The organism is Streptomyces sp. NPDC037083, assembly GCF_055606485.1.
Genome location: NZ_JBVJSQ010000008.1, coordinates 1 through 110,616, shown reverse-complemented (window position 1 = coordinate 110,616; position 110,616 = coordinate 1). Strand labels below are relative to the sequence as shown.

Sequence of the window (110,616 nt, the reverse complement as noted above, 5' to 3'; positions counted from 1 at the left end):
CTCGGAGTGGTCGCCGAACCGGCCATCGCGCACCTGCTGGAGCCGGTGTTCCACGCGGTGGGCATGCCCGAGGGCGTCGGTCACGCGGTGTCCTTCGTGATCGCGCTGGCCCTCGCCACGTACTTGCACATGCTGCTCGGCGAGATGGTCCCGAAGAACATCACGCTGGCGGAGCCGGTGCGCAGCGCACTGCTGCTGGGTCCGCCGCTGGTCACGCTCGCCCGGGCGCTGCGCCCGGTGATCTTCGCGATCAACGCCTTCGCCAACGCCCTGCTGAAGCTGCTGCGGGTCGATACGAAGGACGAGGTCACGGCGACGTTCTCGGACGCGGAGCTGGCGCAGATCGTCAGGGACGCCGGCGAGGCGGGGCTCATCGACGGCCGCGCCCAGGAGCGGCTGCACGACGCCCTGGAGCTGGGACGCCGCCCGGTGCGGGACGTCGTCCTGCCGCTGGAGCGGGTCGTCTACGCGCGCTTGGGCGTCACGCCCGAGGAACTGGAGCAGCTGGCGGCCGAGAGCGGCTTCTCCCGCTTCCCGGTGGTGGACGAGGGGCGGCGGATCGTCGGCTACCTGCACGTCAAGGACGCGCTGGACGCCTCGCCCCGGGACACGCCCTTCCGGCTGCGGGAGATGCGGGCCATCGCTCGGGTGCGGGAGGCGACGCCGCTGGACGACGTCCTGACCGCGATGCGGGGCAGCCGCACGCATCTGGCGGCCGTGCTCGGCTCGGACGGCCGGCTGGCCGGCCTGGTGACGATGGAGGACGTACTGAGGGAGCTGTTCGGGCAACGGACGTGACGCCGGGCACGGACGGGAGGTGACCGACCAATGAGTATGCGACTCGGGCTACCATCTGTGTCGCCATGCAGACGAACACCACTCACACCAGCCTGGTCGCGATCGGCGACTCCTTCACCGAGGGCATGTCCGACCTGCTGCCCGACGGCTCCTACCGGGGCTGGGCGGACCTCCTCGCCGCACGGATGGCCGCCCGCACCCCCGGCTTCCGGTACGCCAACCTGGCGGTGCGCGGCAAGCTGATCCGGCAGATCGTCGAGGAGCAGGTGCCGGTGGCCGCCGCGATGGGCGCCGACGTGATCACCCTGGTCGGCGGCCTCAACGACACCCTGCGCCCCAAGTGCGACATGGGCCGCGTGAAGGGCCTGCTGACGGAGGCCGTGGAGCGACTGGCGCCGTCCTGCAAGCAGCTGGTGCTGATGCGCAGCCCGGGGCGGCAGGGGCCCGTCCTGGAGCGGTTCCGGCCGCGCATGGAGGAGCTCTTCGTGTGCGTCGAGGAGCTGGCCGAGCGGCACGGCGCGCTCGTCGTCGACCTGTACGGCGCCCCGTCGCTGAGCGACCCGCGGATGTGGGACGTCGACCGGCTGCACCTGACGGCGGAGGGCCACCGCAGGGTCGCCGAGGCCGTCTGGCAGAGCCTCGGGCACGATCCCGAGGACACCGACTGGCACACGCCGATGGCCGCGACGCTGCCGCCGGGATGGGCCGCCCGGCGGGTCGCCGACGCGCGGTTCGCCCGGCAGCACCTGCTGCCCTGGATCGGCCGCCGTCTGACGGGCCGCTCGTCCGGGGACGGCCTGCCGCCGAAGCGCCCCGAGCTGCTGCCGTACGAGGGACCGACGGCGTAAGGGGGCCCGGATGGCGACGCGGGTGATCAGTCTCCGGGGCCGGATCCACGACTTCGGCCCCCGGCTCCAGGACGCCCCCGACGACGTCGTCTACGTCGGCCGCCGCTGGACTCTCGGGGGCTGGGACCTCCCGCGCCACCCGCTGAGCAACCCCTTCGCCCACGACACCCAGAAGAAGAAGCGGGACGGGACGCGGGCCGAGGTGATGGCCTTGTACCGGGCGTACCTGCTGGAGCGTCCCGAGCTGCTGGAGCTGGTCGAGGGGCTCCGCGGGAAGACCTTGGCCTGCTGGTGCGCGCCGCTGCCGTGCCACGCCGACGTGCTCGCGGAGCTCGCCGACTCGGCCGGGCGCGACGAAGTGACGCCCGTCTCGTGGGTTCGGCCGAACGGGACCGTGGCACCGGCCTGCACGAAGCGCCAGTAGAATCCGGTCATGTGACTTCCGCTCCCGCCAAGCCCCGCATCCCCAACGTCCTCGCCGGACGCTACGCCTCCGCCGAGCTCGCCACGCTCTGGTCCCCCGAGCACAAGGTCAAGCTGGAGCGTCAGCTCTGGCTCGCCGTGCTGCGGGCCCAGAAGGACCTCGGGATCGAGGTGCCGGACGCGGCGATCGCCGACTACGAGCGTGTCCTCGACACCGTCGACCTGGCCTCCATCGCCGAGCGCGAGAAGGTCACGCGGCACGACGTCAAGGCCCGGATCGAGGAGTTCAACGACCTCGCCGGGCACGAGCAGGTCCACAAGGGCATGACGTCCCGCGACCTGACGGAGAACGTCGAGCAGCTGCAGATCCGCCTCTCGCTTGAGCTCGTCCGCGACCGCACGGTGGCGGTCCTGGCCCGGCTGGGCAGGCTGGCCGGGGAGTACGGCGAGCTGGTCATGGCCGGCCGCTCCCACAACGTGGCCGCGCAGGCCACGACCCTGGGCAAGCGCTTCGCCACGGCGGCCGACGAACTGCTCGTGGCATACGGCCGGGTCGAGGAGCTGCTGGGCCGCTACCCGCTGCGCGGCATCAAGGGCCCGGTGGGCACCGCGCAGGACATGCTGGACCTGCTGGGCGGCGACGCCGCGAAGCTGGACGAGCTGGAGGACCGGATCGCCGGTCACCTCGGCTTCTCGCAGGCGTTCACCTCCGTCGGCCAGGTCTACCCGCGCTCGCTGGACTACGAGGTCGTCACCGCGCTGGTGCAGCTCGCCTCCGCCCCCTCCTCGCTGGCGAAGACGATCCGTCTGATGGCCGGCCACGAGCTGGTGACCGAGGGCTTCAAGCCCGGCCAGGTGGGCTCCTCGGCGATGCCGCACAAGATGAACACCCGCTCCTGCGAGCGCGTCAACGGCCTGATGGTCATCCTGCGCGGCTACGCGTCGATGACCGGCGAGCTGGCGGGCGACCAGTGGAACGAGGGCGACGTGTCGTGCTCGGTGGTGCGCCGGGTCGCGCTGCCGGACGCCTTCTTCGCCCTGGACGGCCTGCTGGAGACGTTCCTGACGGTGCTCGACGAGTTCGGCGCCTTCCCGGCCGTCGTCGCACGCGAACTCGACCGCTACCTGCCCTTCCTCGCCACCACCAAGGTGCTGATGGGCGCGGTGCGCGCGGGCGTCGGCCGTGAGGTCGCGCACGAGGCCATCAAGGAGAACGCCGTGGCCTCGGCGCTGGCGATGCGCGAGCAGGGCGCCGAGCGCAACGAGCTGCTGGACAAGCTGGCCGCCGACGAGCGCCTCCCGCTCGACCGCGCCCAGCTGGACGCGCTCATGGCCGACAAGCTGTCCTTCACGGGCGCGGCGGCCGCGCAGGTGGCCACGGTCGTCGGCCGGATCGAGGAGATCGTCAAGCAGCGGCCGGAGGCGGCCGGTTACGCCCCCGGGGCGATCCTCTGACGCGCTTCACCCAGGCGGAACTGGAGGCCGCCCGCGACCGTCTCGTGCCGGACGTCGTCGCGGACGGCCTGCGCGTGCTGTTCTGCGGCATCAACCCGGGCCTGATGACGGCGGCCACCGGCCACCACTTCGCCCGCCCCGGCAACCGGTTCTGGCCGGTGCTGCACCTGTCCGGTTTCACTCCGCGGCTGATGAAGCCGGCGGAGCAGCGGGAGCTGCTGTCCTACGGCCTCGGCATCACCAACGTGGTGGCGCGGGCGTCCGCCCGGGCGGACGAGCTCGGCGCCGAGGAGTACCGCGAGGGCGGGCGGCTGCTGGCGCGGAAGGTGACGGCGCTGAAGCCGCGTTGGCTGGCCGTGGTCGGCGTGACCGCCTACCGGGCGGCGTTCGACGACCGCAGGGCCGCGGTCGGGCCGCAGGAGCGGCTCATCGGGGACACGCGCGTGTGGGTGCTGCCGAACCCCAGCGGGCTGAACGCGCACTGGACGACGGCGACGATGGCGGAGGAGTTCGCCCGGCTGCGGGTGGCGGCGCAGGACTGACGCCGGTCAGGGCGGATCGGTCTCCGTCACCACCAGCAGGAGCTGGAACGGCAGTTCCCTGTCCCACTGGGAGACTCCGAGCGCTATCCAGCGTGCCGTGCCCGGCAGTTGCCACAGGTGCAGGTCCGGGACGTGCCCGCTGAGCGAGGCCCAGGGCTCGGGTATGTCCTCGCCGTCCATGGCGCGCTCCAGCGTGCTCGCCAGGCTGACGAGGTGCGGCGGCCCCCAACGGCCGGCCAGCCGCTCCGTCAGCCCGTCCCGGTCGGCCTCGTACTGCTCCTCCGTCTCCCCCCACGCGCTGAGGTCGTCGCCGTGGAAGTCGCCGCTGGTCTGCAATTCCGCCACGAGATATCCCTCCGCCGGGAGCTCGCGGACGCTCAGCAGGTCGACGGTGGCGAGACCGCGCGCGATGTCCATGAGATCCAGTAAAGCGGCCGCCACTGACAATTGGCGGCCCGTCAGTGCGCACCCCGGCCCGGGCGTCCCGGACCCGCACCCGGCACGCGCCTGCGGCGACCGCCGCGGCCGTGGACAGGGCGGTCACCGCGAGCCCGGTCCACGGTCCGGGCGCCCTCTCCCACCTGCTGTGCAGCACCACTTGGGCGGCCCCGTCGGGCAGGACGTCGGCGGCGGCGCCTCTCATGTCGCCGACGACGAAGGACACGAGCAGGAGGAAGGGGATGAGCGTGCTCAGCGCGACCGCCCGTCCCACTGCGCAGGACCGTCGTCGGAACGGCGGCCGGCAGGGCCGTCAGCGTCGCATGGACGGCGCGGCCGGTCGCCCCGCGCAGCCCCTCCGCCGTCGGCCCCGGCAGGACCCTGCAGGGGAGCGCTGCCGGCCGAGCCGGGGCGCGGGACCGCGCGCAGGCGGTGATCACGGCGTACGAGTCGGGGTTCGTCGCGCCCGGCTGAGCGGTGTGTGACGGCATCGGTACGGATACGGCACTCGCCCGGGTCCTCCCTGCCGAGTACGATCCGCCCAAACACGCGCACGAGCTGGAAGGACGGACGTTGGGGCAGCTGACCGGCGGGGATCCCTCGCTGCTGCGAAGGATCAATTCCGCGGTGGTGCTGCACGCGCTGCGTGCCGCGGACTGCGCGACCCTCACGGAGATCACCCGCGTGACGGGCCTGTCCCGGCCGACCGTGGAGGGTGTCGTCGAGGACCTCATCGGGGCGGGACTCGTCGTCGAGCAGGCGGCCGACGAGAGCGTCGCCCGGCGGCAGGGGCGGCCCGCACGGCGGTTCCGGTTCCGGGCCGAGGCCGGGCATCTGCTGGGGCTGGAGATCGGTTCGCACCGGGTGGCCGCGCTGCTGGCCGATCTGGACGGACGCGTGCTCGGCGCGCAGGCCAAGGACGTGGACGAGTCGGCGCCGGCGGACGAGCGGCTGGAGCGGCTGCGCGCCGCGGTCGCGGAGCTGCTGCGCCGGGCCGGCGTCCCGCGCAGCTCGCTGCGGGCCGTGGGGGTCGGCACGCCCGGGATCGTCGAGGCGGACGGCACGGTGCGGCTGGGCACGGCGCTGCCCGAGTGGACGGGGCTGCGGCTGGGCGAGCGGCTGAGCCGTTCCTTCAAGTGCCCGGTGCTGGTGGAGAACGACGCCAACGCGGCGGCCGTGGCCGAGCACTGGAAGGGGGCCGCCACCGAGTCCGACGACGTCGTCTTCGTGCTGGCCGGGCTGAGTCCGGGCGCGGGTTCGCTGATCGGCGGGCGGCTGCACCGGGGGTACGGCGGGGCGGCCGGGGAGATCGGCGCGCTGCATCTGCTGGGGCGTGAGGTGACTCCGGAGACGCTGCTTTCCACCACGGACGAGCCGCTGCATCCGCTGGACGAGCAGGCGGTCACGGCGGTGTTCGCGCAGGCCCGGGGCGGCGACCGGCGGGCCCGTGAGGCGGTGGACCGCTTCATCCAGCGGCTCGTCCACGACGTGGCCGCGCTGGTGCTGGCCCTCGACCCTGAGCTGGTCGTGGTCGGCGGCTGGGCGGCCGGTCTCGACGGCGCGCTGGAGCCGTTGCGCGACGAGTTGGCGCGCTACTGTCTGCGGCCGCCGAAGGTGGCCCTGTCGGTGCTCGGCGAAGCGGCGGTGGCGACGGGGGCGCTGCGACTGGCCCTCGACCACGTGGAGGAGCAGTTGTTCGCGGTGGAAGGCACGGTCACGGCGCGACGGTGACGGCCACGACGGCCCGGGCGGTCACGGTGGCCTTCGGCGGAACCACGCCGCGCCCCGGTGAAGTGCGGGGCGCGGCGGAGTGCCGGGGCGGGACGGGGACGTCGCCCGGCGGCCGGGTGCAGGCTGTTCAGGGAGCCTGCCGCACGCGGCCCGGGCCGGACGGGGCGTCAGGAAGTCTGTCGCTCCGGACCGTGGTGTATCTCCACGCCGCCGGACGCGCCGAAGGTCAGCCGGCAGGTGTCCGCGCGGTAGGTCGCGACGGAGAGCGCCGCGGTGCGGCCCTCGGCGAAGAAGCGGGTGGTGACCACCAGGACGGGCGCGCCGGGGAGCCGGTCGAGTTCCCTGGCGTCGTCGGCGCGGGCCGAGCCCAGCTCCACCGCACGGTCCTGGCCCTGCAGTTCGAGGCGCTGCAGCTCGCGCAGCACCACGCGCGCGCGTGCCTCGTCGGAGGAGTCGTCGGCCGTGGTCAGGCCGGGCACCGACGTCGCGGGGACGTAGAGCAGTTCCGCGGCGACGGGCTGACCGTGCGACACCCGCGAGCGGCGCACGATGTGCACGGCCTGGTCGCGCGCGGTCTCCAGGGTGGTGGCGACGCCCGCGGGCGGGGCCGCGAGGGTGCAGTCGACGGACTGCCAGGCGTCGTCGCCCGTGCCGGGCCACAGCTGCTGCTCGGTGCCGACGGCCACGCCCATCCGCGGCGGCGCCACGGTGGTGCCGACGCCGCGGCGGCGCTGCAGCCTGCCTTCCAGCTCGAGCTGCTCCAGGGCCTGACGCAACGTCGCGCGGGCGACGCCGAAGCGGGCGGCGAGCTCGCGCTCGTTGGGCAGGATCTCCCCCACGGTGAACTCGGAGTCGAGCGCTTCGCTGAGCACCGTCCTGAGATGCCAGTACTTCGGTTCCGGTACCGATTCCAGTTGCGTGGTCCCCACCCTGTCCTCCGCAATCGCCGTGGTCCGGCGGCGTTTTCGCGCCCTTGTTTATTAAAGGTTGTTGTACTTATCTGCGACCATAGGGCGGCCCCCACCCTTGGTCAATACCAATCCTCGAACCCTGTCGGCACCGAGGCGAGCCTTGGGGGAAAGCGTTTACAGGGCGTTCGCGCGGTCGGGTTCTCGTGACACTCCGGCAACGCGCTCGTCGTGAAAGGCGGGCCGGGCGACCCGGCGGGAATTACCGTGGCGCGGGTCCGGCTCTCCGGCCGGCCCGAGGACACGGGAGGTCGCTGTGCGGTTCGCGGTACTGGGTACGGGCGAGGTCGGTCGCACGCTGGGCGGGAAACTGGTGAGCCTGGGGCATTCGGTGGTCCTGGGTTCGCGCACGAAGGACAATCCGGCGGCGCTGGAATGGGCGCGGGAGGCGGGGGCGGGGGCGAGCACCGGCACGTTCGCGGAGGCGGCCGCGGCCTCCGAGGTGATCGTGAACGCCGTGGCGGGCCGGGCGTCCCTGGCCGCGCTGCGGGCGGCCGGGCCGGGCCACCTCGAGGGCAAGGTCGTGGTCGACGTCTCCAACCCGCTGGCGATCGAGGACGGCGAGGTCCGGTTGTCGCCCGTCGAGTCGGACAGCGTCGGCGAGCAGATCCAGCGGGCGTTTCCGCACGCGCGCGTGGTGAAGTCCCTCAACACCGTCAACTGCCGGGTGATGGTGGATCCCGCGCGGGTGCCGGGCGAGCACCAGATCTTCGTGTGCGGGGAGGACGAGGACGCCAAGCGACAGGTCACGGCACTGCTCGGGGAGTTCGGCTGGCCCGCGGACCGGGTCCTCGACCTGGGCGGCATCAGAGCGGCGCGGAGCGTGGAGATGTGGCTGCCCCTGTGGCTGGACCTCATGCGCCGCTTCGGGCACGCGGACTTCAACCTGGAGGTTCGCAGGCCCCGTTGAGCCGGGATCGGAGGTGGGAGCCCGGGACTGGAGAGGTTCCCACGGTTCACTCACCTGGGGGCTACCCGCCGGTAGCAATTGCTGACAAGCTGTCTACGGCGTCCACCGGTCAGTCCATACGAGGAGCTCCCCATGTCCGCCACCGTCTCCTTCACGGTCCCCGCCCCCAGCGGCCCGCTGCCGGTCACCGTGTCCTACGCCCGCGCGGGCAAGGGTGAGCCGCTGCTCCTGCTGCACGGCATCGGCCACCACCGGCAGGCCTGGGACCCGGTGGTGGACATCCTGGCCACCGAACGCGACGTGATCGCCGTGGACCTGCCCGGCTTCGGCGTGTCCCCGGCACTGCCGGACGGACTGGCCTACGACCTGCCCACGACGGCGGCCGTGTTCGGGGCCTTCTGCGAGGAACTGGAGCTGGACCGCCCCCACGTGGCGGGCAACTCCCTGGGCGGGCTGCTCGCCCTGGAGCTCGGCCGCGAGAAGCTCGTGCGGAGCGTCACCGCGCTGTCCCCGGCCGGGTTCTGGTCGGAGGCGGAGCGGCGCTACGCCTTCGGCGTCCTTCTCACCATGCGGCAGATCTCCCGTCGGCTGCCCCTGCCCCTCGTCGAGCGGCTGGCGAGCACGGCCGCCGGCCGCACGGCTCTCACCAGCACCATCTACGCCCGCCCGGGCCGCCGTTCACCCGAGGCCGTGGTCGCCGAGACGCTGGCCCTGGCCCAGGCCACCGGGTTCGACCAGACCCTGCGGGCCGGCACCACCGTCCGGTTCACCGACGACCTGCCCGGCGTCCCGGTCACCGTGGGCTGGGGAACCCGGGACTGGCTGCTCGTGCGCCGCCAGGGCGTGCGCGTCAAGCAGGTCATCCCGGCCGCGCGCCTGGTGCGTCTGCCCGGCTGCGGCCACTGCCCGATGAACGACGACCCGGCGCTCGTCGCACGCGTGATCCTCGACGGCAGCCGCTGAGGAACGGGCCGCGCGGCCCAACGCCCCCGCCCCGCACTCGCTCCCGCACCCGCACCCGCACCCGCACCCGCACCCGCACCCGCACCCGCACTCAGGACGATTCCGGCCTGGGGGGGGAGTTGCCCCGGCGCGGGCAGGAGGCTTCGCCCTCGATGGGGGCGGGTCCGCGGGAAACGGTCCCACCTCCGGCCCGGCACAGGCGGCCGCGACGCGGACGGGCACGCAGGCCGACAGGCCGACAGGCCGACAGGCCGACAGGCCGACAGGCCGACAGGCCGACAGGCCGACAGGCCGACAGGCCGACAGGCCGACAGGCCGACAGGAGAGGGAGAGGGAGGGGGAGGGGGAGAGCCTCCGGGGAGGGACGCGCGTCGGATCCCATTGCGGACGCGGCCCGTTGTTCACCCGCGGTTTCCGTGCGCGCTGCGGCGCACCAGTAGGTGTGACTGTGCACACCGGCCGGTTCCCGTCCCTGGAGGCCCCCTCATGTCCCACCGTCCGTTTCCCGGGCGCCGCGGCGTCCTGCGCGGCTCGCTCGCCGCGTCCGCGGCCCTGACCCTGCCCGCCGCGCTCGGCGCCGCGCCCGCCTTCGCCCTGTCCGGCCGGCCCCGGGCGGCCTGGGGTGTGCAGACCGGGGACGTGACGTGCGACTCCGGGCTGGTGTGGGTGCGCTCCGACCGTCCGGCGCGGATGGTCGTCGAGACCGCGGCCACCGAGTCGTTCAGAGGCGCCCGCCGCTGGCACGGTCCGTTGCTCGGCGCCGGTACGGACTTCACCGGCACGACCCGGCTGCACGGGCTGCCGTCCGGCGAGCAGGTCCACTACCGCGTGCTGCTCGCCGACCCGGACGACCCGCGCCGCACCGGCGAGCCGGTGACCGGCGCCTTCCGCACGGTCCCCGGGGGTCGTCGGCGCGGGGTTCGCTTCCTGTGGTCCGGCGACCTGGCGGGCCAGGGCTGGGGCATCAACCCCGACCGGGGCGGTTACCGCATCTACGACGCGATGGCGAAGCTCGACCCCGACTTCTTCCTGTGCAGCGGCGACAACATCTACGCCGACGGCCCGATCGCGGCGACGCAGGCGCTGCCCGACGGCAGCCTCTGGCGGAACGTCGTCACCGAGGAGAAGTCGAAGGTCGCCGAGACGCTCGCCGAGTTCAGAGGCAACTTCCGCTACAACCTGCTCGACGAGAACCTGCGCCGGTTCAACGCCCAGGTGCCCTCCGTCATCCAGTGGGACGACCACGAGGTCCGCAACAACTGGTACCCGGGCGAGGTGATCGCCGACTCCGACGCCCGCTACACCGAGAAGAGCGTCGACGTGCTCGCGGCACGCGCCCGGCGGGCGTTCTCCGAGTACTTCCCGATCTCGACCCTGCGTCCGGGCGCCAAGGAGGGCCGCGTCCACCGGGTCGTGCGCCACGGGCCGCTGCTCGACGTGTTCGTGCTCGACATGCGCACGTACCGCAACGCCAACTCGCCCGACGACCAGACCGTGGACCCGCAGGGCATCCTCGGCGCCGAGCAGCTGGAGTGGCTCAAGCGGGAGCTGTCCCGGTCGCGGGCGGTGTGGAAGGTGATCGCCGCCGACATGCCCCTCGGGCTGGTCGTGCCGGACGCCACCGAGGGCAGGCCGAACATCGAGGCCGTCGCGCAGGGCGACCCCGGCGCGCCGCTGGGCCGTGAGCTGCAGATCGCCGAACTGCTGCGGTACGTCAAGCACCGGCGGATCACCGGCACGGTGTGGCTGACGGCCGACGTCCACCACACCTCGGCGCAGCACTACCAGCCGTCGCGGGCCGCGTTCACCGACTTCGAGCCCTTCTGGGAGTTCGTCTCCGGTCCGCTCAACGCGGGTGCCTTCCCGGCCAGCGCGCTGGACGGCACGTTCGGTCCGGAGCGGGTGTTCGTGAAGGCGCCGACCGCCTCCAACGTGTCGCCCGCGGGCGGCTACCAGTTCTTCGGCGAGGTCGACATCGACGGCGACAGCGGCGAGTTGACGGTGCGTCTGCGCGAGCAGGACGGCACCGTGCTGTTCACGAAGGTGCTGCAGCCGGGACGCGTCGGGCAGTAACCCGGCCTCCCGTACCCTCGAGACCGCGTGCCGCGCACCGGCGTCATCCCCCGGTGCGCGGCACGTGCGTGACGCCTGATGGAAGGAGTGTTCGTATAGGAATTAACAAAACGGTCATTCGTAGCCTTTACCCATCAGTCACAAGCCGTTCGTGATCACGCAACACCGTTCCTCCACAGTGGCTGCATGACTCGAGACATCTCTGATGTGACGCGCACGAAGCGCGGACGCCCTGTGCACCACTGGCGGCGGGACGTGGTGGAACTCGCCGCGCTCTTCACGGCAGTCGCGGTGGCCGACGGCGTGGCGAACCTCGTGGGGCACGGTCCCGACGGCCCGGGGCTGCTGGCCGTCTCCGCGGCCCTGCTGATCGCCACGGCCGGGTTCCACACGTGGTGGGCACGGCGCCACGGGCACGCGCCGCCCACCAGTGATACCCACGCCCGGCCGCCCTCCCAGGAGTCGCAGGCCGGGCCGTCGGAGCTTCCCTCCGAGGTCGCCGAGGAGAGCACCCTGTGGCGGATGCGGACGACGGTGAAGGACGCCCCGGGGTCGCTGGCCGCGCTCTGCGCGGCGCTCGCCGCCCACCGGGTGGACATCCTGAGCCTGCAGACGCACCCGCTGGGCGAGGACACGGTGGACGAGTTCCTGCTGCGCGCCCCCGGCGCCCTCTCGGCGACCGAGATCACCCGGGCCGTCTCCCTCGCCGGCGGCTCCGGCACGTGGATCGAGCGCGCCGACGCCCACGACCTGGTGGACGCGCCGACCCGCGTCCTGGGCCTGGCCACCCGAACCGCACTGGACGCAGCCGAACTCCCCCTCGCCCTGAGGCAGTTGCTCGGCCGGTGCACGATCCGCTCGCTGCCCGCCACGGCAGGGGGCAGGGGCCGCGGGCCGGAGGGCGTGCCGGTGGAGGGCGTGCTGGAGGAGACCGTGATGCGCCTGCGGGCGCCGGAAGGCGGAGTGATCACGGTGGAGCGGCCGTATCTGCCGTTCACCCCGACCGAGTTCGCCCGCGCGCGTGCCCTGGTGGAACTCGACGCCCGACTCGGCCCGCGGGTTCCGCTCGGCCAGGACGTGCTGACCTTGCCCGAGGGCGCCGACATCACCGTGCGCCGGGCCGACACCGGTGACCTGGAAGCGGCGAGGGCGATGCACGACCGGTGCTCGTCACGCACGCTCGGGATGCGCTACCACGGTCCGGTCGGCGACGCGGACCGCTACCTCAACCACCTGCTCAGCCCGCGTTTCGGCCGCACCCTCGCCGTGCAGACGCCGTCGGGCCGCATCGTCGGCCTCGGCCACCTGCTGTGGGACGGCGACGAGACCGAGGTCGCGCTGCTGATCGAGGACCAGTGGCAGCGGCGCGGCATCGGCGCCGAACTGCTCGGCCGGCTGGTGGCGATGGCCGTCGAGGCGCGCTGCGAGAGCGTGTACGCCGTCACCCAGGCCTCCAACACCGGTATGGTCGCCGCCATGCGCGGACTCGGGCTGCCGCTCGACTACCAGATCGAGGAGGGCACCCTGGTCATCACCGCACGTCTGGAGACGGCCGGGGCGCAGGTGGCGTCGGGGCGCCACGACGAGCGCGTCGCGCGCGACTGAGGCGGGCGGCGATCGAACGGCCCGGCGGTACTGCACCGCCGGGCCGTCCTCCTGTCGTCCCACGTCAGGCTCACGCATCACGGTCACGCGTCACGAACACCCGTCGCGGCCACCTGTCAGGGTCACACGGACGCGGCACCGCGCCTGGGTGAGGGAATCGTTTCTCCAGAACCGACCGAAGCGGTCACGCCCACCGGACGGGCCACATCGACCGCCCCGACCGACTCGACTGGCGCGACCGAACCTGCCAGCCCGACCGACTCGATCGACTCAACCGACCCCGCCGACCCCGCCGACTCGACCGACCCGCACGACTCACCCGACCCGACCGAACCCGCCGAAGCAATCGCACCAGCCACACCAGCCGCACCAGTCGCTCCCTCCGCGCCCAGTGCGTCTCTCAGGTCACGCCACAGGTCCTCGACGTCCTCCAGGCCGACGGACAGGCGCAGCAGCCGGTCGCTCACTCCCGCCCCTCGCCGATCCCGGTCGTCGACGATGCGGTGGCTGATGGAGGCCGGGTGCTGGATGAGCGTGTCGACGCTGCCGAGGCTCACGGCCGGGGTGATCAGCCGGACGCCCGCGATCACCTCGTGCGGGTCGCCCCGCACCTCGAAGGCGATCATCGCGCCGCCGATGCGCGGATAGTGGACCCGGGCGACGCGCGGGTCCGCGGCCAGTCGCCGGGCCAGTTCGGCGGCGGTCGCGGAGGCCGCCCGCACCCGTACCGGCAGCGTCGACAGACCGCGCAGCAGCAGGTAACCGGCCAGCGGGTGGAGCACGCCGCCGGTGGCGAATCGTATCTGCCGCAGCAGCCCGGCGAACTCCTCGTCACAGGCGACCACGCCGCCCAGCACGTCACCGTGTCCGCCCAGGTACTTGGTGGCGCTGTGCAGGACGAGCCGCGCGCCCTCCTCGGCCGGACGCTGCAGCACGGGCGTGGCGAAGGTGTTGTCGGCGAGCAGCGGGACCGAGCCGCATGCGTGGGCGACGGCCCGCAGGTCGACCTCGGCGAGGGTCGGGTTGGCCGGCGACTCGACCATGACCAGCCCGGTGTCGGGGCGCAGCGCGTCCGCGATCCCCGCCGGGTCGGTCCAGGTGACCTCCGAACCGAGCAGCCCCGCGGTCAGCAGATGGTCGCTGCACCCGTAGAGGGGACGGACGGCGACCACGTGCCGCAGCCCCATGGAGGCGCGCGCCAGCAGCACCGCGCTCAGCGCCGCCATCCCGCTGGCGAACGCGACCGCGCTCTCGGCGCCTTCGAGGCGGGCCAGCGCGGTCTCGAAGCGGGCGACCGTCGGGTTGCCCAGCCGGCCGTAGACGGGCGGGCCGTCCGGCTCCGCACCGGTCGCGGCGAACGCGTCGATGCGCGCGGCCTCGGCGCGGCTGTCGTACGAGGGGTAAGTGGTGGACAGGTCGATGGGCGGGGCGTGCAGGCCCTGCCGGGCCAGGTCGTCCCGACCCGCGTGAACGGCCTCGGTGGCCAGTGCGCGGGGCGCTCCAGACGTGCGTACGCCGTTGTACGCGTGCGTGCTCGCAGCAGTTGAGTCCATGGAGCGCAGGGTGAACATCGAGCGGGTCACAGGGGGCGCACACCGTGCTACGTTCGGCCGATGGCTGATTCCGTCGTACTGGACGCGGTCGACCTCCAGCTGCTGCGGCTGCTGCAGAACGACGCCCGGACCACCTACCGCGACCTCGCCGCGCAGGTCGGCGTGGCGCCCTCGACGTGCCTGGACCGGGTGACGCGGCTGCGCCGCTCCGGCGTGATCCTCGGGCATCAGCTGCGGCTGGATCCGGCCAAGCTGGGACGCGGCCTGCAGGCGCTGCTCTCCGTTCAGGTGCGGCCGCACCGCCGGGAGCTGGTGGGGCCGTTCGTGGAGCGGATCCGGGCGCTGCCCGAGGCGCTGACCGTCTTCCATCTGACCGGGCCCGACGACTACCTCGTCCATGTGGCCGTCGCCGACATGGCCGATCTGCAGCGACTCGTCCTCGACGAGTTCACGGCGCGGCGGGAGGTGGCCCGCGTCGAGACCCGGCTGATCTTCCAGCAGTGGGAGTGCGGGCCCCTGCTGCCGGCGACGGCTTCGGGACAAACGCCGTGACGTGCGCCGCCGCCTCGTACGAGGATGGTGCCCATGTCACAGACCAACAACCCGCTGCCCCGCGAGGTCGCCGACGCCTACGTCGACGACCTCATCGCCCTCGACCCGGTGACCGGCACCTACCTCGGCGTGCAGGAGAGTTCGAGCCGTCTGCCCGACTACTCGCCCGCGGGCCAGGAGGCGCTCGCGAAGCTCGCGCGGAACACCCTGGCGAAGCTCGACGAGGCGGAGCGCAGGCCCGGCGCGGACAGTGACATCGAGCGCCGGTGCGCCCGCCTGCTGCGCGAGCGCCTGACCGCCGAGCTCGGTGTGCACGAGGCCGACGAGGCTCTGCGCGCCGTCGGCAACATGGCCACTCCCGCGCACCACGTGCGCGAGGTGTTCACCGTGACGCCCAACCAGAGCGACGAGGACTGGGCGGCGATCGCCGAACGGCTGCGCGCGGTGCCGGCGGCCCTCGCGGGCTACCGGGAGTCCCTGGCACTCGGCCTGGAACGCAAGCTGTACGCGGCGCCGCGGCCGACCGCCACGTTCGTCGGACAGCTCACCGAGTGGTCGGACATGGACGGCGAAGGCCGCGGCTGGTTCGAGGACTTCGTGGCCACGGGCCCCGAGGCGCGGCGCGCCGAGCTGGACGAGGCGGCCCGTGCGGCGACCGCGGCGGTCGTGGAGCTGCGGGACTGGGTGCGCGACGTGTACGCGCCGACCGCCGAGGGCGCGCCGAACACCGTCGGCCGGGAGCGCTACGCCCGCTGGGCGCGCTACTACAACGGCACCGACCTCGACCTCGACGAGGCCTACGCGTACGGGTGGGCCGAGTACCACCGGCTGCTCGCCGAGATGAAGAAGGAGGCCGAGAAGATCCTGCCGGGGGCGCGGACGCCCTGGGTGGCGCTGGCCCACCTCGACGAGCACGGCAGGCACATCGAGGGCGTCGACCAGGTCCGCGACTGGCTGCAGGGCCTGATGGACCAGGCGATCGACGCGCTCGACGGCACCCACTTCGAACTCGCCGAGCGCGTACGGAAGGTGGAGTCGCGGATCGCCCCGGCCGGCAGCGCGGCCGCCCCGTACTACACGCCGCCGACGGAGGACTTCTCGCGGCCGGGCCGCACCTGGCTGCCGACGATGGGGCAGACCCGTTTCCCGGTCTACGACCTGGTGTCCACCTGGTACCACGAGGGCGTCCCCGGCCACCATCTCCAGCTGGCGCAGTGGGTGCACGTCGCCGGGAACCTCTCCCGCTACCAGGCGTCCGTCGGACTCGTCAGCGCCAACGCCGAGGGCTGGGCGCTGTACGCGGAGCGCCTGATGGACGAGCTGGGCTTCCTCACGGACGCGGAGCAGCGGCTCGGCTACCTGGACGCGCAGATGATGCGCGCCGTCCGGGTCATCGTCGACATCGGCATGCACCTGGAGCTGGAGATCCCGGCGGACTCCCCCTTCCACCCGGGTGAGCGCTGGACGCCCGAGCTGGCCCAGGAGTTCTTCGGCGGGCACAGCAGCCGTCCGGCGGACTTCGTGGAGAGCGAGCTGACGCGCTATCTGACCATTCCGGGTCAGGCGATCGGCTACAAGCTCGGCGAACGGGCCTGGCTGCTGGGCCGGGAGAAGGCCCGCGAGCGCCACGGCGACGCCTTCGACCTCAAGTCCTGGCACATGGCGGCCCTTTCGCAGGGGTCCCTGGGTCTGGACGATCTGGTGGACGAGCTGGCGCGGCTCTGAGACGCGGCGCGGGCCGCAGGGCGGCGGAAAACCGCTGTCCTCCGGCCCGCCGTTGCGCCACGCTCGTCGCCATGAGCACGCCCCGAACTCTTTTCCTCTCCCCGCGCGTCACCGCGACCGGCCACGCCCTCGCGGACGTGGCACGGCGGCGCGGGACACGCGTGGAGACGCTCCGCGACTGGCGGGTCCCGCAGCAGTGGCGTCGGGCCTCGGGCGCCTCGCTGTACGCCGGTCCGCTGTTCGCGGACTCCGTCGCACGGGACCTGGGACTCGGCCTGCTGGAGGCCCCGGAGGAGTGGCTGGCCCGGCTGCCGTACGAACTGACCCTGCGTGACGTCGAGTTGACGACGCTCGCGCAGGCCCGTCTGCTGCGGCGACCGGCGTTCGTGAAGCCGCCGAACGACAAGAGCTTCCCGGCCCGCGTGTACCGGGACGGCAGTGGGCTGCCGGGGCCGGACGCCGTGGACGGCACGGAACCGGCGCTGGTCAGCGACATCGTGACGTTCGCCGTGGAGTACCGGCTGTTCGTGCTGGACGGCGAGGTGCGCACCGGCAGCCGGTACGCGACCCGGGGCGACCTGGACGTCGTCCCGCTGGACCGGGACGCGCGCAGCGGCGAGGTGCTCGCCTTCGCCGAGCGGCTGGCCGGGACGGGGCTGCCGAGCGCGGTCGTCGTGGACGTCGGACTGGTCGACGGCGCCGGCTGGGCCGTCGTGGAGGCCAACGCGGCCTGGGCCAGCGGGCATTACGCGTGCGACGCGGACGCCGCGCTGGACGTCGTGCTGCGCGCGGCGCGCCCCGAGGACGAGTTCGGGGCGGCGGACCGCCGGTTCCTGCGCCCCGTGCCGGAGGTCGTGAGGGACTGACCGGGCGGCAGCTCGGTCGGTCAGCAGCCGCAGTCCGCCGCGTCGACGGGCGCGGTGAGCGGGTCGGCGTCGCGCTGCCCGCGGCCCTCCCAGGTCTCGTAGGCGAAGCCCTCGCGCGCCCAGTACTCGAAGCCGCCGAGCATCTCCTTGACCTGGTAGCCGAGTTCGGCGAGCGCGAGGGCGGCGCGGGCAGCGCCGTTGCAGCCGGGGCCCCAGCAGTACGTCACCACGGGGACGCCCCTGTCGAGGAGCCGTTCGGCCTGCTCGGGGATGAGTGCGGTGGGCAGATGCACGGCGCCCGGGATGTGGCCCTGGTCCCAGGACTCGGTGGAGCGGGAGTCCAGGACGACGAAGCCGGGGTCGCCGCCGGCCGCGAGGGCGGCGGCGACGTCGGAGACGTCCGCGTGGAAGGCCAGGCTCGCCCGGAAGTGGGCGGCGGCCTCCGCCGGGGCGGCGGGGGCGACGCGCAGGACGGGGTTCACGCCGGTCGCGCTGGTCGTGGCGGTCATCGCAGGGCCTCTCTGTGCTGGTTGCCGATGACCAGAAATCTATGGCCGCCGATGATCTCGCTGAAGGGGCGTTCCACGGCATGAGCCTTGCCCGACCGGGGATTCCCCTGCTACTTCTCAGGGATGACCGTGTATTCCCCGGACGCCACCGACTGGCGCATTCTCGAAGTCCTCCAGCGCGAGGGGCGGGCCAGTTTCGCCGACCTGGCGCGCGCCGTGGCGATGTCGGCGAGCGCCGTCACCGAGCGGGTGCGACGGCTGGAGGAGGCGGGCGTCATTCAGGGCTACGCGGCCGTCGTGGACCCCGAGCGGCTGGGGCTGCCGATCCTGGCGTTCGTGCGGCTGCGCTACCCCCACGGCAACTACCGGCCCTTCCACGACCTGGTGGCCGTCACGCCCGAGATCCTGGAGGCGCACCATGTGACGGGCGACGACTGCTTCGTGATCAAGGTCGCCGCTCGTTCGATGCGTCACCTGGAGGAGGTGTCGGGGAAGATCGGCGCGCTCGGGTCGGTCACGACCAGCGTCGTCTACTCCTCGCCGCTCCCCCGCCGCCCGCTGGGCCGGTAGCCGCGCTGCCGCACCGTCGAACCCGTTCTTCCCTTGACGACCTCCAGCTGCGCGTGGATCCGCCGGCGCAGGTCGGCCACGTGGCTGACGATGCCGACGCTGCGGTCGCGTTCGCGCAGGGAGTCGAGGACGTCGAGGACCTCGTCGAGCGTCTGCTCGTCGAGGCTGCCGAACCCCTCGTCGATGAAGAGGGTGTCGAGCCGGACCCCGCCGGCCTCGTCGGTGACGACGTCGGCGAGGCCGAGGGCCAGGGCGAGCGAGGCGAAGAAGGTCTCGCCGCCCGACAGCGTGGCCGTGTCCCGTTCCCGGCCGGTCCAGGCGTCGACGACATGCAGCCCCAGCCCGCTGCGGCCGCGGCCGGCCCGGTCGTCGGAGTGGACCAGGGTGTAGCGCCCGGACGACATGCGTTGCAGCCGCACGGTCGCGGCCGCGGCCACCTGCTCGAGCCGGGCCGCCAGGACGTACGCCTCCAGGCGCATCTTGCGCTCGTTGTCCGCGGAGGTGCCGGCGGCGAGGCCGGCCATGCGGGCCACCCGGTCGTACTCCTCGCGCAGCGGCCCGAGACGGCGCACGCCGTCGCTCGCTCGCGCGGAGAGCTGGTCGAGTTCGGCACAGCGGCGGGCCGCCGCGTCCTGGGCGGAGGCGGCCGCGCGCAGCCGTTCGGCCGCGTCGGCGGCGGACCGTTCGGCGGCCGCGAGGTCGGCCGGGGGCTGTCGGGCCGCGGCCACGGTGTCGGGTTCGGCGAGGGCGGCCCGTACGGCCGCCTCCTCCGACTGCCAGGCGTCCAGCCGTCGTTGCAGCTCTCGGTGGGCGGCGTCGTCGAGGAGGGCGTCGGCGGCGGCCTGCGGGGTGTCGAATCCGGCTCGGAACGCCGCCTCGTCGAGGCGTCCGTCGGCTGCCTTGAGGCGCTCGGCACTCTCCTCGACGGCGCGGGCGGTCTCGGCGGCCTCGGTGAGCGACGCCGCCCGCCGCTCCAGCTGGGCGGCACGCGCGGCGACGCTGTCCGCCGTTCCCCGGGCGCGCGTCAGCTCCTCCTCCAGCGCGAGGCGTTCCCGCTCCAGGCGCTCGCGGTGGCCCACCCGGGAGGCGGCCCCGACCGCGGCCTCGTGCTGCGCCGCCGTGCGGCGCTCGTGCTCCTGCTCGGCCTGCCGCAGCGCCTCGCGCGCGGGGTGCAGGTCGGAGGCGTCTCGACGGGCCTGCGCGTAGGCCTCCTCCGCCGCCTGCGCCTCGGCGGCGAGACGGTCCGTCGGGGCGTCGCCCGCCTCGGCGGTGGCGGCGGCGAGCGCCTCTCTCACGCGGGCGAGCCCGCGCTCGTCCTGTGCGTGGCCTTCCTCGGCGAGCTGGTAGGCGGTGAGCGCCTGCTCCTCCGCCTCGCGGCCGATGTGCCCGGCGACCTTGCGGGCGGGCGCGGGGTGCTCGGTGGCGCCGCAGACCGCGCAGGGCTCGCCGTCGGCGAGGGTGGCGGCCAGTTCGGCGGCGATGCCGTTCAGGCGCTGTTCCTTGAGGTCGAGCCAGTGCGCGCGAGCCGTCTGCGCCTGTTCGCCGGAGGTGAGGCAGGCGCGCCGGGCGGCCTCCAGGTCGTGGGCCAGCTCGTCCCGCTGCCGCGCCGCGTCGACGCGCCGCCGGGCGGGCTCGCGCCGGCCGTCGAGCTGTTCGGCACGGGTGGCGGCCTCCTGGGCGGACTCGATGCGGGCCCGGAGATCCGCGCGGACCGTCTCCCAGCCCGCCAGCCAGGCCTCCGTCTCCGCCAGGACGTCCTCGTCGTCGCGTTCCCGCCGATCCAGGTCGGCCCGCTCGGCGACCAGCTCGGCGAGCCGCCGCTCCCCGCGCCGGGCCGACTCCAGACCGCCCAGCTCCTCGGCGGCCCGGCGTGCGGCGGCGGCGAGCCCGGCGGCGCCGGAGTCCGCGAACCCCTCCGGCAGCAGGGCACGCGCGCGTGCCGCGCGGGCGACCGCCGTGGCGTGTTCGGCGTCGGCGGCCTCGCGCAGCTCCAGTGCCGGCGCCACCGCCTCCGCCTTCCGCGCCCGCTCCATCCGCGCCTGTGCCTCCCGGTGGTCGCCGGCCCGCTCCTGCAGTGCCTCGGCCCGCTCCCGCGCCTGGGCGAACCGGCGCTGCAGCCGGTCCCGTTCGCGGACGTCCGCGAGGGTCCGCTCGGCGGCGGCCTGCGCGGACTCGGCGGCCAGGCGACCGCAGTGCGCGGTCGTCAGCAGCTCGCGGGCGGTGCTGCGGGCGACGGCGGCGGCACTCAGCACGGCCTCGGCCAGGCCCGGCTCGCCGGGGGCGAGCTCCGGAAGCTCCATGGCGTCCCCGGCCACCTGCTGCATCCGGTGCGCGTCGGCGAGCAGGGCGGAGTCGCCCTCGCGCACCCGCGCCTCGGTGGTGCGGCGGCGCTCGGCGAGCCGCTTCTCGACCTCGGCGAACCGCTGGGTGTCGAAGAGGCGGCCCAGCAGCCGGCCGCGCGCCTCGGCGTCGGCCCGCAGGAAGCGCGCGAAGTCGCCCTGGGGCAGCAGCACGACCTGGCAGAACTGCTCGCGGCTCATGCCGAGCAGCTGGGTGACCTCCTCGCCGATCTCCTGGTGGGAGCGGCTGAGGTCCTTCCAGGCGCCGGCGACCGCGTCGTACTCGCGCAGCGAGCTCTGGGCCTTCTCGACCGTCGTGCCCGTACCGCGTTTCTTGGGCCGCTCCCAGGGCGGCTGCCGGGCGACCTCCAGCCGGCGTCCCGCCACGGTCAGTTCGAGGGTGACCGCGGTGCGGGTGCCTGGCGCCGCGTGGTCGCTGCGCAGGTTCAGTCCCTGGCCGCTCTGGCGGGCGCCGGGCACGGAGCCGTACAGGGCGTAGCAGACGGCGTCCAGGACCGAGGTCTTGCCGGCGCCCGTCGGCCCGTGCAGCAGGAAGAGCCCGGCGGCGGAGAGCTCGTCGAAGTCGATGCTCTGGGAGCCGCCGAAGGGGCCGAAGGCCGTCAGGTCGAGCCGGTGCAGCCTCACCGCGCCACCTCCCGCACGGCGTCGTCCGCGCGCACCGCGTCGAAGGCGTCCCGCAGCACGTCCTGTTCGCGGGCGTCGGGCCCGGCTCCGCGCACATGGGCCACGAAGTCCTCGGCGATCTCCTGGTCGCTGCGGTCCGCGAGGCGGCGGGCGTAGGACACGTCGGGGTCGTCGGGGGCGCGCTCGGGGGCGAAGACGAGGCTGAGGGTGTGCGGGAAGCGCTCGGCGAGCCGGGCCATCGGGTCGGCGGGGCGTACGGCGTCGGTGAGCGTCGCCTCGACCCAGGCGTCCTCGTGCCGCGCGAGCGCCGGGTCGGCGAGCAGGTCCTGCAGCGTCCCCCGGAGGCGGGTCAGCGCGCGGGGGACCGGGCAGTCGATCCGCTCGGCGGCGATCTCCCCGCCGGGGCCGAGGTCGACCAGCCACATGGTCTTGCGGTGCGCGCTCTCGGAGAAGGAGTACGGCAGGGGGGAGCCGGAGTAGCGCACGCGCTCGGTGATGGTCTGGCAGCCGTGCAGATGGCCGAGCGCCGTGTAGTCGACGCCGTCGAAGACCCCGGCGGGCACCGAGGCGACCCCGCCGACGGTGATGTCGCGCTCGCTGTCGCTGGGCTCGCCGCCGGTGACGAAGGCGTGGGCGAGGACGACGGACCGCGTCCCGCGCGCGCGTGCGGCGAGGTCGGCGCGGACGCGGTCCATGGCGGCGGCGAGCACGGCCTCATGGGCGGCCCTGTCCACCCCGAACTCGTCCTTCACCAGGGCGGGTTCGAGGTAGGGCAGGCCGTAGAAGGCGACGTCTCCGAAGGCGTCCCGGAGGAGCACCGGCGTGCCGGCCGCCGCCGGGTCCGTCCGCAGGTGGATGCCCGCGCGGCCGATGAGTCCGGCGCCCACGCCGAGCCGGCGGGCCGAGTCGTGGTTGCCGGAGATCATCACCGTGGGCACGCCGAGGCCGGCCAGCCGGTGCAGGGCGTCGTCGAAGAGCTCGACCGCGGCGAGCGGGGGCACGGCGCGGTCGTACACGTCTCCCGACACGACCACCGCGTCGACCTCGCGCTCACGCACGGTCGCGACGAGGTGACCGATGAACTCGGCCTGGGCGCCGAGCATGTTCACCCGGTGGAACGCCCGGCCGAGATGCCAGTCGGAAGTGTGCAGGAGCCTCATGATCCCCGAGACTAACGGCCGGGTCCGACAGCACGGGCGGTTACTCCCGTATCGCACCGTCATGACGACTGCAACAAAGGAGCGTTACGGACATTTCACCCATGCGTTCGCTCAACGCGTCACGCGGCCCTCTCGCACACCTCGAGCTCCCCGTGACACCCGCCACACCCGCCCTGCACCCGCCACGCCCTGTCACGCGTCCCCGTACGCCTCGCCGCCCAGCTCGAACCCCGCCGTCCCCGCCGTGGCGTCCGCCAGCCAGGAGCGGAAGGCGTCCACCTCGGCGTCCGGCAGGCCGATCTCGATGGTGACCGCCTCGCCGTAGCGGACGTCCCGCACCTCGCGTCCGGTCGAGTGCAGGTCGTTCTGCACCTTGCCGGCGCGCTGGTGGTCGACGGTCACGGTGGCCAGCCGGAAGCGGCGGCGGGTCAGGACGCCGAGGGAGTCGACGGCCTCGCCGACCGCGCCGCCGTACGCCCGGATCAGACCTCCCGCGCCGAGCTTGACGCCGCCGTAGTAGCGGGTGACGACGGCGACGACGTAGCGCATGTCGCGGCGCAGCAGCATCTGCAGCATCGGGACGCCCGCCGTGCCGCCGGGTTCGCCGTCGTCGCTCGCCTTCTGCACCGAGGCGTCGGCGCCGATGACGTACGCCCAGCAGTTGTGGGTGGCGTCGGCGTGCTCCTTGCGCACGGACGCGATGAAGTCCTGGGCCTCCCGTTCAGTGGCCGCCGGGGCGAGGGCGCACAGGAAGCGGGAACGGTTCACCTCGGTCTCGTGCACGCCCGCGCGGGCGACGGTGCGGTACTCGTCCTGCATCCGCCCAGCCTATGCGGTGATCGCCGAGCGGCCGGCGGCCGAGGTGCGGGGCCACGGCGTGCCGGGCGACCGACGGCGGCGACCCGGATCACGAGCCGACGTCGGCCCTCGATCCCGCCGAGGATCACGTGGCACGACCGGCGGGCGGGCCGCACGCGTCGGCGCGCGCGCCGCCCTCGTGCGGCTCGTGCGGCGCGCGCGGCTCGTGCGGCCCTCAGCCTCTCGGCACGGTCATCGAGGTCAGCAGGGCCGTGCCCGGGCGCAGGGCGCGCCAGCCGGGCCCGTGCCAGGCCAGCACGGCGATCGCCGACGTGGGGAACTTCAGCCGCACCCGGTCCAGGGCGGCGTCGAGGCCCTCCCCCGCCAGGTCGAGGACCAGATCCTCCAGGCCGGGGTTGTGCCCGACCAGCAGCAGCGTCGCGACCTCGTCGGGCGTCTCGCGGACGACGTCCAGGAGCTCGGGCACGTCCGCTCCGTAGAGCCGCGGGTCGAAACGCACCGGGGGCTCCGCGTCCCACTGGGCGACGGCCAGCTCCCAGGTCCGGCGGGCCCGGACGGCGGTGGAGCACAGGGCGAGATCCGGGCGGCAGCCGGCCTCGGCGAGCGCACGGCCCGCCGCGGGGGCGTCCCGGCGGCCGCGCGGGGCCAGCGGCCGCTCGTGGTCGGGGACGCCCTCCGGCCAGGCCGACTTGGCGTGCCGGAGCACCACCAGCCGGCGCGCCGCGCCGGAACCGGGCGCGTTCACGCCGGGGCTCCGAGGTCGCGGGTGAGTTCGAGGCCGAGGAGGCGGTCGGCGTAGGCGTAGGTCTCGAAGCGGGCGCCCTCCGGCAGGTCGGGTCCGGCGTCCTCCACCCCGTGCAGCACCCGCAGGACCTCGGGCACGTCCAAGTCGTCCTCCCATGCCTCGCGCAGTCGTCCGCGCAGTTCGTCGGGCACCGGCCGGGAGGGCCGTCGCGCCCAGTGGGCGACGGCACGCCGCCAGCGTCCGAGGGTGTCGCGGGCCTCGTCCAGCGCGGCCGCGTCGAGCCGCAGACGTCGGGTGCGCGGCACGGAGAGGAGGGCGAGACGCAGGACGGCCGGGTCGGCGTCCGGTGCGGCTCGCCGCGCGGGCGCGCCGGGCAGGACCCCCTGCGCCGGTGCTACGGCGACCCGCACGCCGTCCGGGGCCGGGCCGTCCTCGCCGACCACGTGCAGGACCTGCGCCTCGCCCACGCCGGCCCCGGCGCCGAGCTCCCGGCCGTCCTCGAAGGGGTGCGTGCCGAGGGCGGTCGCCCCTTCCCGTAGTTCCGCCTGCTCGCGGTCGCCGGTGAGCAGCGCCCGGGCGGGCGTGCCGCCCAGTTCCAGCGCGCGGACGAGGAGGTCGGCGACGAGCAGGACCCTGAGCGACCCGGGGCCGTACCCCGAGGCATGCGCCTCGACGCGGGTCAGGCCCCGCCGGACGGGGGCGGCGACGACGGGTGCGCCCGTTCGGGCGTCGGTGATGCGCAGCACGTGCCGAGCCTAGGCGGGCGGACGCGGGTTCGCAGGCAGGGGCCGGAATCAGGGTGCGCCGCACGCTGTTGTCATCGGGGTCAGGTCCAGTCCGACCGCAAGGAGGCCGCCGGTGTACGGCGACGAGGCAACGATCCGGAAGATCCTCACCGGGCTCGGCGACACCTGGGCCGTGGTGGGCCTGTCGACGAACCGCGGGCGCGCGGCCCACGGCGTCGCCGAGGTGCTCCGGCGCTACGGCAAACGGGTCGTGCCGGTCCACCCGAAGGCGGAGACGGTGCACGGCGAGCAGGGGCACGCCTCACTGGCGGACATTCCCTTCGAGGTGGACGTGGTCGACGTCTTCGTCAACAGCGAGCTCGCGGGCGCCGTCGCCGACGAGGCGGTGGCCAAGGGCGCCAAGGCGGTGTGGTTCCAGCTCGGCGTCGTCGACGAGGCGGCCTACGACCGCACCCGGGCCGCGGGTCTGGAGATGGTCATGGACCGGTGCCCGGCGATCGAGATTCCCCGGCTGGGCTGACGCGCCGGTCCCCCGGGACCGTCTTCGGGTCCGTGGCGGGTCGAGGGGCGGCGTGGAGCGACGGGCGGTGAGCGGCGACAGGCCGTGTGCGGCGAGGGGCCGTGTGCGGCGAGGGGCCGTGTGCGGCGACGGCCGGCCCGTGCCGCGGTGGCCGCCGATAATGTGCGGGTGACCACCAACTCCCCTTCCCCCCACCACACTCCGGTCGTCGTCGTGGGCGCGGGCCCCGCGGGTCTCACCGTCGGCAACATCCTGCGGGCCGCGTCCGTCGACTGTGTCGTACTGGAGTCGGAGAGCCGTGAGTTCATCGAGCGGCGGCCGCGCGCCGGCGTCATCGAGGAGTGGGCGGTACGCGCGCTGCAGCAACGCGGCCTGGCCCACCACCTGCTGGAACGCGCCCAACGTCACTCGTCGTGCGAGTTCCGCTTCGGCGGCGAGCGCTACCGCCTCCGCTACACCGAGCTGACGGGACGTCATCACTGGGTGTACCCACAGCCGTTGCTGGTGACGGACCTCGTCCACGAGTACGTCGACGTGCGCGGCGGCGACGCCCGCTTCTCGGTCCGCGACGTCGAGCTGCACGACCTCGGAACGGCACGACCGTCGGTGTCGTACACCTGCCCCGAGACGGCCCAACGGCGGGTGCTGACCTGTGACTTCGTGGTCGGCGCGGACGGCGCGCGCGGGGTGAGCCGGGCCGCGCTGCCCGCGGAGCACACGCGGATCGCGCGGCACGACTACGGCATAGGCTGGCTGGCGCTGCTCGCCGAGGCGCCGCCGTCCTCCGACTGCGTCCTGTTCGGCGTCCATCCGAACGGGTTCGCCGGGCACATGGCCCGCAGCCCCGAGGTGACCCGGTACTACCTCCAGTGCGCGCCCGGCGACGACCCGGACGACTGGTCCCACGACCGGATCTGGTCCGAGCTGCACCAGCGTCTCGGGGCGGCCGACGCCCCGCCCCTCGTCGAGGGACCGCTGATCGAGAAGCGCGTGCTGGACATGCACGACTACGTGGCGGAGCCGATGACGTACGGGCGGCTCTTCCTGGCCGGGGACTCGGCCCACCTCGTGGCGCCCATCGCGGCCAAGGGCATGAACCTCGCGCTGCACGACGCGTTCCTGCTGGGCGACGCCCTGGTCGCGTACCTGGACGGCGGCGACGGCGCCGGCCTGGACGGCTACGCGCAGGCGTGTCTGCGCCGGGTGTGGGACTACCAGGAGTTCTCGCAGTGGCTGTCCGAGGTCTACCACGGGACCGCGTCGGGCGACCCCTTCCGCGCGGGCACGACGTTCGCCCGGCTGCGCCGCCTGTTCACCTCTCCCACCGCCGCCGCCGCGTTCGCGGAGCAGTACCTGGGGACCGCGGAGCGCTACTGACTCAGTCGTGCGGCGGCTCGTCGCCGAGCCGGTGGTCGGCCACGTTCAGCGCCTCGCCGACCAGGCGGCGCAGATGGCCGTCGGAGAGCGAGTAGATCACCCGGCGGCCGTCCTTGCGGGTGTGCACCAGCCCGGCCAGCCGCAGCCGCGCCAGATGCTGGCTGACCGCGGGCCGGGCCGCGCCGCAGCGTTCCGTCAGGGTCGTCACATCGGCCTCGCCGGAGGCGAGCGCGTGCAGCAGGGCGAGCCGGGTGCGGTCGCCGAGCAGGGCGAGGAGCTCGGCCGCGAGGGCGAACTGCTCCTCGCCGGGGGTGCGCGGGTGCGCATGGTGTGCAGGTGACAGGTGCATGCGTGCGCTCATACGCACATAATGGGGGAACGGACGCTCAGGCGTCCACCTCGGCGCACCGGAAGGGGATCGACGTGAGCGAGCGCCACGACCACGGGCACGAACACCACCACGGGCACCACCACGACCAGTCCCACGACCGGGCCCACGAGCACCCGCACCATGACCCCTCCCCCGGTCTGCGCCGTCGCGTCGCCCATCGCGTGGCCCACCTCCTCACGCCGCACTCCCACGAGAGCGCCGACAAGCTGGACTCCGCCCTGGAGTCCTCGGCCCGGGGCATGCGCGCGCTGTGGGTGTCGCTGGCGGCGCTGGGCGTGACGGCCGTCGCGCAGGCGGTCGTGGTCGTGCTGTCCGGGTCGGTGGCCCTGCTCGGCGACACGGTGCACAACGCGGCGGACGCGCTGACGGCCGTGCCGCTGGGGATCGCCTTCGTGCTGGGCAGGCGGGCGGCCACCCGCCGCTTCACCTACGGCTACGGGCGCGCCGAGGACCTGGCGGGCGTCGCGATCGTGCTGACGATCGCCGCGTCGGCGGCCTTCGCGGGGTGGGTGGCCGTCGAGCGGCTGCTGAACCCGCGTCCCGTCGACCACGTCGGCGCGGTCGCCGCGGCCGCGCTCGTCGGCTTCGCGGGCAACGAGTGGGTGGCGCGGTACCGCATCCGGGTCGGCCGCTCGATCGGCTCGGCCGCGCTGGTCGCGGACGGACTGCATGCGCGCACGGACGGGTTCACCTCGCTGGCGGTGCTGCTGGGCGCGGGCGGTTCGGCTCTGGGGTGGCAACTCGCGGACCCGGTCGTGGGTCTGGCCATCACGGCGGCGATCGCCCTGGTCCTGCGCGACGCGGCGCGGGAGGTGTTCCGACGCGTGATGGACGCCGTCGACCCGGCCCTGGTCGACCGGGCCGAGCGGGCGCTGCGGGAGGTCGAAGGGGTGCACGGGGTGGGCGAGTTGCGGCTGCGCTGGATCGGCCACCGGCTGCGGGCCGAGGTGGCGGTCGTCGTGGACGGCGAAGCGACGGTGCGTCGGGCGCACGGCATCGCCGTGGCCGCCGAACACGCCCTGCTGCACGCCGTACCGCGTCTGACGGCCGCGCTGGTCCACGCGGACCCGGCGCCGGCGCCCGGTGAGGACGATCCCCATCTGCCGCTGGCCCATCACGCGGTGGTCTGACGTCAGGCCACGCCGAGCCCCTCCAGCACCACCGCGCCCGGGAGTTCGGCGAACGCCTTGCCCGGCACCAGGAGCTTCCCGCGCCGGCGCCCGCTGCCCACCAGGACGTACGGCAGGTCGACGACGGCGGAGTCCACCAGCACCGGCCAGGCCGCGGGGAGTCCGATCGGGGTGATGCCGCCGTACTCCATGCCGGTCTCGCCGACGGCCGTGTCCATGGGGGCGAACGAGGCCTTGCGCACTCCGAGCCGGCGGCGCACGACGCCGTTGACGTCGACCCTGGTGGTGGACAGCACGACGCACGCGGCGAGGGTCGTCTCACCGCCCCGCTTGCCGGCCACCACCACGCAGTTCGCGGACTGCTCCAGCAGCTCCCGGCCGTAGTGCTCCACGAAGACGGCCGTGTCGGCCCACCGCGGGTCGGTCTCGACGTGGACGAGCTCGTGGGCGGGCACGCTGCCGCTCCACCGGCGGACGGCGTCGGCGACGGGGCCGATCAGCTCGTCGAGGCAGTCGGGGGCGGGGACGGCGGTGTCGAAGTGACCGATGGGTGCGCGCATGGCCGCACGGTAACAGCCCGTTCGCGACCGCCGGAGAGCGGTCCCGGCCCTCCCTGGCGCAGGAGGCGATCCCTCCCGGGACGCGGTGACGGCCCCGCTCAGCGCCGGGGAGGCGGCCCCGCTCAATGCCGGGTCGCGGCCCCGCTCAGTGCACGGACGGCGGCCCGCTCAGTGCACGGGAGGCGGCCCGCTCAGTGCACGGGAGGCGGCACCGACACCGTCAGCACCATCCGCGCGGGGACCTCGCCCCGGTTGGCGTATCGGTGCGGGGCGTTGGCCTCGAAGGTGACGCTCGCGCCCGCCGGGACGCGGTACTCCGTGCCGTCGACGGTGAGGGTCAGCTCGCCGTGGGTGACATGGGCGATCTCGACCGTGCCGAGGGGATGCGGGTCCGAGCCGCTGCCCTCGCCGGGCATCAGCCGCCACTCCCACATCTCGAGCGGGCCCGGCGCCTCGGTGCCCGCGAGGAGCCGGCTGTAGCTGCCCGCGTCGGTGTGCCACAGCCGGACGGTCTGGTCGGCGGGGACGATGCGGACCTTCGGGCCCTGCTCGTAGTCGAGCAGGGTGGTGATGCTGATCCCGAGCGCGTCGCCGATCTTGACGACCGTGCCGATGCTGGGATTGGTGCGGGCCTGCTCGATCTGGATCAGCATGCCGCGGCTGACCCCGGCGCGGGCCGCGAGCGCGTCGAGGGTGAAGCCGCGCTCGGTGCGCCACCGTTTGACGTTGCGCGCCAGGGACTGGGTCAGCAGGTCGAGGTCCGACACTTTCCGTCCTGTTCCGTCCGCTTCCGCCCGGTACTCATCGGTTCCGGAGTTCACTATTCTGGATGACAGGGTTCACTTTCCTGAACTACGGTCTGATGCACCCGATCGTGCACCGAACTGTACTGCGAGGGACCCGTGACAGCACTTCTCGCCCTGGCCACCAGCCTCCTGTGGGGCCTGGCCGACTTCGGCGGCGGGCTGCTGACCCGCAGGACCCCGGCCCTCACCGTGGTCGTGGTCTCCCAGTCGATCGCGGCGGCCGTCCTCGGCGTGCTCGTGGCCGCCACCGGCGGCTGGAGCGAATTCGGCCCCCGGCTGTGGTTCGCGGTCGCGGCCGGGGTGGCGGGTCCGGTCGCCATGCTGTCCTTCTACAAGGCGCTGGCCCTCGGTCCCATGGGGGTCGTCTCCCCGCTGGCCGCGCTGAGCGTGGCGGTTCCGGTGTCCGTCGGGCTGATCCTCGGCGAGCGTTTGGGGCTCGTGCAGCTCGGGGGCATCGCGGTCGCCGTCGTCGGGGTCGTCCTGGCGGGCGGTCCGCAGCTGCGGGGCGCACCGGTGCAGCGGCGTGCCGTCCTGCTCACGCTGGTCGCGGCGCTCGGCTTCGGGACGGTGTTCGTACTGATCACCGAGGCCTCCACGACCGTCACCGGCCTGTTCCTGTCCCTGTTCGTGCAGCGCGTCGTCAACGTGGTCACGGGCGGCGCCGCCCTGTACGTCGCCGTCCGGCGCGGGGCGCCCGCCCTCCCCGACGGGGGTCTCGCAGCGGCTTCCCTGCCGGCGTTCGGGTTCGTCGGGCTGGCCGACGTGGCCGCGAACGGCACCTACGCCGTCGCCGCCCAGCACGGCCCGGTCACGGTGGCCGCCGTCCTCGCCTCGCTGTACCCGGTGGTGACGGCTCTCGCCGCGCGCGGATTCCTGCGGGAACGGCTGCGCGCGGTCCAGGCGGCGGGCGCGGGACTGGCCCTGGTCGGCACCCTGCTGCTGGCCACCGGCTGAGCGGCTGCCCGCGGATCAGCTCCCGGGCTCCAGCCGGGCCAGCCTCGCCACCGTCTCCTCGTCCAGCTCCGACAGCGCGACCAGTTGGTCCGGGGTGACGCCGTCCGGTATCGGCACCGGAGCCGGGCTGCGCAGCGGCGGCTGCCAGCCCTCGGCCTGCGTCCACCGCCGGACGACCCTGGCGGGCGCCCCGGCGACCACCGCGTGGTCGGGCACGGTCCCGCGCACCACGGCGCCGGCCGCGACGACGACGTTCCGTCCGATCCGCGCCCCCGGAAGGATCACGGCCCCGGTGCCGATCCAGCACCCCGGGCCGATCTCCACGGGCTCCATGCGGGGCCACTGCTTGCCGATCGGCTCGTGCGGATCGTCGTAGGAGTGGTTGGTGGACGTGACGTACACGTACGGGCCGAAGTAGCAGTCGCTGCCGATGGTGACCGTCGTGTCGGCGATGACATGGCTGCCCCGGCCGAGAACCACACCGTCGCCCAGGCGCAGGATCGGGTCGGGGCCGAGGTCGAGGTCGGGCATCAGCCCCGCGGTCAGGGTCACCTGCTCGCCGACGATGCAGTGCGCGCCCAGGTGGATCCAGGGCTCCCCGAAGACCGTGCCGAGCGGAAAGGCGAGCCGGGTGCCGGCGCCCATCGAGCCGAAGCGGAGGCGCCCGGGGCGCTCGGCGGTGACGGAGCCCGTGCGCTGCACCCAGGCCCAGCCCGCGTGGACGGCGCGCTGCGCCAGTCGACGCCGCCATGATGAGAACGTGTTCCTGCGCTTCGGCACCCGCTCACCGTACTCAGCGCGCGGTGCGGCCAAGGACCCCGGACCCTGTGATCTTCGCCCCACCACGTGGCGTACGGTGCCGGAGTACGACCGACACGAGGAGACGGTGATGACGCACAGGGCGCTGATCGTGGGCATCGGTGGCAGGGAACCCCAGGTCCACCAGGAGGCGTTCGTGGCGCCGACGGCGTCGGTGATCGGGGACGTGACCCTGGAGGCGGGGGCGAGCGTCTGGTACGGAGCCGTCGTGCGCGGTGACGTGGAGCGCATCACCGTCCGCGCGAACGCCAACATCCAGGACAACGTGACGCTGCACGCCGACCCCGGCTTCCCGGTGACCATCGGCGAGCGCGTCTCGGTCGGCCACAACGCCGTGGTGCACGGGGCGACCGTCGGGGACGACTGCCTCGTCGGGATGGGGGCGACCGTGCTCAACGGGGCCGTGATCGGGGCGGGTTCGCTGATCGCGGCGCAGGCGCTCGTGCCCCAGGGGATGGAGGTCCCGCCGGGTTCGCTGGTGGCGGGGGTGCCGGCCAGGGTGAAGCGGGAGCTGACCGAGGAGGAGCGCCAGGGGGTCACGCTGAACGGAACGTTGTACGCGGACCTCGCCAAGGCCCACGCGGAGGTCCACGAGTAGGGCGGCCCGGCTACTCGGCGGCGGGCACGGTCTCCGGTTCGGCCTCGCGCGGGGCGCTCTGCATCTTCTTCGCCTTGCGCTTGATGACGAGCATCGACGTCAGGCCGATGAGCACCGCCACCACCAGGCCCAGGTAAGAGAACTTCTTCAGCCAGGACTCCGCCACGACGCCCACGTAGTAGATGACGGCCGTCGTGCCGCCCGCCCACGCGATGCCGCCGAGGACGTTGGCGACGAGGAACTTCCAGTACGGCATGTGCAGTACGCCCGCGAGCGGGCCGGCGAAGATGCGCAGCAGGGCGACGAAGCGGCCGAAGAAGACGGCCCACATGCCCCACTTCTCGAAGGAGCGCTCGGCGGTGGCGATGTGCCCCTCGCTGAAGTGCCTGGGGAACTTCGCGCCGAGCCAGGCCAGCAGCGGCCGTCCGCCCTTGCGGCCGATGGCGTACCCGATGGAGTCGCCGATCACCGCGCCCGCGGTGGCGCACGCGCCGAGGACCACCGGGTTGACGCCGCCGTGCTGGGAGGACAGCAGCGCGGCCGAGACCAGGATGATCTCGCCGGGCAGCGGGATGCCGAGGCTCTCGAGGCCGATGACCAGGCCGACCACGGCGTAGACGGCTGCCGCGGGCACCGTGTCGAGCCATTCCTGCACGTGCACCGCGGGTTCCTCCCGTTTGACGTCCCTGAGGTGTGTCGCCGTTCCCGGGAAGCCTACCGGGTCGCCCCGGGGCGGCCCTTCCCGTGGTGGAGCACGCTCCGCCACGGATGAGGGACGAAGAAGGAGGGGCCACTCCCCTCGTGCGGCCCCTCCTTCGGCTTCGCGGCCGTCGCCGCCTCAGTGGCCGAGTGCCCCGGCCACGTTCGCGGTGACCTCGCCGGGCACGGCGGGCAGCGCCGTCGGGGCGGGGACGGCGTCGACGAGGACGGCGGTAACGGGCGCCCGGGCCGGTTCGGCCGGGCTGTCGCAGCAGCCGACCTGGACGACCCGCGTCCCGAACTCCGGCGCGGCGGAGGCGGATGCGCCGGGAGCCGGAGCGACGTCCGGGGCGAGGGAGGGCGCCGGGGACGCCGGGAGGGCCGGAGCACCCGGGGTGTTCGGTTCGCCCGCGGCGGGCGGCTCCAGCTGCTTCCGTGCCTCCGGGCCCGGCGCTCCCGTCCCCGTACCGGCCGTGTCGAACACCCACCGCTGTCGCGCGGAGCCGTCCCGCTCGGAGACGACGACTGCCGCCCCCGCGTCGTTCGCGGCCCGAGCGACGGCCAGTGTCCCGGTGCGGCGCAGCAGCAGTTCGCCGCTGACGGTCAGATCGAAGAACGTCTCGCCGGCGTGCACCAGGCACCGCGCCAGGGCGGCCGTTCGCCGGCCGGGGTCGGCGGCCAGACACAGCGTCGGATCGGCGGCGCTGCGCAGCAGCCCGTCGTTCTGGTACGACCACTGCTGGGACGCGGCGGACGAGCAGTCGGCCAGGACGACGGCCGCACCGGCCGCGGCCGGGCCGCCGGCGACGTCGAGGCAGAGCCCGGTGTCCGGGCCGCGCAGGCTGCCGCGAGCCACCTCGGCGTCGCGGGAGGCGGACGCGGCCGCCGGGGGGCCCGCGGGCGACGAGCCGCCGGAACCGCCCGGAAGACGCTGCCCGCCGCCGGCCGGGGTGCTGGTCCCGCCGACGGGCGCACCCCAGGTGGCCCCGGGGGCGGGCGTTCCCTCGTCGGACCAGCCCTTGGCGACGAAGACGGTCACGAGCAGCGCGAGGGAGGTCAGTCCCACGCCGACGAGCACGGCCTTGGGGCGCCTGCCCGGCAGGTCGAGCAGGCCCGAGGAGTTGGTGCGGTGACGGCCGCCGCCGGCGAGCGGACGCACCCCGGCGGGACGGGGGGCCGGTGCGGGCGCCGTGGTGGCGGCGGTGCGTCCGGGGCGGGAGTCGAGGTAGCGGCGGGCGCCCCAGCCGAGAACCGTCTCGGCGAGCAGCACGTCCAGTCCGCCGTCGAAATGGCTGAGTTGTTCGGCGGCGTGCCGGCAGAAGCGGCAGTGCGCGAGATGCCGGCGGACATCCGGCAGCAGTGTTCCGCCCCGACGCAGGGGGACGTCGAGGAGACGGTTGTAGAAGCGGCATTCACTCGTCGGCGCGAGTTCCCGGTGGGCGCGTACACAAGCCACCCGCAATTGTTCCCGCGCCTGCTCCAGAACGGCCGTGGCGGAGATGCCGTCCACGCCCGACAGACCGGCCGGTACGGATATGGGTTCTGCCTCCACCTCCGTGTGCCACAGGAGGCATTGCGATGCCGCCGGGAGCAACTGGAAAGCGCGCTCGGTGAGTTGTCGCCTTTCGGCGGTCACCGGACGGGCGGCGCACAGCCCGCGGCCGCCGACCGTTTTCCGTAGTTCCGGCAGAACGGCTGCGACCTTGTCCGCGCCCGCCCATTCGCGGACCGTCTCCCGCACGGCGACCAGGAGGTGGGGGCGCAGCGCGCCGTCGGTGCGCCCGTCCGCCAGCCGGCCGAGCACGTCGTGGAACGCGGCGGCCGCCACGAGCCGCGCCGTGTCCTCGCTGCCGGCCAGGCAGACGGTCGCGTAGTCGTGGGCCGCCCGCCAGTGGCGGGCGAACAGCAGGGCGATCGCGTGGGCGCGTCCGTCGGGGTCGGCCAGCCGGGCGACGAGTTCGGGATCGGAATCCCCGGGAGTCCATCCGGGGCGGGGCGGGTGGGGCGGGCGTGGGGGGTTCGGGGATTGCACGGAACCATTTCCTTCCAAGCCGACGAGCAGCACGGAAAACACTCGTCGGAAAGCAGGTGCCTGATTGGTGCGTACCTTTGGCCTGACCAGGCACGTTGGCCCGATCCGACCCATCCGTAAGGGGAGGCTCACCTTCGCACACGCCCCTCCCGGGAAACAAGGAGTCCGAGTGACTCAAGTTCAAAGCGAGGGAATTTCAGATAAGTTACCGGCGGTAGCCGCACCCGTATTCGAAATTTCTCCCGGACGCCCGGACTCAACTTGTGGACGCGGACAGCCGGATGAGGCACGGAATCTCCAACTTCCGCCCCGGCGGCATGGGTCGCTCTCCGGCCGAGGTGCGGCGCACAGGAATCTCAGATGTGACTCCCGGTGTACTCCCATCCGCATGGGCCAGCATGATCCGCATGAGCGCCCCCCACTCCGCACCCCACTCCGCAGCCACGGTCCGCAAGGCGGTCGTGCCGGCCGCCGGTCTCGGCACCCGCTTCCTGCCCGCCACCAAGGCGACGCCGAAGGAGATGCTGCCGGTCGTCGACAAGCCGGCCATCCAGTACGTCGTCGAGGAGGCGGCCGCCGCCGGCCTGGACGACGTGCTGATGGTCACCGGCCGGCACAAACGGGCCATCGAGGACCACTTCGACCACGCCTTCGAACTGGAGCAGGCTCTGGCCGCCAAGGGCGACACCGTACGGCTGGACGCCGTACGCGACCCGGCCCGGCTCGCCGACATCCACCACATCCGGCAGGGCGATCCGCTCGGCCTCGGCCACGCGGTGCTGTGCGCCCGCAACCACGTGGGCGACCAGCCGTTCGCCGTCCTGCTCGGGGACGACCTCATCGACCCGCGCGAGACGCTTCTCAGCCGGATGCTGGAGGTCCGCGACCGGTACGCCGGCAGCGTGGTCGCCCTGATGGAGGTGGAGCCCGAACAGGTCCACCTCTACGGCTGCGCGGCGGTGGAGTCGACCGGCGAGGACGGCGTCGTGCGCGTCACCGGACTGGTGGAGAAGCCCGCGCGCGAGGACGCGCCGAGCCGGTACGCGGTCATCGGCCGCTATGTCCTCGACCCGGCCGTGTTCGACGTCCTGGAACACACCGAGCCCGGCCGCGGCGGGGAGATCCAGCTCACCGACGCCCTCCAGGAGCTGGCGGCGGGCGGCACGGTCCACGGCGTGATCTTCTCCGGCCGCCGGTACGACACCGGGGACAAGGCCGACTACCTGCGCACGGTCGTCCGTCTGGCCTGCGACCGGCCCGACCTGGGACCGGAGTTCGTGGCCTGGCTCAAAAAGTTCGTGGCGAGCCTGGAGAACGGCGACGCCGAACGGGGGCGGCTGGCGGCCTGACGCCGACGCCACCGACGGCGGCCCCGGCGGCGGCGCACACCGCGGCCGGAGACCGACCTGGGACCGGAGCTGGGACCGGAGCCGGGGCCGGGCCGGGGCCGGGACCGGAGCCGCGACCCCGGAGCGGCGGTTCCCGCACGAACGCCGCTGGGCCGCCGCGGGGCCCCTTCCCCACGCGGACCATGCGTCGGGGACACCCAGCCCCGGCGCATCTCGGTCGGGCACGCCAAGGTCTGGTGCGTCACCGTCGGGCACGCCACGGCCCGGACATCAGCGGCCGGGAACGTCGTATCAGCCCCTGGGCGCCTCTGCCGAACGGCACGCCGGGCCCTGGAACGTCAGCCGCCGAGGACGGCCGCCCACCACCGGTACATCAGCCCGGGGCGCGCCCGTCGAACGGCACGTCAGCCTCCGGGACCGCGGGCCGCCGAGACGCAGGCCTCCGGGACTCGGGCCGCCAAGGCGTGGGCCGTCGGGACGCGGCCGTTGGGGCGTCGGCGTCCGGTGGGTGAGCCGCCGGGGCGTCAGCCGTTGGGGCGGAGGGTCCAGGTCACCTTCATCTCGCCGGTGACGGCCCCGTCGGCGCGACGGATCTCGACCGTGACGGGGAACTCGGGGCGCTCCCCCGCGTCGAGCTGCGCGACGACCTCGGCGGCCGGCCGGCCGAGGGTGGCGGTGGCGGTGACGGCGCCCATCGCCAGCTTGCGGTAGGCGATCTCGGCGCCGACGGCGAGCGGCACGGCACGCGAGAGCTGGTCCCCGAACGCGGCGAGGACGATCGCGCCGCTCGCGGACTCGCCGAGCGTGAACATCGCGCCGGCGTGCGGCCCGCCCACGTGGTTGTGGAAGTCGCCCTGGTCCGGCAGCGCCACCACCGCCCTCTCCGGGCCGGCCTCGAGGAACTCGAGGTTCAGGGTCCGGGCCATGGGCACGGTGGCGGCGAGCATCTCGCCGATGGACATCTGCTCTGCGCTCATGGACGCGATGTTACCTGCGAGTAGGTTCGACGGCCATAGCGGTGTGACGATCGCCCCATGCCCGTCGCCCGTGCGGCCGGGAAAGCAAAGATCGCGGGAGTCGGCGGGGTCCGCGGCGCGGTCCCGGATGCCGCAAACCGGAAGATCACGGGCACCGCGCGCGGGTCCAGCCGTCGGATTCCCGATTCGGTACGTCCCTGACAAGGGGCGGTGACCGAATCGTGTCCCGGACGGCACTAGGGTTTCTGGCCATGTGGCCAGGACAGCAGCCGCCCGGGGGAGAGCAGAACCCGCAGGCGCAGAACAATCCGTACCAGCAGCCGGGATACCAGCAGCCGAACCCGTACCAGCAGCCCGGATACCAGCAGCAGCCCAACCCCTATGCGACGCAACCGCAGTGGGGCGCCCCGGCGCCCGCGGGCGCGCCCACCCCGCCGCCCGGCGGCAGCGGGGGCGGGGGCGACCGGACGAAGCTGATCGCGATCGTCGCTGCCTCGGCCGTCGTCGTGGCCGCCGGAGTCACCGGGTTCCTGGTGCTGGGAGGCGACGACGACGAACCGGCGAACGTGAGCAAGGGCAGCGCGAGCCCCACCGCGTCCGCCTCGGCGTCCGCGTCCTCGTCGACCGGCACGGACGACAACCCGCGCAGCGAGGAGACCCAGAAGCCGACCGTCGCCGGCTGGAAGGTCGTCGTGAACCCCAAGTGGGGCATCGCCTTCGACGTGCCGGCGGACTGGGAGGTCCAGTCGCCGACCCTCAGCCAGGGTTTCGAGTGGGAGGACAAGACGAAGTCCGACGGCTACGACCGGATCCTGCAGGGGGGCACGGCCGAGTACAAGTCGAAGTGGTGCTCCACGGACTCCGACAAGGACGGCAAGGTCGACGACACCGCGCTGGCCATGGTCGGCTCCAAGGGCGCCGAAGGGGCCAAGACCACCGACGAGATCGCGATCAACACGCCTGCCTGGTGGGTTTTCGGCGGCTACACGGAACCGGACAAGAAGAGCATCACCTTCGACAAGAAGGCCACCCCCTTCACGACCGCCTCGGGCATCAAGGGCAGCTACGCCTGGGCCCAGTCGACGAACACGCCCCAGAAGGGCAAGTGCGACAGCGACGGCAAGGCGATCACCTTCGGCTTCAAGAACTCCAACGGCGACTTCGTGTCGTGGAACCTGTACGGGGCCAAGGGCGTGAAGGACGAGCTCCCGAAGGCCACGATCATGCAGATCCTCAGCACCGTCCGGCTGAACGGGACGCCGACCCACAACTAGAGCCCGCCGGGGTCCGGTCGGTGGACCCGCGACCACCGCCGGGCCCGCACGCGACCACGCCGGGCCCGCCCGGGCCGGCCCGGCCACCGGCCGTCCCGGGCCGAAGGGGGGCCGCGGCGACCGGCGTTCAGCCGATGCCGAACGCGCCCTCGGGCGGTTCGGGTGACGGTACGGCGTCCTCGTCCCGGACCGGGCGGGCGTCGCCGATGAAGCGGCGCAGGCCGGGGCCGTGCTCCACGCGGGCCGGGAACGCGTCCGACGCGGTGCGGCGGGCCAGGACGGGCACGTCGAGCGGACGGTGCGAGGCTGCCAGCACCGCGTTGCCGAAGCGGCGGCCGCGCAGCACGGCCGGCTCGGCGATCAGCACCAGCTCCTCGAACGCCTCGGCCAGGTTGGCCAGTTGGGAGCGCAGGAAGGCGAACGGCGCCGCGTCGGCGAGGTTCGCCAGATAGACGCCGTCGCCGCGCAGGACCCGACCGGCCTCCCGGGCGTAGGCGAGGGAGGTCAGGTGGGCGGGGACGCGGGAGCCGCCGAAGACGTCGGCGACGAGCACGTCCGCGGAGTCGTCCGGAGCCGCTTCCAGCCAGGCCCGCGCGTCGGCGGCGTGCAGCGCGATGCCGGCCCCGGACGGAACGGGCAGGTGCTCGACGACCAGTTCCAGCAGCCCGCGGTCGAACTCGACGACGTCCTGCCGGGAACCCGGCCGGGTCGCGGCCAGGTACCGGGGCAGGGTGAGGGCGCCGCCGCCGAGATGCAGCACGTCCAGGGGTACTCCCGCCCCGGCGACGGTGTCCAGGACGTGTCCGAGGCGCCGCGCGTACTCGAACTCCAGGTGCGTGGGCTCGTCGAGGTCGACGTACGACTGCGGCGCACCGTCGACCGTCAGCAGCCAGGCCCGGTCCCGGTCGACGTCGGGCATCAGCTTGGCGGTGCCGTGGTCGACGGCTCGGGTGACGGGTACGGGCTCGTCGTTCACCTGTTCATTGTGCCGGGGAGGACGCACGCGCGCGGACGCGCCCCGACGGGCGTGGGGGCCGCGCGACCGGCTCCCCGGTCGCGGTCCCCCACGCTCGTCGGACGCGTCACAGCACGGCGGTCACGGTCCCCGCCCCCACGGTCCGCCCGCCCTCACGGACGGCGAAGCCGAGGCCGGGCTCCAGCGCGACGTCGTGTCCCAGCTCGACGGTCATGACGACCGTGTCCCCGGGCCGCGCGACGGGCGTCTCGCCCAGGTCCACGTCGCCGACGACGTCCGCCGTCCGGATGTAGAACTGCGGCCGGTACCCCGTCGCCACGGGCGTCGTACGACCGCCCTCCCGCGCCGACAGCACGTACACCCGCGCCGTGAACCGCCGTCGCGGAGTCACGCTGCCGGGCTCCGCCACGACCTGGCCCCGGCGGACCGCGTCGCGTGGCACCCCGCGCAGCAACAGGGCCACGTTGTCGCCGGCCTGGGCCTCCGTCATCGGCTTGCCGAAGGTCTCCAGGCCGGTGACGACGCTCTCCAGTCCCGCGCCGAGCACATCGACCCGGTCGCCCACCCGCACCGTGCCCCGCTCCACCGCGCCGGAGACCACGGTCCCGCGGCCGGTGATGGTGAACACGTTCTCCACGGGCAGCAGGAACGGCGCGTCCAGATACCGCTCGGGCATGGGCACGTAGGTGTCCACCGCGTCGAGCAGCGCGTCGATGGCGCCCGTCCAGCGCGGGTCGCCCTCCAGCGCCTTCAGCCCCGACACCCGTACGACGGGCGCGGCGTCGCCGCCGTAGCCGTGCTCGGTGAGCAGGTCGCGGACCTCCAGTTCGACGAGGTCGACGAGTTCGGCGTCGTCGCCGTCCTCCAGGGCGTCGGCCTTGTTGAGCGCGACCACGATGTGGTCGACGCCCACCTGCCGGGCGAGCAGGACGTGTTCGGCGGTCTGCGGCATGATCCCGTCGAGCGCGGAGACGACGAGGATCGCGCCGTCGAGCTGCGCGGCGCCGGTGACCATGTTCTTGACGTAGTCGGCGTGACCGGGCATGTCGACGTGCGCGTAGTGCCGGGTGTCGGTCTCGTACTCGACGTGCGCGATGTTGATGGTGATGCCGCGCGCGGCCTCCTCCGGGGCGCGGTCGATGCGGTCGAACGGCACGAAGGAACCGTTCCCGCGCTCGGCGAGAACCTTGGTGATGGCTGCGGTCAGGGTGGTCTTGCCGTGGTCGACGTGACCCATGGTGCCGATGTTCAGATGCGGCTTGGTCCGCACGTACGCGGTCTTGGGCATGGCTGTACCTCGAAGCGTGGCCGTAGGAAGTGGGGACCCCGGGGAACCGGCCGACCCTCCCCCTGCGGGGTCCGCCGGACAATCCGGAGAGGGTCAGCTTCGGGCGCCGTCGACAGCGGCCGCGAGGATCGGGACGGCAGCCTTCGGGGCATCCGCGACCGCGGATGCTGCGAGGAGGAAGGCGTGCCGGAACATGGGCTGATCCTCGTCGACGGTTCGTCAGGTGTCGAACGGTTTTCAGCGGGTGGGCAGCGGCGGGGGCCGACGGCCGGCGTCCCCCTGTGCGGCGCCGATGTTCTTCAGGGCCTCGCGGACCGTCAGCGGCGCGAACCGGCCCCGTTCACGGGCGAGGAAGGCGCGCACGGCCTCCGGGTCGGTCTTGGCGTACTCGCGCAGGCACCAGCCGATGGCCTTGCGGACGAAGAAGTCCGGGTGGCCGGACTGAAGCAGGCAGTAGGCGAACAGACGGTCGGCGTCCGTGCGCTCCTTGTAGCGCAGTTGGTGCAGCAGAGCGGTCCGGGCCACCCACAGGTCCTCGTCGACGATCCAGGCGTCCATGTCGGCGGCAAGGCCGGGGTCGGCCGCGACGAGGGCGCCGACCACGTGCGCGGCGAGCAGATCGACCGTGTCCCACCAGGACGTGGTGGTGACGAGCCGACGGGCCACGGGCAGGAACGCCGACGACAGGCGCCCCGCGTGGCGGCGCAGGTAGTCCACGGCGAAGTAGTGGTACTCGCGGTGCTGCAGCACCCAGCAGCGCAGGGCGATCGCCGTGCAGTCGGCCTCCGACGGGCGGGGCGTGCCCGCGAGGACGGCGCGGGACAGGGCCCGGCGCTCGGGGGTGGGGATGCCCAGGAAGGGGGCGACGTCCTTCATGTACGCGCTCATGGCCGCCGCCCGGCCCGAATCGGCCGCACCGCCGTACGCGGCCGTCAGCCGCTCCAGCACGGTGTCGGCGAGAGCGCTGCGCGGCGCGCCGATCGGGCCCGCACCTGTGACCGTCATGAGACGAACCATACGGCGATCACACATGTCCGTCGGTTAGTGTCGCGGGATGCTCGATGCCACCACCCGCTCTGGGGGCACCGCCACGGCCTCTCCCCGGGCCACCGCCACGGAGCTCGCCGTTCCCGTGCTCGTGCCTGCTCCCCTGCCCGTCACCGTGCCCGTCAGGTCCTCGGCGGCCGCTCCCGGCGGCGTCGCCGCGCGCTGCACCAGAGTGCTCCTGTCGCCCTGGTCCCGTTTCGCGCTGCTGGTCGTGCTGCTGGCGGCGGCCGCGTCGAGCGTGCTGCTCTTCGAGCCGCAGAAGCTCCTCGCGGACGGCTGGCCACCCCAGTTGGGCGGCGCGTCGGCGGCCGCGGTGTTCGCGGTGGCGTACGGAGTGTGCACCGTGGCGTTCGTGCCGAGACCGCTGTTGAACCTGGCCGCGGGCGCGCTGTTCGGCTCTCAGTGGGGCATCGGCGCGGCGCTGGCGGGCACGGTGCTCGGGGCCGGGCTCGCCTTCGGGCTCGGCCGCGTCCTCGGTCAGGACGCGCTGCGCCCGCTGCTGCGCGGCCGGCTGCTCAAGGCGGCGGACGGCCAGCTGAGCCGGCACGGCATGCGCTCGATGCTGGCGGCCCGGCTGTTCCCGGGGGTGCCGTTCTGGGCCGCGAACTACTGCGCCGCCGTCTCCCGCATGAGCTGGCTGTCCTTCCTGGCCGCGACCGCGCTGGGCTCGATCCCGAACACGGCCGCCTATGTCGTCGCCGGGGCCCGGGCCTCCTCCCCGACCTCGCCGGCCTTTCTGATCGCGATGGTCTGCATCGCCCTTCCGGCCCTGGTCGGCACGGCGGTGGCCTGGCGCAAACGCCACCACCTGCGCCGCCCGTAGACCCCCCTCACCCCGTAGCACCCCCACCGTGTGGCCAAGGCCCTCACACGTCCACCCTCACAAGTCCCGTGCGTCCGATGCCCGATGCCCGTCGGGCGTCGGGCGTCGGGCGTCGGGCGTTGGGGGCAGACGACTCCAGGGGCTCGGTCAGACCGACTCCAGCACCATCGCGTTGGCCAGTCCGCCCGCCTCGCACATGGTCTGCAGGGCGTAGCGGGCGCCGCGCGTCCGCATCGCGTGGACCAGTGTCGTCGTCAGACGGGTGCCGCTCGCGCCGAGCGGGTGCCCGAGCGCAATCGCGCCGCCGTGCACGTTGACCTTGGCCAGGTCGGCGCCCGTCTCCTGCCGCCAGGCCAGGACGACGCTGGAGAAGGCCTCGTTGACCTCGAAGAGGTCGATGTCGTCGAGCCGCAGTCCGGCCCGGCGCAGCACCTTCTCGGTCGCCGGGATGACGCCGGTCAGCATCAGCAGCGGGTCCGAGCCGGTGACGGCGAAGCTGTGCAGCCGGGCGAGCGGGCGCAGGCCGAGGCGGGCCGCGGTCTCGCCGGAGGCGATCAGCACGGCGGACGCGCCGTCGTTGACGGGGCTGGCATTGCCGGCGGTGACGTTCCACTCGATCTGCGGGAAGCGCTCGGCGAAGGCCGGGTCGTAGTAGGCGGATGCGAGGCCCGCGAGGACCTCGGGCGTGCTGCCGGGCCGTACGCACTCGTCGCGCGAGACCCCGTCCAGGGGCGCGACCTCGGCGTCGAACAGCCCCTGTTCCCAGGCTGCGGCCGCCTTGCGGTGCGAGGAGACGGCGAACGCGTCCATCTGCTCCCGCGTGATCGACCACTTGGCGGCGATGAGCTCGGAGCTGATGCCCTGCGGGACGAGGCCCTCGGGGTAGCGCTCGGCGACGCCGGGGCCGAACGGGTCCGTGCCCGGCGGCACGTTGGACCACATCGGGACACGGCTCATCGACTCGACGCCGCAGGCGACGACGAGGTCGTACGCGCCGGACATCACGCCCTGGGCCGCGAAGTGCACGGCCTGCTGGGAGGAGCCGCACTGCCGGTCGACGGTGGTCGCGGGCACCGTCTCCGGGAAGCCCGCGGACAGCAGCGCATAGCGGGTGGTGTTCATGGCCTGCTCGCCGACCTGGTCGACGGTTCCGCCGATCACGTCGTCGATCGACGCGGGGTCGACGCCGGAGCGTTCGACGAGGGCGCGCAGGGTGTGGGCGAGCAGTTCGACCGGGTGGACGTGGGCGAGGGAACCACTCGGCTTTCCCTTGCCGAGAGGGGTGCGTACGGCTTCGACGATGACTGCGTCACGCATGTGCGGGACCTCCATGACGAGCACGGGCAGGTTCGACTACTGGCGAGTAGGAAATCTGGACCCACCATAGCCTCGGGAGTTGGAAAATCCAACTGACTTCGTTCGCTTTTCCAACCCTCCCCTAGACTCGTCGTCATGGCCGCATCCAAAGACCCGCGTCCCTGCTCGATCGCGGACGCCCTCGCCCTCGTCGGCGAGAAGTACTCCCTGCTCGTACTGAGGGAGGTGTGCCTGGGCAACGGCCGCTTCGACCAGCTGGTGCGCAACATCGGCGCCCCGCGGGACATCCTGGCCACCCGGCTGCGCCGCCTCGTCGAGGCAGGGATCCTGAGCAAGCGCGCCTACAGCGAGCGTCCGCAGCGCTTCGAGTACCGGCCCACACAGGCGGGGCTGGAACTGGAGCCGGTTCTGATGACGCTCATGGCCTGGGGCGACCGCCACCTCCGCGAGGACGGCGACCGCCCCATGGTGCTGGAGCACGCCTGCGGCAACGAGCTGGTCCCGGTGGTCACCTGCTCCTCCTGCGGCGACCGGGTGCGCCACGAGGACGTGAACGCCCATCCCCAGGCGCCGGGCTGGACCGTGTCCGGCCCGGCGGCCGCCTAGAGGCTCTCGCGCGATCGCCCGCCCCTCGACCGCCCGCCCGACCGTCCCTGGACCGCCCGCCCGGCTAGGCCTGCAGTTTGCGGATCTGGGCCGATACCAGCGCCTCGGGCACCTTGGCCGCGGCACCGGTGCCGCTCGCGGTGAAGAACAGGACGACCGTGGCGCCGCTGCGCACGACGACGAACGCGTCCGCGCTGTCGCGCTCGGTCCGCAGACCGTAGGCGACGGCCTCGTCGCCCGCGTCCGGCGCGCTCGCGGGCGTGACGGAGGTGCGGGCCGGCACCCCGCCCTCGTAGGCCGTGCACTTCTTCAGGGCGGTGCGCAGGCCATCGAGGACGCGCTCCGCGTCGGACCGGCCGTAGGCCATGAGGCCGATGGTGGTGGCCGTACCGTCCCCGGGACCGGCCCCCGGAAAGGCGAGGCGGCCCTCGAACGCCTGGGGACCGGGGTCGGGAGAGCCGGTGCGCATGTCCTCCAGCGGCTGGCACTCCGCGGGCCGAGCGGTCGAGTCGCCGTCGGGCTTCACGGGGAAGTCGGTGATCTGGTAGCCGTTCACGTCGCCGGCCGTCAGCGCCGCCGACTTCAGCTCGGCCGCACCGAGCGGATGGGCGGGAGCCTTCGAAGCCGACGCCGACGTGGACCCCGGCGCCGGCGCGTCGTCGTCCGTGGACTTGTCGTCCGAACCGCCACCGCCGCCGCACCCGGCCACCAGAACCGCCGCGCAGAGCGCTGCCGCCGTCACCCTGATCCGCACTTGCTGACTCCCCGCTGTCGACTTCGGTCGATTGGAGCACTCAGCGGGGCGAGCCGCGGCGATTTCCCTGAAACCATGACAACTGCATCGGCTGGCAGGAGAATTCAGCCCTCCGGCCGGGTGTACACGTCCAAGCGCCCGCACATCCCGAACCTCCCGTACGCCGACGGCTCCTCGGCGCGCACGACGGCCTCGGCGAGGTGCGAGACGTCGCCCTTCTCGAGCCGGTCGAGCTGCTCCCCGGTGGCGTCGGCGGCCGCGCGCGCACCGCTCAGCCAGCGCTCACGCCACTCGGCGAGCCGGGGCCGCACGAGCGCGGCAGCGGCCCGGTGGAAGGCGGCCAGGGCCGCCGGACCGTCCGGCGCCTCGCGCAGCGCCAGATAGCCCTCCAGCGCGAGGTCGCGCCGGGCGCGGGCGATGCGGGCCTGCTCCTGCGGCGGGGCGTCGGCGGGGACGACCGTCGCGGCGGCGTACGTCTCGGGGTCGGTGAGGTACTCCGGTGGCAGGGTGAGCACGGCGTCACCCGCCTCCGGCAGGCCGCCGTTCTGCATCAGGACCGTGATGCGCAACTCGTCCTCGTTGACCAGACGGTGGACGGTGCCCGGCGTGAACCAGGCGACCGTGCCCGGGGCGAGGGGCGTGACCTGGTGGCCGGAGACCGTCAGGGTGTGCACCGCGCCGCGCCCGTGCGTGACCACGTACCCCTCCGAACAGGCCAGGTGCAGGTGGGGCGTTCCGCCGTGCAGGCCGTCGGCGGCGGGCCAGTCGTACACGCACAGGTGCGACACCGCGACCCCGCCGGGCAGTCCCGCGTAGGGGCTCACCACGGGTGCTTCCGCAGGTACTCGGCGATCTCCGCACGGTCCCGGGCGCCGTCGGCCACCACCACCCGGTAGCGACGGGTGAGCGTGTCGCCCGGGGCGAGCTCCAGTTCGTCGAAGAACGCCCAGGACGGGGCGATCCCCGCGAAGGGCTCGTTGCGCACGAACCAGTGGGCGGGGTGGGCCCCTCGGGCGCCGGAGTGATCGTTCTCGGGGGCGTGGGCGAAGACGACGGTGGAGTGACGGTCGGCGCCGTCGTGCTCGCCGGAGAGGGCCAGCCACGGGCTCTGCGAGGCCATGAGGCCGGGCCCCTCACCCTCCGGCCCGATGATCCGGCCGTCCCGGAAGGCTCGGGGGCCGCGCCAGAACAGGCCCGTGTACCCGGCCAGCTCCCGCCCGGCGGTGGTGGGGCTGCCGAAGCGCAGCGGCTCGTCGCGGCGGTTGGTGACGGCGCTGGTCCAGGTCAGCGCCCAGGAACCGGAGTCCGGTTCGACGTCGTGCACCTCGATGCGGCGCGCCTCCTCGGCCCACAGCTCGCCGCCCGCCGGGTGCCAGGTCAGCCGTTCGGCGATGACGGCACGGCCCGCGCCGGCCGCGACCTCGTCGAAGCCGACGTGCGCCATCGATCCGACCCGCTCGGGGAGTTCCAGGTACCCCTCGCCGTGGACGTACGAGTTGCCGCCCCACAGGTTGGCGCCCGAGAGGTGGGAGGCGGTCAGCGACAGCCCCTTGTGCCAGCGGTGGTCGTGGGGCCGGTAGTCGGTGACGACGTCCCCGGCGAGAGTCCGCAGCGGGTGGATGTACGGCTTCGGCGCCTCCCAGGCCGCCTCGGGCCGGTAGACGTAGGCGAGCAGTTCGACGCCGGTGACCGGGTCGGTCACCGTGACGCGGTCCCCGTGGGCGTGGACCAGCCGCAGGTCTTCGGTCGTGCCTCCGGTCATGTCTTCGGTCATGTCTTCGGTCATACGGACACCTCCGCGGACGTCGCCGTCGCGGATGCGGTCGCCGGGGCCCAGCCAGGGGCGCCGCCGTGCAGGGCCGTGTAGTAGGGGTCGCCGGGACCGATCTCGCCCCGCCGCACCGTGGTGTCCGTGAACGCCGACTTGTACAGCGCGGTGATCAGCTCCAGGCTGGTGCGCCCGTCCGCGCCGCTGCTGCGCGGCCGCAGGCCCGCCCGCATGCTCGCGACCAGCTCGCGCAGCTGGGCCAGGTGCGAACTGGGCACGTCCGCGCCGAAGTCCTGCCAGGCCGCCGCCTCGTCGCCCGGGACGCCCGGGGCGGGGGTGAGGGTCCAGTCGGCGTTGGAGTGGCCGTACAGGTGGGTGAGCTCGACGGTGGCGCGCTCGCAGTCGATGCGGATCCGGCTGACCTCGTCGGGACTCAGGACGCTGTTGACGACGGTGGCCATGGCCCCGCTCTCGAAGCGGACCAGGGCGGTGGACACGTCCTCGGTCTCCACGTCGTGCACGAGTCGGCCGGCCATGGCCCGCACCTCGCTCCACGGGCCGAGGAGGTCGAGCAGGAGATCCATCTGGTGGATGCCGTGGCCCATCGCCGGGCCGCCGCCCTCGGTCTGCCAGCGACCGCGCCAGGGAACCGCGTAGTAGGCGGTGTCGCGGTACCAGGTCGTCTGGCAGTGCGCGACGAGGGGCCGCCCGAGGGCCTGCTCGGCGAGCAGCCGCCGCACGTGCCGGGACCCGGATCCGAAACGGTGCTGGAAGACGATCGACGAGTACGGACCGCTCGCCGTCCCCTCCTCGGCCTGGACGGCGTCGTAGTCGGCGAGGGTCGGCACCGGCGGCTTCTCGCACCACACCCAGGCGCCGGCCCGCAGCGCGGCCACGCTCTGCTCGCGGTGCAGGGTGGGCGGGGTGCAGACGGTCACCAGGTCCGGGCGCTGCTCCGCCAGCATCCTCCCCAGGTCGGTGTAGGCGTGCGGGACGCCGCCCTCCGCGCAGAACGCCTCGACGGCGTTGGCATCGATGTCAACGGCGGCCACGACCTCGGTCTCGCCCTCGGCGGCGAGCTGCTTCAGGGCGGGCAGATGGGAGCCTCGGGCGATGGCGCCGGCGCCGATCACGGCGGCCCGGATCCGGCGGCCGTCGAGCGGGCCGGGCGGCACGGCGGCGGGTGGCGGAGTGGATGGGGACATGGGCGGGATCAGCACTCCTCCGACGTACGGCCGTATGACCGGGCGGGTCCGGCAACCGAGCGGGGAAGCGTGCGGCACCGAGCACAGCAAGCGCTTTCCCGTCGGCAGCAACGTATGCGGCGGCCGGGCGGCCGGTCAACCATGCGCGCACTGGTGGGGGCGACCGGGCGTGCGGCCCGCGAACGCCGCTGGTCGCGGTGCCCGCCAAACCCCTGTGCAGGACCTGTCACACGGGACCGCTACGCTTCCTTTGCACACCCTTGATCATTGGGCGCGGCGGCCCGCCGTCGCCGTCGTCCCCTCCGATCGGCGCTTGGACTCCCTAACCTCATGTCTTGGTTTGAATCCCTCATCCTCGGACTCGTCCAGGGGCTGACCGAGTTCCTCCCCGTCTCCTCCAGCGCGCATCTGCGGCTGACCGCGGCGTTCTCCGGCTGGAAGGACCCCGGCGCGGCGTTCACGGCGATCACACAGATCGGCACGGAGGCCGCGGTGCTGATCTACTTCCGCAAGGACATCGGCCGCATCATCGCGGCCTGGAGCCGATCGCTGTTCGACAAGACGATGCGCAAGGACCACGACGCCCAGATGGGCTGGCTGGTGATCGTCGGCTCGATCCCGATCGGCGTGCTGGGCGTGACCCTGAAGGATCAGATCGAGGGCCCCTTCCGCGATCTGCGGATCACGGCCACGATGCTCGTCGTCGTCGGCATCGTGATCGGCATCGCCGACCGGCTCGCGGCCCGCGACGAGACGGGCGGGAAGCACCGCGCGCCCAAGCAGCGCAAGACCCTGGAGAACCTGGGCGTCAAGGACGGCCTGATCTTCGGCCTCTGTCAGGCCTGCGCGCTCATCCCCGGCGTCTCGCGCTCCGGTGCGACCATCAGCGGCGGGCTGTTCATGGGCTACAAGCGTGAGGCCGCGGCCCGGTACTCCTTCCTGCTGGCCATCCCGGCCGTACTGGCCTCCGGCGTCTTCGAGTTGAAGGACGCCGTGGAGGGCGGCCATGTGGCGTGGGGCCCGACGATGTTCGCGACGGTGATCGCCTTCGCGTCCGGCTACGCGGTCATCGCCTGGTTCATGAAGTTCATCAGCACCAAGTCGTTCATGCCGTTCGTCTACTACCGCGTCGTCCTCGGCGTCGTCATCATCGCCCTGGTCGCGACGGGGTCGCTGAGCCCGCACGCGGCGGAGTCGGCGGGCTGAGTCGGCGGGCTCGGCGCCGCCACGACCGCGCCTCCGCGACCACGCTGCCGCGAGTGCGCCGCCACGACCGCGCCTCCACGAGCGTCCGCCACGACGGCGGGGCGTGGTCGGCCGGTTGGGGGCGACCGGTGCGAACCCGCCGCCGGGAGCGCCCAGTTGATCGATCAGTCGTGACCAAGCCCATAGCGGCTCGCGTAGCCGTCCGGTAGCGCAGTGTCAGTTCTTGCGCCTAGGCTTGGCGCATGTCCCCCAACTCTGTCGCCTCTGGTTCCGTGCGGTCCGCTGCCGAGTTAAACGAGCGGATCCGAGCCCTCTGGCTGCGTGCGAACGGGTCGCTCTCGGCCCAGGAGCGTGCCGAGTACGAACTGCTGGTGGTGGAGTGGGCCGCGGCGATCCGCGGCGAGGTGGTCACGGCGGCCTGACGCCGCAGACGCACCCGCGCGGCCGCCTCGACAGGCGGTGCGGGGCTGCGGGGCCGCCTCACGACCCGGCACCTCGATCCCGGAGCCTGCGTGTACCGGCTCACCGGCGTGCTGAAATGCCTGCGGGTATCCGCTCGCCTCGTCACGAAAGCGCCCGGCTCACCGCCGCCGCACCGGAGGGACGTCCGGGGGGACACCCTCGGCGGCGGCGAGAAGAGCACGCGGACCGTGACCGCGGGCGCGCCACATGGACGCCTCGCCGCCCGCCACCCGTCGCCCGCCACCCGTCGGCGCGGGTGGTCGCACGTCGGCCGCACCGCCCCCCACACATCCGTGGTCGTGGTTGGCGTCGTGTCGCCGAACCGGCCTCGAGCGGAATTCGTTTGGCGCCGCGTGGGAAGCGCCCTAACGTGGCGCGATGGCTGTTCAGGTGATCGTTCTCAACGGTGGGTCGAGCTCGGGCAAGTCCGGGATCGTGCGGTGTCTGCAGGAGGTTCTGCCGGATCCGTGGCTCGCCCTGGGGGTCGACTCGTTCGTCGACGCGCTGCCCGCGAAGATGCAGGGGTCCGACGAGGGGATCACGTTCGCGGCGGACGGCGGGGTGAGCGTCGGGGCGGACTTCCGAGCGCTGGACGCGGCCTGGGCCCACGGGGTCGCCGCGATGGCCCGGGTCGGCGCCCGGATCATCGTCGACGACGTGTTCCTCGGTGGGGCGGCTTCCCAGCAGCGGTGGCGGGAGGCACTGGGCGGTCTCGACGTGCTGTGGGTCGGTGTGAGGTGTGAGAGCGCGGTCGCGGAGGGCCGTGAAATCGCCCGCGGGAACCGGGTCGCGGGGATGGCGGCGTCGCAGGCGCACGTGGTGCACGAAGGCGTCGTCTACGACCTGGAGGTCGACACGACGCACACCGAGTCCCTGACGTGCGCCCGAACCATCGCCGCCCACACCACCTGACCGAGGACCCGCCTCGAACCAGTCCGGCCCGACTCGAACCGGCTCGGACCGGTGGCGGCTGGGCTCGGTGGCGGCCCCGGCCCGGACCGGTCGCTGACCAGCCGGACAGTGACGGCTCTGCTCGACCTGACCCGGCCGATGGCTGGACCGGCCCCGACGGTGACGCACCGGCCGAAACTGGCGGCGGCCCGGACCGGACCGGCTCGAACCGGTGGCGGACCGGCCGAACGCCGACATGCGCCCCGGTCAGGGCGTGGCGGGCGGAGGCCGGCCGGTTGTGCCCGGTCCGCCGCCCGCCCGGCCTCGTGGCGGGACCAGCAACGGCAACTGTTCGATCCGGCTCCAACCGGTGACGCCCCACCCGGCCCGGCGACGGACCAGCCCGGCCCAGTGACGGACCGGCCCGGCTCAAGGTCAGGACCAACCCGGTCGGAGGCCGCACCGACCCGGCCGTGAATCGGCGCCGCACCGGACGTCCGTTCGAGGTCGCAGCCGTCCGCGCGGGGGTGCCCTTCAGCCTCGACCACCGCACCCCTTCGAGCGCGTCCCGCGGCCCCGACCGCCGCACCCACCACAGCCGCTCGGGCGCGCCCCGCACCCCCCATCGCCGCACCCACCGCACCCATTCGGGCGCGTGCCGTGGTGTCGATCGCCGCACGGACCTTGGCTGTGCACCCGGTATGCCCAACACTCGGGCCATGACGCAGCGTGTGGAGCTCGCGGCCGTGATGGACCGGCTGGCCGTCGACGGGTTGATCACCGAGTACGCGGTGGCGGTCGACGACGGGGACTGGACGGCGTACCGGGAACTGTTCACCGCCGACGGGCGGGCGGACTACCGGTCGGCCGGCGGCATCGAGGGGGACGCCTCGAACGTCGCCTCGTGGCTCGCGGAGAGCATGCGGTTGTTCGCGATGCGGCAGCACCTCATCGTCAATCGCCGGGTGCGCTTCGGGGTTCTGGATCAGGACACGGGGGACACCGCCCGGGTGCAGGCCGACTACGTGAACCCCATGCGGCTGGCGGCCGGGCAGGACGGCGCCGCGGCCGGTGCGCCCGACTTCGTCTGCGGCGGCCGGTACGACTTCGGGCTGCTGCGGACGCACGACGGCTGGCGGGTGCGCGAGGTGGTCGTGCGGGAGAAGTGGCGGCGGCTGCCCGGCTGAACGGGACGGCGCACGGGCGGGGCGGAATCCCGACCTGTCGGAGATCGTCCGGGACGCGCACACTGAACCCACCCGACCGGGGTAGGGAGGTGTCGTATGAAGAGGTTCGGACACTGGCTCTCCTCCCCCTGGCGGCGCACGACGGTCGCGGCCCTGGCGGGCGCGCTGCCCGTGCTCGCCTTCCCGGCGCCGGCCCTGTGGTGGTGGGCCTACCTGGCGCTCGTCCCCTGGATGCTGCTGGCCCGCTCCGCGCCGACGGGACGGCGGGCCGCGTACGACGGCTGGGGCGGCGGGTTCGGCTTCATGCTGGCCATGCACCACTGGCTGCTGCCGGACCTGCACGTGTTCACCCTCGTCCTCGCCGCACTGCTCGGTGCGCTGTGGGCTCCGTGGGCGTGGCTGGTGCGCCGGTTCCTCGCCGAGGCCGCGGCCCCCGGCCGGGGCCGGATCCTCGCCGCGCTCCTGGTCCTGCCCTCGGCCTGGCTGGCGGTCGAACTCGTCCGCTCCTGGCAGGGGCTCGGCGGGCCGTGGGGCATGCTGGGCGCCAGCCAGTGGCAGGTGGAGCCCGCTCTGCGGCTCGCCTCCGTCGGCGGGGTGTGGCTGCTCACTCTGCTGGTGGTGGCGGTCAACGTGGCCGCCACCGTCCTGGTCGCCCTCCCCGCCTCCCGGGCGCCGGCCCTTGCCGGGCTCGTCGCCACCGCCGCCACCGCCTCGGCCGCATGGGTGTGGGCGCCGCGCCCCGAGGCCGACGGGCAGACCCGGATCGCCGTCGTCCAGCCGGGCGTGATCGACGGGCCCGACCTGCGCTTCGACCGCGAGGAGGAGTTGACCCGCCGCCTGGTCGGACAGGACGTCGATCTGATCGTCTGGGGCGAGAGCAGCGTCGGGTACGACCTCGCCGAGCGCCCCGACCTGGCCGGGCGCATCGCCGGGCTGGCCCGGGCGACCGGCGCCGACATCCTCGTCAACGTCGACGCCCGCCGCTCCGACCGGCCCGGCATCTACAAGAGCTCGATCCTCGTCGGCCCGGGCGGTCCGACCGGCGACCGGTACGACAAGATGCGGCTGGTGCCGTTCGGCGAGTACATACCGGCCCGTTCGCTGCTCGGCTGGGCCACCTCCGTCGGCAAGGCGGCCGGCGAGAACCGGCGGCGCGGCGCGGAACAGGTCCTGATGGACGCCGGCCCCGGTCTGCGCTTCGGGCCGATGGTGTGCTTCGAGACGGCGTTCCCGGACATGAGCCGGCATCTCACCGAGGCCGGCGCGGACGTGCTCGTCGGCCAGTCGTCGACCTCGTCCTTCCAGCACAGCTGGGCGCCCGCTCAGCACGCCTCGCTGGGCGCGCTGCGGGCCGCGGAGACCGGGCGGCCGTTCGTCCACGCCACGCTCACCGGCGACTCCGCGGTGTACGACGCGAGCGGCCGGCGTCTGGGCTCCTGGCTGGGCACCGGGGCGAGCACGGCGGCCGTCTACGACGTGCCGCTCGCCGACGGCGTCACCCTGTACGTCCGCTACGGCGACTGGGCCGTCCACGCGGCCCTGCTGGTGCTCGCGGCCCTGGGGCTCGCCGAGGGGGCGCGGGCGGTCAGGCTGCGGCGGACCGCTCCTGCACCGCTCGGACCACCCGCTCGCACAGTTCGTGAGTCGCCAGCGCGTCCCGGGCGCTGAGCACCTTTCCCGCGCGCACGGCGTCGAGGAAGGCGAGGACCGCCTGCTCGATGCCGCGCTGCCGGGCCACCGGCACCCAGTCGCCGCGCCGCCGCACCGTCGGCTGCCCCTTGTGGTCGATGACCTCGGCGAGGTTGACGACCTGACGCTTGGTGTCCTGTCCGGACACCTCCAGGATCTCCTCGTTCGACCCGCTGAGCCGGTTCATCACGCCGAGCGCGGTGAAACCCTGCCCGGCCAGCTGGAGCACCACGTGATGGAGCAGCCCGTCCTCGACGCGGGCGCGCACGGTGACGTCGTCCACCGGTCCGGGCGCCAGGAAGCGGAGGGTGTCGACGACGTGGATGAAGTCGTCGAGGACCATGGTGCGCGGTTCCTCGGGCAGGCCCACCCGGTTCTTCTGCATGAGGATCAGCTCGCGCGGATGGTCCGCGCACTGCGCGTAGCCGGGCGCGAGACGCCGGTTGAAGCCGACGGCGAGGGACGTGTTCCGGGTCTCCGCGAGCGTCACGAGACGCTCGGAGTCGGCGAGTTCGTAGGCGAGGGGTTTGTCCACGTACGTCGGGACGCCCGCCTCCAGCAGCCGGGTGACGATCTCGGGGTGGGCGGCCGTGGGGGCGTGCACGAAGGCCGCGTCCGGGCCGGCGGCGAGGAGCGCGTCGAGGTCGCGGTGGCGCTGCTCTCGGGGCAGTCGCAGGCCGTCGGCGACCCGGTCGAGGGTGGCCGGGGTGCGGGTCTGCAGGTGGAGCTCGACTCCGGGCAACGCGCCCAGTACGGGCAGATACGCCTTCTGCGCGATGTCGCCGAGTCCGATGCAGCCGACCTTCACGGGCGCTCCCTCACTGCTTGCCTGCCTGCACCGCAGCATACGGCCCCGCCGTGGACCGGCGGTGGCCGGCCCGCGATGCCCTCAGGGCCGCACGGGAAGGTCGAAGCCGCGCGGGAACGGGCTCGCCCCGGCGGCCGGCCGAGAGCCGCGGCCCACCGTGGTGAGCGGGGGGAAAACACGTGGTGCGCGGGGGTGGCCAGGAGTCACCATGCGGACATGACGACGCCGCGCAGCGCACCCGCCCAGAACGCCGACGAACGCACCATGCTGGAAGGCTGGCTGGACTACCACCGGCAGACCCTGGCGCTGAAGTGCGAGGGTCTCACCGACGCCCAGCTCCGCACGGCCTCGGCGCCGCCGTCCGAGCTGTCCCTGATGGGCCTGGTGCGGCACATGGCGGACGTGGAGCGCAGCTGGTTCCGCAGGGTGCTCGTGGGAGACGGCGCACCGCCGATCCACTACGGCGACGAGGACCCGGACGGCGAGTTCCACCTCACCGAACAGGACACCTGGGCACAGGCTCGGGCCACCTGGCAGGCCGAGATCGAGGTCGCCCGGCGGAATGCCGCGGACTTCGCCCTGGACGACCTCTCGCGGGGCCTGAGCCGATTCACCGACGAGCCGTTCAGCCTGCGCTGGATCTACACCCACATGATCGAGGAGTACGCCCGTCACAACGGCCACGCCGACCTGATCCGCGAGCGGATCGACGGTTCCACCGGGGAGTGACGTCAGCGCGGACGCACGCACGCCCTCCTTGAGAGGTACGAGATCACCCGTACGGGGCAACCTCCGCCGGTGCGCTGTTGCGCGGGCGGCCACAACCACCAGAGTGGCGCGGGTGCATCGAACGACGACTACCGCGACGCTCCTGGTCACCGTGGCCCTCTCGGCCCTGTCCGGCTGCGTGACCGTCCAGCGTCCGCCCGCGCCCGGTCCAGCCGCGGGACCGGTCCAGCCGTCCGTGCCGTCGCCGGACGGGCGGGCCGGGACGCAGATCGTGGAGGCGCCGGCCCGGGAGGCGCTGGAGATGGCGGAGCCGTCCCGGAAGGCGCAACCGTCGGGGCCGGCGCGGCGGCGGGCGGCTGAGGCGCCGTCGGCCGTTCCGCAGCAGCCGCCCCGGTCCGGTCCGCCCGCCCGGCCGCCCCACCCGCAGCCGCGGCGGTACACACCGCCGCACGTGGACATCTCGGACGTGGAGGGGGAGATCCGCAGGCACGCCGATGTGTGCGCGCTGGGCAGGAAGTACGGCGGATGGCAGGGGGACAGCCCGGAGGCGGAGATCTGCGAGCGGGCGTACAGGAGGTGAGGCGCACTTCACCGTCACGGAGCCACCGGCTCGCCGCTCCCGGCACGCCGGCCCTATGAGCCCCAACCATCCCGGTCTCGTGCGTCTGACCGGTCCAGGTCTGCTGAAGCCCATGCTTCCCAGCGGCGCGCCGGGCCGCGCCGACAGCCACCGGTCTCATCGATCCGACGTCCACTCCCCCTCCCCCAGCCGTAGCTCCATCCTGCTGATCGCCGCCCGTACGCCGTCCCCGTAGCTGTCGTCGCCCAGTGCGACGGCCGCCCGGCGTGCCCTGCGGACATGGGTGCGGGCGGCCTCGGCGCGGCCGAGTTTCACGTAGTCCGCCGCCAGGTTGAGGTGCAGGGACGGATAGAGCGCCCGCGCCTCGGCCGACCCGTGGTGTTCCGCCGACCCGTCGTGCTCCTCCGCCGCCGTCAGCGCCCGCAGGTCCCACGCCAGTTCGTCCGCGGGGTCGTCATGGGTGTCGGCCAGGTAGTGGGCGAGGGTGCAGCGGTGCAGCGGGTCGCCGTGCTCGCCGAGCTCCGTCCACAGGTCGAGCAGCCGGCGGCGGGCTTCCTCGCGGTCTCCCCCGTGGTGCAGCATCACGACCTGCCCGATCCGCGTCAGCAGGGAATCCGGCGTCGTCTGCCCCTGTCGCTCCGCCACCTCGGCCCTCCTCGCGTCGATGCGACGACGCTAGCCGCAGGCGGGGGCGATCGCGGTCAGGCGGCACCGGGCCGGCCCCCGCGGGAACCGGCCCGGCGGCAGACCGCACTCGCTCGGGGCCGGCTCAGACCAGGTTCGGGATGGTCCAGTCGATCGGCTCGTGGCCCTGCTGCGCCACCGCCGCGTCGATCTGGGTGAACGGGCGGGAGCCGAAGAACTTCTTGGCCGAGAGCGGCGAGGGGTGCGCGCCCTTGACCACGATGTGCCGGGTCTCGTCGATGAGCGGGAGCTTCTTCTGCGCGTAGTTGCCCCACAGGACGAACACCGCCGGGTCGGGCCGGTCGGCCACCGCGCGGATCACCGCGTCGGTGAACTTCTCCCAGCCCTTGCCCTTGTGCGAGTTCGCCTCTCCGGCGCGGACCGTGAGGACCGCGTTGAGCAGCAGGACTCCCTGCTGCGCCCACGGCATCAGGTAGCCGTTGTCCGGGATCGGCGTGCCCAGTTCCGCGTGCATCTCCTTGTAGATGTTGCGCAGGGACGGCGGGATCTTCACCCCCGGCCGCACCGAGAAGCACAGGCCGTGCCCCTGGCCCTCGCCGTGGTACGGGTCCTGGCCGAGGACGAGCACCTTCACCCGCTCGTACGGCGTCGCGTCGAGCGCGGCGAACACCTCCTCGCGCGGAGGGTAGACGGGGCCCTTCGCCCGCTCCTCCTCGACGAACTCGGTCAGCTCCTTGAAGTAGGGCTGCTGCAGTTCGTCGCCCAGAACCCCGCGCCAGGACTCGGGCAGCATGGCGATGTCGGTCACGTCAACGTCCTCCGATGTGCGGTCGCTTCAGACCACAGAACCTACAGGCGACCACTGACAGTCCGCCCCACGGACCGACCCGCCCGCGGTCTACCAGCTGGTCTTCCGCGACAGCTCCCACACCATCATGATCGTCGACGGGTCCAGCGAGCGCTCGCCGCCCGAGACGTCCACGGACGCGGCGATGTACTGCTTGCCCTGCCACAGCGGCAGCAGCCGTGCGTCGTCGACGAGGATCTGCTGAGCCTCCTCGAACTCCTTAGACACGTTGGCGCGGTCGCTCTCCTCGCGGGAGCGGGGCAGCAGCACCTGCGTGATCTGCTTCTCCGGGTACGGCGTGCCGAGCGCGTTCTGCTCGCCGACGAAGGGGGCGATGAAGTTGTCGGCGTCCGGGAAGTCCGGGGCCCAGCCGCGCCCGAACACCGGGTACTCGCCGTTCTGGTAGCCGATCACGTAGGCGTTCCACGGGCGGCTCTTCAGCGTGACCTTGAACAGGCCCGAGGCCTCCAGCTGGCTCTTGATCTCCTTGAACTCCAGCGCGGTGTCGGAGCCGTACCGGTCGGTGGTGTACCAGAGGGTCAGCGGCACGGGCTCGGTGATGCCGGCGTCGGTGAGGATGTCGCGGGCCTTGGATTTGCTGGGGTCACCGAAGGAGTCGAAGAAGCCGGTGGTGTGGCCGGTCAGCCCGGTCGGGACCATGGAGTACAGGGGGTCCACGGTGTCCTTGTACACCTTGTGGGCGATCGCGGCCCGGTCGACGACCTGGGCGACGGCCCGGCGCACGGCGAGCTTGTTCGACAGCGGGTCCTTGGGGTTGAACACCAGGTAGTTGATGTTGCTGCCGGCGGCCTCGATGAGCTGCAGGCCCTCGTTGGCCGCGCCCTTGCCCTCGAGGTCGACGATGTCGTCGGCGGCGAGACCCTGGTAGGTGATGTCGATGTCCTTGGCGCGCAGGGCCTTGACCATGGCGCCGGAGTCCTGGAAGTAGCGGATGGTCACCGCGTCGTTCTTGCGGTCCGCGAAGCCCTTGTAGTTGTCGTTGCGCACCAGCACGGACTGCTTGCCCTCTTCGTAGGACTGCAGCCGGTAGGGCCCGGAGCCGACGATGCCGTCGTCCTTGCGCAGGGACTTCGCGGGGTAGTCGTCGGGGTCGACGATGGACATGCCGGGGGTGGCGAGCACGAAGGGGAAGGTGGCGTCGGCCTTGTTCAGCCGGAAGAGCACCTCGCGTTCGCCGTTCGCCTCGACGCTGTCCAGGCTGCCGAGCAGCCCGTTGGGGCCGGTGGCCGCGTTGATCGTCCTGATCCGGTCGATCGAGTGCTTCACGGCCTTGGCGTCCAGAGTGTCTCCGTTGGAGAACTTGAGGCCGTCGCGCAGCTCGCACTTGTAGGTGCGGTTCGTGGTGTCCGTGAACTCGCAGGACTCCGCGGCGTCCGGCTGGGGCGTCGTCGCTCCGTTGGGGTAGCTCAGCAACGTCTGGTAGATGTTGCGGAACAGCTCCCAGGAGCCGTCCCAGGCGGCCGCGGGGTCCAGCGTGCTGGGGGCACTGGTGGTGCCCACGACGATGGGTCCGGCGTCGTCGGAGCTTTCCTCTCCCAGGAGGCTGCACCCGGCCACCAGGGATATGGACACGATCGCCGCCATCTGCTGCAAGGATCGGTTCCGGTTGAACACGTGCACGCTCCTCGATCTGCCATGCCAAGGGTTGGCAGACCATACCGCAGCGCCACCCGGCGTGAACCAGCCCCTGTGCAGCGTTCTTGATCACTCTCGGTATGACGACGTTGTCATCCTCGCGCCCGAGGTGCGTTTGTCCCTGGATACGACGAAACGGGCGCCGTTTCCCTCGGGGGAAGCGGCGCCCGTGGACGACGTCACGGCCGGGCTCGAGCGGCTGCGGCCCGCCGGGTTCAGCCCACGCCGGCGTTGAGGAAGATGCCGCCGTCGACGACGAGCGTCTGGCCGGTGATCCAGTCCGACTGCTCCGAGGTCAGGAACGCGGCCGTGCCGCCGATGTCGGAGGGCACCCCGAGCCGGGCCAGCGGGTAGGAGGCGGCCGCCTCCTCCTCGCGGCCCTCGTAGAGGGCCTCGGCGAACTTGGTCTTCACCACGGCCGGGGCGATCGCGTTGACCCGCACGCGCGGCGCGTACTCGTGCGCCAGCTGCAGGGTCAGGTTGATCATCGCGGCCTTGCTGACGCCGTACGCGCCGATGAAGGGCGAGGCCGACAGGCCGGCGACGGAGGCGATGTTGACGATCGCGCCGCCGTTGTCCTTCTGCCAGGCGTGCCAGGTCCGCTGCGCGAAGCCGAGCGCGGAGACCACGTTCGTCTCGAAGACCTTGCGGGCCACGTTCAGGTCGAGGTCGGCGATCGGCCCGAACACCGGGTTGGTGCCGGCGTTGTTGACCAGGAAGTCGACGCGGCCGAAGGCCTCCATCGTGCGCTCGACGGCGGCGGCCTGGTGCTCCTCGTCGTGCGCCTTGCCGGCGACGGCGATGACGCGGTCGGCGCCGAGCTGTTCGACGGCCTCCTTGAGGGCGTCCTCGCCCCGGCCGGTGATGCAGACCCGGTCGCCGCGGGCGACCAGCGCCTCGGCGACGCCGTAGCCGATGCCTCGGCTGGCGCCCGTCACGAGGGCCACCTTGCCGGAGAGTTCGGGCAGTTCAGTCATGTTCGTGATCCCCAGGAGTCGTTGGTGGCGGTCAGTCGAGCGGTCCGCCGGCGACGTACAGCACCTGGCCGGAGACGAAGCCGGCGGCCTCGTTCGTGAAGAAGGCGATCGCGTTCGCGATGTCGTCGGGCTCGCCGACGCGCGCGACCGGGATCTGGGTGGCGGCCGCGGCCTTGAACTCCTCGAAGCCCATGCCGACGCGGGCGGCGGTCGCGGCGGTCATGTCGGTGGCGATGAAGCCGGGGGCGACGGCGTTGGCGGTGACGCCGAACTTGCCGAGCTCGATGGCGAGAGTCTTGGTGAAGCCCTGCAGACCGGCCTTGGCGGCCGAGTAGTTGGCCTGGCCGCGGTTGCCGAGCGCCGAGGAGGACGACAGGTTGACGATCCGCCCGAAGCCGGCGTCGACCATGTGCTTCTGCACGGCCTTGGTCATGAGGAACGAACCGCGCAGGTGCACGCCCAGGACCGTGTCCCAGTCGGAGGCGCTCATCTTGAACAGCAGGTTGTCGCGGAGCACGCCCGCGTTGTTGACGAGGATCGTCGGCGCGCCGAGCTCCTCGACGATCCGGGCGATCGCCGCCTCGACCTGGGCTTCGTCGGAGACGTCGGCGCCGATGGCGACGGCCTTGCCGCCGGCCGCGGTGATCTTCTCGACGGTGTCCTTGCAGGCGGCCTCGTCGAGGTCGACGACGGCGACCGCGCGACCCTCGGCGGCCAGCCGTACGGCGGTGGCGGCCCCGATGCCGCGCGCCCCGCCCGTGACTACGGCGACCCGCTGCTCAGTGGTGGACATTGCTGGTTCTCCTCGCCCTTGAGAATGCCTGGAGCGCCCGGAGGCGCTGGATGCGCCCGACTGGTGAGCGACCGCTTAGTACCTTCGGCAGACGTGACGCTAGAAGCCCTGACACCCGGTGTCAACGCCACACGTCGCCGGTGTGATCCATTACCTCACCAGCAGCCGGAGCAGCCGGTCCGTCTCGGCGGCCGGATCGGCGGTGAGCCCGGTGTGCACGGGGCCCGGCTGGACGATCGTCGAGCGGGGCGCGATCAGCCAGCGGAAACGCCGTCCGGCGTCGTCGCGTGCCGCCTGACCGGCCGACGCGCCGCCCGCGCAGACGCCCTCGACCGCCCGCAGGGCGGCTCGTACCCCGGCCACGTCCGCGTCCGGGTCCAGCGCGAGCAGCTTCGTCTCGTCGAGGTGGGTGCGGGCGCCGACGTAGTCCCGGCCGCGGCAGTACACCAGCACTCCCGCGTTGATGCACTCGCCGCGCTCGACGCGCGGGACGACCCGCAGCAGGGCGTACTCGAAGACGTCCCGGTCGCCGCCCTGCCCCGGCCTGATGATGTGGCGGTCGTTCACTCGGCCCCCTTGATGCGGTCGTGGATGACGGCGGCGCGCGCCAGGAGGGGCGCCGCGTAGGCGCGCCGGAGCGCGTCCGGCGTGTCGAAGCCGGGTTCGTCCGCCAGCCACACGTCGGGGATCTCGGCGGTGACCTCGGCGAGCAGGTCGGCGGTGACCAGCGGGGCCAGTTCCGCCGCCGCGGCCGCGACGTCCGGGCCGAAGGGGGCGAGGACGTGGTCGGAGGCGTCGTAGGGGCGGGCCGCGGAGGTCTCGGCGGTGGGCCAGTTGTGCTGCCAGATCATGGTGGCGCCGTGGTCGACGATCCACAGGTCGCCGCGGTGCACCAGGAGGTTCGGGTTGCGCCAGGACCGGTCGACGTTGTTGACGAGCGCGTCGAACCAGACGATCCGGCCGGCCTCCTCGGAGCCCACCGGGAAGGCGAGCGGGTCGAAGCCGAGGGCTCCGGAGAGGAAGTCCATGCCGAGGTTGGCGCCGCCGCTCGACTTCAGCAACTCCTGCACCTGCTCGTCGGGTTCGCCGAGTCCCAGCAGGACGTCGAGCTCGACGGTCACCAGGCGGGGCACCCGGAAGCCGAGCCTGCGCGCCAGTTCGCCGCAGACGACCTCCGCCACCAGCGTCTTGCGGCCCTGCCCGGCCCCGGTGAACTTCATGACGTACAGGCCGAGGTCGTCGGCCTCGACGAGTCCGGGCAGGGATCCGCCCTCACGCAAGGGGGTGACGTAGCGGGTCGCGGTGACTTCCTTGAGCATCGCCCCAGGTTACTGGGCCTGGCACGATGCGCGGCCGACAGCTTCGCGACAGCTCTGGCTTACGCCGCGCTCATGTCGAACGGGTCAATATCTCGACACTGTCCGAACTTGACGGGGGCGCTGAACAAGCCGCGCCCGCGGCTCGTACCTCACGGCAGATCCAAGCACCCCTCTGGAAGGGAACCCCCAGCATGACCAGCGCATCGATCCAGTCCTCGTCGGGGCCCGCCCGCCGTACCGTCGTGGCAGCCGCCGGAGCCGCGGGGCTCGCCGTCGCGCTGACCGCGTGCGGCGGCTCCGACGACGACGCGTCGAGTTCGTCGTCGTCGGCCGGCGCCGCGGGTTCCACCGGAGGCACGGAGTCCGCGAGCACCGGCGGCACGGGCGGCGGGGACAACGCGGCGGCCGGCGCCGCGCTCACCAAGACGACCGACATCCCCGAGGGCGGCGGCAAGGTCTTCGACTCCGAGAAGGTGGTCGTCACGCAGCCGACCGCGGGCACCTACAAGGCGTTCTCCGCGGTGTGCACGCACGCCGGCTGTGCGGTGAAGTCGATCAGCGACGGCGTGATCAACTGCCCCTGCCACAACAGCAACTTCTCGATCACGGACGGCAGCGTGAAGAGCGGTCCCGCGAAGAAGCCGCTGCCCGAGGTGGCGATCTCCGTCAGCGGCGACTCGATCACCCTGGCCTGACGACCGCTCCCCCGCCGGCGGTTCGCCCGAGGCAGTCCAGCACCTCGTCCGTGGTCGCGACCGTGGCGACCAGCGCGAGGGTGTGGCGGATCATCGCGGAGGTGTAGTCGGCGGGCACCCCGGCGATGGCGTCCGACGGCACGACCACCGTGTAGCCGCGGTTGACGGCGTCGAAGACGGTGTTCGGGATCGCCACGTTGGCAGAGACGCCGGCCACGACCACGGTGCGGCAGCCGAGGTTGCGCAGCAGGGAGTCGACGTCGGTGCCCTGGACCGGGGACAGCCCGTGCAGGCGCCGGACGACGAGGTCCTGCTCGGCGACCTCGATCGGGGGCGCGAGCCGGGTCGCGTCCGTGCCGGGGAGCTGCTGGACGGGGAGCCGTTCGGCCGCGCGGAACAGCCGGGCGTTGCGGTTGGCCCCCCGGCCGTCGGGACGGCGCTCGGCGACGGCGTGCAGGACCTGGACCCGGTTCGCGTGTGCGGCGGCCACCAGCCGGGCGACGTTGGCGAGGGCGCCCGACTCCCTTGCCTCCTGGGCGAGTCGGGGCAGGGCGGCGTGCGGCCCGACGACGCCCTGCTGGCACTCCACCGTCATCACGACGGTGCTCACGGGGTCGAGGACCTCGCCGAGCTCTTCGTACGACGGCATGGCTCCCCCTGACGTCGGTGTGGGGCGGGCGACACTAACGGCCATTGCGCGGAGAAGGAAGAAGACACATCCTTTTCTGACGGGCTTTCAGAAAAGCAGCACAGGACGACACAAGAGAAGAATGAGGGGGCCGGATGACCGTCACTCAGCGTCGGGGCCGGAAGATCATGATGACCCCGGGCGAACTGGACGCGTTCCTCACCGTCCATCGCACCTGCCGGGTCGCGACCGTGTCCGCCGACGGCGCCCCGCACGTCAGCGCCCTGTGGTTCCTCTGGGACGGCACCGCGCTGTGGCTGTACTCGGTCGTGCGCAGCAAGCGCTGGGCGGACCTGCGCCGCGATCCGCGGGTCGCGATCGTGATCGACACGGGTGAGGAGTACGACGCCCTGCGCGGCGTCGAGCTGTCCGGCGTCGTGGAGTTCGTGGGCGAGATCCCGCGCACCGGGGAGCTGTGCGCCGAACTCGACGCGGTGGAGACGCTGTTCGCGCGCAAGAACTTCGGCCTGGACGCGATGCCGCACGACGGCCGGCACGCCTGGGTGCGGTTGAAGCCGGAGAAGGTCGTCTCCTGGGACTTCCGCAAGCTGGGCGGGGTGTGACGCCGCTCGGCCCGCCTCAGGCCGCCGCCTGCCCCACCGCACCGCCCGCCGCCTTGAGCGCCTCGACCGCCGCCCGGATCGACGGGCGGCGGTCGGCGTCCGCCCTCCAGACCACGTACACATGCCGGCGCACCCGCTGCTGCAGCGGGACCGTCACGACCCCGTCGGGCACCGGGTGACGTCCGAGCAGCGGCGCGATGCACACGCCCAGCCCGGCCGCCACCAGACTGAGCTGGGTGTGGGTCTCGGCCGCCCGGTGGCCGACGATCGGCTCGACTCCCCGCGAGCGCAGGGTGAACATCAGCCACTCGTGGCAGAACTCGCCCTGGCCCCAGGTGATCCACTCGTCCTCGGCGAACTCCGCGAGGTCCACCTCGTCCCGGTCGGCGAGGGGGTGCCCGGCCGGCATCGCGACGTCGGCGGGATCGTCGAGGATGGGCGCCTTGACCAGGCCGTCCGGCACCGGCATCGGCTTGTTGTACCAGTCCAGGACGACGGCGAGGTCGAGGTCGCCCCGCACGACGCCGGCGATGCCCTGCTCGGGCTCCAGCTCGGACGAGCGCAGCCGCAGCGCGGGGTGCGCCTTGCGCAGCTCGGCGAGCGCGACGGGAAACAGGCCACGCGCCGCGGTCGGGAACGCCGACAGTCTCAACTCCCCTGCCACCTGGCCGCGTTGAGCCTCCAGATCGGCCTGGGCGAGCTCGACCTGGGACAGGATCCGGGACGCGTGGTCGGCGAGCAGCCGTCCCGCGTCCGTCAGCCGCACCCCCCGTCCGTGCTTGGCGAGGAGCTGCTGGCCGACCTCCCGCTCCAGCTTCGCCATCTGCTGCGAGACGGCCGACGTGGTGATGTGCAGTCCCGTGGCCGCCCCGCTGACCGAACCGTGCCGGGCGAGGGCGTCGAGGGTGCGCAGGCGCTCCAGGTTCAACATGTAAGCAATACTACGAGGTACTGCTCTGAGATTCTCGATTGTGCTACGAGATCGCGTCCAGCATCGTGGACCCCATGACCACGGCGACGACCCCGACCACCCCGACGCGCTCCTCCGTCCAGGCCCCCGCCCGGCCCCGGCGCGCCCTCGACTGGCGTCTGCGCTTCGGCGCGCTGTCGCTGATCTGGGGGTTCAGCTTCCTGCTCATCAAGGTGGGCACCGACGGTTACGCGCCGTTCCAGGTCACCCTCGGCAGGCTGACGTTCGGGACGGCGGTGCTGGCGGTCGCGATGGCCGTCAAGCGCGAGCGGCTTCCACGCGGGGCGCGCACCTGGGCGCATCTGACGGTGGCCGCGTTCCTCCTCAACGCCGTGCCCTTCTCCCTCTTCGCCTACGCGGAACTGACGATCCCGTCCGCCCTGGCCGGCATCTGCAACGCGACCTCACCGCTGTGGGGCATGGCCCTGTCCCTGGTGGCGCTCTCGGAGGACCGGCCGACCCGGTTGCGCGTGGCGGGCCTGGGTCTCGGCTTCCTGGGCGTCCTGACCGTCCTGGGCGCCTGGCAGGGCTTCCACGGGCTGGACGCACGGGGCACGACGCTGGCCCTGCTGGCCTCGCTCAGCTACCCGATCGGATGGATCTACCTCCGCCGCACCCTGGCGACCACGGGCTCCTCGGCCCTGTCGATGACCGGCGCGCAGCTGTTCCTGGCCACCCTCCAACTGGCCGTGGTCACCCCGCTGTTCACCACCCTCCCGACCCGCTTCCCGCTCCTGCCCCTGCTGGCGACGGCCGCCCTGGGCGCCCTCGGCACCGGCCTGGCCCTGCTGATCCAGTACGGCCTGGTCGCCGAGGTCGGTCCGACGACGGCCCAGATGGTCACCTACTTCATCCCGGTCATCGCGACGGCGGCGGGAGTCGCCCTCCTGGACGAGCCGCTGAGCTGGTCGACGCCGGTGGGAGCGGCGATCGTCCTGGCGGGCGCGGCGCTCACCCAGGTGCGCGGCCGGTCCTGAACGCGGGGCCCCGCTCCCGGGGCGGAGTCCCCTAGGCGTACCCGCGGGCGCCGCCCACCCGCACCGCGGACGCGACCGCGTCCGCCAGGGCGTCGATCTCGTCCTGCGCCAGCGTCGACACGGTGATCCGGATCCCGGGCGGAGCCTCGATGCGGAACCGCGCGCCGGGTGCGACCGCCCACCCCGCGTGCAGCAGCCGGGCGACGGCCCCCGTCTCGTCGGGCACCGGGATCCACACGTTCATCCCGCTGCGGCCGTGCGCCTCGACCCCCCGGTCGGCCAGCGCGGCGATCAGCGCGTCACGCCGGCTGCCGTACGCCCGCGCAACCGCCCGCGGGTCCACGGCCTCGTCGGCCCACAGCCGCAGCACGGCCCGCTGGGTGATCCGGCTGACCCAGCCGGGCCCGAGCTGCTGGCGTCCGCGCACCCGGTCGAGGGTGGTCCCGTCCCCCGTCAGCACGGCGAAGCGCAGGTCGGGGCCGTAGGCCTTGGCGGCCGAGCGCACGAAGGCCCAGTGCCGGGTGACGCCCGCGAGAGGGTGCAGCGGCAGGTCGACGATCCGGTTCCCGTGGTCGTCCTCGACGAGCAGGGTCCGCGGATGCTGGCTCAGCACGGCGCGCAGGGCACGTGCGCGTGCGGCGCTCACCGCCGCGCCGGTCGGGTTCTGCGCCCGGTCGGTGACGATCAGGGCGCGCGCCCCGGCCTCCAGCGCACGGCGGACGTCCTGGGGCAGCGGCCCGTCGTCGTCGACGCCGACGGGCGCCGTGCGCAGCCCGAGGGCCGGTACGAGGTCGAGCAGGGAACCCCAGCCGGGATCCTCGACGGCCACGGTGTCGCCCGGCCTGAGATGCGCGGCGAGGACGCGTTCGATCGCGTCCAGCGAACCGGAGGCGACCGCCACCGGTCCGGCCGGGACGCCGTCCGCGTCCAGCTCGGCCCGGGCCAGCCGGGCCAGCTCGGGCTCCACCGACGCGTGCCCGTACAGGACCGGCTCGCGGTCGTTCTGGGCGGCCGCCCACGCGAACGCGGGGGCGAGTGGCGGCAGCAGCGCCGTGTCGGGGTTGCCGGCGGCCGCGTCCCGCACGCCCTCCGGCACCTCGACCCGGATGAACTCGCGGCCGGTCGTGGCGGGCTTGGAGCGGACCCGGCTGCCGCGGCGGCCGTCGGTCTCGATCACTCCCCGCTCACGCAGGGTGCGGTAGGCGGCCGCGACGGTGTTCGGGTTCACTCCCAGCGAGGTTGCCAACTCCCGCATGGGTGGCAGCAGTTGCCCCGGACGCAGCTCACCGGCGCTCACCGCCGCCTCGACGCTCGCGGAAATGTCCGCTGCTCTTCGGCCTTCGATCGGATACTCTCCTAGCACAAAGCCTATTATGCACTAGTGCAATGGAGAGCGCCATGCAGGGGACCTCGCAGCCGACGACACCGGCCGCCGCCTACACCCCGACCGACCGCACGATCCCCACCCGGGCGGCGCACAAGGCGTCCTACGACCGGGAGTCGGTGCACTCGATACTCGACGAGGGCTACGTCTGCCACCTCGGCTTCGTCCGCGACGGCGCGCCGGTCGTGCTGCCGACGCTGTACGGCCGGGTCGGCGAGACGCTCTACGTGCACGGCTCGACCGGCTCGCGTCCGCTGCGGATGACGGGCCAGGCGGACCCCGGGCTGCCGGTCTGCCTGACCGTGACGCACGTCGACGGTCTGGTGCTGGCCCGCTCGGCCTTCCACCACTCGATCAACTACCGCTCGGCGGTGGTGCACGGCATCGCGCACGACGTGACGGACCCGCAGGAGAAGCGCGCCGCGCTCGACACCCTCGTCGAACACGTCGTCCCGGGCCGGGCCGCCGACTCGCGCCCCGCCAACCGGAAGGAACTCGCGGCGACCGCGGTGATCCGCCTCGACCTCCGCGAGGTGTCGGTCAAGACCCGCACCGGAGGCGTCAACGACGAGCCCGAGGACCTCGCCCTCCCCCACTGGGCCGGCGTGCTCCCGCTGCGCAAGGGCTACGGCGCCCCCGTCCCGGAGGCCGACCTCGAGCCCGGCGTCGTACTGCCCGACTACCTCGCGGCGCTGTGATGCTGGTCCACCCCTGGGACGCGCCGCACGACGACGCCGAGTGGCAGCAGTGGCTGGCCGGGCGCGACTTCGGCCAGCTGGCCGTCAACGGCCTGCCGGGAGAGCCTCCGTTCGTACAGCCCCTGCACTTCGCGTACGACCCCGGCACAGGCACGGCGCTCACCCACCTGGCCCGGCCCAACCCGCTGTGGCCTGCCCTGGAGGCGAACCCGGCCGTGACGCTGAGCGTGGTCGACGACTACGTGTTCGTCCCCGGCCCGTGGCAGGCGCCGCCCGGCGCCCCCGCCGAGCACGGCACCCCGACGAGCTTCTACGCGGCGGTCCAGCTCCGCTGCACGGCGCAGATCGTGGACGACCCGGCCGCCAAGGCCGACCTGCTCGGCCGCCAGATGGCCCACTTCCAGCCGGAGGGCGGCTCGGCCCGGCCCACGGTCGGCGAGGCGCCGTACGGCCGTCTGCTCTCCGGGCTCCGCGGCATCCGACTCGAGGTGACGTCCGTGCGGGCGAAGTTCAAGTACGCGGCCCACCGGCCGGCACAGACCCAGGACCGCATCGCCGCGGGCCTCGCCGCACGCGGCGGCCGTGGGGACGCGGCGGCCCGCGAGCACCTGTTGCGCCGCGGCCGCGCCCGAGGGGCCCTGGCCGGCGACACCTGAGGACGCGAGGACTCGGCGGTCACCCGACGTCCGATGGGTCCCGACCGGTACCGGACCCGGTGACCTCGGAGCCGTTCAGCGGCGGCCCGACGACGGCCGGGCGCGCCCCGCCCCGCCATGTGCCCGCCCCGCCCACCGGTCACCGGCCGTCGCGGAGACCGGCCCCGGCCCCGGGTCGGGCGCGCTCCGCCACGACGGCGCGCCCAGCTCCATGACCGGCGGCATGGCTAGGCGGCTGTTCCGCGGGCGGACAGCTCCCTTTCGGGGCCCCCGGCGGCCACCGGGGCCGGGGAGCCCTTGGCGGGCGCGGACGACTGGGCGATGAACGCGCCGAGGAGCACCACGGCCCCGCCTACGATCTGCGGCGCCGAGAGGTGCTCGCCGAGCAGTACCCAGGCCAGCACGGTCGCGATGACCGCTTCCAGGCAGGCCACCACTCCGGCGACCTGCGGGGAGAGCCGGCGCACGGAGACCACGCCGGTCACGTACGCCACGACCGTCGCGATCAGCACGATCCAGGCGAGCAGCAGCCAGGCCGGGACCTCGGTGCCGTTCATGCCGGCGGTGTGCGCGAGGACCGCCCAGTCCATGCCCCAGGGGCGGGCGACGGCGGTCAGCACGAAGGCGCCCACGAGGAGGCCGTACGCGATGACGCCGAGCGGGTCGGGGACGTCGTCGCCGGAGTCGCTGCCCTGGTCGGACAGGACGAAGTAGCCGACCTGGCAGCAGGCGGCCGCCAGCGCGAGCAGCAGCCCGAGGGCGTCGAAGCTCAGGCCCGCCCAGACCTCCACGACACAGGCCAGCCCGCCGACCGCGAGGACCACACCGAGCGCCGCGGCCCGCGTCACCGGCCGCCGCTGCACGAAGCGCACCCAGCCGAGCACGAGAGCGGGCGCGAGGTACTCCACGAGCAGCGCGACGCCGACCGGGATCCGGGATATCGAGGCGAAGTAGAACGCCTGCACCCCGGCGACGCCGAGCAGGCCGAAGCCGGCGAGCAGCGCGGGCCGGCTGCGCACCAGCGCGCGGTGGCGCACGGCGAGCGGCAGCATCACCAGCGCGGCGCCGGTCACCCGCAGCCACACCACGTGCAGCGGGTCGAGGCCCGCCTCGATCAACGGTTTGGCCGCGACCCCGGATCCACCGAAGGCGATGGCCGACCCGATCGCCAGAGCGAGCCCGATGCCCTTTCCGCGGTTGCCCTGACTGCTCATAGACGTACGCACGCCCACATGATGACAGGGGACGACATGAGCGTCACCCCCGTTGACACCTGTCTCAGCGGCTGGACGCCCCGGGCGGGGACCGGGCCGAGGTCAGTGGACGGGTCCGCCGCCCCCGGGGCACGCCTCGCGCTCCTGCGGACCGTCCTCGATGCGGGCCCGCAGCTCGTACACGTCGACGCCGGCGCGGGTGAGGACCTCGACGGCCCGGGCCTGCGGGTCCGCGACGATCGCCGCGAGCAGATCGACGCCCCGGGCCGGTGCGCCGGTGTGCCGCGCGGCCTGCCCGCACGCCCGCTCCAGCGCGGCCGCGGCCAGCGGGGAGAGGCCCTCGGCGACCGTCACGACGGGAGCCTCGCCCGCAGGGCCGGCGTCCGCCGCCGCGGCCGTCCGGCCCGAGGACCCGACGGCCGTGACGACGGGCAGGGCGCCGGAGTCCTCGACGCCGCCCTGCCAGCGCAGCCCGTAGCCGATGCTGCGCTGGACGAGGTAGCCGAGCAGCCGGGCGAGCTGGGGGCCGCCGTCGAAGGCGGCACGGACCAGGGGGTCGTGCTCCAGGAGCGAGTGCAGCAGATGGGCGGTGTCGACCTGCCGGTCCCCGTCGCGGATCGCGCGGCGGCGGGCGGCGGCGAGCGCCGCCGCGGCCTCGGCGCCGAACCTGGGATCGTCGTCCATGCCGTGCGCGGCGTGCCCGAGGGACGACTGCCGGGGAATACGGGGTTGCACCACCCCACCCCATCAGTCGCCGAGGCGTGCGGTCATCCCCGGTGGGGAGCATCTTCGCGTCCCACGCAGAGCGGAGCACGGCCGTCGAAGTCTCCTCCTTACGGATGAGATCAGGCCGTCGTGCCCGGCAGCGGCGCGCGCCGCCTTGCGGGCTGCCCGCACCTGCCCGCGCCCGGGGACGCGCCCTCCACTTTTCCTGACGGTTCGTCAGTATTGAATGTTCGAGCCCCTGGAGCTACGTTCCGCGACACCGCAGCCGGAGCTGCCCGACACGAAGAGGTGGTCGCATGGCCGAAGTCAGCGCGGAGGCACGCATCCAGGCGCCGGCCGAGAGGGTGTGGGCCCAGCTCACCGACTGGCCGGCGTACGGGAAGTGGAACGCGACCCACACCAACTTCCCCGAGGGCGGCCCCGAGACCCTCGAGCCGGGCGCGACCTTCCAGGAGAACATGAAGCTCATGGGCTTCCCGGCCGAGGTCGAATGGACCGTGGCGGAACTGGAGCCGGCCCGGGTGCTCGCCATTCGCGGAAAGGGGCCGATGGCCGTGTCCGTGGCCACCCGCTACACCCTGACCCCCGACGGGGACGCCACGACGGTCCGCATCGACGGCGAGTTCACGGGCGCCGCCGTGTCGCTGATGGCGGGCAGGCTGAAGGACTCCGGGACGGCCGCGCTGAACGAGTCGCTGCGCAAACTGGGCGCACTGGTGACCTGACCCCGGCGCCCGGGGCGCACAGGACGTGCGAAGGCGCCCCGCGGTCGATTCCGCGGAGCGCCTTCGTCGTGGGACGGCCGTCTCGAACACCCGGGGGTTCAGTCCTCGTCGGCGAGGATCAGGTACAGCTTCTTGCGGGCCTCGTTGATGACCGCCAGCGCCTTTTCGCGCTGCTCCTTGCTACCGGTCTTCCAGACCTGCCCGAAGGCCTCCATCAGACCGAAGCCGGCCTGGCGGATCTCACCGAGGGCCTCCCAGTCGACCCCGCGCGTGGCCTCCTCCCAGGGGGCGTCCGGGCCCTCCTCGGCGGCCGTGCGGCCTTCTTCGGTGAGCGAGAACAGCTTCTTGCCGCCGTCGCTGTGGCTGCTGATCAGACCCTCGTCCTCCAGCAGCTGGAGGGTCGGGTACACCGAGCCCGGGCTGGGCTTCCACGCCCCGCCGCTGCGCTCGGCGATCTCCTGGATCATCTCGTAGCCGTGCATGGGCCGGTCCTGGAGCAGGGCCAGGATCGAGGCCCGTACATCACCGCGCCGCGCCCTCCCCCTGGGTCCGCCGCGCCCTCGTCCGCCCCAGGGGCCGGGGCCGAAACCGGGACCTGCGAAGCCCGGGCCGCCCGGACCGCCCGGACCGAAGGGCCCGAAAGCCGCACGCCGTCCGTCGAAACCGCCGCCGAAGCCGCCGCGGCCGCGCCGGGGGCCGTCCTGTCCATGTCCACGCTCGAATCCGTGGGTACGCATCGCAAACCACTCCTTCATTCCATCGTTGATCTGTCGCGATGCGTCAACGATATATCGGAACAGTTCGCTTGACAACACCCTTCCCGCTTAGGGTGCGGACATGACATCGCACAGCGCCCCGCACGGCCCCTCGGCCGCCTACCTCTCCGAACTGTTCTCCCTGGTCGGCCGGGTCGCCCTGGTGACGGGCGGCAGTTCCGGCATCGGCCGGGGCATCGCGGGCGCGCTCGCCCGAGCGGGGGCGAGCGTGGTGATCCTGGCGCGCAAGGAGGCGGAACTGGCCGCCGCGGTCGACGAGCTGACGGCGGACGGCTGCCGGGCCGCCTGGGTGAGCGGCGACCTCAGCACCCGCGACGGGGTGCGCGCGGCCGCGGAACGGGCGGCCGGGGTGTACGGCGAGCCCGACATCCTCGTCAACTGCGCCGGCATCAACCTGCGGCCGCCGATGGACGACCTGGACGAAGCGGTCTGGGACGCCACCATGGCCGTGAACCTGGAGGCGCCCCACCTCCTGGGCCGGCGGTTCGGACCCGGCATGGCCGAGCGCGGCTTCGGCCGGATCATCCACATCACCTCGCAGCAGGCGCACCGGGCGTTCGTCCAGAGCGGCGCCTACGGAGTCTCCAAGGGCGCGCTGGAGTCGCTGGCCCGCTCCCAGGCCGAGGCATGGTCGCCGTACGGCGTCACCTGCAACACCCTGGTGCCCGGCTTCGTGATGACCCCGCTCAACACCAGGCTGTCGTCCGACCCCGAGAAGGTCGCCGCGCTGGCCGCGCGCACCATGGTCGGACGCAACGGCCTCGCGGAGGACTTCGCCGGGGCGGCGGTGTTCCTGGCGAGCGGCGCCTCCGCCTACGTCACCGGGCAGGCGATCTTCGTCGACGGCGGGTTCTCCGTCCACTGAGCCGAGCCCGGCGCGCGACGCTCCCCAGCCGCTACGCCGCCTGGGGAGCGAAGGGGAGGATCTCGTCCCCGCCCGGCTGGACCACGCCGTAGGTGCTCTCGGGGACCTCGTTCCAGGCGCCGGGCAGGTCCCCCAGGGGTTCGGAGACGATGAGGCGGGTCTCGTCGGAGACCTCGCGCAGGAACGCCATGTCGGGGTGGAGCGCCCGCAGCGTGTCCACCCGGGTGCTGTAGAAGAGCGAGCGCGAGGCGCCCTGGCTGGAGTAGCGGAACGCCCACAGCCGCCGGCCCTCGGTCACGGCGACCGTCATCTGCAGCGGGTACTCCACCCCGTGCTCGTGCCCGACGCGCTCCACGAGGCCCACCATCCGCGCGACCGCGCCCGGCGGGTCCTCCTCCAGACCGAGGGTGAGCGCGAGGAAGAACATCATCTCGGAGTCGGTGGAGCCCTCGATGTCGGGGAAGAGCTCCGGGTCGACGGCGAGGGCGAGGTCCCGGCGGATGCGGTGGAACTCGGCGATCGCGCCGTTGTGCATCCACATCCAGCGGCCGTGCCGGAACGGATGGGAATTGGTCTGCTGCACCGCCGTGCCGGTCGAGGCCCGGATGTGGGCGAAGAACAGCGGTGAGCGGACGTGCCCGGCGATCTCCCGCAGGTTGCGGTTGCTCCAGGCCGGGCCGACCTCCCTGACCACCGCGGGGGTGCCGTCCGGTCCGTCGGACATGTACCACCCGACCCCGAAGCCGTCGCCGTTCGTCGTCTCGACGCCCATCTTGGAGTGCAGGCTCTGGTCGATCAGCGAGTGCGTCGGCCGGTAGAGGATCGCTTCGAGCAGGACGGGCGTGCCCGAGTAGGCGAGCCAACGGCACATCGTCTACCGCCTTCCTGGGGGTTGTCGGACGGGAGGGGCGGGGCCGGCTCGGCTCGGCCGGGTCAGTCCATGGCCCGGTCCGGCTTCGCCACGCACAGGGCCCAGATCACGAACGCCGAGAAGGCGATCATCACCACGGACCACACCGGGTAGTACGGCAGGGAGAGGAAGTTGGCGATGACGATCAGCCCGGCGATCGCCACGCCCGCCACTCGCGCCCACATCGCCGCCTGGAACAGTCCCAGGCTGACGATCACGGCGACCGCGCCCAGGGCGAGGTGGATCCAGCCCCAGCCGGTGAGGTCGAACTCGAAGACGTAGTTGCGGGTCGTCACGAAGATGTCGTCCTCGGCGATCCCCATGATGCCGCGGAAGATGTCGAGCACTCCTGCGAGCATGAGCGTGACGGCGGCGAAGGCCATGAGGCCCTGGGCCCAGGGCTGCCTGGCGGAGTGGCGCCTGGCGGTCGTGGCGTGGCTGGTGGGTGTCTCGGTCATACCGGTGCCTCTCTTCGGTGTGGTTCGGGCGGGCTCGGGAGTCAGCGGCCCGAACCGCTCAGGACGTGCTGCTTCGCGAGGGCGAACTCCTCGTCCGTGATGTCTCCGCGGGCGCGGATCTCGGAGAGCCGGGCCAGTTCGTCGACGCTGCTGGCGGGTCCGCCGGATCCCTTGGCGGTCTCGCGGACGTAGCTGTCGAAGGCCTGCTGCTGCTCACGCGCCTGGGCGATCTCCCGGCGTCCCATGTTCTTGCCGCGGGCGACCACGTACACGAGCACGCCGAGGAAGGGCAGGACGATGCAGAACACCAGCCAGCCGGCCTTGGCCCAGCCGCTGAGGTCGTCGTCCCGGAAGATGTCGACGACGACCCTGAACAGCAGCACGAACCACATGACCCACAGGAAGAACACCAGCATGGTCCAGAAGGCGCTCAGCAGCGGATAGTCGTACGCGAGGTACGTAGACCCACTCATCTCTCTCCTCCGTCCCGGGCTCTCGCCCGACAACCCGACATGGCGTCGCATGCCGTTCTCAGCCTGCGCCGGGCGGCGTCCCGTCGACCTCACCCGGGGCGGGTGAGCGCGCACGTCCCCGGGCGGCCCGGCCGCCGCTCAGACGGCGCCCGTGCGGTCCCGGTCCCGTACGGCCGGGGCGGTCCTGCGGAGCGCGGCACGCCAGGCGAAGGCGACCGCGCCCTCGACCAGGGCGAGCAGCACGAGCCACAGGCCGAGCAGCCGGGTCAGGGCCCGGGCCGACTCGGTGGGCAGGGCGAGCACCACGATCCCCGCGACGATGGCCAGCGCCGCCGCGCCGAGGACGACTCCCCGGTGGGGCAGGTCCTTGGCGGCGAGGGCGGTGTGCAGCGTGACGATGCCCGACACCAGCCACAGGACGCCGACGATCAGGGACAGCGCCGCGATGGTCTGCAGCGGGTTCCGCAGGCACAGGACCCCGGCCACCACGTACAGCACCGCCAGGAGCAGTCCGGTAACCCGGGCGCCGCCGTCCTCTCCGGCGAAACACGACACGAACCGGAACACACCGGTCAGCAGCAGGTACAGGCCGATGAGGACCGCGAGGACGTGCAGGGTCTCGTCCGGCCACACCAGGATCAGGATGCCCGGCACGAACGTGGCGACGGCCGAGCCGAGGATCCACGTCCAGGAACGGCCGAGCGCGGCCAGGGCGGCGGACGCGTCGCCGGTGACCGGCGCGGGGTCCGTCCCGTCGGGCGGACGCTCCGCCGCGTCGCGGGGCCGGCCCGGTTCGTCGGTCGGTCCGGTGTGCGGACGGTCCGGCTCTCGGTGCGGGCGGTCCGGTCCGGAGTGCGGTACGGGACCAGGCGACGCGCTCATGACTCCTCCTCGTGGCCTCGCGCCCGAACGGAGCGGACGGTCCCCGGCTCGTCACTCCGGCAGTTGGCGCATCTCGAGGACCCGCAGCCCCAGGGACTGACAGCGGGCCAGCAGCCCGTACAGGTGGGCCTCGTCGACGACCTGTCCGAACAGGACTGTCTGACCGGACATGACCACATGGTCCAGCTCCGGAAAGGCCCTGCTCAGCGCCTCCGACAGCTGTCCGTCGACGCGGATCTCGTAGCGCATGAGCTTCTCCCGGGACGGCCTGGGACAGGCGGACTGCGCCCTTACCCGCGATCCTCCGTCCGGGACGGACGCCCGGCCTCACCCGGTGGAGGTGATAGGCGCCGCGGGCAGGCCGGCCACTGCGGACACCCGCCGCCGACCACCGACCAACCGCCCGGCCCACCGGCACCGGCACTCCCTGCCCGCCGCCGGCGTCAGTGCGTCACGAAGAGCTTGAAGGCGATGATCAGCAGGCCGAGCACGAGGTTCACCGAGGCGGTGACGGCGACCAGCCGCCACGAGGCTCCGGCCCGACGTGCGGCGGCCGCCGACCAGCCCACCTGCCCCGCCACGGCGACCGCGAGCGCGAACCACAGCGTGCCCTGCAGGTCGAGTCCGAGCATCGGACTGACGGCCACGGCGGCGGCCGGGGGGATCGCGGCCTTGACGATCGGCCACTCCTCGCGGCACACGTGCGCCACGGCGCGCCGGTCCGGACGCCGCTGCGCCAGCCGCGCCCCGAACAGCTGGGCGTGCACATGGGCGACCCAGAACACCACGCCGGTGAGCACCAGCAGCAGCACGAGCTCCAGGCGCGGGAACGAGCCCAGGGCGCCCGCGCCGACCACCACCGAGGCCGCGAGCATGGACCCGTAGACGCCGCCGGTGTAGTCGGCGTGGGCCCGGCTCTCGGCGGAGCGCGCCCGGGGCGCTGCTCCGTGGCCGGTCCTGGACATCGCGTCCTCCTCGACGAGCCGGGCGGCGGTTCCGACAGGGGGGTCTGGCGGACCGGCCGACGTGCGGGTCCCTCAGCGTGGCGGGCCCGTGGCGCCGGTCTGCGCTTCGGCGCCGGGGCGGCTCGGCCGTCCGGCCTTCCCGGTCGGCAGATGCGACGTGGCCAGGAAGCTGGCGAGAGTGATCCCTCCGGCCGCCAGGATCGCCGCCTTCAGACCGTCGAGCTGCGCCTCGGCGTAGGAGTCCACGAGGGCGTCGGTCTCGGCCGGCGGCAGCCCGGCGTCCTCGGCCGCCGAGCGCACCTGGTCGGTGGACACGAAGCTGATGCCGGACTCGAGGGCGACGCCGGTCTCGCGGCGGGCCTCCTCCGACAGCCGCGGGTTGTCCTCCACCTTCGTGGTGAACGCCTGGGCCAGGGCGCCGACCAGCAGCGATCCGATCAGCGCGGTGCCGAGCGCGGAGCCCAGGTTCTGCGCGGTGAACTGCAGCCCCCCGACCTCGCTGCGTTCCTCCTCGCCCACGCTGGACTGGACGACGTTGCCCAGCTGCGAGGCGAGCAGGCCCATGCCCACGCCGAGCAGCGCCATCGCCCCGGCGAACTGCGCGTCGTCGATGACCGGGTCGATGGTGGCCAGCAGCCACACGACGGCCCCGGCCAGGGTCACCAGCGCGAGCCGGACCACCCGGCGGGGTCCCGCCACCCGCCCCAGCCGGGCGGCGAGCATGGAGGCCGCCAGCATGGTGATCGACACCGGAAGCAGGCGCAGGCCGGTCTGGAAGGCGTCGAAGCCCTGCACCACCTGGAGGTACAGCGGGATGGTGAAGAACAGCCCCAGCAGGATGAGGTTCTGGCTGAGCAGGCACGTCAGGCCGGAACGCAGAGGCGGCCTGTGCAGCAGCGTCAGATGCACCAGCGGGTCGGCGCCGTGGGCCTCCCGGCGTCGCTGCCAGTGCAGGAAGAGGGCGAGCACGGCCGCTCCCGCGCCGACCACGAACAGGGTGGGCGAGAAGCCCAGGACGGTGAAGGGCGGGTTGCGGGGTTGCACCCAGCCCCATGTGCCGCTCTGCAGCACCCCGAGCACGCAGAGCGCCAGTCCGGCCGCCGACAGCGCCGCGCCCACGCCGTCGAGGCGGGGAGGCGGGCCGGCGCGTCGGGACTCCGTGATCGCCCGGCGGAAGCACAGCATGACGAGCACGACCACGACCTCGCCGACGAACACCAGCCGCCAGGTGAGATACGTCGTCAGCCAGCCGCCCAGCAGCGGGCCGACGGCGATGGCCGCCCCGGCCAGACCGCCGATGACGCCGTACGCCACGGCCCGGTCCCGCCCCCGGTAGGACTCGGCGACCAGTGCCGCCATGGCCGGCAGGACCATCGCGGCGCCCAGCCCCTCGATGACCGACCAGCCCAGGGCGAGGACCCACACGGTGGGTGCGGCCGCGGTGAGGGCCGACCCCGTGGCGTAGACGACGAGGCCGAGGAAGAAGAGCCGGCGTCGTCCGAAGATGTCCCCGAGCCGGCCGCCGATGATCATGAAGGCGGCCATGACCAGGGCGTAGAGGGTGATGACGGCCTGGATCGCCGTCACCTCCGTGTCGAAGTCCTCGACCAGCTGACTGATCGAGACGTTCATGACGGACGTGTCCAGGACCATCAGGAACTGGGCGGTGCCCAGGACCATCAGGGGCCGCCAGCGGCTCATGGTGTCCACCTCCCCATCGCAGCCGGGAATCGGCGTCGGCGCCTCACCCTCCAGGGGCGAGCCGGACGGCCCGGAGGTCCGCTGCCGGTCACAGGAGCTTCAGCTCCCGGGCGCGGCGGACCGCCTCGTTGCGGCGGTTGACCGAGAGCTTCCGGTAGGCGCTCTTGAGGTGGGTCTTGACGGTGTTCACGGACAGATACAGATCGGCGGCGATCTCTTCCGTCGACATCGTCAGGGCCAGTCTGCGCAGCACGTCGCGTTCGCGTGCGGTCAGCTCCTCGACGACCGGGGGCGGCGGACCGCCGGACGGCCGGGCGCCGGGGGCGAGCCCGTCCCTGGTCGGGCCGTGCGGCGTCACCGCGCCCAGGAAGGGGCGGATCCACGCTCCGGCTTCGAGGAAGGGCCGCCGCAGCCCGTCGCGCCGTGCCTCGCGCAGCGCCAGCGCGACGAGTCTGCGCGCGGCGCCCGTGTCCCCCGCCTCCTCCGCCGCCTGCGCCCGCACCAGCGTGGCGCGGACCGTCACGGCGGGCCCGCAGCGGTCCTCAGGACGCAGCCGGTCGAGCAGGTCGATCGCGGCCAGGGGCCTGCCCGCGGCGAGTTCCGCCCGCGCGGACGCCACGGTGCACGCCGGGACCTCTTCCGGCGCCTCCCGCAGCACCTTGGCGGCCGTCTCCGGCCGGCCGTCGGCCAGATGCGCGGCGGAGACGACGAGCGCCGTCTGGCCCTCGGCCCACGGGGAGGCCACGGCGGCGGACACGGCCCGCTCGGCCGTCGTGAGCGCGGCCCGGGTGTCGCCGCGGGCCAGGTGCAGACGGGCGGTGGCGATGGCCCGGCCGGCCTCCATGACCGGGTCCCGCAGCGCGGGGTACGGCCCGTCCGCCTCCTCCAGCAGGACCTGAGCGCGGCCCAGGTCGTCCCGTTCGACGGCGACGGCTGCCAGCACCAGCCTTCCCATGCCGCAACCGGACGGCTGGGGCAGTCCGTAGCGCTCCGTCTCGGTCATCGCGGCCCGGGCCGTGCGTTCCGCCCCGGCGAGCCGGCCGTTCAAGTAGTCGATCAGCGCGAGCCCGCCCAGCGAGTCCTCCCGGGCGAGCGCCGTCGAGGCCCCGTCGAAGGCGCCGGCCGCCCGCAGCGCGGTGACGGCGTCCTCGAAGCGTCCGGCCCACAGCCGTGCCGAACCCAGATGGGCCAGCAGGAGGGCGATGAACTCGGGGTGTTTGTCGAGCAGGTGGGCGGGAACCTCGTCGCGCAGCGTCTCGGCCGCCGAAGCGGCCAGCTCCGCCCGGGCCGGCGCGCCGGTCAGCCGGGCCGCCAGCGCCTCGAGCAGGGCACAGCTCAACCGCGCCTCCGCCAGCGCGGGCGCCTCGCCGGCCGCACTCCACTCGACCGGCGGGGCCTGGGCGTCGACGAGGTCCTCCCCCGGCGCCGCGGTCGGGCCCGCCCCGGCGGCCTTCCGCAGTTCGGCGGCCAGGCTCTGCTCCGCGCGGCGCAGGTGGCCCAGCCCGCGGTCGAGTTCGTGCCGGGACAGTTCACGGGCGGCGCGGACCAGGTCGGCGGCGGGGCTCGCGGCCTCCGGCCCCATGCGGGAGAACAGTTCGGAGAACTCGTCGGAGCGCAGTCCGGTGAAGAGCCGGCCGATGGCCAGGTCGTCGACCAGCGCGCCCGCGGTGAACTCCCAGTCGCCCGCGGCGGCGCCGTGACCCAGCGTCTCGGTGAGGGAGCCCGAGCCCCGCAGCCATCGTGCGGCCCGGCGGTGGAGTTCGGGCTCCAGGCCGGGCGAGCGCACCCGCAGATGGGCCCGGAGGATCTCACCGAACAGCGGGTGAAGGCGGTACCAGTCCTGCTCGAGGTGCTCGACGAACGCGTTCGCCCGGCACAGGCCGGCCAGGATGGGCTCTGCGTCGGCCCGCCCGGTCAGCGCGTTCACCAGCCCGGGACGGAACCGGTCGAGGACGCTGACCCGCAGCAGGAGGTCCTGTGTCTCCGGCGACTGCCTTCTGAGCACCTCCGCCAGCAGGAAGTCGGCGACCGAGGTGCGGTCGGCCTCGAACTCCTTCAGGTATCTCTGCGGGTCCGGGCTCTCCCGCGCGGCGAGAGCGCACAGCCGCAGACCGGCGGCCCAGCCCCGGGTGCGTTCCACGAGCCCCTGTGTGGCGGGCTCGGGAAGCCGGAGTCCGTGCAGCTCCAGCAGGTCGGCCGCCTCCCCGGGGGTGAAGGCGAGCTCAGCGCCCCGGATCTCCGTCAGGTCGCCGGCCGCCCGGTACCGGTGCAACGGCAGCAGCGGCTCGGTGCGGGTGACGAGGATCAGGCGCAGGCCCTCGCCGGCGTGGTGCAGAACGAACTCCAGCTGCTCCGCGATCTCGGGAGCGGTCACCCGGTCGTACTCGTCGAGGACCACGGTCACCGGCCGGTCCCGGGAGCTCAGCTCGGCCGCCAGCCGGGCCAGCAGGGTGGCGGGCACCCGGTCGGCGTCCGCCGGGCAGCCGATCTCCGCGGGGAGGTCCGTGCCGGACACCCGCAGGGCCTGCAGCAGGTACGCCCACAGCATTCCCGGGCCCTGCCCCGCCGTGTCGGTGGTGAGCCAGGCGACGGGCGTCTCTCGTGCCGCGGCCCAGTCGGCGACCAGGAGCGTCTTGCCCGCACCCGCGGGGCCGTTGACCATGGTCAACGGCGTCCGCAGGCCCTGGTCGAGATGGCTGACCAGCCGCTCACGCCGCAGGAACGCCACCGGCCGGGCCGGCACGACGAACCGTGTGCGCAGAAACGGATCCCCCTGGGGATCCGCGTTCGGCGCCGTCGGTTCGGCGCCGGTCTCCTCGTGCCCGCTCATGGCGCTCACCGCCCCGGTTCGTGCTCAGGTCATGGGTCGCGCTGCTCCTCAGCATCCCAGCCTTCCGCCGGGGCCGCGCTGCGAGCGGCGGCCGACGGCTGCCCGCCGAGCAGACACGGGCGGCCGCCAGGGCGCCGTCCGGCCAGGCGCGAAGTCACCCGCCGGGCCCGCCCCGGTCTCCGCGGGCAACCACGGCCCCGGCCGACGCGCACCAGGGACCGACCGCACCCCGAGTCCGGACCCTCAGCGGACCACCCACCCCGACGGCCGGAGCCGCGAGGCCATGAACCGAAGCCGTGAACCGAAGCCGTCGACCGGAGCCTCGACCGATGCGACGGCCCGGGCCGCCTCCACAAGCGCCCGCGCTCGCGGCAGGTCAGGAAGCTCACGCCGCACGACACCAAGGAGCAGACGGAAGGACGCGCCGATGCGGGCGGTCGGCGGAAACCGGGCCAGGACTCGCGGATTGGCCTTGGCCGAGGATTCCGCGCACCCCCTAGCGTCAGCGCCATGCGGATTCACATCGTCGACGCCTTCACCGACCGTCCCTTCGCCGGGAACCCTGCCGGGGTCCTGCTCCTGGACGCCTTCCCGGACGACGGCCGCCTCCAGAACATCGCCCTGGAGGTCAACCACGCCGAGACGGCGTTCGCCCACCCGCTCCCCGAGGGCGGCGAGGCGGACTGGGCCCTGCGCTGGTTCACGCCCGTCACCGAGGTCGACATGTGCGGGCACGCCACGCTCGCCACGGCCCACATCCTGCACACGACCGGCGCCCACGAGGGCCCGGTGCGCTTCGCCACCCGCAGCGGCGTCCTGGTCGCCACGCCCGCCGGGGACGGCTCGATCACCCTGGACTTCCCGACCGCACGGCTGACGCCGGCCGAGGTGCCGGACGGCGTCGCCGACGCCCTCGGCGCCGAACCGCTGGCCTGTTTCGACACCGGCCCCCAGATCGGCGACCTGCTGATCGAGGTCGCCGACGAGAAGACCGTCCACTCACTGCGACCGCGGCACAAGGCGCTGGCCGCGTACTCCAGCCGGGGCGTCATCGCCACCGCCCGCGCCGAGAACCCGGACCTGGGCTACGACTTCGTCTCCCGCTGCTTCTTCCCGAACGTCGGCATCGACGAGGACCCGGTGACGGGCAGCGCCCACACCGCGCTGGCCCCCTACTGGTCGGAGCGGCTCGGCCGCGCCGCGCTCACCGGGCTGCAGGCCTCCCCCCGCTCCGGCCGCGTCCGTACCGAACTGCGTGGCGAGCGCACCTTGTTGGCCGGCCGGGCGGTCACCGTCATCGAGGGCGAACTGCTCGCCTAGCCGCGGTCGGTGCGAAGGGGTGGCCGGATGGCTCACGCCGTCGGCAGCCACCCCACCTTCCCCGCCAGCAGCGCGTATCCCACGAACGCCCCGATGTCGAGCAGGGAGTGCGCCACCACGAGAGGGCCCACCCGGCCCCAGCGGCGGTACAGGTAGACGAAGACCACGCCCATCACCATGTTGCCGATGAAGCCGCCGACGCCCTGGTAGAGGTGGTACGAGCCGCGCAGCACCGCGCTGGCCACGAGCGCGGTGCCCGGCGTCCAGCCCAACTGCCCGAGCCTGCGCAGCAGATAGCCGACGACGATGACCTCTTCGACGATCGCGTTCTGCAGCGCGGACATCACCAGCACCGGGTACTTCCACCACACGTCCGGCAGCGCCTCGGGCACCACCGTGAGGTTGAAGCCGAGGCCGCGCGCCGCGAGGTAGAAGGCGATGCCGGTACTGCCGATCACCGCCGCGATCGCCGCCCCGCGGCCGAGGTCCGACCAGGGCCGGGTGCGGTCGAAGCCCAGCGTCCGCAGCCCGTACCCCTCGCGCAGCAGGAAGTGCGCGACGAGGGCGACGGGGACGAGCGCCGAGGCGATCCCGAAGAGCTGCCAGGCGAGATCGAGCCACGGACGGCCCGGCGCTGCCGAGGCGTTGAGCGTCGCCGCCTGGTCCTTCAGCCCTCCCGGCTTGGTGACCGATCCGACAAAACTGATCAGTGCGGACACACCGCTCGCACCGAGCGAAAGCCCCAGAACGAGCAGCGTCTCGTCCCGGAGAATCCGTCGCGAGAGCCCGTCCTGCGGAAAGGAATCGGCCACCTACCCCGCCTCCACCAGCACACTTGCCTCCAGTTGCGTAAACCCGCCGCATCCCGCCCCCGCCTCGTGCGTGACAGGCCGCCGGGGGGACGGCACCGTACGGGACGTACCTCCCCCTCGTATGCCGCGTGGCGAGAATCCGCCGCGGAGGCCGACAGGGAGGGGCGCCACCGTCGTGGGACGTCACAGCTTGCCCGATCCGCACGGGCCGGGCGGCAGCGCCCCCGCCCCCGCACTTTCCGCCGCACCCCAGCCGCCGCGACCGCTCTCGCCCTCACCGCGGCGGCCGCGCAGAGCGGCTGCTCTCCTTCGGCCCGTCCTGCCGCGACCACGTACGACTGACCGTGGCCGCGTCCCCGGATCTCACGGCACGCGAGTCGTCCCCGGCCGCCGACACGCCGGCGGGCCGGAACGCGGACGCTCAGGTGCCGGTGGCGGACTCGGACCTGTGAGTGCGGCGGATCACCGCCGACCGCACGGCGACCCGGGTGACCCCGCGCGGGTCACCGCCCGGGGTCACGGCCCCGCGGTCACCGGCCCGGGTCACCGTCCCGGCGACCGCGGTCCGACTCCGGACCGGTGGACGACCGTGAAGGCCGGCCGGGCTGCCGGGGAGCAGTTCCTCTGCATGCGGCCGCTCCCGTCGTGGCAGCGGGCGGCGCTCAGGTCGTGGCAGCGGGCTCGGGCAGCCCCACGGGCCAGGTGTGGACCGGCTCTCCGAGGTGCATCAGCTCGGCGTACCGCCGCGTGGTGGCGGCCAGCGCCGCGTCCCGCGACAGTCCCGCCTCCAGCGCCCGGTGGAACGTCGCCACCTGCCAGGTCGCCCCGTTCGCGCGGCGCCTGCAGCGCTCATCGATGACGCCGAGATACAGATCGCGATCGGCGGGCTCCACACCCCACGCGTCCAGCCCGGCCTCCGCCAGCGGCAGCAGTTCGTCCCGGACGAGACTCACCGCGTCCACCTCGACCAGACCTCCCAGCCGACCCCGCCGCGGCCACTGCAGCCGCGCCTCGATCCCGTACCGGCAGGCCGCGTCGAAGTTGGCGGCGGCCGCCTCGAACGGCAGCCGGGACCACACCGGCCGGGACTCCTCGGCCAGGGAGCGGACCACGCCGTAGAAGAAGGCCGCGTTGGCGATCACGTCGGTCACGGTCGGACCGGCGGGCAGCACACGGTTCTCCACCCGCAGGTGCGGAACACCGTCGGCGATGCCGTAGACGGGACGGTTCCAGCGGTAGACCGTGCCGTTGTGCAGCACGAGCTCGGCGAGCGAGGGCACCCCGCCCGCCTCGAGCACCTCCAGCGGGTCCTCCTCGTCGCAGATGGGCAGCAGCGGCGGGAAGAAGCGCAGGTTCTCCTCGAACAGCTCGTACGGCGAACTGATCCACCGCTCCCCGAACCAGGTCCGCGGCCGCACGCCCTGCGCCTGGAGTTCCGGCGGCCGGGTGTCGGTGGCCTGCTGGAACAGCGGGGGCCGCGACTCCCGCCACAGCTCGTGACCGAACAGGAAGGGCGAGTTGGCGCCGACGGCGATCTGGGCCGCGGTGACGGCCTGCGCCGCGTTCCACACCGCGGCGAAGCGGCCCGGAGTGACCTGCAGATGCAGCTGCACGGAGGTGCAGGCCGCCTCGGGCACGATGGACTTGGAGGTGCACGACAGCCGCTCGACCCCGTCGATCTCCAGGGCGAAGTCCTCGCCGCGGGCGGCCACGATCTGGTCGTTGAGCAGCGTGTAGCGGTCGACGTCGGAAAGGTTGGAGGACACCAGGTCGTCCCGGTCGAGCGTCGGCAGAATACCGATCATCACGATCCCGGCGTCGACCTCGCCTGCCTTTCGATGGGCATATGCCAGTGACGTACTGATTTCCTCGGCGAGACGGTCGAATACCCGGCCGCCCAATCGGTGTGGAGCTATGTTCACTTCCAGGTTGAACATGGCGAGTTCTGTTTGGAAATCGCGGCTCGCGATCCTCTCCAGCACCTGGCCATTCAGCATTTTCGGCAGACCGTCGGCGCCCGCGAGATTCAGTTCGATCTCAAGCCCCATGAGGTTCTTGGGGCGGTCGAAGCGCTTCTGGGCCAGGAGCCGCTCGAGCCCCGTCAGACACCGCCGGAGCTTGTCCCGGTAGTGCTGACGATCGGACAGGTCGAACGCGCCTGCCACGACCTTCTCCCCCATGAAGCGTCCTTCCTCGCGTGGGCGGGCCGGCGGTCCGGGCCGCCGGGTGTCCCGGGTTCAGGTTTCATGATGCCCAGCCCGGCGGTTCGATAACGTGCCCGTCCGTCCCCGACACCCGCTACGCTGACCGAAAGCCGCCCACGGCGTTCCGTTGGCACATTCACCGGGCATGCGGCCGGACGCCTTTTCACGAATCAAGAACTCGTGAAAAACGCCGACGAGAATAGGCCGACCGCTGCGCGCGCATAACCCGAGGTCATCGCGGCGTGACGCACTCAGAATCGGGATGATTCACACGTATCGCCGACCGGATGAACCCTTGCCGTGTATCCGCGGATCGACTAGACGAAACACAGTCTGAACACATGTCGTATAAACTCCGCGAACAAGGCAGAGAAGGTTGGCGCCCACGGTCGAAGGAGCCTGTCGTCGAGGTGACGGCAGGCCGCTCGCGCACCCCGAGGCCCCCAGACCCGGCCCCCGCCTCTCCGACCTCCGAGAGCTAGCTGACAGCGCCGTCCGCCCCGCCCTCGCGCCACCGTGCCTGTCGAATGAGAGGCGACCCACCATGCCTTTGCATGTCCCCCCGGCTCCCGCGCCCGCCCTGCGCTCCGTCCTCACGGCACTCGGTTCCCCGACCGCGGTCCGCGAGGCGCACACACCCTCCCTGCGAGCCACCCGGCAAGACGCCACCCCCGACCTCCCGCTGCCCCTGCACGTCCTGGACACGATCACCGCGGCAGGCGTGGCCGAGACCCGGCTGGCCGGCTGGCGCTTCCTGATCCGCTGCGACGACCGGGCGGTGGCCGCGGCCGAGACCCGGCTCACCCCGGACGGCTGGGCGTTCTCGCACTTCTTCGAGGGCCCCTACATCGCCTCCACCGAACGCGCCCTTCGCCAGGCCGAGTCGGCTGCCCAGCCGTACCAGGCGCGCCTGCTGTCGGTGCCCGCTCTCTACATGCTCACGCTCTGGCTGCACGGCGACAGCGCCTCGGACGGCACCACGGGCCACCCCGACCCGACCGACCTGCTGGTCCCGCTCGCCCCGGCGCCCCCCGGGATCGCCGCCCACCGCCCGCACCGGGTCGCCGAACTGCTCCCGGTGCTGACCCTGCGGACGACCCCGGCGCCGCCTCCGCTGCTCGGCTCGCCCGCCTGACCCGACCCGCCCGTCCGTCCACCCCGATCCGCCCGGTCCATCCGATCCCCGTACCCCGTCGCCGCGGCCCCGGTGGCGGGGTACGGCGGCGTCCGCGGGCCGGAGACCGCCGTACGGTCCGACCGGACTAGCCCCATCCGGCCACCAGGAACCATCCGAAGTGACAGGGGGGTTGAGATGAACCGCCCGCGTGGGTGACGCGTCATGAACCTGTGAGAAGCGGTGCCGCGAAATCCCTGCGGAACGACCTCCGTGGGGCAACACTGGGTTCCGACACTTATCACAACGGGGGGCGGCCATGAACGACGCTTCAAGCCGCGGGACAGACACGACAGCCATCTCACTCATCACGCCAGAGCGGAAGTTCCCATCCATGTGCCAGCACCAGCCGCCGTGCCCGTCAGCGACCTCAGCCGACCGGGAGTCCGCCCGCCTCGTGGCGCACCACCCGGAACAGGGCTGGAGCCTGCTGTGCAACGGCGTCCTCCTCTTCGAGGACACCGGTGAGCTCCTGCCGGACGGCAGGGTCATCGCGCCCCACCGGGTCGTGACCGCCGCCTAGAGCCTGTCCGGACGGCGCGGGACCGCCGTCCGGAGACCATGTGGGGCCGGCCCGCAGACCTCCTGCGCACCGGCCCCGACGCATGTCCGGAGCCGCTCACTCCGCGTAGTTCCCCGGTAGCGGGCCGGGGCGTCTCCTCGCACGTCTTCCCACGGCGGCGCCCTTTCCGGAAGACTCCTGGAAGTTTCGGCGCGGCGCCCGGAACGCGGCGACGGAGGTGGGGGATGTGACGGCGGACGACATGACGGCTGCGTCGCGGGGCAGAGTCACGATCACGGAGATCGCCCGCCGGGCCGGCGTCTCGGTGCCGACCGTGTCCCGCGTGGTCAACGGCCGCTCCGACGTGTCGCCGCAGACCCGGGCCCGGGTCGAGGACCTGCTGCAGCTGCACGGCTACCGCAAGCGCCCCGCCTCGGCCCCGACCCGCGCCTCCCTGCTCGACCTGGTCTTCAACGACCTCGACAGTCCCTGGGCGGTGGAGATCATCCGGGGCGTCGAGGAGATCGCCCACGCGGCCGGTGTGGGCACGGTGGTCTCGGCGATCCACGGCCGCTCGGGCGCCGCCCGCGAGTGGATGCGCAACCTGCGCTCCCGGGCCTCCGACGGCGTCATCCTCGTGACCTCGGCCCTGGAGCCCACCCTGCACGAGCAGTTGCGCATCCTGGGCGTGCCGCTGGTCGTCGTCGACCCGATGGGCTCCCCCGACGTCGACACCCCGACCATCGGCGCCGCCAACTGGTCGGGCGGCCTGGCGGCCACCGAGCACCTGCTGGCGCTGGGCCACCGCAGGATCGGCCTGATCGCGGGCCCGCCGAGGCTGCTGTGCTCCCGGGCCCGCTTCGACGGATACCGTGCGGCCCTGGAGGCGGCCGGGCTGGCCGTCGACGAGACCCTCGTCGTCCCCGGCGACTTCCATCCGGAGTCGGGCTTCACCGGCTGCACGGCCCTCCTCGACCTGCCCGAGCCGCCCACGGCGGTGTTCGCGGCCAGCGACCAGATGGCGCTCGGCGCGATCGAGGCGCTGCGCCGGCGCGGTCTTCGGACCCCGGAGGACATGAGCGTGGTCGGTTTCGACGACCTTCCCGAAGTCCGCTGGTCGGCGCCGCCGTTGACCACCGTCCGCCAGCCCCTGGCCGAGATGGGCAAACTCGCCGTCCGCACGGTCCTGAGCCTGGCCCGCGGCGAGCGCCCCGACTCGCCGCGGGTGGAACTGGGCACGGAGCTGGTGGTGCGGTCGAGCACCGCTGCGCCGCGCGGCTCTAGCTGAGCGCCTCCCTGATCGCCCGGTAGGCCGGCTTGGGCACGAGCTGCTCGTCCCAGGGCAGCGCGGCGCCCTCGCCGGGGAAGAACGCCGGGATCCACGAGTACTTGTCGGTGTAGTCCCAGATCGTGATGCCGACGCAGCGCCGCACCGCGAGGCACGCCTCGGTCATGTCCCGGTACCAGTCGGCCTGCTGGGCCAGCTTCTCGTCGGTCGCGGGCAGTTGCATGCGCACGTCGACCTCGGTGAGCGCGGTGTCCAGGCCGAGCCGGGAGAAGCGGCGGAGGTTGTCCTCCAGCGTCGTCGGATAGCCGTACTGGAGGGCGAGATGCGCCTGGAGGCCGATGCCGTGGAGCGGGACGCGCTGCGCCTTCAGCTCCTTGGCCAGGGCGTGGTAGGCGTCGCTCTTCGGGCCGACGGCCTCGATGTTGTAGTCGTTGAGGTACAGCTTCGCCTTCGGGTCGGCCTGATGGGCCCACCGCAGGGCGTCGGCGATGTACCCGGGGCCCAGCGTCCGGTAGAAGATCGTCTCGCGGTAGGTGCCGTCCTCGTTGAAGGCCTCGTTGACGACGTCCCAGGCGTAGACCTTGCCCCGGTAGTGGCGCACCTCGGTCTGGATGTGGTTCTTCAGGACGGCCCGCAGCTCGGCGGCCGTCCACTCCTTGCCGGTGAGCCAGTCCGGCAGCTGACTGTGCCAGACGAGGGTGTGGGCGCGGACCTTCTGGTGGTGGGCGCGTGCGAGGCCGACGATCTCGTCGCCGGCCGTCCAGTCGAAGACGCCCTGCTGCGGTTCGGTGGCGTACCACTTCATGCCGTTGCCGGGGGTGATCATGTCGAACTCGCGCCCGAGGATCTTCGTGTAGGCGGCGTCGGTGAGTTCAGGGTTGTCGGTGGCGCTGCCGAAATAGCGGCCGTGGCGCTGCGCGAGGTCGGCGAGGGTGGTCCGGTGCTGTGTGTACCCCGGTCGCTCGTGCGCCTGGGCGGCCGGCCCGGTGACGACCCCGGCGGCGACCAGGACGGCGGCGAGGGTTCCGGCGAGTCTGAGCCGGGTGCGGACGGCGGTGCTGGGCATGGTGCGACTCCTCACGTCGGGTGGGTGTGAGCCGTATGGTTCGCGGGCGCGCGTCACCCCTTGGTGGCGCCGGCGGCGAGGCCGCCGACGAGCTGGCGCTCGGCGACGGAGTAGAAGGCCAGGGCGGGAACCATGGCGAGGACGAGATAGGCGAACACGCGCGCGTACTCCGCGGAGTACTGGCCCTGGAACTGCTGGACGCCGATCGGGATGGTCCACCAGGTGGGCTCGTTGAAGACCAGCAGCGGCAGGAAGAAGTTGTTCCAGCTGCCCACCACGGCGAGCACGGACACCGTGCCGAGGGCGGGCCTTGCCATGGGCAGCAGGATCCGCCAGAAGAAGCCGAGGGGCCCGCAGCCGTCCAGCGTGGCCGCCTCCTCCAGTTCGGCGGGTATCTCCCGGAAGAAGCCGCGCAGGATGACGATGGTCACCGGCAGCCCGAACGCGGCCTGCGGCAGGATCACGCCGAGCGGGTTGTCCAGCAGTCCGATGGAGCGCAGCAGCACGAACAGGGGCAGCGCCGCCACCGCGAAGGGGAACATCAACCCCATCGTGAACAGGGTGAACAGCAGCTCCCGCCCGCGGAAGGCGAAGCGGGCGAAGGAGAACGCGGCGAGCGCGGACACCGCGACGACCACCACGGTCGTCCCCGCCGCGATGAGGGTGCTGCTGCCGACCAGGCGCCAGAACGAGCCGGAGCCGATGATGTCGGTGTAGTTCGAGGGGACCCAGGGGTCGGGCAGGCCGATGGGGTTGCGCGAGAGCTGGTCGGTGGACTTGAAGCCGGACAGGACGGCGTAGACGAGCGGTACGGCCATCAGCGCGCCGACGAGCCCGAGGACGAGGTGCAGCGGAAGCGTCCGGCCGGTCCTGCGGGCGCCGCGCCCCGTCCCGTGGGTGTCGCCGCGGTCGGTCTTGGCGATGCTCACGAGCCGCCTCCTCGCATGGTCGTGGTGGCGCCCTGGAGGTCGCGGCGGAGCACGAACCGCTGGTAGGCGAGGGCGAAGACGAGGCAGATGCCGAACATGGCCACGCTGATCGCGCTGGCATAACCGACCTGGTAGCGCCTGAAGCCGTACTGGAACATGGTCACGGCCATCGTCTCGGAGTGGTGGTCGGGGCCGCCCGCGGTGACGACCCACACCAGGTCGAAGAGCTGGATCGCGCCGATGACCGACAGGAAGACGCTGATCCGCACGGTGGGCGCGAGCAGCGGCAGGGTGACATGGCGGAACCGCTGCCAGGGGCCGGCTCCGTCGATCAGGGCCGCCTCGGTCAACTCGGCCGGGATGGACTGCAGTCCGGCCAGGTAGAGCATCATGTGGAAGCCGAAGTACTTCCAGGTCATGACCAGGAAGAGGGTGGCCATGACGGTGGAGGGATCGGCGAACCACTGGCCGCCCACCCCGTCCAGTCCGACGGCGCCCAGCACCTGGTCGGCCAGGCCGTCGTCCGGGGCGAAGATCATGCTGAACAGCACGCCGGTGATCGCCTCGGAGAGGATGTACGGCGCGAAGAACAGCATCCGGTAGACGGCCCGGCCGCGGATCCTCTGGTTGAGCGCGACCGCCAGGGCGAGCGCGAACGGCAGCTGCAGTACGAGCGAGAGGCCGACCAGGAGCAGGCAGCGCCACAGGTCACCGAGGAACACCGGGTCCTGGAAGAGCCGGGTGAAGTTGTCGCCGCCGACGAAGTCCTCGGGCATGCCGAAGCCGCCCCAGCGGAAGAACGCGGCGTACAGCGCGAACAGCATGGGCAGCAGCACGAGCGTGCCGAACAGCACCAGCGCGGGCACCTGGAAGCCGACGGCGGTGAGCCAGTGCAGCGTCCGCCGCCGGGCGCGCCCCCGGCCCGCGCCGACGGTCGGCGGCACGGGTTCGACGTCCGGACCGCTGCGTTTGTCCGGGAGGAAGGTGGAGGTCATCGCCGGCTACTGCTCTTCCTTCGCGACCTTGGTGATCGACTCGGTGACCTGCTGGGCCGACTTCGAACCGGCGACCAGAGCGGCGACGCTGTCGTTGACCTCCTGGCCGAGGGCGGGCGCGTACGCCTGGTCGAGGTAGAGCTGGAAGCCGGTGGCGGCCTTCAACTGCGCCTGGACGGCCTTGAGGTTGGTGTCGGTGAGGGCGCTCTCGGCGGCCGGGACGACGGGCAGCGCACCGGTCTTCTTGACCAGTTCGATGTCCGTGGCCGCGGAGGCGAAGAACTTGAGGAAGTCGACGGCCGCCTGCGGGGCGTCCTTGCGCAGGGCGTGCCCGCCGCCTCCGCCGAAGACCTCGGTGATCACTCCCTTGCCGCCCTCGACCGCCGGGAACGGGAAGAAGCCGAGGTTCGCTCCGAGTCCCTTGCCCGCGTCGGCCTGCACGACCGGCGCCCACTGGCCCATGAGTTCCATGGCCGCCTTGCCGTTGCCGACGGCGGCGGCCTGCCCGGTGGGGCTGGAGTAGGCGGCGCCGAGGAAGCCCTTCTGGAACGGCTGCAGGTCGACGAGGTCCTGCAGGTGCTGCCCGGCCTGGACGAACCCGTCCCCGGTGAAGTCCTTGTCGTCTCCGGCCTTCTGCAGGGCGTCGACGCCGGCGGTGCGCATCGCGAGGTACGCCCAGTAGTACATGCCGGGCCACTTCTCCTTGCCGGCCAGGGCGATCGGGGTGATCCCGGCGGCCTTCAGCTTGCGCACGGCGTCGAGGAAGCCGCTCCAGGTGGTGGGGGGCGCGCTCACCCCGGCCTGCTTGAAGAGCGCCTTGTTGTACCAGAACCCGATCATGCCGATGTCGAACGGGATGCCGTACGCCTTGTCGTCGATCAGATACGGCTCCCGGGCGACCGACAGCAGGCCCTCGCCCCAGTCCTTCGTCCGCTCGGTGAGGTCCTCGACGAGCCCGGCGTCGACCTGCTGCTTCAGAACGCCCCCGCCCCAGGTGTGGAAGATGTCCGGGAGCTTCCCCGAGGCGGTCAGCGCCGTCATCTTCGATTTGTAGGCGTCGTTCTCCAACTGAACGATCTTGACCTTCACCTTGGGGTTCTGTGCCTCGAACCGCTTGGCCAGCGCCGCCCAGACGTCCTTCGTCGGCTGAGTGGTGGAGATGTTCCACCACTCGATGGTGGTCGTCCCCGACGACCCTCCGTCCGAGTCGCCGCCGCAGGCGCTCAGAGCCGTCATGCTCAGACCGGCCGCGGCGGAGGCCGCCAGGAAGCCGCGGCGGGAGAGTGCCGGGTCGCCCATCATGCGCTCCTTGTAGATCGAAAGTTTCGAACCAGATCCAGAAAGCTTCGCTGCTGCCGCACCCTAGAGACACCGTCCGACGGGTGGCAACCCCTTGAACACAGGCAATCCAGGGGTCAGTTCGGAGAAGTTGAGTAGAGGGAACCCCGGAGGACCTCGAAACATTCGAATTGATCGGCGAACCTTACGAAGCTCGGCGGGAGCCATGGCCCCGCCGACGGGACTCCATCAGCCCGGAAGGTCACACTGAGTGTCCTGGGCGCCGGCCCCGCGACCAGTCTTAACGGAAGCTTGACGCCGTTCGGCCTTCGATCCACAGGCCCCGGCGTCACTCTCCGCTTACGCTGATTCCGCCGTCCGCGTGATGGCCGAAACCCACACGCTGAGCCGCTTTCCAGGAGCACGCCGATGGCCACCACCGAACACCCTCCCCCCGGACGTCTGCGCGCCTGGATGCTGGAGGGCCTGGCCGACATGGGCAAGGGGCACGACCGGCAGCCGCCGGCCGCCGAGAACGAGGCCCGGCCCGAACACAAGGGGCAGCGCTGGTACCGGGTGATGTGCCTGACCGGCGTCGACTACTTCTCGACCCTCGGCTACCAGCCGGGCATCGCCGCCCTCGCGGCCGGACTGCTCTCCCCCGTCGCCACGGTCGTGCTGGTGGTCGTCACCCTGGCGGGCGCCCTGCCCGTATACCGGCGGGTGGCCGAGGAGAGCCCGCACGGCGAGGGCTCGATCGCGATGCTGGAGCGGCTGCTGTCCTTCTGGAAGGGCAAGCTGTTCGTCCTCACCCTGCTGGGCTTCGCCGCCACCGACTTCCTGATCACGATCACCCTGTCCGCGGCGGACGCCTCGACCCACCTCGTCGAGAACCCGCACCTGACCGCCGCCCTGCATGACCACCAGCTGGTGATCACGCTCCTCCTCGTCGCCCTGCTCGGTGCGGTGTTCCTCAAGGGCTTCCTGGAGGCCATCGGCGTCGCCGTGGCCCTGGTGGCGGTCTACCTCGCCCTCAACGCGGTGGTCGTGGCCGTCGGCCTGTGGCACATGCTCACCGAGGGCCATGTGGTGGCCGACTGGTCCAGTGCCCTGACCGCGGAACACGGCAATGTGTTCGCGATGATCGGCGTCTCGCTGCTGGTCTTCCCCAAGCTGGCCCTGGGTCTGTCCGGCTTCGAGACCGGCGTCGCGGTCATGCCGCACGTCCAGGGCGACCCGGGTGACACGGAGGAGAACCCGAAGGGCCGCATCAGGGACACGAAGAAGCTCCTCACGACAGCCGCCCTGATCATGAGCGTCTTCCTGATCGCCACCAGCTTCATCACCACCGTGCTGATCCCCGAGAAGGAGTTCGAGTCCGGCGGGCGGGCCAACGGACGCGCCCTCGCCTACCTGGCCCACGAGTACCTGGGCAACGGCTTCGGCACGGTGTACGACGTCTCGACGATCGCCATCCTGTGGTTCGCCGGCGCCTCCGCGATGGCCGGGCTGCTCAATCTGATGCCCCGCTACCTGCCCCGCTACGGCATGGCCCCGCACTGGGCCCGCGCGGTCCGCCCGATGGTCATCGTGTTCACCCTGGTCGCCTTCCTGGTCACCTGGATCTTCGACGCCGACGTCGACGCCCAGGGCGGCGCCTACGCCACCGGCGTCCTGGTCCTGATGTCCTCGGCCGCAATCGCGGTGACCATCGCCGCCCGCCGCGCCGGACAGCGCGGCTGGACCGTCGGTTTCGCCGTCGTCTCCGCGGTCCTGCTCTACGTCACGGTCGTGAACGTCATCGAGCGCCCGGACGGCGTGAAGATCGGCGCCTGTTTCATCGCCGGCATCATCCTGGTCTCCCTGCTGTCCCGGCTGGCCCGCGCCTTCGAACTCCGCGTGACGAGCGTGACGCTCGACGGCATGGCGGAACGTTTCATCCGTGACATGGCCAGCCGCAGGATACGGTTCATCGCCAACGAGCCCGACCAGCGCGACAAGGCCGAGTACCGCGACAAGATCGAGCAGATCCGCCAGGACAACGACATCCCCGGCGAGGACTTCGTCTTCGTCGAGGTCACCGTCGTCGACCCTTCCGAGTTCGAGTCGGGACTGACCGTACGCGGCGAGGTCCTGCACAACCGCTACCGCGTCCTGACCCTGGAGTCCTCCTCCGTCTCCAACGCACTGGCCGCGTTGCTCCTGCACACCCGCGACGCCACCGGCTGCATCCCGCACATCTACTTCGAGTGGACCGAGGGCAACCCCTTCGCCAACTTCCTGCGCTTCTTCCTCTTCGGCCAGGGCGAGGTCGCCCCGGTCACCCGAGAGGTCCTGCGCGAGGCCGAACCGGACCGCGCCCGCCGGCCCCGCGTCCACACCGGCTGACGGCCGGTCCCGACGAGGACCGCGGCTCGACTGGAGGCGTCCTCAGCCCTGCCGCTACCTCCCGCGTCCTCCGAACAGTCTCCGGCGCGGCGGCCGCACGACGATCTGTCCGTAGCTCATCCGCCCACCGATCTCGACGCGCAGCAGAACCGGAGCGTCCGCCGCACCGGAGGGGCGGCGCTTGACGCCCCCGAAGTCGAAGACCACGTCGTCGGCGTCCACCACCACCCCCGGCGGCGTCACCAGCGACAGCTTCCCCCCGCTCATCTCCAGGTCGATCCGCAGAGCCGAGTGCTCGATCACCGCATGGGTGAAATCGAGCGTCACGTCCCCCCACGACGACTCGATCACCAGGTGCCGCGGCACCACCCACCCCTCACCGCGTTCGGACGAGCCACCCGTCTGCTCGATCACGACCAGGTCCTTCACCACCGCCCCGCCCGACTCCACGGGCAGATCCGCCGTGAGCCCGGCCAGCTCCCCCAGGGTCCGGGCGGTCAGGGCCGCCTCGACCCGTTCGTCGAGTTCGGCAGCGGTCAGCCGCCCCTCCCCCGCGGCCGCGCTCAACGCCTCCACGACCCGGTCGCGCTCCTCATGCGAGGCCCGCAGCTCAGCCGACACGTCTCTCACCCCGTCCACCTCCACACCCGGACCGTCCACGGACGGACCCCCGAGCGAACTGACGTCATATCGCGTTATACCCAACACCCCACGCCACGTCCACCGCCACCTTTTCCGGAGTTCGACCAGACCCACCCCCTCGACGCACAACGCCACGCCCCCCGACACGCGCCACGCCGAGCGCCGGAGCACCCGGCCGGTCGCGGACGACGGACGACGGACGACAACCAGGACGGCTCAGAACCCCACATACCCGACATATGTCACCCGGAGCCCTACCGTTGACGCTCATGACCCTGAGCATCCGCAACCAACTCCCCGGCACCGTGATCGCCATCCAGACCGGCGAGGTCATGGCCACCGTCAGAATCCGCCTCGACGGGGGCCACGACCTCACGGCGGCCGTCACCCTGGAGGCCGTGAACCAGCTGGGTCTGGACCCGGGAACCGCCGTCCACGCCCTGGTCAAGTCGACGGAGGTCGCCCTCGCCGCCGGCCAGGTCGCCGGCCTCTCGATCCGCAACCGGCTCCCCGGCACGATCACCGGCCTCACGCTCGGCGAGGTGATGGCCTCGGTGAAGATCACCATGGAGGGCGGCGAACTCACCTCGGTGATCACCAGGTCCGCGGCGGACGAGCTGGGCCTCTTCGTGGGCTCCGACGTCGTCGCGCTGATCAAGGCGACCGAGGTGTCCCTGGCGACGGCGTAGGACGCGCAAGGGCCCCGTCCACGACGGACGGGGCCCCGCGGCGCGCGTTCGCTCAGTCCTCGTACGCGTCCAGCGGCGGGCACGAGCAGACCAGGTTCCGGTCGCCGAAGGCCTGGTCGATCCGGCGCACCGGCGGCCAGTACTTGTCGGCGGCGGACACCCCGGCCGGGAAGACGGCCTCCTCACGCGTGTACGCGTGCTCCCACTCCCCGCCGAGCGCGGCGGCGGTGTGCGGGGCCTGGCAGAGCGGGTTGTCGTCGGCCGGCCACTCGCCCGAGCCGACCTTCTCGATCTCCGCGCGGATCGCGATCATCGCGTCGCAGAACCGGTCCAGTTCGATGAGGTCCTCGGACTCGGTCGGCTCGATCATCAGCGTCCCGGCCACCGGGAACGACATCGTCGGCGCGTGGAACCCGTAGTCGATGAGCCGCTTGGCGACGTCGTCGACGCTCACGCCGGTCGCCTTGGTCAAAGGCCGCAGGTCGATGATGCACTCGTGCGCGACCAGACCGCCCGGCCCGTTGTAGAGCACCGGGTAGTGCGGCTCCAGCCGCTTGGCGATGTAGTTGGCGCTCAGCACCGCCACCTGCGTGGCCCGCTTGAGACCCTCACCGCCCATGAGCCGCACATAGGCCCAGGAGATCGGCAGGATCCCCGCGGAACCCCAGGGAGCCGCCGAGATCGGTCCCACACCGGTCTCCGGCCCCGCGGCGGGCTGCATCGGGTGGTTCGGCAGATACGGCGCCAGGTGGGACCGTACGGCGACCGGGCCGACGCCCGGACCGCCGCCGCCGTGCGGGATGCAGAACGTCTTGTGCAGGTTCAGGTGCGAGACGTCTCCGCCGAAGTGACCCGGCTTCGCGAGCCCGACGAGCGCGTTGAGGTTGGCCCCGTCGACGTACACCTGACCGCCGGCCTCGTGCACCTGGGCGCAGATGTCGGCGACGTGCTCCTCGAAGACCCCGTGCGTCGACGGGTAAGTGATCATCAGCACCGCGAGCTCGTCCCGGTGCTTCTCGATCTTCGCCCGGAGGTCCTCGACGTCGATCTCGCCGTCCTCGGCGGTCTTCACGACGACGACCTTCATGCCCGCCATCACCGCGCTGGCGGCGTTCGTGCCGTGCGCGGAGGACGGGATCAGGCACACGGTCCGCTGCGCGTCCCCGTTGCCCCGGTGGTATCCGCGGACGGCCAGCAGCCCGGCCAGCTCCCCCTGCGACCCGGCGTTGGGCTGCAGCGACACCTTGTCGTAGCCGGTGACCTCGGCGAGCTGCTCCTCCAGTTCACGGATGAGCGTGAGGTACCCCTGCGCCTGCTCGGCCGGCGCGAAGGGGTGCAGCTGTCCGAACTCGGGCCAGGTGACCGGCTCCATCTCGGTCGTCGCGTTGAGCTTCATGGTGCAGGAGCCCAGCGGGATCATGCCCCGGTCGAGCGCGTAGTCCCGGTCCGCGAGACGGCGCAGGTAGCGCAGCATCGCGGTCTCGGAGCGGTGCTGGTGGAAGACGGGGTGCGTCAGGATCGCGTCGGACCGCAGCAGACCGGCGGGCAGGGTGTCCTCGGTGACCGCGTCGAGCGACTCGATGTCGCCGTCCCCCCCGAAGGCGGCCCACACCGCGGCCACCTGGGCCCGCCCAGTGGTCTCGTCACAGGAGATCGACACCCGGTCGGCGTCGACGAGGTGCAGGTTCACGCCGTGCTCCCGCGCGGCGGCGACGACCTCCGCGGCCTTCCCGGGCACCCGCACGGTCAGCGTGTCGAAGTAGGAGCCGTGCACGACCTCGGCCCCGCCGGCGGCCAGGCCCGCCGCGAGGACGGTGGCGTACCGGTGCGTGCGCCGGGCGATCGCCCGCAGTCCGTCCGGGCCGTGGTAGACCGCGTACATCCCCGCCATCACCGCGAGCAGCACCTGGGCCGTGCAGATGTTGCTGGTGGCCTTCTCCCGCCGGATGTGCTGCTCACGCGTCTGCAGCGCGAGCCGGTAGGCCTTGTGTCCGTCCGCGTCCACGGACACGCCCACGAGCCGCCCGGGCAGACTGCGCGCGAACTTCTCGTGGACGGCCATGTAGCCGGCGTGCGGGCCGCCGAAGCCCATCGGCACGCCGAACCGCTGCGTGGTGCCGACGGCGATGTCCGCCCCCAGCTCTCCGGGCGACTTCAGCAGCGTCAGCGCGAGCAGGTCCGCGGCGACGGTGACGAGCGCGCCGAGCCCGTGCGCCTGGTCGACGAGCCCCTTGAGGTCACGTACGGCGCCGGACGCCCCCGGGTACTGCACGAGCACGCCGTTGATCTCACGCTCGGCGATCTCCGCCGGAATGCCGTCGCTCAGGTCGGCGACGACGACCTCCACGCCGGTCGGCTCGGCGCGGGTCCGGATCACGGCGATGGTCTGCGGCAGCGCGTCCGCGTCGATGAGGAAGAGGCCCTTCTTGTTCTTCCCCATGCGCCGCGACAGCGCCATGGCCTCGGCCGCGGCCGTGCCCTCGTCGAGCAGCGACGCACCGGACGTCGGCAGACCCGTCAGGTCGGCGACCATCGTCTGGAAGTTCAGCAGCGCCTCGAGCCGCCCCTGCGAGATCTCCGGCTGGTACGGCGTGTAGGCCGTGTACCAGGCGGGGTTCTCCATGACGTTGCGCAGGATGACGGGGGGCGTGAACGTCCCGTAGTAGCCCAGCCCGATCATCGAGCCGAGGACCTGGTTGCGATCGGCCAGCGAGCGCAGCTCGGCCAGCACCTCGGCCTCGGTGCGCGCGCCCGGCAGGTCCAGCGCGTCGGCGTTCTTGATCACGTCCGGGACGGCGGCGGCGGTGAGCTCGTCGAGCGAGCCGTAGCCCACATGGGCGAGCATCTTGGCCCGCGCCTCGTGATCGGGCCCGATATGGCGCTGCTCGAAGGGGATTCCCTGCTCGAGCTCGGAGAGCGGAATGCGATGGGTCATTACGGAGGCCTCCTGGTCTGACACGACCTTCGAGGGTCACCACGGCGCGGGTACCCGGACGGCCTCCCCCTCTGTCATCTCAACCTGAGAGCTTCACCGGCCGCCCGCGGGCACCCGGCTTTCACCGTCGGTGAGAGCGGTGGCCGTCGACGCCGTCGGCACCCGCCCTGCTTTCCAGAGTGACCTCGTCCGTGCGGTACGTGAGCCTGAGAGATTCCGGGGAGGATTTGCTCCTTCGGCGCCTCCGATGACGTTCGGAGGACTCTCCCGCACGGGGTCAGCAGCCGTTGTCAGACTACCAGCGAGGTCAACGCCGCCCTCTCGAGTGGCCGCCCGTCCCATTGTGCTCTTTTGTAGTGCTTACGGATGAGTTGCGACCCAGTGGAGGGCCCGTGCGAACCGACATCGATCCGCGCAACCTGATCGGCCGCAAGGCGTTCGACCGCAACGGCACCAAGATCGGCACCGTCGACGAGGTCTACCTCGACGACGCCACGGGCACACCGGAGTGGGCGGCGATACGCACGGGCCTGTTCTCCCGCGACGCCTTCGTCCCCCTGGAGCCCAGCGAGCTGGTCGAGGGCGCCCTGCGCATCCCTTTCGACCGGGCCCTGATCAAGGACGCGCCGGACTTCGGCGTCGGTCGCCACCTCTCCCCGGAGCAGGAACTCCAGCTGTACCACCACTACGGTCTCGACATGGGATCCCCTCCTCCGCTCCCCGACCATGACTTCGGCCGACTGGCGGGCACCGACGACAGCTGAGCCCCCGAACGCAGGCCTGTCCCGACGCCCGAGCATCCCGGCCGGCCCGTGGGGCGGCCGGGCGCCGCCCGCGACGGCTTCACTCTGTGTAACGGACCCGCCTCACCGCGAGTTCCCGGGGCCCGCTGTCGTGGAGCCGACGTCCGGCCCGGGCGCCACGGCCGTCGGCCCCGACCCCTCCTCGGGTCTTCGCCGGACCAGGGGCAGCGGGTCCGCCGGCTGAAGCCCGGGATCGTCGGTCCGGAACGTCCGTACCCGCCCGGGCTCGGATTCCGGCGTCTCGAAGCGCACGGTGACGCGACCGAGCCCACTGCCCTGCACCCACCCGTGGCCGAGCTCGGCATGGAGCACGTCATGCCCCGGGCGCCACTGGTGCTCGGCCGCCGCCGGCTCGTCGCCCGCGGGCTCGTCCACGAGGTCCTCCACGGGGCCGTCCGACCGCTCCTCCGCGGCCTGCGCGAACAGGTCCTCCTGGGTGAAGTCCGCCAGACCGCTGACGCCGACCCCGAGGAGCCGCACCCCGCCGGTCGTGTCCACGGCGTCCAGCAGCCGGGCCGCCGCCTCGCGGACCACCGCGGGATCGTCGGTGGGCCCGCGCAGCGTCTCGGACCGGGTGAGCGTCGAGAAGTCGTAGCGCCGCACCTTCAGCACGATGGTCCGCCCGGACAGACCGGCCCCCCGCAGCCTGCGCACACACCGGTCCGCAAGCCGCTTCACCTCCAGCTCGACCCGGATCCGGTCATGGATGTCCACGTCATAGGTGTCCTCGACCGACACGGACTTGGCCTCCCGCTCGGATACCACCGGCCGGTCGTCACGCGCCAGCGCCATGGCGTACAGGGCGTGCCCGTGGGCCTTGCCCAGCAGCCGGACCAGCTCGTCCTCACCGGCCTCGGCGATCTCGTCGATCGTGGTGATCCCGGCCCGCCTCAGATGGTCCCCCGTGGCCGGGCCGACGCCCGGCAGGGTCCGCACCGACATGGGCCCGAGCAGCTTCCGCTCGGTGCCCGGCTCGATGAGCACCAGCCCGTCGGGCTTCGCCTGCTCCGAGGCGATCTTCGCGAGCATCTTGCACGAGGCCAGCCCCACCGAACCCGTGAGACCGGTGACCGCTCGTATCTCCGTGCGCAGCCGGACGCCGGCCAGCCGCGCCGACTCGCTGTCCCAGGCCGCCTCCCCGGCCTCCAGGTCCACGAACGCCTCGTCCAGGCTCAGCGGCTCCACCAGCGGCGAAAGGGCCCGCAGCAGCCCCATGACCTGCTCGCTGATCGACCGGTAGAACGCGAAGCGCGGAACGAGGTAGGCGGCGTTGGGGGCCAGGCGACGCGCCTGCGCCATGGGCATCGCCGAGTGCACCCCGAAGACACGCGCCTCGTACGAGGCGGTCGCGACCACCCCGCGGGGCCCCAGACCGCCGACGACCACGGCCTTCCCCCGCAGACTCGGCTTGGACGCCTGCTCCGCCTGGGCGAAGAAGGCATCCATGTCGAGATGCAGGATCGTGGGCGCTTTTCTCACATGTCCGATGCTGCACCACGCCACTGACAACGACGTTCCGCAGCCGCCCCGCGCACCGGGGCAGGAGTGTCAGACCGCCCGGTTGCGCCGACGCGCCAGCTCGTCCGCCGGGTTGTGGCCGACCAACGTCTCCCCTGTGTCCACGCGCTCCCCGTGCAACTGCGACAGCGCGCTCTCCACGTCCCGCCACACCACGCCCACGGCGATCCCGAAGACGCCCTGCCCGCCCTGGAGCAGCGCGTGGACCTCGTCCGGCGAGGTGCACTCGTACACCGTGGCGCCGTCGCTCATCAGCGTCATGCGCTCCAGATCGCTGAATCCGCGCTCCCGCAGATGCTGCACGGCGCTGCGGATGTTCTGCAGCGACACCCCGGTGTCGAGGAACCGCTTGACGATCTTCAGGACGACGACGTCCCGGAAGCTGTAGAGCCGCTGCGTGCCGGAGCCGTGCGCGGGCCGCACACTCGGCTCGACGAGCCCGGTGCGCGCCCAGTAGTCCAGTTGCCGGTAGGTGATGCCCGCGGCCGCGCAGGCCGTCGGACCGCGATAGCCGATCTGCTCGGACGCCATGGTCGTCGCCCCTCCGCTGCTCGGCACGGCCGACGGTCGATGCGGGGCGTGATCGGCCGCGCTGCCCTGCTGCGGGTATCCCCCGCCCGAGCGCAGCCGAGAGCTTGGGGGAGGGTACGGACCGCTCCCCCCGACACCGAGTCCGGGGGCACCCCCAGCCGTACCGTCGCCGCTGCTTCTCACGCCGACCTCCGTCCTTGACCTGCCTTCTCGACGGTAGGCAGTCACCAGGGGTGCGTCAACGATCGCCACACTCGGCACGCCGAGTGATAATCACCCTAGGAGTGGTTTCCCGCACCCCACCGCGGGGAAAGGCTAGCCGAATGCGCTGAGAAGTAGCCGTAGGACGCTCTCAGTCGCCGCTGGCATTTGCCGCAAAACGGAGCGGGCGCCCCGTACGGGACGCCCTCGCCTCGCGGACTGCGCCGACTACTGATTGCTGGTGCCGAAGTCCTCGGGCGAGATCTGGTCGAGGAACTCGCGGAACTTCTCCACCTCGTCCTCCTGCTCGTCCGGGATGGCGATCCCCGCGTCGTCGAGCACCGTGTCACTGCCGTAGATCGGCGTTCCGGTGCGCAGCGCCAGCGCTATGGCGTCGGACGGACGCGCACTCACCTCGACCCCGCTGGCGAAGACCAGCTCCGCGTAGAAGACGCCCTCCCGCAGATCCGTGATGCGCACTTCGGTGAGCTCCTGGCCGACGGCTTCCAGCACGTCCTTGAACAGGTCGTGGGTCAGCGGCCGCGCCGGAGCCATGCCCTGCTGGGCGAAGGCGATCGCCGTCGCCTCACCCGGTCCGATCCAGATGGGAAGGTAACGGTCGCCTCCCACTTCACGCAGCAGCACGATCGGTTGGTTGGAGGGCATCTCGACCCGGACACCTACGACATCGAGCTCGTTCACACAGCAACCCTAGGCCGTGCCCGGGACGTTTGGGTAGTCGGGCCGGGAACGGGTGACCGATCCGCCCGCGGCGAACCCGGTCGCTCAAGGCAGCCGCACCCCGAGCGCGGTCTGCACGAGCGCCGCGTGCAGCCGGACCGTGAGCCCCGCGATCTCCTTGGTACGGGCCTCCGCGAGCGCCCTCGTCTGCGGATTGCGGTGGCGCTTGAGGGGGGCCACCACCTGGTCCACCAGCCCGGCCTCACGGTCGGCCGCGGCCTTCATCACCCGCAGATGCCGCGGTTCGATCCCGAACCTTCCCAGTTCGGCGACGAGCGCGGCCACCGTGGCCGCCTCGGCGTCGTAGACCCCGTCGTCCACCGGCACGACGAGCCCGTACGACTCCCACTCCTGGAGCTCCCGCTCGCCGATCCCGGCGGTCGCCAGCAGCTCGGAGCGGCCGATCCGGGCGACGGTGGGCCCGTCCAGGGGCTCCAGGACGGCCTCGCCGTCACGCTGCCGGCCCACCGTCGGCAGCGGCGCGGCCTCCCCGCGCTCCATGGCGTCCAGATGCTCGCGGATGACCTTCAGCGGCAGGTAGTGGTCCCGCTGCATCCTCAGGACGTGACCGAGGCGCTCCAGGTCCTGCGCGCTGAACTTGCGGTACCCCGAAGGCGTCCGCTGTGGCTCGATGAGCCCTTCCGACTCCAGGAAACGGATCTTGGAAATGGTGACGTCGGGGAACTCGTCGCGCAACGCGTTCAGCACGGTTCCGATGCTCATCGGACCACCGTCCGCGGCGGCGGTGCCGTGTCCGGCACCGCCCCTCGGTGTTCGAAGCATGGACCTTCCCTGGGGATCCCCCCGGACAGAGCCCGGGGGCCGGTCAGTAACCCCGCTGGCTCGCGTAGAAGACCAGCCGGTACTTGCCGATCTGCACCTCGTCACCGTTCGACAGAGCGACCTCGTCGATCCGCTCCCGGTTGACGTAGGTGCCGTTCAGACTGCCGACGTCCGCAACCCTGAACGTGCCGTCCGGGTTGCGCCGGAACTCCACATGGCGACGCGAGACGGTCACGTCGTCCAGGAAGATGTCGCTCTGCGGGTGACGACCGGCCGTGGTCAGGTCGCCGTCCAGCAGGAAGCGGCTTCCCGAGTTCGGGCCACGTCGCACGACCAGGAGGGCGGAACCCAGCGGGAGCGCGTCGACCGCCGCCTGCGCCTCGGGAGAGAGCGCCGGCAACTGCGTCTGGCCGGTGGCCTCCGCGTCGTAGGCCTCGAGACCGGAGATGGAAATCGTGGAGGTCGTCTCCGACGCACGCTCGGGCGTCAGCCCGGGACGCAGCGGCGCACCGCAGTTGGAGCAGAAGCGGCTGTTCTCCGCGTTGCGGTTACCGCACCTCGTACACACCAGGGCCGACATAGGGGAAAACCCTCCACCCGCACTTGAGGTTGACGGTTGGCCGAAACCTATGCCGCCGGACTGCGCAGGGTCAACAGACGCCGCGCCCTGACCTCCGGAAATGTCGCCGCCCGGACCACCCACCTGGTCCCTGAACAGCGGCCGCTGACCCTCGGCGTCGGGCTGTGCGCGATGGCGGGCGGTCGCGTTGTCGCTGCCCTCTCGCGCGCTCTTGCCGAACAACTTCGCAAACAACTTCACGGGCGATTCCCCTTGACCGAAACAGACCCGCCCGTGGGGCAGGACGAACCCTGACTGATTACACCGGTCGACCCGGACACCTTCACAACGTCCGTGCCCACCAGACAGTTTCCATGACGCACCACCCGATCGGTGCGTCGACCCCCCGCAACCTCATGCCCCTGCCGGACGCCCCCCAAGCACCTCCGGTTCACCGGTCCGACGACCGAGCGTAGTCAGGCTGCTTCACCGCTCGCAAGGCGTCCACGACGATCTTGTCCGACCGCTCGACGGTCACGGTGGCCTGCTCCTTCTCCAGCGTCTGCACCACGCCTCCAGGGATGTTCAGCGCCGGCTCGAGGTCCTGCGGATTGCCGATGACCTTGAAACGAAAGGGCGCGTTGATCTTGTTCCCGTCGACGCTCACGCTCTTCCCCGATTCCGTCAGAAAGGTCCCGGCGACGACCCGCACGCCGTTCACCTGGATCGCCTCGGCCCCGGCCGCGCGCAGCTCCTGGATCGCGTCGAGCAGCATGTCCGCCTCGACCGTCCCCTTCGTGTCCTCGATGGTCATCGTGATGCCCGGCCCCTGAGCGGCAACCGTGCCCGCCAGGATGCCGAGTTGCCTCTCCTTCTCGACCGTCTGCTTCCGGGCCTCCTCCGCCTGGTCGGAGCTGTTCTCCAGCTCCTGCTGCTGCTTCTCGAGGCCCTGCTTCTCGTCCTCAAGACGCTGACTGCGGTCATCGAGTTCATCGAGGATGCGCACAAGATCTTCCTGACGCGCGCCGCGCAGGGCGTTTCCGCTGTCGCTGTTGGAGGCGACCTGGACGGCCAGACCGAAGCCGAGACCGAACAACAGCAGGGCGACGATGAGTTGCGCCCGGGTGACCCGTGGCGGCCACAACCCCTGCACCAGCCGCTGCCGACCGGTCAGCGCGGGCGCGGGCGTCTCCTCGGCCGCCTCCTCGGACGTCTCCTCCGCGGCGGGCGCGGCCGGGACCTCGTCGGGCAGCTCCTTGCGCAGCTTGTGCTCGGGCGTCTCGTCCTGGTTGCTCATCGCGCTCACGCCCGGAAGACGTGCCGGCGGATCGCCGCGGCGTTGGAGAAGATCCGGATGCCGAGGACGACCACCACACCGGTGGACAGCTGCGACCCCACGCCCAACTCGTCGCCCAGGAACACGATCAGCGCGGCCACGACGACGTTCGACAGGAACGACACCACGAACACCTTGTCGTCGAAGATGCCGTCGAGCATGGCCCGCAACCCGCCGAACACCGCGTCCAGCGCCGCCACCACGGCGATCGGCAGATAAGGCACGACGGCTGCCGGAACCTCGGGCTGGACCAACAGTCCGGCCACGACTCCCACGACGAGGCCCAGTACGGCGATCACGATGTGTCCTTCTCAGTTCTCGGCTGTGCTGTACGTACGATCACACTCGGGGCGGCGGGCAGCCGGACGTCGTCCACCACGGAGATGGCCGTCCGGATGCCGTAGTTCTCCTGCAGGGCGTTCAGGTACAGCCCGTCCGCGCTGTCCTGGAACCTGGTGCTCAGCTTCTTGCCGTCCCCCACCGCCAGCACCGTGTACGGCGGCACCAGCGGCTTGTTGTCGACCAGTATCGCCTCACCCGCGGCCCTGATCGCCGACAGCGCCGTCAGCCGCTGCCCGTTGATCGAGACGGCTTCGGCGCCCGACGCCCACAGACCGTTGACCACCCGCTGCATGTCCCGGTCGCGGACCCGGCCGGTGTCGGAGAAACCCGAGGTCTCCCGCGGATTGCCGTCACCGCCCGTGGTGGACTCCTTGGCGTCGTTCACGACCAGCTTCACGCCCGGACCGTGCACCTCGACGGCGCCCGAGAGGATGGCCACCAGGTCGGCCCGGTCGCTGCCGCCGCTCTGCTTGAGCGCCTCCTGCTGCCGGGCGCTCACGTCGTCGCGCAGCTGGTCGACGGTGCTCTCGAGCTCGTCGGCCGCCTTGGTCTCGCGGTCGATGCGGTCGATCAGCTCCTCGCGCTCCTTGGCGACGACCGGAGCCGCGACACGTGCCTGCGCGGCCCCGATGGTGACCACCAGAGCCGCGAGCACCAGGCCCACGGCCAGCCAGAGCTTCGCCCGCGCCGTCCTCGGCAGGCCGTCGGCGCCGTCGGCCTGCCTACGCGCGGCGGCCTCGGCGTAGCCGTCGTCGAGGCTGTGGTCCATGACGTTGGTGAGCAGCGACATGGAGGCGTCCGGGCGCGACACGCGCGCGGGTGTGCTCCGAACGGGGGGCGGCTGCGGCATGCCGCACATCGTCGCACGTCGCGTCCCGTACCTCCGAATGGCCCCACCGGCGTGCCGGACAGGCCCCCTTGGGGACACTTGTCCGGCACGCGTGTGTGCAGGTGGTTCAGCGGCCGGCGCCGTCCACGACGGACGCCCACTCGTCGAGCAGGGCCTGCGCGGACGCGTCGTCCGGCCCTTCCGCCCACAGATGAGTGACAGCCTCCGCCGGGTCGGGCAGCACCATCACCCAGCGCCCGTCCGTCTCCACCACCCGTACGCCGTCGGTGGTGTCCACGAAGCGATCTCCGGCGGCTTCGACGACCCGCCGCATCACGAGCCCCTTGACGGCCCACGGGGTCGCCAGATCCCTCTTCAGGACGTGCGCCCGCGGGATCCTCGCGTCGATCTGGCTGAGGGTGAGCTGCGTCCGGGCCACCAGCCCGATCAGCCGTACGAAGGCCGCCGTGCCGTCGAAGACGCTGCTGAACTCGGGGACGATGAATCCGCCCTTGCCGTCTCCGCCGAAGATGGTCGTCTCGTCCTGGCCGACCCGGGTGAGATCGTCGGGCGAGGTGGTAGTCCACTCGACCTGCGTCCCGTGATACGCCGCGACCTGTTCGGCGATCCTCGTCGTCGTCACTGGCAGGGCGACCCGCCCACTGCGCCGCTCGGCGGCCACCAGGTCGAGCAGCACGAGAAGCGCCCGGTCGTCCTCGATGATCCGGCCCTTCTCGTCGACGAGAGAGAGCCGCTCGCCGACCGGGTCGAAACGCACGCCGAACGCGGCCCGCGAGGAGGCCACGATCTCCCCGAGCCGTACGAGCCCGGACCGGCGCTGGTCGCCGGTCTCCGTGGGCCTCGCCTCGTTCAGACCGGGGTTGATCGTCAGCGAGTCCACCCCGAGCTTCCCGAGAAGGCTCGGCAGCACCAGACCGGCACTGCCGTTCGAGGCGTCCACGACGACCTTCAGGCCCGACTCGGCGATCCCGGTCGTGTCCACGTTCCGCAGCAGCGAGCCGGTGTACGAGTCGAACACACTGGCCGGGAAGTGCAGGTCGCCGATCTCGCCCGGGAACGCCCGCCGGTACTCCTGCCGCGCGAACACCCGGTCCAATTTGCGCTGACTGCCCTGCGACAGGTCCGCGCCCTGCCCGTCGAAGAACATGATGTCGACGGAGTCCGGCACCCCGGGCGAGGTCCGGATCATGATCCCGCCGGCACTGCCCCGCGCGGTCTGCTGCCGCGCCACGGGCAGCGGGACGTTCTCCAGGTCCCGTACGTCGATGGCGCTGGCCTGGAGCGCCGAGATGACCGCTCGCTTGAGCGCACGGGCACCGCGGGAGTGGTCCCGGGCCGTGGTGACGGTGGACCCCTTCTTGAGCGTCGTGGCGTACGCGCCCGCGAGACGCACGGCCAGTTCCGGCGTGATCTCGACGTTCAGGATTCCGGACACACCGCGGGCGCCGAACAGGTGCGCCTGCCCGCGGGACTCCCAGATCACCGAGGTGTTGACGAAGGCGCCGGCCTCGATCGTCTTGAAGGGATAGACCCGCACATTGCCCTGCACGATCGATTCTTCACCGATCAGGCATTCGTCGCCGATGACGGCGCCGTCCTCGATCCGCGCCGCCCGCATGATGTCGGTGTTCTTGCCGACAACACAGCCGCGCAGATTGCTGTGCTGCCCGACGTACACGTTGTCGTGCACGACGGCCTTGTGCAGGAAGGCCCCGCTCTTGACGACGACATTGGAACCGATGACCGTGTGCTCGCGGATTTCCGCGCCGGCCTCGACCTTCGCGTAGTCGCCGATGTAGAGAGGTCCGCGGAGCACGGCATCCGGATGCACCTCGGCGCCTTCGGCGACCCATACGCCCGGCGAGATCTCGAAGCCGTCGATCTCGACGTCGACCTTGCCCTCCAGGACGTCCGCCTGGGCCTTCACATAGCTCTCGTGCGTGCCCACGTCCTCCCAGTAGCCCTCGGCGACGAAGCCGTAGACCGGCTTGCCCTCCTTCATGAGCTGCGGGAAGACGTCTCCGGACCAGTCGACCGGAACATCGGCCTCGACATAGTCGAAGACCTCGGGCTCCATGACGTAGATACCGGTGTTCACAGTGTCCGAGAAGACCTGGCCCCAGGTCGGCTTCTCCAGGAAGCGCTCGACCTTGCCCTCTTCATCGATGATGGTGATGCCGAATTCCAGCGGATTGGGCACACGCGTCAGACAGACGGTGACCAGAGCGCCCTTTTCCTTGTGGAAGTTGATCAGCTCGGTGAGGTCGAAGTCGGTCAGGGCATCGCCGGAGATGACGAGGAAGGCGTCGTCCTTCAGCGCCTCCTCTGCGTTCTTGACGCTTCCGGCGGTACCGAGTGGCTTCTCCTCGTTGGCATAGCTGAGCTCCATTCCGAGCTCCTCGCCATCACCGAAGTAGTTCTTGACCAGCGACGCCAGGAACTGGACAGTAACAACGGTCTCATTGAGCCCATGCCTTTTGAGCAGCCTCAGAACGTGCTCCATGATCGGCCGGTTGGCCACCGGCAGGAGCGGCTTGGGCATGCTCGACGTCATAGGGCGAAGGCGTGTGCCTTCGCCTCCGGCCATCACGACGGCCTTCATGTCGGAAGCGTCCTCCTAAAGAGACGACGGTCTGGCCGACTGCACCCATGCAGATTGTCCCGCAGATTCCCGCCGCCGGCCATCGAGCCGTGCTCCAGCCAATCGGCGAGGTCAGTCGGCCACAGCGTCCGCACGAACGAGGCGGCGGACCTGTACCACGTAGAGAACTCCTGCCCACCAGTACAGCGTTGTACCCCATCCTGCGAACGCCCATCCGAAAATAGCAGCCAGTGACGACAACCAGCCGCTTCCGTCACTGAGCAGGAGCAGCGGGAAGGCGTACATCAGGTTGAAGGTCGCCGCCTTCCCCAGGAAGTTCACCTGCGGCGGCGGATAGCCGTGACGCCTGAGGATGCCCACCATCACCAGGAGAATCAGGTCCCGCGCAAGAAGTGCAGCCGTCAACCAGAGAGGGAGGATCTCCCGCCAGGTGAGACCGATCAGGGTCGTGAGGATGTAGAGCCGGTCGGCGGCCGGGTCAAGGAGCCGGCCGAGACTGCTGATCTGGTTCCAGCGTCGCGCGAGCTTGCCGTCCAGATAGTCGCTGATCCCGCTGAAAGCCAGCACGAGGAGCGCCCAGCCATCGCTCTGCGGGCCTCCGAACTCGGGCCGGAGGATCAGCCACAGGAACAGGGGCACGCCGAGGAGACGGGCCATGCTGAGGATGTTCGGGATGGTGAGGACCCGGTCTGTCTGGACGCGGGTCTCCTGGACCTCCACCCGGGGGCCTCCAGTAGGAAATGAGAATCAGCCAACGATGCCCCCTGACCCTACCCCAACGCAAAAAAGCTCTGGCTCTTGGGCTGTCTGCCCAAGAGCCAGAGCTCTAAAAGGAGTTCGGCGGTGTCCTACTCTCCCACAGGGTCCCCCCTGCAGTACCATCGGCGCTGTAAGGCTTAGCTTCCGGGTTCGGAATGTAACCGGGCGTTT

107 protein-coding genes, 1 rRNA gene, 2 pseudogenes and 1 riboswitch (1 of these 111 only partly in view) are annotated in these 110,616 nt (G+C 72.5%); of the genes and pseudogenes, 45 read left to right on the top strand and 65 right to left on the bottom strand.

The window, feature by feature from the left end; genetic code table 11:
* From ACZ7DE_RS22355 to mug, 5 genes and pseudogenes are all read left to right on the top strand, one after another.
* Nucleotides 1–798, top strand: partial view of a hemolysin family protein gene (locus ACZ7DE_RS22355; RefSeq protein ID WP_470763813.1) — the 3' portion only. The gene continues 216 nt to the left of window position 1, outside the view; 798 of the gene's 1,014 nt are visible here — the last part of the coding sequence; its start codon lies beyond the left edge, outside the window; the stop codon is at nt 796–798.
* A gap of 65 nt (nt 799–863) precedes the next feature.
* Nucleotides 864–1,646, top strand: coding sequence for an SGNH/GDSL hydrolase family protein (locus ACZ7DE_RS22350; protein ID WP_470763811.1), 783 nt, complete (start codon nt 864–866; stop codon nt 1,644–1,646).
* A gap of 10 nt (nt 1,647–1,656) precedes the next feature.
* Nucleotides 1,657–1,986, top strand: a pseudogene (locus ACZ7DE_RS22345) (DUF4326 domain-containing protein); the annotation flags it as partial.
* A 95-nt stretch (nt 1,987–2,081) separates the two neighbouring features.
* Nucleotides 2,082–3,524 carry an adenylosuccinate lyase gene (gene purB / locus ACZ7DE_RS22340; RefSeq protein WP_470763809.1) on the top strand — a complete coding sequence of 481 codons (1,443 nt, stop codon included), beginning with the start codon at nt 2,082–2,084 and terminating at the stop codon, nt 3,522–3,524.
* Between the two features lie 44 nt (nt 3,525–3,568).
* Entirely contained in the window at nt 3,569–4,066 is a 498-nt protein-coding gene (gene mug, locus ACZ7DE_RS22335) for a G/U mismatch-specific DNA glycosylase (protein ID WP_470763807.1), read from the top strand.
* A 6-nt stretch (nt 4,067–4,072) separates the two neighbouring features.
* Here mug and ACZ7DE_RS22330 read toward each other — a convergent pair whose 3' ends face one another.
* Nucleotides 4,073–4,483 (bottom strand): hypothetical protein, encoded by a 411-nt coding sequence (locus ACZ7DE_RS22330; RefSeq protein WP_470763805.1) that lies wholly within the window; start codon nt 4,481–4,483, stop codon nt 4,073–4,075.
* 423 nt (nt 4,484–4,906) lie between these two features.
* Between ACZ7DE_RS22330 and ACZ7DE_RS22325 the strand changes: the two are divergent.
* Both ACZ7DE_RS22325 and ACZ7DE_RS22320 read left to right on the top strand, forming a co-directional pair.
* Nucleotides 4,907–4,978, top strand: a pseudogene (locus ACZ7DE_RS22325) (DNA-binding response regulator); the annotation flags it as partial.
* A 99-nt stretch (nt 4,979–5,077) separates the two neighbouring features.
* Nucleotides 5,078–6,235: an ROK family transcriptional regulator gene (locus tag ACZ7DE_RS22320; RefSeq protein ID WP_470763803.1), complete on the top strand. Its 1,158-nt coding sequence runs from the start codon at nt 5,078–5,080 to the stop codon at nt 6,233–6,235.
* 167 nt (nt 6,236–6,402) lie between these two features.
* On the opposite strand, the gene ACZ7DE_RS22315 is transcribed toward ACZ7DE_RS22320, so the two are convergent.
* Nucleotides 6,403–7,164 (bottom strand): GntR family transcriptional regulator, encoded by a 762-nt coding sequence (locus ACZ7DE_RS22315; RefSeq protein ID WP_470763801.1) that lies wholly within the window; start codon nt 7,162–7,164, stop codon nt 6,403–6,405.
* Between the two features lie 295 nt (nt 7,165–7,459).
* Here ACZ7DE_RS22315 and ACZ7DE_RS22310 point away from each other — a divergent pair, with 295 nt between their 5' ends.
* The 4 genes from ACZ7DE_RS22310 to ACZ7DE_RS22295 all read left to right on the top strand — a co-directional run bounded on the left by ACZ7DE_RS22310 (nt 7,460) and on the right by ACZ7DE_RS22295 (nt 12,754).
* Entirely contained in the window at nt 7,460–8,113 is a 654-nt protein-coding gene (locus ACZ7DE_RS22310) for an NADPH-dependent F420 reductase (protein ID WP_470763799.1), read from the top strand.
* Nucleotides 8,114–8,245: 132 nt separating this feature from the next.
* Entirely contained in the window at nt 8,246–9,076 is an 831-nt protein-coding gene (locus tag ACZ7DE_RS22305) for an alpha/beta fold hydrolase (protein ID WP_470763797.1), read from the top strand.
* A gap of 486 nt (nt 9,077–9,562) precedes the next feature.
* Nucleotides 9,563–11,149 carry an alkaline phosphatase D family protein gene (locus ACZ7DE_RS22300; protein ID WP_470763795.1) on the top strand — a complete coding sequence of 529 codons (1,587 nt, stop codon included), beginning with the start codon at nt 9,563–9,565 and terminating at the stop codon, nt 11,147–11,149.
* A 186-nt stretch (nt 11,150–11,335) separates the two neighbouring features.
* Nucleotides 11,336–12,754, top strand: coding sequence for a GNAT family N-acetyltransferase (locus tag ACZ7DE_RS22295; RefSeq protein WP_470763793.1), 1,419 nt, complete (start codon nt 11,336–11,338; stop codon nt 12,752–12,754).
* Nucleotides 12,755–12,876: 122 nt separating this feature from the next.
* Here ACZ7DE_RS22295 and ACZ7DE_RS22290 read toward each other — a convergent pair whose 3' ends face one another.
* Nucleotides 12,877–14,307, bottom strand: a complete 1,431-nt coding sequence (locus ACZ7DE_RS22290; RefSeq protein WP_470763791.1) for a trans-sulfuration enzyme family protein — start codon at nt 14,305–14,307, stop codon at nt 12,877–12,879.
* 60 nt (nt 14,308–14,367) lie between these two features.
* Here ACZ7DE_RS22290 and ACZ7DE_RS22285 point away from each other — a divergent pair, with 60 nt between their 5' ends.
* The 3 genes from ACZ7DE_RS22285 (at nt 14,368) to ACZ7DE_RS22275 (ending at nt 17,450) form a co-directional block, all read left to right on the top strand.
* Entirely contained in the window at nt 14,368–14,859 is a 492-nt protein-coding gene (locus tag ACZ7DE_RS22285; RefSeq protein ID WP_470763790.1) for an Lrp/AsnC family transcriptional regulator, read from the top strand.
* A 33-nt stretch (nt 14,860–14,892) separates the two neighbouring features.
* Nucleotides 14,893–16,584 carry a DUF885 domain-containing protein gene (locus ACZ7DE_RS22280; protein WP_470763788.1) on the top strand — a complete coding sequence of 564 codons (1,692 nt, stop codon included), beginning with the start codon at nt 14,893–14,895 and terminating at the stop codon, nt 16,582–16,584.
* Nucleotides 16,585–16,655: 71 nt separating this feature from the next.
* Nucleotides 16,656–17,450 carry an ATP-grasp domain-containing protein gene (locus ACZ7DE_RS22275; RefSeq protein WP_470763786.1) on the top strand — a complete coding sequence of 265 codons (795 nt, stop codon included), beginning with the start codon at nt 16,656–16,658 and terminating at the stop codon, nt 17,448–17,450.
* A gap of 20 nt (nt 17,451–17,470) precedes the next feature.
* On the opposite strand, the gene ACZ7DE_RS22270 is transcribed toward ACZ7DE_RS22275, so the two are convergent.
* Nucleotides 17,471–17,959 carry a rhodanese-like domain-containing protein gene (locus tag ACZ7DE_RS22270; RefSeq protein WP_470763784.1) on the bottom strand — a complete coding sequence of 163 codons (489 nt, stop codon included), beginning with the start codon at nt 17,957–17,959 and terminating at the stop codon, nt 17,471–17,473.
* A gap of 123 nt (nt 17,960–18,082) precedes the next feature.
* On the opposite strand from ACZ7DE_RS22270, the gene ACZ7DE_RS22265 reads away from it, so the two are divergent.
* Nucleotides 18,083–18,529, top strand: a complete 447-nt coding sequence (locus ACZ7DE_RS22265) for an Lrp/AsnC family transcriptional regulator (protein ID WP_470763782.1) — start codon at nt 18,083–18,085, stop codon at nt 18,527–18,529.
* On the opposite strand, the gene ACZ7DE_RS22260 is transcribed toward ACZ7DE_RS22265, so the two are convergent.
* The 5 genes from ACZ7DE_RS22260 to ACZ7DE_RS22240 all read right to left on the bottom strand — a co-directional run bounded on the left by ACZ7DE_RS22260 (nt 18,490) and on the right by ACZ7DE_RS22240 (nt 24,983).
* Nucleotides 18,490–21,513: an AAA family ATPase gene (locus ACZ7DE_RS22260; protein WP_470763780.1), complete on the bottom strand. Its 3,024-nt coding sequence runs from the start codon at nt 21,511–21,513 to the stop codon at nt 18,490–18,492. The genes ACZ7DE_RS22265 and ACZ7DE_RS22260 overlap by 40 nt on opposite strands.
* On the bottom strand, nt 21,510–22,673 hold the full coding sequence (locus ACZ7DE_RS22255; RefSeq protein ID WP_470763778.1) for an exonuclease SbcCD subunit D: 1,164 nt from the start codon (nt 22,671–22,673) through the stop codon (nt 21,510–21,512). The genes ACZ7DE_RS22260 and ACZ7DE_RS22255 overlap by 4 nt, the downstream gene beginning before the upstream one ends.
* Before the next feature lie 192 nt (nt 22,674–22,865).
* Nucleotides 22,866–23,492, bottom strand: a complete 627-nt coding sequence (locus ACZ7DE_RS22250) for a YigZ family protein (RefSeq protein WP_470763776.1) — start codon at nt 23,490–23,492, stop codon at nt 22,866–22,868.
* 214 nt (nt 23,493–23,706) lie between these two features.
* Nucleotides 23,707–24,237, bottom strand: coding sequence for a SixA phosphatase family protein (locus ACZ7DE_RS22245; protein WP_470763774.1), 531 nt, complete (start codon nt 24,235–24,237; stop codon nt 23,707–23,709).
* Nucleotides 24,234–24,983 (bottom strand): hypothetical protein, encoded by a 750-nt coding sequence (locus ACZ7DE_RS22240; protein WP_470763772.1) that lies wholly within the window; start codon nt 24,981–24,983, stop codon nt 24,234–24,236. Before ACZ7DE_RS22240 ends, ACZ7DE_RS22245 begins: the two co-directional genes overlap by 4 nt.
* A 112-nt stretch (nt 24,984–25,095) precedes the next feature.
* On the opposite strand from ACZ7DE_RS22240, the gene ACZ7DE_RS22235 reads away from it, so the two are divergent.
* Together ACZ7DE_RS22235 and ACZ7DE_RS22230 are read left to right on the top strand one after the other, a co-directional pair.
* Nucleotides 25,096–25,503, top strand: a complete 408-nt coding sequence (locus ACZ7DE_RS22235) for a CoA-binding protein (RefSeq protein WP_470763770.1) — start codon at nt 25,096–25,098, stop codon at nt 25,501–25,503.
* A 168-nt stretch (nt 25,504–25,671) separates the two neighbouring features.
* On the top strand, nt 25,672–26,880 hold the full coding sequence (locus ACZ7DE_RS22230) for a 4-hydroxybenzoate 3-monooxygenase (protein WP_470763768.1): 1,209 nt from the start codon (nt 25,672–25,674) through the stop codon (nt 26,878–26,880).
* Between the two features lies 1 nt (nt 26,881).
* On the opposite strand, the gene ACZ7DE_RS22225 is transcribed toward ACZ7DE_RS22230, so the two are convergent.
* Nucleotides 26,882–27,241 (bottom strand): ArsR/SmtB family transcription factor, encoded by a 360-nt coding sequence (locus ACZ7DE_RS22225; RefSeq protein WP_470763766.1) that lies wholly within the window; start codon nt 27,239–27,241, stop codon nt 26,882–26,884.
* Between the two features lie 62 nt (nt 27,242–27,303).
* On the opposite strand from ACZ7DE_RS22225, the gene ACZ7DE_RS22220 reads away from it, so the two are divergent.
* A complete protein-coding gene (locus tag ACZ7DE_RS22220; protein ID WP_470763764.1) occupies nt 27,304–28,401 on the top strand; it encodes a cation diffusion facilitator family transporter in 1,098 nt (365 codons plus the stop codon).
* A gap of 2 nt (nt 28,402–28,403) precedes the next feature.
* Here the strand turns inward: ACZ7DE_RS22220 and ACZ7DE_RS22215 are convergent, their stop codons facing one another.
* Complete coding sequence (locus tag ACZ7DE_RS22215) at nt 28,404–28,961, bottom strand: YbaK/EbsC family protein (protein WP_470763762.1); 558 nt, start codon at nt 28,959–28,961, stop codon at nt 28,404–28,406.
* Nucleotides 28,962–29,152: 191 nt separating this feature from the next.
* The gene (locus ACZ7DE_RS22210; protein WP_470763760.1) at nt 29,153–29,728 is read right to left on the bottom strand and encodes a helix-turn-helix domain-containing protein; all 576 of its coding nucleotides are present in this window, start codon (nt 29,726–29,728) and stop codon (nt 29,153–29,155) included.
* A 135-nt stretch (nt 29,729–29,863) separates the two neighbouring features.
* Here ACZ7DE_RS22210 and ACZ7DE_RS22205 point away from each other — a divergent pair, with 135 nt between their 5' ends.
* Complete coding sequence (locus tag ACZ7DE_RS22205; protein WP_470763758.1) at nt 29,864–30,721, top strand: EamA family transporter; 858 nt, start codon at nt 29,864–29,866, stop codon at nt 30,719–30,721.
* A gap of 15 nt (nt 30,722–30,736) precedes the next feature.
* On the opposite strand, the gene ACZ7DE_RS22200 is transcribed toward ACZ7DE_RS22205, so the two are convergent.
* Entirely contained in the window at nt 30,737–31,501 is a 765-nt protein-coding gene (locus tag ACZ7DE_RS22200) for an acyltransferase (RefSeq protein ID WP_470763756.1), read from the bottom strand.
* A 109-nt stretch (nt 31,502–31,610) separates the two neighbouring features.
* Between ACZ7DE_RS22200 and ACZ7DE_RS22195 the strand changes: the two genes are divergently transcribed.
* Nucleotides 31,611–32,138, top strand: a complete 528-nt coding sequence (locus ACZ7DE_RS22195; protein ID WP_470763754.1) for a gamma carbonic anhydrase family protein — start codon at nt 31,611–31,613, stop codon at nt 32,136–32,138.
* A 10-nt stretch (nt 32,139–32,148) separates the two neighbouring features.
* On the opposite strand, the gene ACZ7DE_RS22190 is transcribed toward ACZ7DE_RS22195, so the two are convergent.
* Nucleotides 32,149–32,799: a DedA family protein gene (locus ACZ7DE_RS22190; RefSeq protein WP_470763752.1), complete on the bottom strand. Its 651-nt coding sequence runs from the start codon at nt 32,797–32,799 to the stop codon at nt 32,149–32,151.
* 177 nt (nt 32,800–32,976) lie between these two features.
* Nucleotides 32,977–34,869: a ricin-type beta-trefoil lectin domain protein gene (locus tag ACZ7DE_RS22185; RefSeq protein WP_470763751.1), complete on the bottom strand. Its 1,893-nt coding sequence runs from the start codon at nt 34,867–34,869 to the stop codon at nt 32,977–32,979.
* Between the two features lie 407 nt (nt 34,870–35,276).
* Between ACZ7DE_RS22185 and galU the strand changes: the two genes are divergently transcribed.
* Complete coding sequence (gene galU / locus ACZ7DE_RS22180) at nt 35,277–36,218, top strand: UTP--glucose-1-phosphate uridylyltransferase GalU (RefSeq protein ID WP_470763749.1); 942 nt, start codon at nt 35,277–35,279, stop codon at nt 36,216–36,218.
* A gap of 524 nt (nt 36,219–36,742) precedes the next feature.
* On the opposite strand, the gene ACZ7DE_RS22175 is transcribed toward galU, so the two are convergent.
* A complete protein-coding gene (locus tag ACZ7DE_RS22175; protein WP_470764247.1) occupies nt 36,743–37,180 on the bottom strand; it encodes a DUF4442 domain-containing protein in 438 nt (145 codons plus the stop codon).
* Nucleotides 37,181–37,446: 266 nt separating this feature from the next.
* Between ACZ7DE_RS22175 and ACZ7DE_RS22170 the strand changes: the two genes are divergently transcribed.
* Nucleotides 37,447–38,469, top strand: a complete 1,023-nt coding sequence (locus ACZ7DE_RS22170; protein WP_470763747.1) for a DUF8017 domain-containing protein — start codon at nt 37,447–37,449, stop codon at nt 38,467–38,469.
* Between the two features lie 127 nt (nt 38,470–38,596).
* Here the strand turns inward: ACZ7DE_RS22170 and ACZ7DE_RS22165 are convergent, their stop codons facing one another.
* The 3 genes from ACZ7DE_RS22165 to ACZ7DE_RS22155 form a co-directional block, all read right to left on the bottom strand.
* On the bottom strand, nt 38,597–39,388 hold the full coding sequence (locus ACZ7DE_RS22165; protein WP_470764245.1) for a spermidine synthase: 792 nt from the start codon (nt 39,386–39,388) through the stop codon (nt 38,597–38,599).
* A 163-nt stretch (nt 39,389–39,551) separates the two neighbouring features.
* Nucleotides 39,552–40,733 carry an elongation factor Tu gene (gene tuf / locus ACZ7DE_RS22160; RefSeq protein WP_470763745.1) on the bottom strand — a complete coding sequence of 394 codons (1,182 nt, stop codon included), beginning with the start codon at nt 40,731–40,733 and terminating at the stop codon, nt 39,552–39,554.
* A gap of 237 nt (nt 40,734–40,970) precedes the next feature.
* On the bottom strand, nt 40,971–41,738 hold the full coding sequence (locus ACZ7DE_RS22155; RefSeq protein ID WP_470763744.1) for a DNA alkylation repair protein: 768 nt from the start codon (nt 41,736–41,738) through the stop codon (nt 40,971–40,973).
* Nucleotides 41,739–41,787: 49 nt separating this feature from the next.
* Here ACZ7DE_RS22155 and ACZ7DE_RS22150 point away from each other — a divergent pair, with 49 nt between their 5' ends.
* Nucleotides 41,788–42,603 (top strand): TVP38/TMEM64 family protein, encoded by an 816-nt coding sequence (locus ACZ7DE_RS22150; protein ID WP_470763742.1) that lies wholly within the window; start codon nt 41,788–41,790, stop codon nt 42,601–42,603.
* Between the two features lie 147 nt (nt 42,604–42,750).
* Here ACZ7DE_RS22150 and ACZ7DE_RS22145 read toward each other — a convergent pair whose 3' ends face one another.
* On the bottom strand, nt 42,751–43,920 hold the full coding sequence (locus ACZ7DE_RS22145) for a thiolase family protein (protein ID WP_470763740.1): 1,170 nt from the start codon (nt 43,918–43,920) through the stop codon (nt 42,751–42,753).
* Between the two features lie 135 nt (nt 43,921–44,055).
* On the opposite strand from ACZ7DE_RS22145, the gene ACZ7DE_RS22140 reads away from it, so the two are divergent.
* On the top strand, nt 44,056–44,526 hold the full coding sequence (locus tag ACZ7DE_RS22140) for a winged helix-turn-helix transcriptional regulator (protein WP_470763738.1): 471 nt from the start codon (nt 44,056–44,058) through the stop codon (nt 44,524–44,526).
* A 64-nt stretch (nt 44,527–44,590) separates the two neighbouring features.
* On the opposite strand, the gene ACZ7DE_RS22135 is transcribed toward ACZ7DE_RS22140, so the two are convergent.
* The 4 genes from ACZ7DE_RS22135 to ACZ7DE_RS22120 all read right to left on the bottom strand — a co-directional run bounded on the left by ACZ7DE_RS22135 (nt 44,591) and on the right by ACZ7DE_RS22120 (nt 48,253).
* Entirely contained in the window at nt 44,591–45,280 is a 690-nt protein-coding gene (locus ACZ7DE_RS22135; RefSeq protein WP_470763736.1) for a hypothetical protein, read from the bottom strand.
* Nucleotides 45,281–45,384: 104 nt separating this feature from the next.
* Nucleotides 45,385–46,107 (bottom strand): cupin domain-containing protein, encoded by a 723-nt coding sequence (locus ACZ7DE_RS22130; RefSeq protein WP_470763734.1) that lies wholly within the window; start codon nt 46,105–46,107, stop codon nt 45,385–45,387.
* Nucleotides 46,101–47,066: a DUF6807 domain-containing protein gene (locus ACZ7DE_RS22125; RefSeq protein ID WP_470763733.1), complete on the bottom strand. Its 966-nt coding sequence runs from the start codon at nt 47,064–47,066 to the stop codon at nt 46,101–46,103. The genes ACZ7DE_RS22130 and ACZ7DE_RS22125 overlap by 7 nt, the downstream gene beginning before the upstream one ends.
* Nucleotides 47,063–48,253: a Gfo/Idh/MocA family protein gene (locus tag ACZ7DE_RS22120; protein ID WP_470763731.1), complete on the bottom strand. Its 1,191-nt coding sequence runs from the start codon at nt 48,251–48,253 to the stop codon at nt 47,063–47,065. Before ACZ7DE_RS22120 ends, ACZ7DE_RS22125 begins: the two co-directional genes overlap by 4 nt.
* 330 nt (nt 48,254–48,583) lie before the next feature.
* Between ACZ7DE_RS22120 and ACZ7DE_RS22115 the strand changes: the two genes are divergently transcribed.
* From ACZ7DE_RS22115 to lnt, 5 genes are all read left to right on the top strand, one after another.
* A complete protein-coding gene (locus ACZ7DE_RS22115) occupies nt 48,584–49,459 on the top strand; it encodes an undecaprenyl-diphosphate phosphatase (RefSeq protein ID WP_470763729.1) in 876 nt (291 codons plus the stop codon).
* A 242-nt stretch (nt 49,460–49,701) separates the two neighbouring features.
* Entirely contained in the window at nt 49,702–49,881 is a 180-nt protein-coding gene (locus ACZ7DE_RS22110; protein WP_470763727.1) for a hypothetical protein, read from the top strand.
* A 418-nt stretch (nt 49,882–50,299) separates the two neighbouring features.
* On the top strand, nt 50,300–50,833 hold the full coding sequence (cpt, locus tag ACZ7DE_RS22105) for a chloramphenicol phosphotransferase CPT (RefSeq protein ID WP_470763725.1): 534 nt from the start codon (nt 50,300–50,302) through the stop codon (nt 50,831–50,833).
* A gap of 698 nt (nt 50,834–51,531) precedes the next feature.
* Complete coding sequence (locus ACZ7DE_RS22100; RefSeq protein ID WP_470763723.1) at nt 51,532–51,999, top strand: nuclear transport factor 2 family protein; 468 nt, start codon at nt 51,532–51,534, stop codon at nt 51,997–51,999.
* A gap of 96 nt (nt 52,000–52,095) precedes the next feature.
* Nucleotides 52,096–53,667, top strand: coding sequence for an apolipoprotein N-acyltransferase (gene lnt / locus ACZ7DE_RS22095; protein ID WP_470763721.1), 1,572 nt, complete (start codon nt 52,096–52,098; stop codon nt 53,665–53,667).
* On the opposite strand, the gene ACZ7DE_RS22090 is transcribed toward lnt, so the two are convergent.
* Nucleotides 53,585–54,496: a Gfo/Idh/MocA family protein gene (locus ACZ7DE_RS22090; protein WP_470763719.1), complete on the bottom strand. Its 912-nt coding sequence runs from the start codon at nt 54,494–54,496 to the stop codon at nt 53,585–53,587. The two genes, lnt and ACZ7DE_RS22090, sit on opposite strands and share 83 nt — an antisense overlap.
* Nucleotides 54,497–54,712: 216 nt before the next feature.
* Between ACZ7DE_RS22090 and ACZ7DE_RS22085 the strand changes: the two genes are divergently transcribed.
* Together ACZ7DE_RS22085 and ACZ7DE_RS22080 are read left to right on the top strand one after the other, a co-directional pair.
* Nucleotides 54,713–55,225 (top strand): DinB family protein, encoded by a 513-nt coding sequence (locus ACZ7DE_RS22085; RefSeq protein WP_470763717.1) that lies wholly within the window; start codon nt 54,713–54,715, stop codon nt 55,223–55,225.
* 112 nt (nt 55,226–55,337) lie between these two features.
* The gene (locus ACZ7DE_RS22080; protein ID WP_470763715.1) at nt 55,338–55,805 is read left to right on the top strand and encodes a hypothetical protein; all 468 of its coding nucleotides are present in this window, start codon (nt 55,338–55,340) and stop codon (nt 55,803–55,805) included.
* Between the two features lie 156 nt (nt 55,806–55,961).
* Here the strand turns inward: ACZ7DE_RS22080 and ACZ7DE_RS22075 are convergent, their stop codons facing one another.
* The 7 genes from ACZ7DE_RS22075 to ACZ7DE_RS22045 all read right to left on the bottom strand — a co-directional run bounded on the left by ACZ7DE_RS22075 (nt 55,962) and on the right by ACZ7DE_RS22045 (nt 62,042).
* Nucleotides 55,962–56,450, bottom strand: a complete 489-nt coding sequence (locus ACZ7DE_RS22075) for a hypothetical protein (protein ID WP_470763713.1) — start codon at nt 56,448–56,450, stop codon at nt 55,962–55,964.
* Nucleotides 56,451–56,574: 124 nt separating this feature from the next.
* Nucleotides 56,575–57,258, bottom strand: a complete 684-nt coding sequence (gene ung, locus ACZ7DE_RS22070; RefSeq protein WP_470763711.1) for a uracil-DNA glycosylase — start codon at nt 57,256–57,258, stop codon at nt 56,575–56,577.
* A gap of 90 nt (nt 57,259–57,348) precedes the next feature.
* Nucleotides 57,349–58,932 (bottom strand): ABC transporter substrate-binding protein, encoded by a 1,584-nt coding sequence (locus ACZ7DE_RS22065; RefSeq protein WP_470763709.1) that lies wholly within the window; start codon nt 58,930–58,932, stop codon nt 57,349–57,351.
* A gap of 236 nt (nt 58,933–59,168) precedes the next feature.
* On the bottom strand, nt 59,169–59,930 hold the full coding sequence (locus ACZ7DE_RS22060; RefSeq protein ID WP_470763707.1) for an SDR family oxidoreductase: 762 nt from the start codon (nt 59,928–59,930) through the stop codon (nt 59,169–59,171).
* 31 nt (nt 59,931–59,961) lie between these two features.
* Nucleotides 59,962–60,723 (bottom strand): 3-oxoacyl-ACP reductase FabG, encoded by a 762-nt coding sequence (gene fabG / locus ACZ7DE_RS22055; protein ID WP_470763705.1) that lies wholly within the window; start codon nt 60,721–60,723, stop codon nt 59,962–59,964.
* Nucleotides 60,724–60,873: 150 nt separating this feature from the next.
* Nucleotides 60,874–61,290, bottom strand: coding sequence for a DUF3037 domain-containing protein (locus ACZ7DE_RS22050; protein WP_470763703.1), 417 nt, complete (start codon nt 61,288–61,290; stop codon nt 60,874–60,876).
* Nucleotides 61,287–62,042, bottom strand: coding sequence for a HipA family kinase (locus ACZ7DE_RS22045; RefSeq protein ID WP_470763701.1), 756 nt, complete (start codon nt 62,040–62,042; stop codon nt 61,287–61,289). The genes ACZ7DE_RS22050 and ACZ7DE_RS22045 overlap by 4 nt, the downstream gene beginning before the upstream one ends.
* 191 nt (nt 62,043–62,233) lie before the next feature.
* Here ACZ7DE_RS22045 and ACZ7DE_RS22040 point away from each other — a divergent pair, with 191 nt between their 5' ends.
* Nucleotides 62,234–62,737, top strand: coding sequence for a Rieske (2Fe-2S) protein (locus tag ACZ7DE_RS22040; RefSeq protein ID WP_470763699.1), 504 nt, complete (start codon nt 62,234–62,236; stop codon nt 62,735–62,737).
* Here ACZ7DE_RS22040 and ACZ7DE_RS22035 read toward each other — a convergent pair.
* Entirely contained in the window at nt 62,724–63,386 is a 663-nt protein-coding gene (locus ACZ7DE_RS22035; RefSeq protein ID WP_470763697.1) for a cysteine hydrolase family protein, read from the bottom strand. The two genes, ACZ7DE_RS22040 and ACZ7DE_RS22035, sit on opposite strands and share 14 nt — an antisense overlap.
* Nucleotides 63,387–63,520: 134 nt before the next feature.
* Here ACZ7DE_RS22035 and ACZ7DE_RS22030 point away from each other — a divergent pair, with 134 nt between their 5' ends.
* Complete coding sequence (locus ACZ7DE_RS22030) at nt 63,521–63,988, top strand: pyridoxamine 5'-phosphate oxidase family protein (RefSeq protein ID WP_470763695.1); 468 nt, start codon at nt 63,521–63,523, stop codon at nt 63,986–63,988.
* 16 nt (nt 63,989–64,004) lie between these two features.
* On the opposite strand, the gene ACZ7DE_RS22025 is transcribed toward ACZ7DE_RS22030, so the two are convergent.
* Complete coding sequence (locus ACZ7DE_RS22025) at nt 64,005–64,919, bottom strand: LysR family transcriptional regulator (RefSeq protein WP_470763693.1); 915 nt, start codon at nt 64,917–64,919, stop codon at nt 64,005–64,007.
* A 74-nt stretch (nt 64,920–64,993) separates the two neighbouring features.
* Between ACZ7DE_RS22025 and ACZ7DE_RS22020 the strand changes: the two genes are divergently transcribed.
* The gene (locus tag ACZ7DE_RS22020) at nt 64,994–65,935 is read left to right on the top strand and encodes a DMT family transporter (protein WP_470763691.1); all 942 of its coding nucleotides are present in this window, start codon (nt 64,994–64,996) and stop codon (nt 65,933–65,935) included.
* Between the two features lie 31 nt (nt 65,936–65,966).
* Here the strand turns inward: ACZ7DE_RS22020 and ACZ7DE_RS22015 are convergent, their stop codons facing one another.
* The gene (locus ACZ7DE_RS22015; RefSeq protein ID WP_470763689.1) at nt 65,967–67,298 is read right to left on the bottom strand and encodes an aminotransferase class I/II-fold pyridoxal phosphate-dependent enzyme; all 1,332 of its coding nucleotides are present in this window, start codon (nt 67,296–67,298) and stop codon (nt 65,967–65,969) included.
* A gap of 35 nt (nt 67,299–67,333) precedes the next feature.
* Between ACZ7DE_RS22015 and ACZ7DE_RS22010 the strand changes: the two genes are divergently transcribed.
* Entirely contained in the window at nt 67,334–68,017 is a 684-nt protein-coding gene (locus tag ACZ7DE_RS22010) for a pyridoxamine 5'-phosphate oxidase family protein (RefSeq protein WP_470763687.1), read from the top strand.
* Nucleotides 68,017–68,673: an FMN-binding negative transcriptional regulator gene (locus tag ACZ7DE_RS22005; protein ID WP_470763684.1), complete on the top strand. Its 657-nt coding sequence runs from the start codon at nt 68,017–68,019 to the stop codon at nt 68,671–68,673. Before ACZ7DE_RS22010 ends, ACZ7DE_RS22005 begins: the two co-directional genes overlap by 1 nt.
* 227 nt (nt 68,674–68,900) lie before the next feature.
* Here the strand turns inward: ACZ7DE_RS22005 and ACZ7DE_RS22000 are convergent, their stop codons facing one another.
* Nucleotides 68,901–69,905, bottom strand: a complete 1,005-nt coding sequence (locus tag ACZ7DE_RS22000) for an EamA family transporter (RefSeq protein ID WP_470763680.1) — start codon at nt 69,903–69,905, stop codon at nt 68,901–68,903.
* A gap of 84 nt (nt 69,906–69,989) precedes the next feature.
* Entirely contained in the window at nt 69,990–70,622 is a 633-nt protein-coding gene (locus ACZ7DE_RS21995; RefSeq protein WP_470763678.1) for a peptidase, read from the bottom strand.
* A 287-nt stretch (nt 70,623–70,909) separates the two neighbouring features.
* Between ACZ7DE_RS21995 and ACZ7DE_RS21990 the strand changes: the two genes are divergently transcribed.
* Nucleotides 70,910–71,338, top strand: coding sequence for a type II toxin-antitoxin system Rv0910 family toxin (locus ACZ7DE_RS21990; RefSeq protein ID WP_470763676.1), 429 nt, complete (start codon nt 70,910–70,912; stop codon nt 71,336–71,338).
* Between the two features lie 98 nt (nt 71,339–71,436).
* On the opposite strand, the gene ACZ7DE_RS21985 is transcribed toward ACZ7DE_RS21990, so the two are convergent.
* Entirely contained in the window at nt 71,437–72,075 is a 639-nt protein-coding gene (locus tag ACZ7DE_RS21985) for a PadR family transcriptional regulator (RefSeq protein ID WP_470763674.1), read from the bottom strand.
* 100 nt (nt 72,076–72,175) lie between these two features.
* Between ACZ7DE_RS21985 and ACZ7DE_RS21980 the strand changes: the two genes are divergently transcribed.
* Nucleotides 72,176–72,979, top strand: a complete 804-nt coding sequence (locus ACZ7DE_RS21980; protein ID WP_470763672.1) for an SDR family NAD(P)-dependent oxidoreductase — start codon at nt 72,176–72,178, stop codon at nt 72,977–72,979.
* A 31-nt stretch (nt 72,980–73,010) separates the two neighbouring features.
* Here ACZ7DE_RS21980 and ACZ7DE_RS21975 read toward each other — a convergent pair whose 3' ends face one another.
* The 8 genes from ACZ7DE_RS21975 to ACZ7DE_RS21940 form a co-directional block, all read right to left on the bottom strand.
* Nucleotides 73,011–73,850, bottom strand: a complete 840-nt coding sequence (locus ACZ7DE_RS21975) for a class II glutamine amidotransferase (protein ID WP_470763670.1) — start codon at nt 73,848–73,850, stop codon at nt 73,011–73,013.
* Nucleotides 73,851–73,912: 62 nt separating this feature from the next.
* Nucleotides 73,913–74,347 carry a DUF7144 family membrane protein gene (locus ACZ7DE_RS21970; RefSeq protein ID WP_470763669.1) on the bottom strand — a complete coding sequence of 145 codons (435 nt, stop codon included), beginning with the start codon at nt 74,345–74,347 and terminating at the stop codon, nt 73,913–73,915.
* 41 nt (nt 74,348–74,388) lie between these two features.
* On the bottom strand, nt 74,389–74,820 hold the full coding sequence (locus ACZ7DE_RS21965; RefSeq protein ID WP_470763667.1) for an SHOCT domain-containing protein: 432 nt from the start codon (nt 74,818–74,820) through the stop codon (nt 74,389–74,391).
* A gap of 138 nt (nt 74,821–74,958) precedes the next feature.
* Entirely contained in the window at nt 74,959–75,702 is a 744-nt protein-coding gene (locus ACZ7DE_RS21960) for an HdeD family acid-resistance protein (protein ID WP_470763665.1), read from the bottom strand.
* 51 nt (nt 75,703–75,753) lie between these two features.
* Nucleotides 75,754–75,951 carry a hypothetical protein gene (locus tag ACZ7DE_RS21955; RefSeq protein ID WP_470763664.1) on the bottom strand — a complete coding sequence of 66 codons (198 nt, stop codon included), beginning with the start codon at nt 75,949–75,951 and terminating at the stop codon, nt 75,754–75,756.
* Nucleotides 75,952–76,145: 194 nt separating this feature from the next.
* Complete coding sequence (locus tag ACZ7DE_RS21950) at nt 76,146–76,667, bottom strand: hypothetical protein (RefSeq protein ID WP_470763662.1); 522 nt, start codon at nt 76,665–76,667, stop codon at nt 76,146–76,148.
* Nucleotides 76,668–76,739: 72 nt separating this feature from the next.
* Nucleotides 76,740–78,368, bottom strand: coding sequence for an MFS transporter (locus ACZ7DE_RS21945; RefSeq protein WP_470763660.1), 1,629 nt, complete (start codon nt 78,366–78,368; stop codon nt 76,740–76,742).
* 88 nt (nt 78,369–78,456) lie between these two features.
* Nucleotides 78,457–81,198 (bottom strand): winged helix-turn-helix domain-containing protein, encoded by a 2,742-nt coding sequence (locus ACZ7DE_RS21940; protein ID WP_470763658.1) that lies wholly within the window; start codon nt 81,196–81,198, stop codon nt 78,457–78,459.
* Between the two features lie 510 nt (nt 81,199–81,708).
* Here ACZ7DE_RS21940 and ACZ7DE_RS21935 point away from each other — a divergent pair.
* A complete protein-coding gene (locus ACZ7DE_RS21935) occupies nt 81,709–82,518 on the top strand; it encodes a PhzF family phenazine biosynthesis protein (protein ID WP_470763656.1) in 810 nt (269 codons plus the stop codon).
* A 32-nt stretch (nt 82,519–82,550) separates the two neighbouring features.
* Here ACZ7DE_RS21935 and ACZ7DE_RS21930 read toward each other — a convergent pair whose 3' ends face one another.
* Nucleotides 82,551–83,330: a CPBP family intramembrane glutamic endopeptidase gene (locus tag ACZ7DE_RS21930; RefSeq protein ID WP_470763655.1), complete on the bottom strand. Its 780-nt coding sequence runs from the start codon at nt 83,328–83,330 to the stop codon at nt 82,551–82,553.
* A gap of 662 nt (nt 83,331–83,992) precedes the next feature.
* Complete coding sequence (locus tag ACZ7DE_RS21925; RefSeq protein WP_470763653.1) at nt 83,993–85,510, bottom strand: glutamate-cysteine ligase family protein; 1,518 nt, start codon at nt 85,508–85,510, stop codon at nt 83,993–83,995.
* 568 nt (nt 85,511–86,078) lie between these two features.
* On the opposite strand from ACZ7DE_RS21925, the gene ACZ7DE_RS21920 reads away from it, so the two are divergent.
* The 3 genes from ACZ7DE_RS21920 (at nt 86,079) to ACZ7DE_RS21910 (ending at nt 88,498) form a co-directional block, all read left to right on the top strand.
* Nucleotides 86,079–86,669: a hypothetical protein gene (locus ACZ7DE_RS21920; protein WP_470763651.1), complete on the top strand. Its 591-nt coding sequence runs from the start codon at nt 86,079–86,081 to the stop codon at nt 86,667–86,669.
* 373 nt (nt 86,670–87,042) lie between these two features.
* Nucleotides 87,043–87,231: a DUF5999 family protein gene (locus ACZ7DE_RS21915; protein ID WP_329407725.1), complete on the top strand. Its 189-nt coding sequence runs from the start codon at nt 87,043–87,045 to the stop codon at nt 87,229–87,231.
* 241 nt (nt 87,232–87,472) lie between these two features.
* Complete coding sequence (locus ACZ7DE_RS21910) at nt 87,473–88,498, top strand: LacI family DNA-binding transcriptional regulator (RefSeq protein WP_470764243.1); 1,026 nt, start codon at nt 87,473–87,475, stop codon at nt 88,496–88,498.
* Here the strand turns inward: ACZ7DE_RS21910 and ACZ7DE_RS21905 are convergent.
* From ACZ7DE_RS21905 to ACZ7DE_RS21890, 4 genes are all read right to left on the bottom strand, one after another.
* Nucleotides 88,491–89,564, bottom strand: a complete 1,074-nt coding sequence (locus ACZ7DE_RS21905; RefSeq protein ID WP_470763648.1) for an endo-1,4-beta-xylanase — start codon at nt 89,562–89,564, stop codon at nt 88,491–88,493. The two genes, ACZ7DE_RS21910 and ACZ7DE_RS21905, sit on opposite strands and share 8 nt — an antisense overlap.
* A gap of 53 nt (nt 89,565–89,617) precedes the next feature.
* Nucleotides 89,618–90,382, bottom strand: coding sequence for a carbohydrate ABC transporter permease (locus ACZ7DE_RS21900; protein WP_470764241.1), 765 nt, complete (start codon nt 90,380–90,382; stop codon nt 89,618–89,620).
* Between the two features lie 107 nt (nt 90,383–90,489).
* On the bottom strand, nt 90,490–91,488 hold the full coding sequence (locus ACZ7DE_RS21895) for a carbohydrate ABC transporter permease (RefSeq protein ID WP_470763646.1): 999 nt from the start codon (nt 91,486–91,488) through the stop codon (nt 90,490–90,492).
* Nucleotides 91,489–91,494: 6 nt separating this feature from the next.
* Entirely contained in the window at nt 91,495–92,787 is a 1,293-nt protein-coding gene (locus ACZ7DE_RS21890) for an extracellular solute-binding protein (RefSeq protein WP_470763644.1), read from the bottom strand.
* A 408-nt stretch (nt 92,788–93,195) separates the two neighbouring features.
* On the opposite strand from ACZ7DE_RS21890, the gene ACZ7DE_RS21885 reads away from it, so the two are divergent.
* Nucleotides 93,196–95,154, top strand: coding sequence for an APC family permease (locus ACZ7DE_RS21885; RefSeq protein WP_470763642.1), 1,959 nt, complete (start codon nt 93,196–93,198; stop codon nt 95,152–95,154).
* Nucleotides 95,155–95,208: 54 nt separating this feature from the next.
* Here the strand turns inward: ACZ7DE_RS21885 and ACZ7DE_RS21880 are convergent, their stop codons facing one another.
* Entirely contained in the window at nt 95,209–95,784 is a 576-nt protein-coding gene (locus ACZ7DE_RS21880) for a DUF1707 SHOCT-like domain-containing protein (RefSeq protein ID WP_470763640.1), read from the bottom strand.
* Between the two features lie 281 nt (nt 95,785–96,065).
* Between ACZ7DE_RS21880 and ACZ7DE_RS21875 the strand changes: the two genes are divergently transcribed.
* The gene (locus tag ACZ7DE_RS21875; protein WP_470763638.1) at nt 96,066–96,485 is read left to right on the top strand and encodes a TOBE domain-containing protein; all 420 of its coding nucleotides are present in this window, start codon (nt 96,066–96,068) and stop codon (nt 96,483–96,485) included.
* 52 nt (nt 96,486–96,537) lie between these two features.
* Here the strand turns inward: ACZ7DE_RS21875 and gcvP are convergent, their stop codons facing one another.
* Nucleotides 96,538–99,420 (bottom strand): aminomethyl-transferring glycine dehydrogenase, encoded by a 2,883-nt coding sequence (gene gcvP, locus ACZ7DE_RS21870; RefSeq protein ID WP_470763637.1) that lies wholly within the window; start codon nt 99,418–99,420, stop codon nt 96,538–96,540.
* Nucleotides 99,421–99,604: 184 nt separating this feature from the next.
* Nucleotides 99,605–99,700: riboswitch (glycine riboswitch) on the bottom strand.
* Between the two features lie 112 nt (nt 99,701–99,812).
* On the opposite strand from gcvP, the gene ACZ7DE_RS21865 reads away from it, so the two are divergent.
* Nucleotides 99,813–100,184 (top strand): PRC-barrel domain-containing protein, encoded by a 372-nt coding sequence (locus ACZ7DE_RS21865; protein ID WP_470763636.1) that lies wholly within the window; start codon nt 99,813–99,815, stop codon nt 100,182–100,184.
* 102 nt (nt 100,185–100,286) lie between these two features.
* Here the strand turns inward: ACZ7DE_RS21865 and ACZ7DE_RS21860 are convergent, their stop codons facing one another.
* The 11 genes from ACZ7DE_RS21860 to rrf form a co-directional block, all read right to left on the bottom strand.
* Nucleotides 100,287–101,702, bottom strand: a complete 1,416-nt coding sequence (locus ACZ7DE_RS21860; RefSeq protein WP_470763635.1) for a DNA polymerase IV — start codon at nt 101,700–101,702, stop codon at nt 100,287–100,289.
* A 69-nt stretch (nt 101,703–101,771) separates the two neighbouring features.
* Nucleotides 101,772–102,455, bottom strand: a complete 684-nt coding sequence (locus tag ACZ7DE_RS21855) for a MerR family transcriptional regulator (RefSeq protein WP_470763634.1) — start codon at nt 102,453–102,455, stop codon at nt 101,772–101,774.
* 246 nt (nt 102,456–102,701) lie between these two features.
* On the bottom strand, nt 102,702–103,175 hold the full coding sequence (locus ACZ7DE_RS21850) for a bifunctional nuclease family protein (protein WP_004934251.1): 474 nt from the start codon (nt 103,173–103,175) through the stop codon (nt 102,702–102,704).
* An 84-nt stretch (nt 103,176–103,259) separates the two neighbouring features.
* Complete coding sequence (gene ftsR / locus ACZ7DE_RS21845; protein WP_470763633.1) at nt 103,260–103,997, bottom strand: transcriptional regulator FtsR; 738 nt, start codon at nt 103,995–103,997, stop codon at nt 103,260–103,262.
* 43 nt (nt 103,998–104,040) lie between these two features.
* Nucleotides 104,041–104,925: an FHA domain-containing protein gene (locus tag ACZ7DE_RS21840; RefSeq protein ID WP_470764239.1), complete on the bottom strand. Its 885-nt coding sequence runs from the start codon at nt 104,923–104,925 to the stop codon at nt 104,041–104,043.
* Between the two features lie 82 nt (nt 104,926–105,007).
* Nucleotides 105,008–105,853, bottom strand: coding sequence for a DUF881 domain-containing protein (locus ACZ7DE_RS21835; protein ID WP_470764238.1), 846 nt, complete (start codon nt 105,851–105,853; stop codon nt 105,008–105,010).
* Between the two features lie 5 nt (nt 105,854–105,858).
* Complete coding sequence (locus tag ACZ7DE_RS21830) at nt 105,859–106,191, bottom strand: small basic family protein (protein WP_020133151.1); 333 nt, start codon at nt 106,189–106,191, stop codon at nt 105,859–105,861.
* On the bottom strand, nt 106,188–107,084 hold the full coding sequence (locus tag ACZ7DE_RS21825) for a DUF881 domain-containing protein (RefSeq protein ID WP_470763632.1): 897 nt from the start codon (nt 107,082–107,084) through the stop codon (nt 106,188–106,190). Before ACZ7DE_RS21825 ends, ACZ7DE_RS21830 begins: the two co-directional genes overlap by 4 nt.
* A 106-nt stretch (nt 107,085–107,190) precedes the next feature.
* The gene (locus tag ACZ7DE_RS21820; RefSeq protein WP_470763631.1) at nt 107,191–109,686 is read right to left on the bottom strand and encodes a sugar phosphate nucleotidyltransferase; all 2,496 of its coding nucleotides are present in this window, start codon (nt 109,684–109,686) and stop codon (nt 107,191–107,193) included.
* 111 nt (nt 109,687–109,797) lie between these two features.
* A complete protein-coding gene (locus ACZ7DE_RS21815; RefSeq protein WP_470763630.1) occupies nt 109,798–110,406 on the bottom strand; it encodes a CDP-alcohol phosphatidyltransferase family protein in 609 nt (202 codons plus the stop codon).
* Nucleotides 110,407–110,521: 115 nt separating this feature from the next.
* Nucleotides 110,522–110,616, bottom strand: a 5S ribosomal RNA gene (gene rrf / locus ACZ7DE_RS21810); the annotation flags it as partial.

Excerpts from the sequence above, each read along its gene's own strand:
- ACZ7DE_RS21905 (WP_470763648.1), bottom strand. The coding sequence starts at position 89,564 with ATGCCCAGCACCGCCGTCCGCACCCGGCTCAGACTCGCCGGAACCCTC.
- ACZ7DE_RS22140 (WP_470763738.1), top strand. The coding sequence starts at position 44,056 with ATGGCCGCATCCAAAGACCCGCGTCCCTGCTCGATCGCGGACGCCCTC.
- ACZ7DE_RS22085 (WP_470763717.1), top strand. The coding sequence starts at position 54,713 with ATGACGACGCCGCGCAGCGCACCCGCCCAGAACGCCGACGAACGCACC.
- lnt (WP_470763721.1), top strand. The coding sequence starts at position 52,096 with ATGAAGAGGTTCGGACACTGGCTCTCCTCCCCCTGGCGGCGCACGACG.
- ACZ7DE_RS21820 (WP_470763631.1), bottom strand. The coding sequence starts at position 109,686 with ATGAAGGCCGTCGTGATGGCCGGAGGCGAAGGCACACGCCTTCGCCCT.
- ACZ7DE_RS22100 (WP_470763723.1), top strand. The coding sequence starts at position 51,532 with ATGACGCAGCGTGTGGAGCTCGCGGCCGTGATGGACCGGCTGGCCGTC.
- ACZ7DE_RS21940 (WP_470763658.1), bottom strand. The coding sequence starts at position 81,198 with ATGAGCGGGCACGAGGAGACCGGCGCCGAACCGACGGCGCCGAACGCG.
- ACZ7DE_RS21925 (WP_470763653.1), bottom strand. The coding sequence starts at position 85,510 with ATGGGGGAGAAGGTCGTGGCAGGCGCGTTCGACCTGTCCGATCGTCAG.
- ACZ7DE_RS22270 (WP_470763784.1), bottom strand. The coding sequence starts at position 17,959 with ATGACCGCCACGACCAGCGCGACCGGCGTGAACCCCGTCCTGCGCGTC.
- galU (WP_470763749.1), top strand. The coding sequence starts at position 35,277 with ATGAGCGCCCCCCACTCCGCACCCCACTCCGCAGCCACGGTCCGCAAG.
- gcvP (WP_470763637.1), bottom strand. The coding sequence starts at position 99,420 with ATGACCCATCGCATTCCGCTCTCCGAGCTCGAGCAGGGAATCCCCTTC.
- ACZ7DE_RS22280 (WP_470763788.1), top strand. The coding sequence starts at position 14,893 with ATGTCACAGACCAACAACCCGCTGCCCCGCGAGGTCGCCGACGCCTAC.
- ACZ7DE_RS21960 (WP_470763665.1), bottom strand. The coding sequence starts at position 75,702 with ATGAGCGCGTCGCCTGGTCCCGTACCGCACTCCGGACCGGACCGCCCG.
- ACZ7DE_RS21935 (WP_470763656.1), top strand. The coding sequence starts at position 81,709 with ATGCGGATTCACATCGTCGACGCCTTCACCGACCGTCCCTTCGCCGGG.
- ACZ7DE_RS22290 (WP_470763791.1), bottom strand. The coding sequence starts at position 14,307 with ATGGACTCAACTGCTGCGAGCACGCACGCGTACAACGGCGTACGCACG.
- ACZ7DE_RS22150 (WP_470763742.1), top strand. The coding sequence starts at position 41,788 with ATGCTCGATGCCACCACCCGCTCTGGGGGCACCGCCACGGCCTCTCCC.
- ACZ7DE_RS21890 (WP_470763644.1), bottom strand. The coding sequence starts at position 92,787 with ATGGGCGACCCGGCACTCTCCCGCCGCGGCTTCCTGGCGGCCTCCGCC.
- ACZ7DE_RS21945 (WP_470763660.1), bottom strand. The coding sequence starts at position 78,368 with ATGAGCCGCTGGCGGCCCCTGATGGTCCTGGGCACCGCCCAGTTCCTG.
- ACZ7DE_RS22285 (WP_470763790.1), top strand. The coding sequence starts at position 14,368 with ATGGCTGATTCCGTCGTACTGGACGCGGTCGACCTCCAGCTGCTGCGG.
- ACZ7DE_RS21915 (WP_329407725.1), top strand. The coding sequence starts at position 87,043 with ATGTGCCAGCACCAGCCGCCGTGCCCGTCAGCGACCTCAGCCGACCGG.
- ACZ7DE_RS22215 (WP_470763762.1), bottom strand. The coding sequence starts at position 28,961 with ATGCGCGCACCCATCGGTCACTTCGACACCGCCGTCCCCGCCCCCGAC.
- ACZ7DE_RS22115 (WP_470763729.1), top strand. The coding sequence starts at position 48,584 with ATGTCTTGGTTTGAATCCCTCATCCTCGGACTCGTCCAGGGGCTGACC.
- ACZ7DE_RS22155 (WP_470763744.1), bottom strand. The coding sequence starts at position 41,738 with ATGACGGTCACAGGTGCGGGCCCGATCGGCGCGCCGCGCAGCGCTCTC.
- ACZ7DE_RS22010 (WP_470763687.1), top strand. The coding sequence starts at position 67,334 with ATGCAGGGGACCTCGCAGCCGACGACACCGGCCGCCGCCTACACCCCG.
- ACZ7DE_RS22255 (WP_470763778.1), bottom strand. The coding sequence starts at position 22,673 with ATGAGGCTCCTGCACACTTCCGACTGGCATCTCGGCCGGGCGTTCCAC.
- ACZ7DE_RS21895 (WP_470763646.1), bottom strand. The coding sequence starts at position 91,488 with ATGACCTCCACCTTCCTCCCGGACAAACGCAGCGGTCCGGACGTCGAA.
- ACZ7DE_RS22120 (WP_470763731.1), bottom strand. The coding sequence starts at position 48,253 with ATGTCCCCATCCACTCCGCCACCCGCCGCCGTGCCGCCCGGCCCGCTC.
- ACZ7DE_RS22350 (WP_470763811.1), top strand. The coding sequence starts at position 864 with ATGCAGACGAACACCACTCACACCAGCCTGGTCGCGATCGGCGACTCC.
- ACZ7DE_RS22265 (WP_470763782.1), top strand. The coding sequence starts at position 18,083 with ATGACCGTGTATTCCCCGGACGCCACCGACTGGCGCATTCTCGAAGTC.
- ACZ7DE_RS22030 (WP_470763695.1), top strand. The coding sequence starts at position 63,521 with ATGACCGTCACTCAGCGTCGGGGCCGGAAGATCATGATGACCCCGGGC.
- ACZ7DE_RS22275 (WP_470763786.1), top strand. The coding sequence starts at position 16,656 with ATGAGCACGCCCCGAACTCTTTTCCTCTCCCCGCGCGTCACCGCGACC.
- ftsR (WP_470763633.1), bottom strand. The coding sequence starts at position 103,997 with ATGCTTCGAACACCGAGGGGCGGTGCCGGACACGGCACCGCCGCCGCG.
- ACZ7DE_RS21875 (WP_470763638.1), top strand. The coding sequence starts at position 96,066 with ATGACCCTGAGCATCCGCAACCAACTCCCCGGCACCGTGATCGCCATC.
- ACZ7DE_RS22125 (WP_470763733.1), bottom strand. The coding sequence starts at position 47,066 with ATGACCGAAGACATGACCGAAGACATGACCGGAGGCACGACCGAAGAC.
- ACZ7DE_RS22175 (WP_470764247.1), bottom strand. The coding sequence starts at position 37,180 with ATGTCCATCGGCGAGATGCTCGCCGCCACCGTGCCCATGGCCCGGACC.
- ACZ7DE_RS21970 (WP_470763669.1), bottom strand. The coding sequence starts at position 74,347 with ATGACCGAGACACCCACCAGCCACGCCACGACCGCCAGGCGCCACTCC.
- ACZ7DE_RS22305 (WP_470763797.1), top strand. The coding sequence starts at position 8,246 with ATGTCCGCCACCGTCTCCTTCACGGTCCCCGCCCCCAGCGGCCCGCTG.
- cpt (WP_470763725.1), top strand. The coding sequence starts at position 50,300 with ATGGCTGTTCAGGTGATCGTTCTCAACGGTGGGTCGAGCTCGGGCAAG.
- ACZ7DE_RS21985 (WP_470763674.1), bottom strand. The coding sequence starts at position 72,075 with ATGCGTACCCACGGATTCGAGCGTGGACATGGACAGGACGGCCCCCGG.
- ACZ7DE_RS22025 (WP_470763693.1), bottom strand. The coding sequence starts at position 64,919 with ATGTTGAACCTGGAGCGCCTGCGCACCCTCGACGCCCTCGCCCGGCAC.
- ACZ7DE_RS22195 (WP_470763754.1), top strand. The coding sequence starts at position 31,611 with ATGACGCACAGGGCGCTGATCGTGGGCATCGGTGGCAGGGAACCCCAG.
- ACZ7DE_RS22020 (WP_470763691.1), top strand. The coding sequence starts at position 64,994 with ATGACCACGGCGACGACCCCGACCACCCCGACGCGCTCCTCCGTCCAG.
- ACZ7DE_RS22300 (WP_470763795.1), top strand. The coding sequence starts at position 9,563 with ATGTCCCACCGTCCGTTTCCCGGGCGCCGCGGCGTCCTGCGCGGCTCG.
- ACZ7DE_RS22250 (WP_470763776.1), bottom strand. The coding sequence starts at position 23,492 with ATGCAGGACGAGTACCGCACCGTCGCCCGCGCGGGCGTGCACGAGACC.
- ACZ7DE_RS22225 (WP_470763766.1), bottom strand. The coding sequence starts at position 27,241 with ATGAGCGCACGCATGCACCTGTCACCTGCACACCATGCGCACCCGCGC.
- ACZ7DE_RS22295 (WP_470763793.1), top strand. The coding sequence starts at position 11,336 with ATGACTCGAGACATCTCTGATGTGACGCGCACGAAGCGCGGACGCCCT.
- tuf (WP_470763745.1), bottom strand. The coding sequence starts at position 40,733 with ATGCCCAAGACCGCGTACGTGCGGACCAAGCCGCATCTGAACATCGGC.
- ACZ7DE_RS21920 (WP_470763651.1), top strand. The coding sequence starts at position 86,079 with ATGCCTTTGCATGTCCCCCCGGCTCCCGCGCCCGCCCTGCGCTCCGTC.
- ACZ7DE_RS22145 (WP_470763740.1), bottom strand. The coding sequence starts at position 43,920 with ATGCGTGACGCAGTCATCGTCGAAGCCGTACGCACCCCTCTCGGCAAG.
- ACZ7DE_RS22110 (WP_470763727.1), top strand. The coding sequence starts at position 49,702 with ATGTCCCCCAACTCTGTCGCCTCTGGTTCCGTGCGGTCCGCTGCCGAG.
- ACZ7DE_RS22005 (WP_470763684.1), top strand. The coding sequence starts at position 68,017 with ATGCTGGTCCACCCCTGGGACGCGCCGCACGACGACGCCGAGTGGCAG.
- fabG (WP_470763705.1), bottom strand. The coding sequence starts at position 60,723 with ATGTCCACCACTGAGCAGCGGGTCGCCGTAGTCACGGGCGGGGCGCGC.
- ACZ7DE_RS21825 (WP_470763632.1), bottom strand. The coding sequence starts at position 107,084 with ATGCCGCAGCCGCCCCCCGTTCGGAGCACACCCGCGCGCGTGTCGCGC.
- ACZ7DE_RS22165 (WP_470764245.1), bottom strand. The coding sequence starts at position 39,388 with ATGCCCGACGTCGACCGGGACCGGGCCTGGCTGCTGACGGTCGACGGT.
- ACZ7DE_RS22060 (WP_470763707.1), bottom strand. The coding sequence starts at position 59,930 with ATGACTGAACTGCCCGAACTCTCCGGCAAGGTGGCCCTCGTGACGGGC.
- ACZ7DE_RS21885 (WP_470763642.1), top strand. The coding sequence starts at position 93,196 with ATGGCCACCACCGAACACCCTCCCCCCGGACGTCTGCGCGCCTGGATG.
- ACZ7DE_RS22040 (WP_470763699.1), top strand. The coding sequence starts at position 62,234 with ATGACCAGCGCATCGATCCAGTCCTCGTCGGGGCCCGCCCGCCGTACC.
- ACZ7DE_RS21980 (WP_470763672.1), top strand. The coding sequence starts at position 72,176 with ATGACATCGCACAGCGCCCCGCACGGCCCCTCGGCCGCCTACCTCTCC.
- ACZ7DE_RS21835 (WP_470764238.1), bottom strand. The coding sequence starts at position 105,853 with ATGAGCAACCAGGACGAGACGCCCGAGCACAAGCTGCGCAAGGAGCTG.
- ACZ7DE_RS21990 (WP_470763676.1), top strand. The coding sequence starts at position 70,910 with ATGGCCGAAGTCAGCGCGGAGGCACGCATCCAGGCGCCGGCCGAGAGG.
- ACZ7DE_RS21965 (WP_470763667.1), bottom strand. The coding sequence starts at position 74,820 with ATGAGTGGGTCTACGTACCTCGCGTACGACTATCCGCTGCTGAGCGCC.
- ACZ7DE_RS21950 (WP_470763662.1), bottom strand. The coding sequence starts at position 76,667 with ATGTCCAGGACCGGCCACGGAGCAGCGCCCCGGGCGCGCTCCGCCGAG.
- ACZ7DE_RS22035 (WP_470763697.1), bottom strand. The coding sequence starts at position 63,386 with ATGCCGTCGTACGAAGAGCTCGGCGAGGTCCTCGACCCCGTGAGCACC.
- ACZ7DE_RS22045 (WP_470763701.1), bottom strand. The coding sequence starts at position 62,042 with ATGCTCAAGGAAGTCACCGCGACCCGCTACGTCACCCCCTTGCGTGAG.
- ACZ7DE_RS22170 (WP_470763747.1), top strand. The coding sequence starts at position 37,447 with ATGTGGCCAGGACAGCAGCCGCCCGGGGGAGAGCAGAACCCGCAGGCG.
- ACZ7DE_RS21955 (WP_470763664.1), bottom strand. The coding sequence starts at position 75,951 with ATGCGCTACGAGATCCGCGTCGACGGACAGCTGTCGGAGGCGCTGAGC.
- ACZ7DE_RS22330 (WP_470763805.1), bottom strand. The coding sequence starts at position 4,483 with ATGGACATCGCGCGCGGTCTCGCCACCGTCGACCTGCTGAGCGTCCGC.
- ACZ7DE_RS21900 (WP_470764241.1), bottom strand. The coding sequence starts at position 90,382 with ATGGCCGTACCGCTCGTCTACGCCGTCCTGTCCGGCTTCAAGTCCACC.
- ACZ7DE_RS21975 (WP_470763670.1), bottom strand. The coding sequence starts at position 73,850 with ATGTGCCGTTGGCTCGCCTACTCGGGCACGCCCGTCCTGCTCGAAGCG.
- ACZ7DE_RS21910 (WP_470764243.1), top strand. The coding sequence starts at position 87,473 with ATGACGGCTGCGTCGCGGGGCAGAGTCACGATCACGGAGATCGCCCGC.